This is a genomic window from Lelliottia sp. SL45, from assembly GCF_026672535.1.
Lineage (GTDB): Bacteria > Pseudomonadota > Gammaproteobacteria > Enterobacterales > Enterobacteriaceae > Enterobacter > Enterobacter nimipressuralis.
In genome coordinates, this window is record NZ_JAPPRH010000003.1 from 344,503 (window position 1) to 459,845 (window position 115,343).

The following is a 115,343-nucleotide window of genomic DNA, read 5'->3' on the forward strand; positions in this document are numbered from 1 at the left end:
GAATATGAACGGTGCTGCCCGTGACGCCCGTCCCGGTGAAGGTTGGCGTGGCGTCGTTAGTGACCTGTCCTGCGGTCAGATTCCCGACCACGCCGCCCTGAATATCATCGGCGACGGCGCTGAGTACCGGCACTGCGGGTGGGGTCAGATCGACAATCACGTTATAGCTGTTGGAGCTGGTGCTGACGTTCCCTTGTGGATCGGTCGCGACCACTGTAAAGGTGTGTGAGCCTTCGGTGAGCGGCGTGGTGGGGGTGAAGGTCCAGTTCCCCAGGTTGTTGGCGGTGGCGGTGCCAATCTGGTTGCTACCTTCGAAAATCGCCACGCTGCTGTTGGCTTCTGCCGTGCCCGAAAGGGTCGGCGTGGTGTCGTTGGTGGTGCCACCGGTTTGGACATTCCCGGTCACGGTGCCGACATTATCGTCTGCCCCGACAATGACCGGCGTGGTGGAGACCGTATCGACCACGATGTTGAATGCCGGTGATTGTGCGCTTTCATTCCCCGCCGGATCGGTGGCGGAAATGGTCAGGGCGTGGTTGCCTTCTCCCAGCGCACCGCCTGGCGTAAAGCTCCAGGTGCCCGTCGAGCCGACAACCACGGTGCCAATGGCGGTACCGTTGTTGTAGATGGTAATGGTGTCGCCCGCCGTTGCGGTGCCGCTCAGGGTTGGGCGACTGTCGTTGGTGGTTTGACCGCTGGTCAGCGGCCCGGTACCCGGACCGACATCATCGGTCACTGCGCCGAGCACCGGTGTACCAGGCGCGGTGAGATCGATGGTGACGGTAGCCGCCGGGGAGAGACCGCTCGTCAAACCGCCCACGGTGGTGGTGGCGGCAAAGCTGTGTGGCCCCTCGCCGAGCGGAATCAGCGAGCTGGTCGTCCACTCGCCGGTTGGGCTGGCGGTGACGACGGCGTACGGCACCAGACCCCCGTCAAGGTAGATGGTCACAATGCTGTTCGGTGGGGCGGTCCCGCTCAGGACTGGCGTGGTGTCGTTGGAACTTGCCCCTTTCACTTCGACGGTGCCATTCGTGCCGTTGTCATCAATGATCGACGTGATGGTCGGGACGGCTGGCAGATCCGGCGTGTCTGTGACTTGATAACCCGTTGGGCCGCTGACGTTGCCTGCCGCATCGCTGGCCGTGACGGTGAGGGTGGTTTCGTTGGTCTGTGCCGGTGAAAGGGCAATGGAGTAATTGCCGCCCGCATCGGCCACCCCGCGGCCCAGTTCAACGCCATTTTCCCCTTTTACGATTACCGTGGAACCGGCTTCTGCGGTCCCGGTCAACGGTGTCCCTTCGATTGCGAGACTGCTGACGACCGGCGCGTCTGGCGCATCCGTATCAACGGTTACGGTAACCGGCGCGCTCGGGGTGGCGTTCCCGGCGGCGTCGGTGGCCGTGACGATAATGGTATGAGGCGCATCGCTCAGCGCCGAGCCGTCTGGCAGCGTCAGCGTCCAGTTGCCGTTAGCGTCCACGGTGGCCTGTAGCGGCGCACCCCCGTCAACAGAAACGGTAATGGTGCTCCCGACCTCGGTTTTCCCGCTGATGGTTGGCGTGTTGTCATTGGTGTACAGCACACCGTTCGCCAGCGTGCTGCTGGAGATCGTATCAATCTGCGGCGTCGTCGGGGCGACCGTATCCACCGTGATGGTGTACACCGGGCTGGTGCCGCTGACGTTACCCGCCGCATCGACGGAGGAGACAGTCAGGTTCAGCGCGCCGTCAGCGACGGTTGGGCTGGTCCAGGTCCAGGTGCCGTTGGTAACGTTGACGCGGTCAACTTCGACCCCGTTGTTATAGATAATCACCGTGTCGCCGCTGGTGCCCGTTCCGCTGATGGTCGGCGTGGTGTCTGATGTCGAACCGCCGCTCGCGACGGTGCCAGCGGTGATTGCCGGCGTCAACGGAGGCGTGGTATCCACGGTTATGGTCACCACCGGGGAGACGTCCGAGATATTCCCCGCTTCGTCCGTGGCGGTGGTGGTGAAGGCATGGGTGGTTTGCGTCAGCGGGGTGTCTGGCCGCCAGCTCCAGCTGCCGTCCGCGCCAACGGTGACGCGCCCGACCTCCTGCTTCGGCGCACCGCCGACGCTGTCGTAAATAATAATCACGTCGTTCGCCACACCGGTGCCGCTCAGCACCGGACGCGAATCGTTGGTGCTGTCGCCGTTATCGACCGGCCCGGTGATTTGGCTGACGTTATCGGTGACGACCGGTGCGGTTGGCGTGGCAGGCGGGTCCGTATCAATCACGATGGTGACCGGCTGGGATGGCGCACTTTCGTTGCCCGCGCCGTCTTGATTGGTGACCGTCAGGGCGACATCGTAAGAGCCGTTTGGCAGCGCCTGAGTCGGCGTCCAGCTCCATGTTCCGTCCTGCTGAACGGTAACCACATCGGGCTGTTTGACGCCATCAATGTAGATCGTGACCGTATCGCCCGGCGTACCGGTGCCGCTTAAGGTCGGCGTGGTGTCGCGGGTGGCTTCGCCCGGATTAAGCGGTGTGCCGGTCGGCAGCCCGTCCGGGTTCACGGTGACGTCCGGAGAATCTGGCGTCGCAGGGGCCACGGTATCCACCACCAGACTAAACGGCGGTGAGGCGGTGGCGTTGCCTGCGGAGTCGGTTGCGACCACCGTCAGGGAGTGAGTGCCGTTGGTGAGCGGAGTGGTGGGGGTAAAGCTCCAGCCACCGTTACCGTCAAGCGTGGCAGTGCCGAGCAGGGTCGTGCCGTCGTAAACGGTAATAATCGTATCCGGCGGGGCGGTCCCCGTCATCGCAGGAAGGGTTTCGTCCGTCGGTGTTCCGCTGGTGACCGGGCCGGTGACAGCGCCGGAATTATCGGTGACCGTACCGATCGACGGCGCCGGTGGTGGCGTAGTGTCTACGATGATCTGGAAACCGTTTGAAACCGTGCCGACGTTCCCGGCCTGATCGATCGCGACGGCGGTCAGCGTATGCGGCCCACCCTGTGGGAGCGCCAGCGTCGGGGTAAAGGTCCATGCCCCGCCGCTGCTGACCAGCGCGGTGCCGATCTGCACGCCGTCCAGACGAATGCTGATGGTGGCGCCCGGTTCGCCCGTACCGTTGAGCGTCGGACGGGAGTCGTTGGTGATTTCACCCGTATCCAGCGGGCCGGTTCTGCCCGGGACATCGTCAACGACGGAGGTGATCACCGGTGCGGCAGGGAGCACGCTATCAACCGTGATGCTCCAGCTGTTCGAGGTGCCGCTGGCATTTCCGGCGTCGTCGATGGCGGTGGCCGTCAGGACGTGGCCGCCCTCGCGCAGGTGGACCGAAGGCGTAAATTCCCAGTTACCGCTTTGGGGAATGACGAGGGTGCCGATTTGATCGGAACCGCTGAACAGATAGAGCGTGGTGCCTGGCTCGCCGGTGCCGCGAATGGTCGGCGTCGGGTCGTTAGTCAGGCCGCCGTTGGCGACATCACCCACCACATTAACGGCGTCATCGTAGACCGAGGTGATCTCCGGCGTTTGCGCCGGGGTGGTATCCGGTGCCGTTACCGGAGCCGTGGGTCCGGTGTTGTTGGCAAGGTCCGTGGCGTCAGCCGTCAGCTTTTCGCCGTTAACTTGCGGCGGCGAAAGGGTAACGGAAAAATCGCCGTTATCGCCCGTTTTGCCGCTGCCGATTTCCACGCCATCCGGCCCTTTAATACTCACCGTGCTGCCCGGTTCGGCCTGGCCGGTGACGGTCGTGCCATCGTCAGAAACCACCAGATTCGTTGGCGCCAGCGGATCGGTTGTATCCGGCGCGTCGGCGTGCCCTGGCTGGCTGTCGTTACCCGCGGCGTCGCTTGCGATCACATCCAGCACTTCGCCATTGGTTTGCGGTGGGGAGACCGGCACGGTGAAATGGCCGTTAGCATCGGTAGTGCCGGTGCCAATCACGCCGCCGCCGGTGTCTTTGATGGTGACGGTGCTGTTTGGCTCGGCGTTTCCGCTAACGCTGGTCCCGTCACCTGAGACTGTCAGCCCTGTTGGCGGGTTAGGCGCAATGCTGTCACTGGCGGTGACCGTGACCGGGATACTGGCATTCCCGGCGGCGTCGGAGGCGACGACCGAGAGGGTTTGCCCGTTATTTTGTACGGTATTCAGGTTGATGGTGTAGTTGCCGTTGCCATCCGCAACGCCGGTGCCGATCACACCGGTGCCGTTGCTGATGGTGATCGTGCTGTTCGGTTCAGCCGTGCCGGTGACCTGGTTCCCGGCGGGATTGAGGGTGACGGTTGGCTGGCCTGGCGCGATCGTGTCGACGATAAAGTTAATCTGCTGGGACAACCCGCTCTGGTTACCGGCGGCGTCAATTTCACGCACGGTGACGGAGTGGGGGCCTTCCGCCAGCGGGCCGTCAGGCGCTACGCTCCACAGCCCGTTCGGGCCGACGGTGACTCTGCCCACTTCCACGCCGTTATCGTAAATAATAATCGTACTGCCCGGATCGCCACGGCCCGTGAGCCTCGGCTGGCTGGCGTCGGTGGTCTGGCCTGCTGTAACCGCACCGCGTATGGAGCCGACTTCATCGTTCACCACAAAGGCCGATGGCGCGGCGGGCGCAGTCACATCGACATTAATCGTAAAGCCCGCTGAGGCGGGGCCGGTATTGCCCGCCACATCCGTGGCGCGCACCGTCAGCACATGGCTGCCTTCACTCAGATTGACCGACGGGGTAAAGCTCCAGCTGCCGTTCGCGGCAGCGGTGACGGTGCCAATCGCAATGCCGTTATCGTAGATCGTGACCGTTGAATTCGCTTCGGCGGTACCCGTGAGCTGCGGGCGCTGATCGTTGGTGCTGCCGCCATTGTTCACCGGCCCGGTGACAGGATTGACGTCATCCGTGACGCTGGAGATCACAGGGGCCGTTGGCGCGACGGTATCTACCACAATGGTGATCCCCGCAGAAGGCGGGCTGGTGTGGCCTGCCGCATCGGTCGCGGTGGTGGTCAGGGTGTGGCTGCCGTTAGCCAGCGCGTTAGGCGGCGTGAAACTCCAGTTGCCGTTGGCATCCACTTTGGTGGTGCCGATTTTGGTGCCGTTGTCGAAGACAGTGATGGTGGTTCCGGCTTCGCCGATACCGCTCAGGGTAGGGCGCGCATCATCGGTTCGCTGCCCGTTATCCAGCGGGCCGGTTTCGCTGCCGACATCGTCGTTAACGATTAAAATGTCCGGTGCGTCGGGCGTGACCAGATCCGGGGCGGTCGCATGGGCCTCTTTACTGATGTTGCCGGAGGAGTCGGTCGCGGTGGCAGTAATCTGCTCGCCGTTGTTGAGCGGGGTGCCCAGTTCAATAGTGAATTTACCGTCGCTGCCGGTTTTACCGGTGCCGACCAGATTTCCGTTCGCATCTTTCAGGGTGATGGTGCTGTTCGGTTCTGCCGTCCCGGTGACGATATTGCCGTCTGCCGAGAACTGCAGATTGGTCGGCGCGTCAGGCGGCGTGGTATCCGGGTCAGACGGGTTCCCCGGATTGCCTGGGTTGCCGTTGCCATTATCATCGTCTCCGCCACCCCCTCCGCCACCGCCGCCACCGCCAGCGGCAAGCGCGATCCCACCTGCGACAGCGACGCCACCGAGCACCCACGGCCAGATTGCCGCGCCGCCCGTATCACCGGAGGAGGCCATTAGCGCATCAATCGAAGATATCGCTTCATAGTGTTCTGTGGCGGCGGTGGGATCTTCAATCCACCACAGCGCGCCGTTGCCCTCTTCCAGCACCAGCTGGCTGGCGCCCTGAGCGTCTCCGACGTAGAAGTTTTTGAGGGTGATGGTTTCGCCCGAATTCAGGGTCACGATCAGGTCTTCGCCGCTGCGCGTGTAGTGTGAAATGTCGCCTCGCCCAACGTGGAGCTTCACAATAGAGGAGTGATCCAGAGTAACCTGAGTGCCTTCGGTGGTGGTTTCCACGCCAGTAAGTTTCGAAATGACAGAGATTTGGCTCATATTGATGACTCCCAACAGATTTTTATTGATATGGCGTGCAAGACGAAGCCATCATCTTTCTGCGGGTACAGAGCGCCCCCGGCGGAGTCGCTATTTTTAAAATAGTGCTCACCGTTGTTATCTTCAGAGCGGCCGATGCCCGCCAGCAATTAGTGGCAACATCAGATGAATCGATTTATTTGCTTTGGGTTAACTTGTATTCGGCGTTTTTTGTGTTATATAAAGCCCTGTGATTTATAAAGATATTATTTGAATGGTCTGAAAATGATATAGCTATAAATAACGGAATATGCAAATGAAGCGCCAATTATGGACAAGTTAACCCCTTCTGAATTGAATAGTTTTCTGCCGGTTTGTACAGCTTGCGCGAGGGTGCTGAGCCTTGTGGCATAAGGCTTTGCTGTTTTTTCCTGTCATTTGTTAAATATAATACCAAAGCATTTATTTGAATATATTTGATATTTTAGAATGTAAATGGGTATTTAATTAAGGCGGGCTTAATTGTTAATTCAGGTGGGGTTAAGAAATTATTTATACGATATATTATGTTTGTGACCGAATTAAAAATAAAAATGGCGGGAGGTGAAGAGTGTGCTATTAGAGACAGGAATTAAGCCTGCGTTAATTATTATCTGAATCTACCGTTCACTGATGACGGATGGCATAGGCCATAAGTATGATTTCGGCTGTCATTTCAACTGCGTTTTCTGCGAATAGAATCGGACGCTCGGGCGTTTACTCCTTGTTGACCTGCCCACCTTCACCAGGAGTAGAAAATGAACGCATCCTCAGTCCGTACCTTTACCCGTCCTCTGGCTATCCCGGTACTGTTATTTTTGTTACAGACCCCGCAGGGCTTTGCCATGGGCAATACTGATACTGAAAGCAAAACGCCGGACTGCCCCTCAGGGCAGGTCTACGACAGTGTGAGTAAGAAGTGTGTCCCGGAGAAAACCAGCAGCCTCAGCGATGAGGACAAAACCAATTATGCGTACCACCTCGCGAAAAAAGGCGAGTATCAGGCGGCATTGAACCTGCTGGATACGTTAAAAAACGCCAACACGGCCGAGGCGTGGAACTACCGTGGCTATGCGACCCGCAAACTGGGGCGCACGGATGAAGGCATTGGCTATTACCAGCGATCGCTCGCCCTGCAGCCCAACTATGCCAAAGCGCGGGAGTATCTGGGGGAAGCATGGATGGTAAAAGGTCGCCCGGATCTGGCGAAAGAGCAGCTTAAAGTCATTGCCGGGATCTGCGGCCAGGATTGCGAAGAGTACCGCGATCTGCAGGCGGCAATCGACGGGCATCCGGAGTCCTGATCTCTGCGGGAGGGGTAGAAAATCACAACCAGTGACGTTCGCCAACAGCTGGCGGCACATCTGACGCGTCTCTGGCGCTACGGACTGGTGCTGTCGCGTAACCGGGATCTGGCTGAAGAGCTGGTTCAATCGACCTGCGTCCGCGCGCTCGAAAGGAGCGCGCAATATACACCGGGCACGCGGATCGACCGTTGGCTGTTCTCGATTTTGCACTCGATCTGGATCTCCGAACTGCGCGCGCGCCACGTCCGCCAGGGGCAGGGGTTTGTCCCAGGCGAAGATCTGATCGCCCCGGATACCCACGGGCAGGATGACGATCGTCTGCATTATCAGCAAATCATGCAGCGGGTGAATGACCTCCCGGAAGCCCAGCGCAACACGCTGTTTTTAGTCTGTGTCGAAGGATTTACCTACCAGGAGGCGGCGGATACGCTGTCGGTTCCCATCGGCACCATCATGAGCCGACTGGCAACGGCGCGGGCGCGGCTCGCCAAAACGGTGGATGTCCGTCCGGTGGCGAAGGAGAAACGCTCATGAACTCGTTACGTTTTACGCCCCCTTATCACGACGATGCGATTATCGCCTGGCTGGATGGTGAGATGGAGAGCGCCGACGCCCGTGTGTTTGAAGAGCAACTGTGTGTGGATACCTCCCTGGCACAGCGCATGGAGACGCTGAAAAACAGCCATCAGGACTATCAGCAGGCGTTTGCCCCGTTGCTGAAAGAGGCACCCGAAGCGCAGATGCAGCAGCGGCTCGATAACTATCTTGCAGGCGCGCGCGAAGGCGTTAGCCGACGTGCGCTGATTGCCGCATCACTGAGTTTCCTGGCGATCGGTTCCGGGCTGGGGTATCTGGCGCGCCCTATGGCGGTGATAATGAGTGAGAACGAGCAGATTCGCGATCTTGAAGCTCAGTATATGTCGCTTTACAGCGCTGAAACCCTGCTGGATGTCGACAACTCGCCGTCGGTGATTGCCCAGGGGATCCAGCGAACCGCCCAGGATATCGGCCTCAAAGTGAATGAGCAGCAGCTGGTTATTGCGGGCGCCGAGCTGAAGATGGTGCGGATGCTGCGCTACGACAGCACCGCTATCGCGCAGATCGTCTGGCTGCACGCGGATTTCGGCCCGCTGGCGCTGTGCATTTCGCCTCTTGAGAAGGCCGTTGTCACGGATATCAAAAACGAGCAGCGGCACAGCATGAATATTGCCTGGTGGAACGACAGTGACTATCAGTATGTGCTGATTGGCCGCACCCCGTCGAAGGCGCTCACCGCCAGCGCACGCCAGCTGCAATTAAGGCTCTTATGACGCGTGGGCGTCGATCGCAATTTTTATCGCGATGCGGTCATCTACCACCATGGCGAATTTATCCATGTGATAGGCGGAGCGTGAGATGGCGGTGGTGGCATTTAGGGAGATTGCCTCCGCCGCGTTGTCTTCGTCCAGAGTCGCTTCCAGGATCACCGGGCGCTGAATATCTTTGACCTTTAGCGAGCCAAACACTCTGTAATGGCCATCGCCCAGCGCCACCACCCGGGTACTGCTGAACCTGATCGTAGGGTAGCGCGCGGCATCGAAAAACATATCGCTCTTGAGCTGCCAGGTGAGCAGACGGTTGGAGGCCACCAGCGTGGCGACGGGAATGGTGACATCAATGCGATCGGCAAATTCATTGGTTGGGTCCAGCGTGACGTTTCCCGTCACGCCATTGAGATTCGCCCAGGAAAGGATGCCGCCAAAGGCATGCCACGAGAGGGTGATGGGCGTTTTTTCGCTGTTAATGGCATAAGTAACCGGCATTGCGTAGAGGGCAGGGCACAGCAGCATAACCATGAGCAGGGTGACAGAGCGAATCATGAGGCGATCTCCAGTAGGCGGGCAAGGTGTAAACGCGCAGGGCGGGAGATTTATTCGCAGGGATCAGAAATAAAAAAGGCCGCAAGTGCGGCCTTTATCGGGGGGAGAAAACTTATTCAGTGACTTTCTTTTCCAGCGACGAAGCGCCTTCTTTGGTTTTGTTCCAGCCTTTCTCCGTCCCTTCTTTGGTGGCATCCCAGCCCTTCTCGGTGCCTTCTTTGGTTTTATGCCAGGCTTTCTGGGAGTCTTCACTCACTTTGCTGCCGAAGCTTTCGCTTTTACCTTCAGCGGCGTGTTTGGATTTGAGCTTCAGCTCTTCACCTTTGTTCTGCTCTTCATGCAGTTTTTGTTTCGCGTCATTGGCGTTCGCTTTCGCGGCGGCAACGGTGTCGTCGGTTGCGTGTGTGGTTGCGGCAAAAACAGGTGAAGCCAGCAGAAGTGCAGATAATGCAATAATTGTCTTTTTCATAATATCCTCAATTCACGTTATTCATGTTATGAGCGTGATTAAGAATGGCACGAGCGAAGCGGCATGGCTCTAGGAAAAAACTGTAAGTGGATCAAGGGTGAAAATTCAGGCGCGCGTTAAAAATGCTTATCACCTCTGCCAACAAGAGATATTCCGCCGCAGTTTAAGACAGATTCAGGCCACTTATAAATAGGGCGCAGGGTAATCGTGGCGGGTAAATGCCACAGGGCTGGGCGGCGGTTTACTGGCTCGATATCCACCAGGCTGGGCCTGTCATTTACGGCACACAGTCACGCAGTTATGTGCGCGTTTTTCTCTGTTCACGATAACAATCGCTGAAAAATCTCAGCCGGTGGCCGATAAACACGTTAGGGTTCTCGTGAAAGGCGCATTACGTTGTATGTTGTTTGCCGGGCGAGACGACATTCTGGAATATTGAACGATTCCATTATTAATGATTTCGGTGGGAAATCACAAAAGCAGCATCAGTCCTTAACGTTTTAATGATGAAAATTAGCGAGCCGAAACGCATATTGAATGTTTAAAAAAAAATGGAGCCTGTCAGGGACAAATACCGCTTACTTTTGGTGTAATATTATTACAGACTTGCCAGAAGTAACTGATTCCAGGGGCGTTGTTATTACTGATGACTTTGCTTGTAAGGACGGTGTTACTTATTACTGTAAGTAAACGTAGGGTCAGGGATGCCAACACTTCCTTGTAGTTGTCTTGAAAAGTTTGTCGGGTGAGAAAAATCATGTGAACACAGGTTTTGGCTACCCTTATTTTTTCTGGATAAATCAATAAAAAAACAGGAGATATCACATGGTCAGTAAGTCATTGATAACCAGCCTCAATAATATTAAAGGCCTGGATTTAAATCTTTTACTCACATTTGAAGCCGTTTATCAGCACAGAAGTGTCACTAAAGCTGCGGGTCTGTTAAACATTTCGCCGCCAGCAATCAGCCAGTCATTAACCAAGCTCCGGGAGTTTTTTGGCGATCCGCTCTTTGTCCGTGAAGGTAAGGGGCTGGTGGTGACGACGACGGCCGAGAGCCTGCATGCGTTGTTAAGCGAACATTTCCATGCCCTGCTGGATAATCTCAATAACTTCTCCGATAAAAACATCAAATCACGGTTCGTCATTCATGCCACGCCGTATGCGGCCTTACGCATCCTGCCTGAGATTTTCTCGATGATCGAAAAAAGTGGGATTAACTGTGAGATCGTCCATCTTAGCTCCGACCCGAATTTTGATAATGCTGAAGATATTCTTATCTATCGCAAAGCCGATATCATTTTTGATACCACCTCACACTATGGATTTTCAACCATCACTGAGCCGTACACGGTCGAAAAAGCGGTCGCCATTTGTCGTAAGGATCATCCGCGACTGAAAGATAAGCTTACGCACGAAAGTATGAAAACTGAGAAATCCACCTTTTTGAATATCAAATCAAACGGCTTACAACAAACGCAATCGGATATTGAGAATTATTTCGGGGAAAGAACCTTCTCGTTTTCGAGTAGCTCATTGCATGTCAATGCCTCTATCGTTGAACGTTCTGATTCAGTGAGCTTTATTCCAGAGTGGTTTGCGCGGAAGTTTTCAGATATTTATAACTTTAAAATACTGGAGTGCGACTTTTCGCCGCAGCCGGTAAATATATTCATGACCTACAACAAAGCATCGTTGAGAAACAATAATTTTGTGGGGTTATTAAACATCATAAAAGAGTGTAAAAGTTCTTTTAAATGAAAGGAGTACAAGAGAATGCTCAAATGGCATTTTCTTGTACCCAGAGGTTTTGAGATCAGTAGCGTGGTGGCGTTTACGTTCTGTCTACTTACTTGTAATCAACAGCTACTTGAACTGCGCTTGAAACTGTACCCGGTGTAGCGGCAGAACCTTTACCATCATTTCTAACGCGGGCTTTCAAGTTAAAAGATGCAGCATGTGTTGAAGCGTCAATGGTAACGCTCTGCGTGGCGCCATTGCCCATAGGTAATGAGGACCAAGTGCTGGCTACTTCAACCTCGACATTTTTTGCTGTACCCGAGTTAGCATAATAGTCGGTATTAGAGGCGGTGCCAGAGTACGTTGCGGTGGCACTGGTCGTCGTCGCCGGGCAATTTGACAGAGCGATCCCGAAGTTGATAAACGTAGATGCGCTACCGGTAGTCGCTAACTTGGTGGCATCAATATCGCTCAGGTCGACGTTTTTCACCGCTTCTATAGTACATGGGGAAGCCACCACGGTGCCGGTAATATTGATTGTCGAATCAGCAGCATGTGCATTACCTGACATTGCTAATAAAGCAAGGGGTACTAACCCCAGAGAAATTAACGTATTTTTGCGACTAGATTTTCCCTTCATTATAAATCCTTAATATAACTTTGTTGATGGTATTCAAACGATTAACGTCCGAGGGGAACAAGAGAAGACTCCCGAACGGTACTTAATACAAATATAGGAAACTTTAGAAAAGTAACGGCTATTAAGCACTGCAAGAAGATTATCATTCCATCGTAAATAAAGTCTCTTAATCATGCATTAAGGTCCGCTTAATGATTTGAAACACCCTGTAATATCAGCACGTTACCTTTGTGAAGTGCATTTAAGGCTACCGGTGCTTTAAATTAGATGACGACAAGGCTCATTCAACTAAATATTATGGCGCCAGTGGAGTGCACCACCTGGTTTTAAACACAAACCGTTATCAGAAGTCGTTCTACTGAAGGTCTGCACCACTATATCTGTGTTACTACATGAATTAATTCCCAAGTGAATGGGTTAGTCTCTAAATAAAGGATGTAAAATGAAATTTGTTAAATTAGCAGTCCCTGCGCTGATCGTTGCTGGCATGTTTAACTCTGCTGCTATGGCAAGCGATGGCACCATTAATTTCACCGGTGATATTGTCAACGCACCTTGCGTCGTTTCCACTGGCACGCAAAATCAGAACGTGAACCTGGGTCAGGTGAAGTCTTCTGTCTTTGCAAAAGCGAAAGATTCTTCAACTTACAAAGATTTTAAAATCATTCTGGAAGAGTGCACTACTACCACTCTGAAAAACACCAACATCACCTTCCGCGGTTCAAGTGATGAAGTGAATAAGGACCTGTTAAGCATCGGTGGTGAGTCTGGTGCCGCTAAAGGCGTGGGCATTGAAATTTCTGATGCGACCTCCGCTACCGTCATTCCACTAAACAAGGCGAGCTCCGACTATGCTCTGAAAGATGGTCAAAATACGCTGATGTTCAAAGCGCGCTACGTCGCTACCGCAGTACCAGTTGTTTCTGGTCATGCAAATTCTCAGGCTGAATTCCAGCTCGCATATAAGTAAATAATTCAGGGCACCAACATCCGTTGGTGCCCGCCTTTGAGGAATTAATTGTGAAATTCAACGTAAAATATCTTGCTGCTGGTTTAATGCTGGCTGCGGCGGCTCCGTCTGCATTCGCTGTGGGTGGCGTGGTCGTGGGTTCTACGCGAGTGGTATATGATGCTAAAAATAAAGAAGCGTCACTCACCGTATCTAACAAAACTGAAAAACAGTATTTCCTTATTCAATCCTGGGTTGATGATAGCAACGGAAATAAAAATGTTCCCTTTTCGTTAACGCCACCGTTATTTCGCTTAAATGCGGGCAAAGAAAATATGCTGCGTATTATCAAAACGCCGGGCGATCTTCCTGCCGATCGTGAATCTGTGTTCTGGGTTAACGTAAAAGCGATTCCACCAGCGCCAGAAGAAGGCGAATCACAGAATGTGCTGCAACTGGCGATTAAAACACGAATTAAGCTTTTCTATCGCCCAACAAGCTTAACGACAAAAGTCGAAGATGCGCCAGCACAGCTGCAATGGTTCCACTCAGGCAATAAATTACTGGTGAAAAATCCATCCGAGTATGCGGTGACGTTGGATAAGGTGAGTATTAATGGTAACGACGTAAAAGACGTCAATATGGTTTTACCAAAAGGCGAAGCAACCTATGAGTTCCCTGCTGCTGCGGGTAATTCTCAGGAATTGCAGTTTACGGCGATAACGGATTACGGCGGAAGCACCAATCCTGTCAAAGCCGCGATTAAATAATCCTCTTTTTTCAATGGAATTATGATCAAGAGATAGCGAATGTCACACGTTAAAATATCCACAATGGATTACAATTTTTTCAAAAATACGTATAAAAAGAAAAAATTTGGATATTTTGCTATGGGTAGCATCGTCCTGGCTGCTTTTTCGCAGGGCTGTTACGCCGAAGCTAATTTCAATCCAGCATTTCTTGAACATGTTGATGGCGACGTAGCCGACCTGTCGGCATTTGCTTCCGACAACGGCGGTCAACAACCAGGGAGATACCTGGTTGATATTATTGTCAACGATGCCAAAGTTGATCACCGCTATGTTGAGTTTATCGCAACGCCACAGAACGGTACGGATATTGATAAAGAGAAATCGGTTGGCCTTACTCCCTGCTTTACGCAAGAGGAGCTTGAGTCTTATGGGGTGAAGTTTCCGAAAAAGGCCGATGAGCAAGCATCGAAAGACGAGAGCGATGCCGCTGAAGTCAAGCCCAAGGAAGCCGCCGCTAAAGCAGAATGTTCACTGACGTTGCTTACCGTAAAAGACGCGACATCAGAGTTTGATTTTGGGCAACAAAGATTGCTTATTACCATCCCACAGGCATTGATTGCACAAAATGCCCGGGGCTATGTTGATCCCAAAAACTGGGATGATGGGATCACCGCGCTGCTGCTCGACTATGATTTCTCCGGAGCAAACGAGAAGCAAAAAGATCAAGGTTCATCGTTCTCCTCGAATTCTTCGGACTCTTCGGATTCCGGCTCAGAAAGTAACGGCAGCGATAATAGCTATTACCTGAACTTACGCTCCGGTTTCAATCTCGGCCCATGGAGATATCGTAATAACTCCGCGCTGGATAATAACGGCGGTGAACGCAAGTGGCAAAGCATCAATAACTACGTGCAGCGTAGTATTGTGTTTCTTAAGTCGCAGCTGGTGATGGGGGATAGTTATTCCACATCAGATATCTTTGACGGCCAGCAGTTTAGGGGCGTTCAGCTTGCTTCCGACGATGAAATGCTACCGGACAGCCTGCAAGGGTTTGCGCCCATCGTCAGGGGCATCGCGAAAACGAACGCCCAGGTCACCATTAGCCAAAATGGATACGTTATCTATCAAAGCTATGTGTCACCCGGTGCATTCGAAATTTCGGATCTCTATCCCAGCGGTAACAGCGGCGATCTGACGGTGGAAGTAAAGGAAAGCGACGGAAGTTTGCAAACCTTTGTCCAGCCATATGCGTCAGTACCTGTGTTACAGCGTGAAGGGCGCACGAAATATAGCGTAACGGCGGGTGAATACCGCGACGGCTATGGCGGTGCTACGCCGACCTTTGGGCAATTTACGTTGATTCACGGCTTTGCAAAAGGCCTGACGATGTATACCGGTATGCAGGGAAGTAAAAACTACACCGCGCTGGCGCTTGGGGTGGGGAGCAACTTAGGCGAAATTGGTGCCGTATCAGTGGATGTAACTCAGGCAAAAACAAACCTGCCTGATGGTGTCACTGAGAAGGGACAATCGTATCGTTTCCTGTTTGCAAAATCATTTGCTAACAGCGGAACCGATTTTAGATTATTGGGTTATCGTTATTCCACCAGTGGTTTCTATACCCTTCAGGAGTCTGTTGACCTTAATGATGAAGATAACAGCCTCGCAAAATTTGATATACGTACTCATAAGCGGAGCAAAATAGAAGGGTCGATTAACCAGTCATTACCGGAAGAGATGGGTTCATTCTATTTTTCGGCCAGTGTACAGGATTATTGGGGCGATGATTCAAAGGAACAAACGCTGCAATGGGGCTACAGCAATGTCTGGAACGGTATTGCGTATAACCTGGCGTTTAATAACAGCTATATCTCCGGTCAGGATAGTGATAAACAATTTACGCTGAGTGTATCGTTACCTTTAGACCGCTGGCTGAAAGGCTCATGGGCAACCTATAACATGACCCATGACAGTAACGGGCAAGTCTCCCAGCAGGCTGGAATTAGTGGCACGTTACTGGATGACAACAACCTTAATTACAGTGTGAGTCAAAGCCAGGGCAATAAAGGTCAGGGCGGTTCAGGCAATACCAATATTACCTATCAAGGGCGTTACGGTAATGCGAACGTTGGCTATAGCTATAACAAATATTCTAATCGCCTGAATTACGGCTTGAAAGGCGGGGCCGTTGTTCATAGTGGCGGTATCACGCTTTCTCAACCCTTGGGTGAGACAGTGGCTTTAGTTGCTGCGCCAGGCTCAGGTGATACCAGAATAAAGAATACCAACGGCATCCATACCGATGAAGAGGGTTACGCGGTGCTGACGTATATTTCACCTTATCGTCGAAATACGGTTTCCCTTGATACCACAAGTTTACGACAGAATGTGGAATTAGATGAAAGCGCCAAAGATGTCGTGCCGACACGCGGTGCCGTAGTCAAAGCGTCATTCGTTACGCATATCGGTTATCGCGTAATGATGCAAATAAAACAAAACAATGGAAAGTTTTTGCCCTTTGGTACCTCTGTTTCCCTTCAGAACAACGATGGTGGAATTTCAGCAGGTTTAGTCGGTGAAGCGGGCGAAGCTTATTTAAGTGGACTCCCGGCTAAGGGATCGCTTCTCGCGCAATGGGGTAAAGGGGTTGGGGAATCGTGTACGGTAAATTACCAGATCCCCGAAAGTCAGGCGGAAATTGAGATCATCAGTCTAAAAGAAATTTGTGAAGCTCACTAATTTCATACATTAACTCAACGTAAGTAAGGAAAAAAAATGAACATGAATGGAAAAAAAATCGCGTTGTTCGCGCTGTCGGCGATTGCGCTTAGCGGTGCAATGGGGTCTAACGCATTTGCTGCAGACAGCACGATCAACGTAAAAGCGAATATCGTTTCGCCGACCTGCGTCGTGTCTACGGATTCAAAAACCGTCTCTATCCCTTTGGGTGAGGTTCAGGCAAACACCATTGCGGCCGCAAAAAGCTTTTCACCATGGTCGACTAACTACACGCTTAACCTGACGGGCTGCCCAAGCGTCACCACCAAGGTCAATGCGACCTTCGCCGGGACTGCGGATACCAACGACGCGAATGGCTATGCCAACGCGGCGTCAGGTGGTTCGAAAGCCGTGAGTACGCAGCTGGCGAAAACCGACGGCACAACGTTCCTGAAGAACGGCGCCAGCTATGGCAACGTGACGGTAGACAAGGGGAACGCCAGTTTTACGGTTAAAGCCCGTCTCTACAGCGAAAAAGGTGCTGTTGCGCCAGGTGCGGTAAGTTCTGCTGTGCAGGTTACTTTCACCTATAGCTAAGCGGCTACGGATAAGTGAGCAAAGGATGGTGAAAACAATCGTGACGGCGTTCTTTGTAGTGTTGCTTATATCGGCGTCGAATGCCTTTGCCGATGAAGGAACAGCATTGAATATATCTGCCAATATCGTGGCCTCTCCCTGTACGTTATCGGAAGACACGGTACATGGTAAAGTTCCGCTGGGCAGTTTTTATACTAACGAACTGAGTAATCGCGGGGATGCAACGGGCTGGGTGCCTTTTGCATTGAAATTGACGGAGTGCCCGGTGACGACAACAGCGGTTTCTGTCGTCTTCACGGGCGATGCCGACGAGAGTAACCCTGATTTCTTTAAAAACATGGGAAGCAGTTCTCATGTGGCGATTGAAATCAAAGACACCGGCGGCAGTATTGTCCGGAATGGCGCCACTCGTACGATTACCGTCAACCCATCACATGATGCCGTACTGGATTTGCAATCCCGAATGGTTACCCCGCAGGGGAGTGCCACCGCGGGTTCTGTGACAGGATTAGTCGAGCTCTCTTTCTCCTATCAATAACGCTGGGCAGCATCCAGGATGCTGCTCAGCATTTAACAAGAAGTATGACTATGCGCAAAAAAGTAAAAAGTTTTTTTATGACTTTCATCATTTTTACCTTATTCCCTGCGATCGCAAACGCGGGAATTGCGCTAGGTGGCACTAGGTTAATTTATGATGCGAGTGAGAAATCTGCCGCTATAGATGTATTAAATACGGAACAACAAATTTATCTTATTCAGGCGTGGATAGAAGGCGCTGATAAAACCCCCGTGCCGTTTGTGCTGACACCGCCACTTTTTAAAATTAATAAAAAGAGTCAGCGCAGTTTACGCGTGATGAAAACGCAATCATCTTTACCGGATAATAAAGAATCCGTGTTTTGGTTAAGTGTTAAAGCTATCCCGTTAGCCGAAAAAAAAGCGGGGACGGTCGAGCTTGCCGTTAAAACCAGAATAAAATTAATTTATCGCCCTAAGGGGCTGGACGAACCTGCAAGCGATATCAGTAACAAACTGAAGTGGTCATTACAGCAAAATACGCTGTCTGTAGCGAATCCGACGCCCTATTACATCAGTTTTTACTCTGTGAAACTGAATGAGACGACATTAAATGATGTGAAGGTAATTGCACCTTTTTCATCCGTTAACTTCACGTTATCCGGCGTTGATCTCCACGGCGTTCTGTCATGGATGACAATTAATGACTATGGTGTGAAAAGTGAACTTTTTTCCACGCAAATTTAAACACAACTGATTAATCTGTGAGTAATGTTATGTTGAAATATAAATCTTCAGTTTCACCGGCTGTGATTATTTTAGGGCTGCTGGCGGGTGTCTGTACTGCATTATTTTGTGGTTCTGCTTCGGCAGCAGGGTCTGGTCATTGCACCCCTAGTACGACGGGTGGCCCAAAGGAATTTTCTTTTAGCTACAACAGAACGATTACGTCACCGGCGGATAATAAAACAGGTGAGACCCCTGTCGTGTATGATTGGGATTTAGGCGACTATTATACAGCCCAATGTGATACGGATCAGTTAGGGTGGTCTTTTTATTTCAAGGCGGATGCCGGGGGGGCACCTGTTGGGCATGCGAGCCAATGGTATATTCTTGATAACAACATCGAATATCAAACTGTAATCATGGTATATGATGGTGCGGGGAATACGGATAATTATTATACCGTTCCTTTTACCGACGTTCCTAATAATGTACATCATGGTATTCTAATGGGTCAGGATACAAATTTTTATACTGGAAGTAAGGGAAACGTAAAACTCTATATCAGACGTCCGTTTGTTGGTAAGCATATTATTCCCCCAACGTATCTGGCCGGAGTTTATGCCACGACCACCAAAGGTTCTTATGCTTCAAGAAGTGTGGCGAGTGTCACCATGTCAGGGACCGTTACCGTGCCTCAAACCTGTATTATCAATGAGGGTGACATTATCAATATCGATTTCGGTAATATTGCGCAAAATGTGTTTAACACCAAAGGGCAGCCTCCAACCGGGTTCTCTAAAAAGAGAATCGATTTTTCGATAAAATGTTCAAACATTGCTAATGGCGTAGACGTGAGCCTTGAATTTAATGGTACGCCGGATACGACTGACTCAACGGCTGTAAAAACAGACAACAAAGATATCGCCATTCGCCTGGACGATACCTCAAACAATCCGATCAGCCCTAAGGGGGGCGAGATCCCGGTAAACTTTAACTACAACAACCAAACCGGTACCAGTGCGATGCAGCTTTATCCGATTAACTCGACTGGCAATGTGCCAAAAACAGGGATATTCAATTCCCAGGTGACGGTTACAGTGGATATTCAGTAAAAAGACGAAACCGGCATGGCAGCGCAGAAGAATGAGTGTGTGATTCTCAATGAAAGGAAAATGCTGGCCATGTAACCCGCGATAACGCCAGGCATAGCCGAAGGCAGTTTTATCAGCAGCCAACAGAGCGGGAATGCCGACAGTCTGGCCCGGTGCGAGAGAGATTTTCGCACCGGGCTGGTGTAACACCGTATTTTAGCGCCTTACGCTTTTTCCCCGACATTAATAAACGCATACCTCTCTCCTGAGTTCCGCTGGAATGTAGATAGCGGATTTAAGCCAGTGAAAGGATCAGTGTCGGTACTGCCCCGCTTGAGACCCGGGTGGGACAGTCATTGTGCTCTCCGGCGACGTTATTTCGCCTGCAATTCTCTGCGCACGATTTCTGCACCGGCGCTTAATGCATCCAGCTTGCCTCGTGCGACGCCACGCGGTAGCGGGATCATGCCGCAGTTGGTGCACGGATAAAGTTTGTCGGCATCGACATACTGCAGTGCTTTTCGAAGCGTTGCAGCGACTTCTTCCGGTGTCTCAATCGTATTGGTCGCGACGTCGATGGCACCGACCATCACCTTTTTGCCGCGAATAAGCTCCATCAGCTCCATCGGAACATGCGAGTGATGGCACTCCAGAGAAATAATATCGATATTCGATTTTTGCAGTTTCGGGAAAATCTCTTCGTACTGTCTCCACTCAGTGCCCAGCGTTTTTTTCCAGTCTGTGTTGGCTTTAATGCCGTAGCCGTAGCAGATATGGACAGCCGTTTCACACTTCAGCCCTTCAATGGCTCTTTCTAATGTGGCGATACCCCAGTCATTCACTTCATCAAAAAATACGTTAAAGGCCGGCTCATCAAACTGGATAATATCGATGCCCGCCGCTTCTAATTCTTTCGCTTCTTCATTGAGAATTTTAGCGAATTCCCAGGCGAGTTTTTCACGGCTTTTATAGTGATTGTCATACAGCGTGTCGATCATGGTCATCGGTCCCGGCAGGGCCCATTTGATCGGTTGGGTGGTTTGCTTGCGCAGGAACTTCGCATCTTCAACGAAAACGGATTTCTTGCGGCTCACCGGACCCACGACGGTGGGCACACTCGCATCATAGCGGTTGCGGATCTTCACGATCTCACGCTTCTCGAAATCCACGCCCTCGAGATGCTCGATAAATGTCGTGACGAAGTGCTGGCGCGTTTGCTCGCCGTCACTGACGATATCAATGCCTGCCTGTTGCTGATCTTCCAGACATAAACGCAGGGCATCGAGTTTGCCGTCAACTAATTCCTGACCTTCCAGCTTCCACGGCGACCAGAGTGTCTCTGGCTGCGCAATCCAGGAGGGCTTAGGCAAACTGCCCGCAGTCGATGTGGGTAATAATTTTTTCATCACAGGTGACCTTATATTTTTATGGATAAATCAGATAACGGGTTCAGCAGACCATTGTTTAAGAACAGACTGATAAGGTTTTATAAATTGTTCTTCGGTAAATTTCCCTTGCTCAACAGCCAGCTGGCTACGTTCTTCCCGGTCATAAACAATGCGGGTTAATGAATAATCCTGGAAATTCAAACTTGGTTGATACTGTTTTCCCGCGCGGGAATTAGCATTGTAAATTTCAGGGCGATAAATCTTCTGGAAGGTCTCCATCGTACTGATGGTGCTGATCAGCTCAAGATCGGTGTAATCGCTGAGTAAATCGCCACTGAAGTAAAATGCCAATGGCGCAACGCTGTTTTCAGGCATGAAGTAGCGGGCGCGCAACCCCATTTTGGCGAAGTAGTCATCCGTCAGGGAAGGGGCATCCTGCTGATATTCGATGCCCAAAACCGGGTGCTGAGTACCGGTGCGATAATAGGTATTTTTGCTCGACACACTCAGGCAGATAACCGGTGTTTTACTGAAATGCGCTTTGTAAGTATCTGAACTAATAAAGCGTTTAAATATATCGCCGTGTAATACGCCAAAATTATCCGGCAGGCTAAATCCTGCTTTGTCTTTATTATGCTCTGGCAATACCACGCTGAAATCATAATCGCGCACATACGAGGAAAAATTATTTCCTAAAATGCCTTCAAAACGCTGATTGGTTTTTTTATCAAGGATACTGGTTTTTAAAATTTCAATCACCGGGAAGGCGTCGGACACTCCCTCGCCCTTGATATTCAGCTGAGCCGTAATGATGTCCAGCTCAACGGTGTAGCGGTCACTTGTGGGGTTGTCCCACTGCGCCAGAGAATTAAAGCGGTTATCGATCATCGCCAGAGTGTTGCGCAGGTTTTCCTGACGTTTCTCACCCCTGGCCAGATTGGCAAAGTTAGTGGTAATACGCGTATTTTTCGAAGGGTTATAATCTTCGTCAAAACGAATTGTCTTAAGCGAGAATGTAATGTCTTTTTTCATTTTTATCAGGTGTCCTGGCTGCTGAAAATTAATAATATTTCAGTAGTCTTCGAATTTTTATGGATACATTGCGATGTATCTTTTATGCCTGAGTCATTGAGTGAAAAACAGTGATTTAAATTCACCAAACATGAGACAAATTCATGATCCTGCCTGCGCATCACCGGGATACTTCGGCGCTGGCCGAAGCATCCCCTTTTTACCGGCAATATGCTGAGCGAAATTCATGAGAGGGCAGCAAGATGATCGCAGTACTTTTTGAGGCAGACGCACTCCCCGAAGCGCGTGAGCGCTATCTTGAACTGGCGGCAGAACTGAAGCCGTTGTTGTCGGACACACCGGGATTTATCTCCATTGAACGGTTCCAGAGCCTGAGCACGCCCGGAAAAATTCTCTCGTTATCATGGTGGGAAGATGAGGAGGCGGTCGCCGGATGGAAGCAGAATATGATGCATCTGGCAGCCCAGAAAGAGGGCAAACAGTCGATTTTTTCATACTACAGAATACGCGTGGCCCGTGTATTTCGTGATTACTCGTCCGAGACATCTTCGAGCAAAGGAGCGCAACAACATGTATGACATTCACGTTGTGCTCGATAATACTTCATATTCGCTGGCTTCCTTCGGACGCGTGCTCGGTCTTAACGGTGTCGGGCTGGAAGGTGGTGGGGTATTTACCACTCCGGACGGCGGGCACGCGCATTTTCTGATAGAAGACGGCGAGAAAGCCCGCCAGGTTCTGACTGACGCAGGCTTTGACGTGAGAAAATTGTCGCGCCCGCTGATAAGGAAATTACCCCAGAAGCAGCCGGGCGAGCTGGGAGAAATCGCGGATACTTTGGCACAGAATGGCATTCGCATTCTGGTACAGTACAGCGATCACGATAACCGGCTTATTCTGCTCACGGATGACGATATCCGGGCGGCTGAAGTCACCCAAAAATGGGCAATACACGCTGCATGAAAGTTCTTCACAACGAACACGACAGTGAGCCGGATGCGTCTCTTGAACAATCCATGTCACTGGTCGCCTCCGCCATCTCTGACCCGTCACGGATCACTATTTTGTGCGCCCTGATGGACGGGCGCGCGTGGACAGCCACGGAACTCAGTGCGGTGGCGGGCATCGCTGCCTCCACCACCAGCGGACATCTTGCCCGGCTTCTCAGCAACGGGCTGGTGATTTGCCTGACGCAGGGACGCCACCGCTATTACAGTCTGGCAGGCCATCACATCGCCGGGCTGCTGGAGAACCTCATGAGCGTTTCCATGCGCAGCCAGACTGCTTTTACCCCGACTACGCCGGTCGTTTTGCGTTACGCCCGAACCTGTTATGACCATTTGGCCGGCGAACTGGCGGTAAAAATCTATGATTTTATGCTCCATAACCACTGGATTGAGGCTGACGGCAATGCGCTGACGCCCGCCGGGAAAGCGCATTTTCAACGTATTGGCGCAGTGCTTAATCCGCGTCCGCGCCGCAAGCCTTGCTGCCCGTGCCTCGACTGGAGTGAAAGACGTTTTCATCTGGGCGGGGATGCGGGGCAGGCACTCATGACGCTGTTACTGCAGAAAAAGTGGATCACCCACACGCAGGGCTATCGCGAAGTGACCGTAACCGGCAGCGGCAAGACCGCTCTGAGTCGACTGTTTAGTTTGGATCTGGATTAACACCAATCTGGATAAAAGGATGGAGTGACGCGGGGGCGTCTATGTGTATCGCTGGATTTGTCTTTTTGCGCGAGGGGAAAAGACAGGATTGGAGATAGGGGAGACGGCGAGGCTGATTGGGCCTAAAAGGTGCGGATTTAATTCGTTTTCTTCGGACTTCGCGGGACAAATTGCAGACACAAAAAAGCCCGCAGGGCTTGCGCCGTGCGGGCTCTTAGGACTTCATCGGATGACTCTGGTAATCACCTATGGAGAATTTTGGGCTGGGGGAGTCTGAATTGGTGCTGTAATTGGTTGAAATATTTAATCTAATCTCTGATTCAACTTTCCTTGGGTGCCTATATAGGTGCCTAAAAGTTTTTTCACGCCTTTAGAGGGGAAATAAATGAAGGATGGGTAAGGGGGCTTACACAATTTACGTGCTCATCAGCCTGGTAGCTTGTCTATCTCTGAGAATATCGGTCGCGGTCAGAAATGGTGTGTCGTTAAGCGCTAGGACGTGATGATGTTTTGCAGACAAGTGAACATCTGTTGCGGGACTCGAGCCGCGGACTGGCATGGACATCTCTAACGAGTATCGCCTCACCTCAATCTGGTCGCTGCTTTAGTGATTGGATTGAGTTGTAAAAGTTGTCGCCCGCTGGTATCGCCAGCGGGGATCCTAAATTGTACGTACTCAAAGTTACAATTTCTTCAATCAGAACGTATTGATTATTATAATCAACATTTTTAAGATGGTTCCAATTAAGGTTTCCTTGAAGCATTGTGATCAATTATTTCGTTGATTGATTCAAAAATGTAGTTAAAGTTCGAAAAATTAATTGTTTTACGTTGCTTTAACACCACGCCAGTAGCAAAAAACTCTTTGCCATATTCATTATCTTTGCATTTTGCATTCGTTCGATTAAATACTTTCCCCCCCAGTTTGGTTTGTAAGACCGAACTGTGGAAAAGATCCTCCATCGAACTATCATTTAATCCATTGAGAGGGGTAAAGATTAAATACAAATTCTTTGTAACCCAAATCCATTTTTGATTTCTTAACTCATCTTTCGATAAAGTAATGTTAGGGAATGCTTTCCCTATTAAAGTTTGGAAGATCCCATTAGATCCACCACTACCCGAGTCATTATCTAAAACAATAATGACAGGTTTTTGATCGGCGATTGCTTTAAACGCATTTGTCTTTTTTTCATAGCCAACAATGAAGTCTTTAAGGTGTGATGCTCCACCATCTAAGTTTAAAAAATACTTACTTTTAGTGGTGTTTTTGAAGAATTTAACTCCATAGTCTCGTACGGTTTTATTACCCATTTTTTTATTACCAATCAGGTTAGGGTAATTTGCTGATAAAGAATCCAGAGCTACTCGCAAGTACGTAATGTCCGTCTTTCCCTCAGTCAAGATAGTTGGCTTTGGGTTTGCCCAAAAAGCAGAATAGTAAAGGAAATCAGAATATACATTTTCTCGTTTGTTAAGCGAGGTTTTAATGATATGAGGAAGTCTATTATTGTGTTTGTCGACATAATCAATAAAGCTAAGCATCCCACCTAACTCATTGATATTACCTGCTCTTTGTTCGCGTGTTTTTTTGTCTGTTAATGTGTATCCCCCTTTAGTAAACAGACTGTGTGCCATTGCGCGAATTTTTTTGGCATATTTATTATCGACATTTACAAACCTATTAACTGTCAACCCCGTAACCTCTTGACGGCATTTTCTGTCAAAAAGTCTTAATTTATTAAGATTTATTTGAAAACCTGAAGAAATTATTTCCTTTAGAAATTTTTTATTTAAATCTATGGAGTTCTCGTTGTGGGATTTAATAATATTCCGAGGGAACTCTTTTTTATTGGTAGATATTGTTATATCGTCGGCATATCGTGTATATGTACAACCTACACGATTGCACAAGTTACTTAGCCGCCTATCTAAAGAAACTAGAATTAAATTGGTTATGACGGGAGAGCAGGGACTTCCCTGTGGTAACTTATCTTGATGACAGGCGATTTTAGCTATTAAAGTAGAAAGCTCTGTGTTAAGAGAAAAGTTTTTATTTTTTAGAAAGTAACCTCTAACTCTTCCAAAATTAAATTCATCAAAGAAATTGCTCAAGTCAATATTTAAAACCCATTTCTTTGACTTATGTTTTTCTGCATTTGTAATAATACTACGATTGCGTTCAAATCCATGGGAGAAATTATTATCTTCTTTTGAGTTTTCTCGAATGTTATTTAAGCAATCTTGAAGTAAGTCGGAAAGTCTACTTTGAATTTCTTTGAGTTCAGGATCTGGGGCTGATATGTGTCTATCACTACCATTCTTTTTTTTAATAGTGAATTGTGAATAAAGATTATCTGTATTTCTTATGTATATGACGCGCGTCATAAATACGGGATCAATTCCTAAAAGCCGTGCTAAATCGGGTTTGGAATTACATGATTTTAATTTATCTAGGCGGGTAGTCATCACTGCTCCTTGAATAGCGGTGTGCAGGCACTCTTACGCACTTTTACAATATTATCAGCAAATACTGCTATGAGAATCATAGCAGCGAGAGCTTGAGCCCTTGAAATCAAGAATTGCGAAACACAATTCAAAATTCTGCCTGCACACCAGTCTTGAATATTCCACACATTCCTTATGATTTCAACAGGATTCTCCGCTAAATGAATGTCTTAACAATTGTTCACGCGTTCCTAATCGGCAATACGCTGCATTACTTCATGCTATCCAGCAGACTTTCTGCCATTACCCACAGGGCACGATTGAGCTTCACATCCCCGTCGATGCCTTTAACGGCACGTGTATGGGAGCGTTGACCTTTGGTCGTTCGCCCCGACAGACCGCCTTTAATCAGGTTTTCCTGAATACGCTGGTAAGTGGTCCAGAGATCATTGCTTTCGTCCTGCCAGCGGCGAGGAGAAAGTATCTGTGATTCCGTCACCGGCTGATGATCTTCGCCAAAGCGATAGGTTAAAGCCGCTTTCGCCATGGCCTGCTGTGCAGGTGGCGGTAATATCAGCGACTGCATGGCATCACGTTTCTCTTCCACCCGGTCAAAAATCCCCAGCACTTCATAAGCCCCTTCAATGACTTTCTCCACTACGTTGCCTTTATGCGGCACGCGCACCTCACCAAAGCTCTCACCACAAATCAGCCCATTCTGGCAAACCGATCTGAATAACCCCGGCAACATTTGGTATGAGCTTGAACCGTCATGGCTGTTAAGCAGAATTATTTCTGGCACCTGTTTGCCGGTGATTTGCCCTTCGCGGCGCAGGCGCAGCATGTGTTTGGTGTGCTCTCGCTTGTTCTGGTCCCGAACTCGGGTCTGGCAGGCAAAGAATGGCTGGAAGCCTTCGCGTTGTAAGTTTTCTAGCAGGGAAATAGTCGGGATATAGGTGTACCTGTCACTGCGGGATTCATGTTTTTCTTCGCTGAATACACTTGGCACATAGTGCGCCAGCTCATCGCGGGTTAACGGGCGGTCGCGACGAACGAGATTGACCGCACCAAAGCGGCTGGCTAAACGGGTCATAAAAACTCCTGTAGAAAATGGGCATAAAAAAGGCCACCCCGAAGGATGGCCCTGTCTGTTATTAATGAGTCTGATTAGGTCGCTGGTGGTAACGTTGGTTGTAGCGCAGGTGGCACCGGTTCTGCTGAGCCGTGCCTTTCGGCCCGGTAGAGCTGGAGTTGCGCCAGTAACAGGGCTTTGCGTGACTGGAGATAACTCAGGCACCATTCCCTTCGGACAACCAGTCTGACCGGCACAGGCAGAAGCTCATAAGCCTTACTGAACACCGACTCGATAAACACATCGTCACTGAGTTTATCTTCGGCAATATTCAGCAAACCGCTGATAACGATACTGTCGAGCAATCGCTTATATCGGGTAGTACGAGATTCAGCCCCTTTTGTCGTTTGTTCACTGACATTTACTTCTACCTGCTCAACCGGGTTATCAATGGAGGAGACATTTCGCTGCTTACTGACTTTCTCTTTCAGTCCCTTGAGTTTCCCCTGGGTATTTTCAGACATATTGCTTTTATCCTCTGAGCTTGCAGCAAGGGAGATCAGGCAAGTGTGGCGAGTTTTTTGATGATGCGTATCAGACTTAGTGTGGTGAGGCTGGATCCTAGTGCTTTAACCGCAACAGAATTGCTGCGCATCAATGCCACACCGGCAACACTCAAAACAAGTTGCCAGGTACAGTCCACGGTTGGTAGCGTTTCCTGCTGTAATGTTTTTCCCACTGAACCTCCGTTAGCTGAATGCCGAATAAAAAGTTATCTCACTGATAAGGTTATTTATAACCATTGGGAACCCACTGGCCCTGCTTACGGATATCAGTAATGATGTCTCCCTGGTTGACTGAAATTGTGCGCCAGCCCGGCTCTTTACTGGAGGCATTACCGTAGGTGTACCCTACTGTCATAGTGAGTGCTTCACCCGTCGTGGTGGTTAAGTCAGCTTCATATGCCGCTTCGGTATTTTGTTTGCGGATGAAACGCACGGTATTAATGGCACGACAACGCAGACTACTTTTGGCATGTTCAAATGAGTTATCCGCCATCTGGCAACCTTCAGATTTAATTTCATCCGTCAGGCTTGTTGAAGCATTAAAGTTTTTAGGAGCAGGTACGAAATTCGCCATATCGCTGCGCATTGTTGGCGGATCTGTCTGAAGCACAAGATAAACAGGACAATCTGATTTTTCGACTTCACAGGCTTTTGCCACATAATCACGTACCAGCCAGCCTTTATTGCCGAAATATTCAGCACCGCTCTCGTCTTTACATTGTGACCACGTGGCTTTTTGTCCCATCATCACGCCGTCTACAAGGACGCAGGTGACAGCTTTTACAGGCTTGCCGTCCCAGCGAACAGCGTCAAAAGGTTGAATGCCGGTATGATTCACATCAAGTGTATAAGCCTGCGGGTTCTTCGCTATCCGGTCATTTGCCTGTTTCAGTTGATTGCTGCCTTCCTGAGTCAGAAAGAAGGTATAGCGTTCGGGATGTATGTCGCCGTGAATTGTCATTGCAGACGAGACCAAAGGAATAAACAGTGCTGCGGAGCTGAGAGATAAAACAACGAGTTTATGCATAAGGTTTCCTTTCAGTTAATTAATGATTAATACAGTCCTGCCATGTGGTATCAGCCAGCGCCTCATTCAGCCCTTTGGCGCTGAATTTTTTAGATATGGCAGCATTCATAGAGGTCATTTTTATTACGTCTTTTTCACTCGTCGCTTTTAGCGCAGTAAAGGCTGTTTCATCCAGAGGATGGTTCTTACCATTGATACTGACGCCAGGTTCAGAAAGCCCTGTTTGTGACGAGACGCGGTAATCCTCCGCAGGCACGCTGTAAGCAGCAGACAGCTTTCCGCTTGTGCAGGTCAGTGTGAGCACTTCACCTGCGGTATTTTGAGTATTGAGTTCAAACTCCATGGCACTGATGTTCCCGTACCAGTCACTCAATTGCTGGTCAGCCTGTACGGCGCTGGCACTGTGACTAAGCAGCAGTAATCCTGCTAGTGTTGCATGATGGTCTCTGAGCATTTAGCTTCCTTTCCTGATGATTTAAATACAAAAAAGCCCGCTTCCGTTTTCAGGGGAGCAGGCTAATCGTATTGATTAAATGAGCTAGCGGATAATCGTTAATACAGATCAGTTTCCAGGAATTGATCGTTATTATCTATTGCAATATCGATCAATTTACGATAATCAATAGATTTAAACTATCAAGTATTGAATATCGATCGGTGCGATAGATCAACAAGTTTCAGCAACCGAATGACATTCGTCAGACTGATTCATCCGGGTGATATAGGTTTGAAATTATCTGCAATTTGGACGGGGGATAGTGCGTATTTATGACTTAATTTGATGCTGCTTCTGCGACATTAACTTCAGAGTTATATTATGTCAGTTAATTACCTGTTTTACGTGTTTCCTTCTACTATAGCAAAAGTAACATCAGGGCAGTAATTACTGTCTGATACTGTATTATAATAATAAAGATGGAGTAAATATAACAATCATTAACAATACTCACCTTTAACAATCAATACCAGTAGCTGAAGAGTAATTAATTACATGTCAGGTTTATTATATTGAGATGATTATCACAAGGACTAAAACATGAAACCATACATCAGCAGATTACATGGGCCATGTAACCAACATCATATCAACCGTATTCATGATACGTTGAATAAATCACTTAATGAATACCCAAGGACATATATTCGCAGAATAGATTTAAGAATACCCGATGAGGTCTATGAACAATACCGTGAAGATTCTACACTGATAACTAGATTTATGGAGTCACTAAAGTCTCAGATTAAACAAACACAGAAGCGTAAGAGAATGGAAGGTAAACGAATACATCCCTGCAATGTGCGTTATGTCTGGTCAAGAGAGTTTGGTGAGGTAAAGGGTAAGAAGCATTATCATATTGCATTGATGCTTAATAATGATGCGTACTTTCGCACTGGCACATATTGTCCTGTTGGGGATGTATATATACATAATCTGGCATTGATGATTATGGAAGCATGGGTAAGGGCGTTAAACCTTCATACACAACCTGATTATCAACGGCATTACCGGTCGGTGCATTTTGTGCTGGAGGGAAGTATCATGTTAGATACTAACAGCAAGACCTTTGAGCTTAATTATGCTCAGATATTCCAGCATCTCGAATATATGGCTAAACTCTACTCGAAAAGTAATGCTGATGGTCAGCGTAATTTTGGTTGTAGTCAGTGCTGAGATATTTAAGAGAACCGGTATGCGACAGAATGGAATAGGGCTGTAGCAAGGGCTTAATATCGTTGTAGCAACTCGCGCTGTAACATTCACTTAACGCCGACAGGAGCTGTGCGTTGTAGCAACGTGTTAACAGGGTGATCCGATGGACATTAGTCTGGATGAAGAATGAGCGATTTGGTGTATTTTTACGTCATGCGTATCTCAAAACACCGCTACAACCTGCTACTGTAGCAATTGTAGCTAAGAATAATGCAGGGATGCTTTTGTTTTAAGGCATGAAAGGCCCATGACGCAGAGGAGTCAATGAGCCTGTTGAGTGTGGGTTTTGATAACAATTCAGTAGCATGAGTTGCTATCATGATGCTGCTGATTGAGTGCCTTAGACAATGCTAGACGAATTAATCAGCTTAGGCGCTTGCTGTGGCAAGTATTGAACCGGAGGTGCAGCGAGTGGGGCGTAAAAGCCATTGCTCATGCGCCAGGTAATATACTCGGCTGAATGAGCACTTGTCCGGAATGTGGTAAAAAAACCCGTTCCTGGTTGACCAATGATGTAATTCATCAAAGGTTCAAGTTTGTCGCTGCGGCGGAATTTATTGGGTCCATACTTGATGATGTCATTCTTTTTGAATGGGAGCCAGCCATTGGCAGTAAATTTATTATGAATCCACTGGCGGAGTTCTTCCACATCCTGATAAAACTTATATTCATCAGTGAACTGATAAAACCAAGATACTGCTTGGTTGAGATACCAATCCATGATAAGGGATGCACGCTGAACAACATTGAGTGGAATAATTTCTGTTTCTTGGTCAGAGAAGTAGTGAAGTAACCCTGCAATACGTAATGTATTAGTGTTGGCTTTCTGCAGCATGTAATCAATACAACGCCAACGAGGATCATTTATTGGTAAAGAAATCCAGATATCACGTTTATTTTCCCAAAACTCTGCAGCTTCAGGGGAAAGTTTGAGTGTTTTCTTCTCAGTTTTACCCGAAATGATTTGTTGCTTCTGCTTTTTCAGTAGCTTCTTAATCTGCTCATGAAAAAGAGGTATTGCAGTTTCATCACGGAAAAATGTATTCGAGTGATGACGATGGCCCATGTTCGTGACATTTTTAGTGGGGATATTAGTAAACAGGAAACGGGCTAACAGACCACTATTTAAAAGCTTGTCCTGATTCTTTTTCATGAAATTGAGAAAGAGAGGTCTCTGCAACATTAACGATAATGTCAGTGTCGGTTTAAAACTGCGGGTGACTTGATGGCTACGTTTGTGTTCATAGAGATCACCATCCCAGGCTTTATTAAAAAATGCTGGATTATCTTTCACGCAGGATTCAAAAAAGCAGCTCGCTTCATCGGAGTTCACGGCTGCAGTTGGATATTCACTTAATCCTTCAATGAGTGCAGCTACCGAAGCATCGTTGTAGACAAGGGTGAGCAATACAGGTTTATTGGGCTTCAGGTCCGTATGTAATGTCAGTTCAGCTTCAGCGTCGCTGGGAAAGAGGCGTTTTTTGACTGCGGTACGCAGGTTGCTCTTCAGGGCCTGAAGTTTTGTCTCCCAGACGGCATAATCACGCTCGTATGCAGCCAATTTCTTCTGAAAGGCTTCATCCAACTCAGCTTTCAGCTTGTCGAATGGCTCCCTGAGCAGTTTGTTTACGGTCGATTTACCTGTACCTGAATCTGCCAGAGTCAGGATGTAAAGTGCATCGGGTTCAGGCAAATTAGTAAAAGGATTGATCACTTCAACCAGGGGCTGACAGGCTTCAGATACAGCGGCCAAAGTTACATTGACAGCTAATTCCACCGGAATCTTCCCCCCATCCTGTAGATGGTTAATGGCATTTTGCATCACAGATGTAAACGCCCATACAGGGATGGTTGGGACAGGAATCACCAGATGGTGATATCCTGGCATTAGTGGTAATTGGTTCATCTTTATTTCCTTTGCAGTGAGTTAATTCATCAGGAACATCATCACCGATGCGACTTACCCTGCCAGGTGAAGGCATACAGTGGATGTTCACTGATTACGTGTTAATCCGGTAAGTGCCTTCTCGATAAACTACGAAGGCGAGGGATGTCTTAGGCCGATGCCGGTATACGCTGGAGAATCCACTCATCCAGTTCGGATTCACGCCAGCCGACAGATTGTTTGCCCAGACGATACGGCTTTGGGAAGGCTGGATCATGGCGTGGCGATTTGACATTGAGCCAGTCGTAAATGGTCGACCTTGCGATCCCCAGCTTTTTGGTTACAGCTGAGATACGCAGTATTTTCAGATTGTTCGTTGACATAATTGTTTTGCTCCGGTTTGTTTGTGTCCGGACAGATACTAGAGATAGAATTTTTGAGAGATAGACGTGAGCTAAATCTAGTTTTCTACTTTTAGCTCACGTTGTCGCGTTGCTTGAATCTTCAGGGAAAATAAAATGAATGAGCTATACAACATATTGAAATTAAAGTGTGAGCAGGAAACTGATAGGCTGGCTGAGTATGAGGGTTTTCCTGTCGAAAAAATTAATGCCTATGACACTGAAGCGCAGCAATGGATCGAAATACAAAGAGAGACATACGGAGATAAGAATTTTTTGAAGATGAGTGCCGCATTGCTTAAATCTGAAGCTGCAGATTTACGGCACAGAGCATGGTTTCTCAATGAACTCGGACACTACCTGCTTTTGTCCTTATGCCACTATCACCTAGCTTTATTCAAGCATGATAGTGGCTTGCTAGCTGAAGCATGTGAGCATTTACAAGATGCGCATTACTATTGCGGGGCAATGGTCGGGATGTATGAGTATTGTGACTGGCGAAATTGTCAGGAAGAAGAGGAAAGTAAGAGGACAGAAAAAGCAACAAAAGCAGGGGGGAGCAGAGGGACAAACTATGCTCCAGTTAAGGTTGAGCTTATCCGTCTCCTGAGGCTAAGGGCATCAGAAAATAAATGGGAAACAGTTGAGGATGCAATCAAGGGAGTCTATGAAGGGCTTTGCACCTTTATTGAGAAGGAGTCGAAGGCGTCCGGAAAAAAACCTGTGTTGAAATATGATAATCTTCCGAGAACACTTCGTGGATGGTATGAAAAGCATGACGAAATTAAAGTTGCTTTTGAAGAGGCTGTAACCTGTAAGAGATAAATACACGCTTGTTTTTCAGAGTGCATGAATATCCTGTAATTGATGATGGGTGAAGTGGTCAAGTAATATTCTTTACTGCAACATCGAATTCGGCGTGTATGGATAAATGATACTTAGCCCTCCATTTGCGCTAAGTAATAAAGCTGTATATCTGCTCAGCAATGCTGAGCAGATATACGCGAGAATATTAATACTGGAATAGTGTTTAAGAAAGCTGCTACGTAATCTAGCACGGCTTATTGGCTGGGCGAGTACTAATCAGCGGAGGGTCCTGTTGGGCTGTATTCATTGATAAACCACGTGGGTAGTGGGTGTCGATACAGGCGGGCTGACAACGCGATCAGGACTTGCCAGTTACAGTACCACCTGAAGTCTGAGGGGACGGCTGCACCGTCAAAGGTTTTAATTGACGCCTCGGCTTCCTCCTTTGCTGAAGGCCTGAGGCCAGACAATGCTCTGGAAATACCGACGCTGTGGATCCCCAGTGTTGAGCCGCTGAGTGTTTCAAGTGTTGTGGTCGGGAACCAGCGCTCAAGCGTTACCCCCTTCATCAGAGGCAGGAGCTGGTCACGCAGCGTCTGGAGGGCTTCTTCATCGCCGAGCAATGAAGTCACCGTCGCGAGTGCCGGCACCAGCGTTGAGGTCTGGAAGAAATCACGACTCTCAGCCTTGTTACTGTTGAGGGCAATAGCATCTTCCAGCGAGTCGGTGTCGACCGGCAGATAACATTCTGTTCTCAGCGCATGGTGAAGTCGGGCCACAACTTCTCCTGCGATAATCCGCGTATTGTCCCAGTCTGACTCACCCATCAGGGCGCAGAAGAGCAGGGTCAAGTCGATGCTGTGCCCGTCATAAAGGGGAAGTAGCACCCCCGAATGCTGATTGACCAGATGAATGATGGCGTTGCGAATCGTCGTGCGAAGCGTCTCCTCTCCAGGTTTTTGCTGGAGCAATAGTAAGAGGGTAGACATGCGACCCAGCTCCTCAAACATAAGCTCCAGGTAGAAGACGCGATCCGGGCGCCAGCGGAGGACGGCGCGCGGTGACTCCAGGGTTGGCATTACTTTTTCAAAGTAGTCCACCAGAGCCTGTATATGCAGCGTAACCAGCGTTTCAAAGCGGTCGATAAAGGCGTTGTCGGCGTACAATTCCAGTTTTACCGCCTCGGCCCACATACGCAGTATCAGGTATTCGCCGGTAACGACCCCAGGCTTTAAATTGCCTTCGCTTTTTCCCCAGACCAGCAGGACCGCCCAGCCCATCGACGCGGCGGCACATCGCCTTAAAAACTTCTTCTTTCGCGTCTCCGCACTCTGTTCTGACTCCTCGGCCTGTATTTCAAAACAGGCATCAACAAAGCGGATAAACCGGTTTATCGCTGAGCTTGACTCCTCAAGGCCGGCCAGGGCGGCGCGCAGGTCAGATTTTCCCCGAGCCAGCAGTAATGTTTCATCGAAGAGGTATTGCTCTATGCACGGTGTGAGCTGATCGGTGCCCCAGAATTCAAGACTGCAAAGCGGACGTGTTGCGATGTCTTCCGTAAGGGCTGAAAAACCGGCCTGGGCTTCCTGCAGCAGTACGCCATTGGATACCAGAACAATCCGCTTGCGCAGCGGCTTGAGCCGTTCCGGTAAACGGTTTCTGAGGAAGTCATTGCAGGCCTCCCGGATAGAGGGGTCGATAGACTGTGGCCCACCGTAAAAATCGGCCCGTCCGACGTTACCGAATTTGATGATAAAGACAAAAACCTCATCAACCCCGTCGGCACCCGCTTTGGTCGACAGCACGTCAACACCAGCCTGCGCGGGGCCAATCTGTGGGCGACTGAGCACATTGTGCCCCATGGACTTAAGCAGTTCTGGCAGCAGAACATCGAGCTCATTGCGCTCACGCAGGCCCGCCAGATAATGGGAGAGAACCAGCTGAATACTCATTCCAGCTCTCCTTTCCACAGCCTGTTTCTGGTCAGCTCACCTGACAGTGGATCGGTGCGCCAGGTGATAGGCAACTCAACTTCAATCTGAAAGGGCGACATTTCCAGCGAGGTTTCTTTGACACCGTCACCCACGGAAAACTCGACGGCAGTTTTGTTGGCGTATTTGAAATATTGCTTTGTGACGAACTGACCAAAAATAGAGTGCTCTTCCGAGTGCCGTTGAATCTCCCGGTTCTCACTGCGTTTCAGACTGGCATACATCAGACGCATCTCAGGCGTCATCGTAAGCTCACGGAGCACCGGTAGCGCCTTCAGATGGTTTTGCTGCTGTTCCAGCTGTGCTAGCGCGGTGTGCGCCAGTTCAAGCGAACTAAACGGGGATCCAGGGCTGGCAAGCAGCCGCTGCGTGGTCCAGGGATACTCTTCTATATGATGCTGCAGGAGTGCGCCGGCCGCATTTAGTGCCGTGGCGCTGGCAGGGTAAGCGGTTGCCAGGCTTAAAGCCCAGCCGAGTGAGATGGCGGGGGAGACATGCAGGGCGCAGAGCCGAGACGCGGCCAGTATGGCGCGTGACTCATCGACGGAGGACAGGTCGTACGCCTGTGGGTTTGCTGCCTGAAGGTGGCACACGCTTGCCTCATGCGCGAGGGCTTTCGCCAGTCCAATACACTCTTTATCGGTCAGCCAGGAGGAGAGGGCAAGTGCAAAAAGCGGAGCAGACTGACCGATTTCATGCAGGCAATTATCTGCGGTGCGAATGCACTCTTCAGGGGATGAGGCTCTTATTGTTTCGCGGCACAGCAAGGTCAGTTCCGCGATAACGGAATGGCTATTGTCAGCATCCGTTCGTAATACGGCGAGCTGGCGATAGAGTTCATAAAACGGATCTGTCGTCATATAGTCCTCAACTGAGAATGCTCAATACGCGTGAGGCATGCAGCCCCACCAGATGAAGTCACCCGCCGCATACCGGGAATTTATTTTAAGCGGCACTTCCGAAAAAACGATTACTCGCCCTCGATAACAATCATTACATTTTCTGGTCTGCCGAGTTGAACAAACAACATAGTCTCTACAAACTGGAAGTGTTCATCCCATAGCTTGGTTTCAGTGTCTTTATCTAATCCAGTTTCATCTGAAATCAGAGATCTGAAATGCTCAAACCAATTTTTGTCCTCATGAGTATTTATGAGCATATTGGCCTGAATATGAATTTTTTCATATTGCTGCTGATTGAGAAGGCCGAGTCTGTCCCGAAGTCCTTCCAGAACATCACGCACATATGACATTCTCAGCAGCCCCGTCACAACCTCACGCCAGGAGTACGCTCTTCGTTTTAGTGCTAACGGAAGGTAAATGGCGATCCGCTCCAGAAGTCGGGTCACAAACACGGCAGTGTGAGAAGAGTCGACTGGCGCAAATGTTCCAATGACGCTGAATGCACCAGATTCCAGAAAACCATTCGCGACAGAGGCATGCGAGCCTTCGGCCGGATGGGTGCTACATGCTGCCAGAACGATAATAGGAGGGATCCTGGCTTCCTGATAAAGATGCCAGACACTCAGTTTTTCATCTCCTATGGCTAACCAGGCAGAATCTGTTTCACCGCCATGACCACCATGGCAATCAAAAATAACCATTAATCCTGTAAAGGAGTTAAGCGCGTCGACAATTTCCTGGCGTGTTTTAACATCGACTATCTGAATGTTCATGCCTGGAAGTCTTTGGGCTTGCTCTCTTGCCTGCACTATATCCGACAGGTGATCCTTGATTGGGTCGTTGTTAGCAAAAGACCTGATTATGAGTACGTTACATAAGTCGCTGTATCTGAAAATTGACATCGGTCGTGAAGTTAATACGAACAGAGCGACATTTCCCGGGGTTGAAGGTATCCGGGATAACTCGTACCTGAACATTATGGGGAGTTGGTTAACCGGCACCCATTCAACTGGAAAATCGCATACGGCTAAAATTTTCTCTCTTTCACTGAATATGCTGGCTAACAGAGCATCCCCAATTTCTGTCTTAAGCAGCTGGCCATATTCCTGCATTCTTGTGTTGAGTTTTTCGCGCCATCTTCTGTCGTTTGAGCACAGGAGTTTTCCGATGTCCCGAAGCTTGTCATGATGAAGCATTACATCATTTGGAAGTCTAAATGCAGGCGCGAATTGGTTGACAGCGACAAGTGCGATGGCCGTCGTGAAAAGTCTCAATTCGATTTGCCGATCATACAACAGCGGTCCTAATATCGGGTCCTCATACGGATTGAAAATATCTTTCTCGGCAATCTGAAGCGTTGAGTTGCCATAACCGCAGCTTCTTATCAGTACGCGCCGTAGAAAATTACGTTTGGGGTTATTAAGTTTCCTGTTGAGCTGTTGCCAGTGTGCACTGTCTGCACGATACAGATAGGTGTAAACCGAGGGGCAATGAATGATCACATCATTTTTTCTGAGTGGGGATGTGTTTATTTGCTCCGGGCGAAGTCCGTCAATCAGCGCACCCAGCTCAATCATCCCTGTAATGTGTTCAGTTGTCTCGCCTGCAGGTTTAATAGGTGTAACGTCAATTTGTGCGCCATAACTGAGTAAAACATCCAGCATAGGTTCGGTACAGTTATGTCCTTTTGCGTTGACAGAAAGTGTTTCTTGTGGCGTTTCTGCTCTTTTGTTCTCAACAAATTCTTTGAATTCCTTGAATTCATCGTGCTCTTTAGCCAGCGCATCAACAATTCCAGAAATGAGTGCCAGAACAGTGTCATTGTTCAACGAGTCAACGTGTACAACGCCCTCTTGTTGGGCTGTTGAGATATGAATTATTGGTTTTTGCCCGATGGCTGATTTGACCGCGTCTACCGTTAATGTCGTACTCCACACGATGAGGGGCTGTGTTTTATATTCTGATAAGTACTGTTCAACAAGGTCTGCGCGTAACGTCTGTATTTGTAGCGGGCTGCCTAAGGCCTTAGTCAGTACGTATCCTGTACCTGTAAAGTATATGTCGCCGAGGTCGTGTGGAAATCGGGTTAGAGCCTTTAATATCGTTAAATAGTCCGGGTGCCAAAAATCTGAAAAACCCTGAAAGAAGGTTGTTCGCCTTTTACGCGTGTCATCCGGTACTATCACAAGATGAGAAATCATGCTCGTCGTCATACTCTGTCCCATTGTCTCGATACCACTAGCACTCGAATCTACTCTTTCTCTCTTAATTTGAGTGCTATCTTCCGTGGCGTAAATCTAACGCATCCAAAGCTTCGAGGGTCGCGATAACAGACTCGACATGCTCTGCGTCAAAGTCATCGCGATTTTCCTCTTCGTGTGTTCCCTTGTTCAGATATGTCCAGACCAGATTCTGTTCTGGAATGCCCAGAATCGTGCCATAGGCTGCAATTAATGGCTCTTTATTGGCATGCTGGAAAGTGGTAGCACTTCTAAGTTTTTTCAGAAGCGAATCGCAAAGGTTTCGGAGCTGTGGCTCGGCACCCGCCGCCGTGATTTGTAACGTGAGAACGCCCTGTTCATGACTGCTAAGCCATTTCCATACCTTTTCTGAAAGCATTTCTAATGCCTGTCGGGATGCGGCTAACGCGTCCCGGTCATTAAGAACTTCACGGGCCGCTCTTGCTCTGGCAATGTAGTTTGCGCTCGCTACATTACTGCGGACGCGAGGTTGATGATTGCCATCATGATGTCTGAGAAGGTAGACGCGGCAGTTATTCCGCCGTCTTACGGGAAGATGTTGCTGAATATCTTTGATGAATTCGTTGCTGTGGCAGGTAACGATAAGCTGAGTGTCTTCAAAGGTGTCGTTTTCAAAAATCGTTTCTCGTATGCCGCCACGGTGGTCGTGGTCGATGGCATTGATAGCGTCATCGAAAACAATGAGTGGGCATGCAATGCTCCTCGCCTTCGCCAGCAGAATGGCGAGGCCAAGGCAGCGAACATGGCCCTCGCTCAGAACATGCAGTGCATCTACCCGGCGTTCAGGGGCAGCCCGAAATGAAATTTCTATCTTTTCTTCGCCGGTTAATGGCAAATAGAGTGCGGCGAGCTTATCAGCGTCAAGATCGTTGCGGTTAAATGAGTTGTAGAGCGTCATGGCTGACTCGTTAAGTCCCGCCATGAGCTGCCCGGGTAGCTGGTTGCGGTACGATCTTATTGCTTCAAGGAAAAGGTCATACGTTGTCTTTAGCGGCGTGTCCCTTACGATGTCCTGCTGCTCTTGCGTTACTTCCAAAATTAAAGGGGCGTTTGTTTCATCAAACCCTCTAATACGAGCAGCTGCTGCGTCAATATTCTCTTTCAATTGATGACGTTTTTGGTCCTGCATCTGTACGCGAAGCTGGAAATCCCTGAGTCGGTTTCGTTCCTCAATTAACTGCTGGCGTCCCTGTTGTGACACTCTTGTAGCAGTATCTTGCCCCGCAATCTGATCTGCTATTTCGATGATTTGTGCCAGAGACGGGTTCATCCCGGCATTATCAGGCGCAATAGCTTCCCACCAGAATCCAGCAGGTTCTTCGGGCAATGCAGCGAGGAACTCACCTACAGGTGTCACGGGATCGGCATCAATGAATAACTCTATTTTTTTGAGGATCTGTCTGAGTTCTCGGGAGATGCGGTTAACTTCAATCTCCGCTGCTTTTTGACTTTCCTGAAGGAGAGCCAGCGCTTCAAGCTGTTGCAGTCCGGTTGAGGCTTTTTCGTACGGGTCGATTGCAACATGGTTCTGACCAACGAGTGGGGTATCGCACGCTGGGCAACGATCCCCCACGGGCTCGCGCAGGGCAAGTACGGCTTCGTAAAGTCCTTTGAAAGATACCTGATCGCTCTGAGCTCTCAGATTCTCCGTAATACGGTTGAATTCGTTCTTGTGTGCCTCCGCCCTGTCATAAGTTTCCTGAAGGGCTGGGCCGCTGATGCCAATAATAGCGGGGGGGACGGCCTCCAGCATGGCGTCTAACTGCTGCAGACGCCCTGGCGCGGCTTCGCTACCTAACAAAGCTTTCAGGTCGCTGTACGTTGTTCCTGGCGCATAACTTTCGGCTAAAGCTAACTCTTCGCTTGTGAGTACCCTGACTGCTTCAGCTTCGCCGTCCACGATCAGCTGATCTGCCTGCAGTCCGGCGCGACGTGTTTCAAGTGTGGCTTGCTTGTCTGCTGCCAATACGAGTTGGCTATCAATGCTCTCATTGAAGTGACCCACGAAGTCACTGAACTGGTCCATGCCAAACAGTGTGGCAATAAGTTCTGCACGTTGGGCATTGGGGCGGGCAGCAATTCGTGAGAATGAATCAATGCGGTTTTTCTCAACGAAGCAAAAGCGAAACGTATCTGGATTTGGGGCAACATCCAGCTCCCGTCCTCTACCATCGAGTGCTTTGAGAATGGGTGGGGCGAAACGGCCAGCATGGAGGTTCGCGAGGTAGGTTCGTGCAGCAATGCGTTTGTTTCCTGCCTCCTCGACATCACCTAACAAAGCATATTCCAGTGCTTCGCAAAGGCTGGTTTTTCCGCTTCCATTGGGACCGTAAAGCAGCGTTATCTGCTTATCAAGTTCAAAGGATTCTGGTGTTCTGAAACCGCGGAAGGGGCCTAAAGTCAGCCTATGCAGGCATGACCATGGCCATTCACCTACCTCAATATTGGCTTCAATTGCGGGAGGCCCTTCGGGGATCTGCGCCAGTTGCTGACGCATCAACTGCGCCAGATAGATGGAGCGCTGGCTGCGATTTCTGGAAGTTCCTGCAAGAGCATCAAAGTTTGCAAGACACAGGCTAGCCAGTTGCCGGACACCTGATGGGATTGCCTCAGATTGGTAAACCCAGCTAACAAACCGATCAAAATCTTGTCTTGCAGAAGCCATATAACTTTCCCTGTGCTATCAACGGTGTTGACTGTTGTATTCCTCCTCTCAATAAATGTAAATGAATTAAAGTATGAGATTCTATGGCGATCATAGATTTGTCGTTCCGAGTGAGTCAGCGGTTCGGGCGCATCTGTGATGAGGCTGCATGTAAGACCGTCTTCGGTGCCAAACAGCGCTATGGGCATCGCGTATGGTTGATGAATAGATAGGAGTTCAAGACCATCATAGCGAGTCTGCGTCGTCAGGGACGGCGGGCAAAAGTGAGCCGGAAGTTCAGCCCGGTCAGCTCATTGAACACGGCCTGCCGGTATAAGAAAACCTGCTGAAGAAGGTCTTCATCGCCTGCGGCCGAACCAGAAGCAGGCGTGGGACATCACTTACTTATGCACAGATAGGGGCTGTCAGTGTTTTTTGACCTGTGGTCACGGGCGGTGATCGGTTTGGCAATATCGTCACGGATGACACTATCTAGGAATCAGTAAATGAATGGATCTTTCTGGCGACAATAAACGAACATTTGGTGTTACATCTAGTGACGTTGGATAGACGCGATGGTGTTGAATTGTTGCTTAAATCGATGGAACTTCTCGATATGTGTAAAGGAATTGTTCATCATGAAAAATGGCAACAAACTTAGACAAGAAAAAAAGAACAGGCCACTCATGGTAGTAAAGCAATAGCATCACTTTTCACTCATCTAAAGCTGAAGTGATCAATTTCCTGCATTATAACAATCCTGAGGATGGCCGGAAAAGCAGAAGGGAGGCTCTGGGGTTAATTAATGATGAGATATACACATTTATTCAAAAGCATGTCTATTCTGGGTCCTCTGAAGAGAAAGAAGAGGACGTGGTAATATTATTTTCACGAATTCTCCGGTTGATTGATCTAGAAATGATACAGTAATTAATGCATCTTTTAACGCAATGATAAGGAAAAAAAGTCCCTAAAGGCGCAGGGTAGAGAACCTATACTTTATGCATGTAAGTAAATAACATTCTCATTTACAAAGCCTAAGTAGTTCGCCCATTTTCTTTTTTCTCTCTTGGTCACTACCAAGTCCCAGTGGTGCAAAAATAGTCCCGGCGCCGCTTAGGTTTGATTTTTTATTTAATATATTAATTATGTTTTTCAAATAACTTTTGTTTATGTAAGAACTGTAGCCTGATTCTATTTTTACCAACATTCTACTTGCATTCAATCTGTCGTCGGGGCTGGCTGAATCAATTACTCTCATATTCATCCTTAGTAATAAGCTGCTCAATAGATCACCAGAGTGCTCAGGTATTTCTCTTACTAATATGTTTTTTTCTTTATAATAAACATCATTAGACTGAAACTCATCAAGGAAGGCATTTAAAACAAATTCTTTCTCATCAAGATTAAACTCGTAAATCTTTCCACCATACTCCTGTGATACGGTAATTCGATGTAAATACCCCTTGTCCTCATATCTGGCCTGAGATACTAAAGGATACTCGCTAAAATGAATTGTCACTTTTAAGGCACTAATTGCGCAAATAAACCAATCATCTAAGAGAATACACCCACTATTATTAGTTAAATTACACACCTCTACTTTTCGCCCAGAATCTATAAACTCACTCTCACTTTGCAATATCCAGAAAAGAAGATTGTTTTGATGTATGCGTGATGCAATAAATAAAGGGTATCGAAATCTGTGACAGAACTCACTGTACTTATTTAAAAAAGATCCTGAGATTTTTTTGGTTTCTAAAGCATTGCTTGTCTTTACCTCAATAAAACATTTTAATTCCTTACCCTTGGGCATGTTAAAACTGGCCAGATAATCCGGTACCTTAATGCCAGTGTTATTTACTGGTGATTGGCCTAAAGACGCTAAACTTGTACATACTTCCATAAAAAAGCACAATAAAGCGAATTCGTCCTCTAAAAATAAACCGTTAATTCGCCTTTTTATTTCATCTTTATTTTTATCATTCCCAATAGAAGTAAGGAAAACATCAAACTCTTCCTCAGAGCTCATTCCGATTCGAATGTTTTTAAATAGTTTTAGTTTTTCCACTTCCGATAGATAATTTAAACCTTGCATATTCATCCCTCGCACATAGATGTTATAAAATTACTAGTTGCAATGTGCTGTACTTTCCAAGTAACTGCGCCGAATAATAGACCCTTAGAAGGTAATCAATCCAGACTGTTCTATGCCGATCATAGTAGCAATATCTGATCAAGAAAAACACCCGAGTGATAAGCTCGGGATCGGATCGATATGGCATGAGCTCGACATCGTCATATTGATGTAGCACCGGTATCATCCGGCCAAGTGCATAGCCACAGTCATCGTAGGTTGGCGGATTTTTTTTATCGTTGACAGAGACAATGATCACACTAGATATACTGTAGTAGGCGAGTGGTCACATCTCTCGCTCGGTCACCTGAGTTACTCTCCTTGGAAATCCGTTCACAGTCATATCGGCGGTTGAATCGCCACGGGTTTAACAGACACCTCAGAGTCATTTAAAATGGCTTAAAGAGAGGTTCACATGAGCAGTAAGCGTTATCCCTTTGATAGTTTTTAGAAGCTATCCCCTAGTAAATGAAAGCCCTTTGCGAACACTTGGTTTGCAGTGCTACTATTTGGTGGCGTCAATTGAGTTAATTGGTTATTTATCAGTTATATTGGGGTCTAAAACCGTCGCAGTTACTGTCTTTTTATATAGTATTTGAGACTGATCAAGTTGGTGGCAAAGTCTCAGTCGGCGTTTCCAGGAATATGGATCATCACGCTAGAGTGCATTCAGTGTAATGGTCGCTCTTGCCTCTGAAGTCGGTCATGGAATGTTTATGGATAAATTGTCAGAGAAATTGCCGTTTGATGCTTCGAAGCTTTTCGAAGCCCTTATGTATCAGTTAGTTGTTGCGCTTGAGTACTGCCATAAGCTGGAGAAGGGGAAACGCCTCTGGGTCGAGGTGTACGGCGATGTAACCTTGGAGGATGTGGCTCAGGTGGAGGTCAAGCTGTATGCCGATACCTTGAGAGATGGCCACCAGAACATCTGGAACACCTTGAATAATTGGTTGAATAAAGCGTTTGACCATAAGGCCTACGAAAGCCTGATACTCTTGACGAACCAGGAGTACTCACCCAAGTCCACCTTGACCGACTGGAACGGCTCCACCGCTGGCGAAAAGCTCGCTTTACTGCTTGCGATCTACGACGGTGCTGAGCAGCGCTTTGCCGCCTCCAAGGCGACGGAGCCATCGGAAACCCTGCAGTTGCAGCGGTCGGTCATGGATCTGGCAATCAGAGACGATTTGCTGGAGGTGCTGGAGCGCGCGGTATTCATCACCGGCTCACCTTCGCTCAACGAGCGTATAAGGTGGACAAACTCAGGGTCATACGGGAGTCGAAGCAGCAGACCTTCATGGATGACATCCTGGGCTTTATTGGGAGCTCGCGGTACATCAATACTGGCTGGGAGATCACCTGCGAGGAGTTCACCGCCAAGTTTGTTGATCTGACCAAGCTCTACATGAAACATTCGAGCATCTTTCCGGAGGTCGATACCGACGCTCTGAAGCAGAAGATTGATCTTGATGAAATTGCTGACCGGCCTTTCGTCCAGAAAATTCGAGAGATCGGTGGTGAAGCACGGATCAAGCAGGCCGCCCTGCAATTGCTCATTGCGGGTGAGGTCATTGATGAGCTGTATAGCGACAACTTGGCCTCTGAATTTGACGTCAAGCGCTACCAGAAAAACCACCTTGATCGTCATCTGGATGGACGCCTGAGTGCGATGGTTGATTGCATGGATGAGACCTGTCCCATCCAGTTGCGGCGCCAATCGCTGAAGTTCTTCTACAAGCAGCACGCCGAAACCGTGGTGCAGTTAAACACCTTTGAAGATACGACGGCGGACTTTCGAAACGGCATCTACCACATGCTGGCTGATGTGAAAACCGATGACGAAGACAAAACGTTTTACTGGAGACTATGGCCGTGAACCTGAACGCTGCCGACTACATCTATACCTTGCGCCGGACGCCATTTGCTCTCGCGCCCATCATCCACTCGTTCTATGACCACTGGGATCCGACAGAGAAGGACATCCTTCTTAGCTACCTAGTGCTGCCGCTAGTGACATACAAGCCCATGCATAAGTTCTTGAACTATGCCAAGAAAAACAGCTCATTGCGCACGCTGATGCAGGAGCCAAGCCGTGTTCTTGGCTTGGAGGCCAGGATCGAGGAATACAAGCCAATCACCCATGCTTCCCTGCTCATCCTTACCTCCGAGAAAAGCATCAAGGTCAATGACGACATGTCGGTGGAACCCCAAGGTAAGATCAGGGAAGAAAATGCTAATGCCCAGCTCATCAAGTACGCACGAAAGCTCGCTGTTGTGTTTAACGGTGAAAATGTTGTTTCTGTTTACAGGTCTTTGGGGTTGAAATCGCTATGAACTGCTATGTAAGGTTTATCGGCGTCGTTGACAAAGACGACCGGATTCATGCTGTGGAGTTTACTCGGGGTCTGAACATCATTACCGGGAAGTCTTCGACAGGTAAGAGTGCTATCTTGGAGATCTTCGACTATTGCCTGGGCAGCAGCGAAGACACTATCCCTGATGGCAAGCTGACCGAGCGTGGCAAGACATTTTTCACCGTCCTGCAATTCCCTACGCTGACTTTGGTAATAGGGCGTACAGCAGCTTCCAAACGCTGCTTCTTGCGTGAAGTCACTGGGACAGAGGCGGACAACATTCTTGAGCTCATGGGACACGTCGAATACTTCTTCGATGAACGACACTATATTCACAAAGATCAGTTCTTGAAGAGCCTGGGCAAGTTCTTCGGTATCACGATGGAGAACATTGATACAGACCCAATGTATAAGCAGGTCACGGGGGCCAAAGGTGCGACGCCGTCCGTGCGAAGCTTCCCGTCATTTATGCTGCAGCACCAGAATCTGGTCGCGAATAAGCATGCGATTTTCTACCGTTTCGATGAGAAGGTTAAACGAGACCAGGCGATCGACCACTTCAAGATTCTCATGGGGATCGTGAAGGAAGATTACTTTGATGTGTATAAAGATCTGACCGAGGCGTCCTATGAGCTTCGGCGTGTTGAGCTGAAAATACCGAAAGACGACAAAGCGCGAGAGATGGCCATCGCGAAATTCAACAGACTGCTGGATCAGTACCAAGCTCTTGCAGGAAAGCCCCTCTTCGACATGACGGCAGATGAAATTTTCCTCAAGCCAAAGGAAGCGCTCAGGCTTATGCTCGCGACCCCAGTTTTTGTGGATGGTCTAGCCGACGACTACGAGAAAACCCTCAACTCCTTGCGTGACCAGAAAGCCAAGCTTGTGGCCGAACTACGCTCAGCCATTGGCCGGCTGAACCTGCTGGAACGGTCTGTCGAGCAGGTCAAGGGGATCGGTACCTCGTATGCGTCACTGACAGTCCCTCGTTCCACGAGCTTTGATCACACGTTCTGCCCCGTTTGTGAGTCGCACTCCGACATTCCCGAAGATCAGGCGAACAAACTCACTCAGGCGATTGAGTGGCTCAATACCGAGTTGAGGCTTTCCTCCTACGCCCGAGAGAGCTTGGGGCAGGAGAGTCGTGATCTGAGAAAGGAGATCAAGGAAATTCGGCTGAAGCTGAAGAGCGTTCAAACCTCGCTCAAACCTTTCGAAGAGCATGATAGGCGGGTTGCAGAAGCAAGCTCGCTCGAAGATGCGCCGAAAAAGGCCAAGCTGTTACTTGAGATCGCTATCGATGAGTTCATCGAGAATCCGCCATCTGACCTCAAGAAGATTAAGGCGTATTGGGCAGAGCAGGTCAAGAAGTATCAGGAGCTTCTGGATAAGTATGACGTTGATATCGAGCTGGATCGGTTATCTCGGGATATCAACAAAAAAATGAAGGAGATCGGTCAGCGGTTCCATTTCGAGGAGACCTACAGGAAGGGCTCCCTGCGATTTGATATTAATACGTTTGACCTGTGGCACGAGAAAGAGGCGCACAAGAAAGTGTTTCTCCGCTCTATGGGCAGTGGTGCCAACTGGGTGTACTCACACCTCACCCTGTTTATGGCGCTACATTACCAGTTCGCTGCTTGGGGGGACAAATGTGCAATCCCCCCCATCCTATTTCTGGATCAACCAACTCAGGTGTACTTCCCTTCCAAGGATGAGGGCGAGGAGTTCGAAGCCGAGAATTTGCGGGCCGAGGACACCCAAGGTATAGAACTGCATGATGACATCGATGCGGTGTCGAACATGTTCACGCAGATGGCGCATTTCTGTGATGATACGGCGCGTGAGACGGGCGTGATGCCACAGATCATCGTCTGCGATCACGCCGATGGACTCAATCTCGGACAGGGCTACAACTTCAAGGATTTCGTACGGGCGAAATGGCGCCACCGTGGGTTCATTGCGGACTGACTGATCGCTATGGAGCAAATCGGTGGCTATGGAAGGTAGTCGAAAGCTCCATATCAAGAGAACAGCGGTGCGTCCCGGTCCCGAACCAGTCTGTAGTTCTGGCTTTCGGATTCAGAGTGGTAGTGTGCACTGCTCATCGTCCAGAAATCAGCCCGGTATTAAGCGCATTAGGTTACACGGTAAAGTCTGCGAATGGTTTTTTCCCGGTGATGGCGAGCCGATTTTCGAATAAGTAAAAACGGGTCATCCTTCGACCCATTTTACTGTCTAACAACCTGATTTCAGAAACGATAACTGAATCTGGATAGGCACGGGTTTAGCTGGCATATCAGTAAGCATCTTTCAATTTGGCAAAAAATACCAACTTCCGTTTTTGGCGCTTACGGGGATGAAATTTAAAGCCTCATTTAGCACTGTATTAAAGTAGGAACTGTTATTAGTTACCCGTCACCCTACTAACCTCATTCCTTTCATACTGCCCTCAATCATACTTCCACAATCAGCTGCCATCACAAAATCAGCCCACCATTGCATCATCGGGCGACGCTGTTCCAGGTAATCGCTGCGGTTATAAGCACGGCGAACCTCATTCTTATCCACGTGGGCCAATGCAGCCTCAATCACATCAGGCGGAAAACCTTGCTCGTTGAGAGCTGTACTGGCAATAGATCGCAAACCGTGTGAAACGAGGACCCCACCAAAACCTGCGCGTTTTAGCGATGCGTTTACGGTCTGACTGTTCATCGGCTGGTTTGGCTTGATGCGGCTGGGAAAGATAAATTCTCGATTTCCACTTAACGGCTTCATCATCTCCAGTATCGCAATTGCTTCATCTGACAATGGAACAGTATGGTCGCGGTTCATTTTCATGCGTGCTGCAGGAATCTTCCACTCTCGCGCTTCTATGTCTACCTCTTCCCAGAGAGCTTCAGCCGCTTCGGCAGGGCGGGTAATAGTAAGAAGTTGCCACATGAACAGGCAGCGTGTGGAAAGGCTAATGCTGGCTGTTCGCATTGTCTGCATCAGTTGAGGTAGCTGATCCGGTCGAATGCTGGGCATGTTCTTTTTCTGAGGCTTCTCGAAGGCTTTACCGATATTAACGCTGGGAACAGCATCAATAAGCCCTGTGTTTTGGGCGTAGATCATGACCTCATTAATGCGTTGGCACAGGCGACGAACGGTTTCCAGTGCTCCTCTGGCCTGAACTGGTTGGACGGCCTGAACCAGTGTGTGAGCTTTAATATCTGTAACGCTAACGTCGCCAATTGCAGGAAAGACATCTCTTTCAAGAGAGCGCCAGATATCGTCGGCATAGTCCTCTGTCACGCTGGCTTTCTTCACATTCCACCATCGTTCAGCCACGAGCTGGAAAGTATTGGTTTTAGCTTCAAGCGAACTGCGAAGTTGTTCTTGCTGATGTTCCTGTGGATCGATTTGTTTCGCCAGGAGAGAGCGTGACTCTGCCCGGTAGTTTCTGGCATCGGCAAGCGTAACTGACGGGTAGGGGCCAATGCTCTTTTTCGCTCGCTTCTTAGTGACGGGGCGAATGTAGCGAAACTGCCAGATTTTACTCCCGCTGGATTTGATAAGTAGCTCAAGGCCATCGCCATCATAGAGAACGTAGTCCGCTTCCTTGGGTTTAGCAGATTCGATTTCTTTAACGGATAGAGGTTTGGTTTGTCTTGCCATTGCCGGGTTTCCATAGTTTTAGGCACCTCAAAAACAATAAAGCTTTATGAGGTGCCTAACAAGGTGCCTAAAAGGTTCGGATTTAATTAGTTATCTTCGGACTTCGCGGGACAAATTGAGGGCACAAAAAAGCCCGCAGGGCTTGCGCCGTGCGGGCTCTTAGGACTTCATCGGATGACTCTGGTAATCACCGATGGAGAATTTTGGTGGAGCTGGGGGGATTTGAACCCCCGTCCGAAATTCCTACATCCTCGGTACTACATGCTTAGTCAGTCTTTACATTCGCCTGGCACCTGCGGACAGACACGCCACTACCAGACTAGCCTGATTAGTTTTAACACTTCAGCCCCAGGCAGGACATCCATGCGATCTCTTTTGGGTTTGACCTCTCTTGATCCCCGTCCTAAGAGCGGAGGCTAGGGAGAGAGGGCTCTTAGCAGGTTATTAAGCTGCTAAAGCGTAGTTTTCGTCGTTTGCGACTATTTTTTTGCGGCTTTTTACGAGGCAAACCGCCCCTCGGCATGCACCTTGGGTTTCGCAAATCCCGTCGAATCCAGAATCAGCCCCAATGTGTTGAACCCAGTATATCAGAACTGGCATCGGTGATGCCAGCGTGGAACGATAAGTTCTTAAATCAGTGTGAAAAGTACATAATTCAGGCAGAAATTAACGGCCTGCGTGCTTCATGATACGCGCTTTGTCGACCTGCCATTCACGGTCTTTCACGTCATCACGTTTGTCATGCTGTTTTTTACCCTTCGCCACGCCGATTTTCACTTTGCACCAGGCATTTTTCCAGTACAGAGACAGGGCGACGACGGTGTAACCTTCGCGGTTAATGCGGCCAAAAAGTGAAGCCAGTTCGCGCTGATTGAGCAGCAGTTTACGCGTGCGCGTCGGGTCGCAAACGTAGTGTGAAGAGGCGACGGCCAGCGGCGTAAAGTTTGCGCCAAACAGGAAGGCTTCGCCATCAATCAGAATCACATAGCTGTCGCTGATGTTGGCTTTACCTGCGCGCAGGGATTTGACTTCCCAGCCCTGCAACGCAAGGCCAGCTTCGAATTCTTCTTCAATGAAGTACTCATGGCGGGCACGCTTGTTCAGCGCAATGGTTGCCGAGCCAGGTTTATGTGCTTTTTTCTTCGTCATAAGTGTCGTGAAGCCATAGGTAATCTGAGTTCAAAAAGTAACCTCATTGCGATTGCATCCTGTGAGGTCCAACGCGCTATCTTAGCACGAGATAAGGCTTAGCGTTTTTTTAACAAGGGATAAATGTTATTATTTGTCCGTTGTGTGACCATGGAAAATGCTATGCCTCAGATTAGCCGTACTGCGCTTGTGCCTTACAGCGTGGAACAAATGTACCAGTTAGTGAATGACGTCCAGTCTTATCCGCAGTTTATTCCGGGATGTACCGGTAGCCGGGTGCTGGATGCTGGCCCGACGCAGATGACTGCCGCCGTGGATGTGTCGAAAGCGGGGATCAGCAAAACGTTCACGACCCGTAATACACTAACCAACAATCAAAGTATTTTGATGCAACTGGTGGATGGGCCGTTCAAAACGCTGATGGGTGGCTGGAAGTTTACGCCACTGAGCGCTGATGCTTGTCGCATCGAGTTTCATCTGGATTTCGAGTTTACCAATAAGCTAATTGAACTGGCGTTTGGCCGCATCTTTAAAGAGCTGGCCTCCAATATGGTTCAGGCATTCACCGTGCGCGCGCCAAAGAGGTTTACAGTGTCGCCTAAAATCACGGTGGAAGTGGCTTACGCCCTGCCGGAAAAACAATACCTGCAGCGGGTGAAGCTGGACGAGGGGGCAACCGTTGAAGAAGCGATTCGCGCCTCTGGTCTGCTGGAACTGCGCAGCGATATCGATCTGTCGAAGAATAAAGTCGGTATCTACAGTCGTCCGGTCAAACTTGCAGATGTTGTGAGCGATGGCGATCGCGTTGAGATTTATCGACCGCTGATTGCCGATCCGAAAGAGCTGCGCCGTCAGCGTGCGGAGAAGGCCGGGAAGTAGGGCGAAGCGACGTTAAGATACAAAAAAGGTGCTCAGTGAGCACCTTTTTGCATTTCTGAAACCTTACTATTTGGTAAGCGCCGGTTTGTTATCAATGTTAGTTAACACACCGCTGCTGTTGAAGGTCAGGGTCAGCGTCTGCTGCGTAACACCTTCATGGCCAGGCTGCTGGCGGAAGACATAGAACCAGGTGTTAGTGCCGAACGGATCGGACATCATCGGGGTTCCCAGTGCATAAGCGACCTGCTGTTGTGTCATCCCGACACGAACTTTAGACACATCGTTAGGTGTGAGGTAGTTCCCCTGGTTGATGTCAGGACGGTAAACCACTCGCTCCAGAGTGGAACAACCTGCGGTCAACATCAGAAGAACCGCTGCGACAGCGGTCAGCGTTTTACAGCGCATAGTGATTTGATTCCTTTTCGGGCCCGAGCAATACGCGGCTCATATGTTATATGCCGATGATAATAGACCTTGCCCCACTTTGAAACCGGTCTGACGGCGTTTTTGTTGTTCTGTATGACCCTGAGATCCCGAAAAAGTTTATGCGGCTAGCAGTTCTTTCGCATTCGCCAGCGTATTGCGCGTCACTTCACTACCGCCAAGCAGACGTGCCAGCTCCTGCAGGCGCGCCTTTTTATCCAGCGGGTGCATATGCGTTTCCGTCATTTCACCGTCGGTTTCTTTGCAGACATAGAAATGGTGATGCCCACAACCGGCTACCTGCGGCAGGTGGGTGACACACATGACCTGAGTGGATTCACCTAACTGACGTAACAATTTGCCAACGACGGCGGCGGTCGGGCCGCTGATCCCCACGTCCACTTCATCGAAGATCAGCGCCGGGGTTTCCATTTTACGCGCCGTGATCACCTGAATTGCCAGAGCGATGCGCGAGAGTTCCCCACCAGAGGCGACCTTGGAAATGGCCTGTAAAGGCTGGCCTGGGTTGGTGGTCACACGAAATTCAATGCGGTCTGCCCCTTCGGCGGTGAGATGATTGACTTCAAATTTCACGTCGATGGTGAAGACACCGTGTGGCATAGACAGCGCATGCATGCTGTCCGTGATGTGCTGACCCAACTCCTGAGCATAATGCTGGCGAACATCGTGAAGCTGCTTCGCCGTGGCCAGCGCCTGTTGATGATGGACATTCACTGCCAGAGACAGCGTTTCCAGCGAGTCGGCCTGATCGTCGAGCTGCTGCTGCTCATCCAGCAACGACTGGTGATAGTTCGGCAGCTCTTCTGGTGTGACGTAGTGTTTACGTGCCAGGGAGATCTGCCGGGAGATGCGCTGCTCCAGCTCGAATAAGCGGTTAGGGTCGAGATCCAGGCGCTCACAATAGTGACGCAGCTCTTCACCGGCTTCTGAAATTTGAATCGCCGCCTCTTCCAGCATGTCGAGCACGCCAGACAACTTGCTGTCGAGACCGACCAGTTCGGTAACCTGTTGGCGCACGGTGTAGAGCTGGCTTTGCAGGTTGGTATCTTCGCCATCAGCCAGCAGATTCAGCGCTTGCTGGCTGGTCGAGATTAAATGCCCGCTGTTGGCGAGCCGTTTGTACTCTTCGTCGATCTGCTCAAACTCACCCGGCTGCGGGTTGAATTCGTTGAGTTCCTTCAACTGATAGTTCAGCAGTTCGGCGCGCGCCGCGCGCTCCTGACTTTGCTGTTGATGCTGTGCCAGTTCGCGGCAGCTTTGATGCCACTGACGATAGTGTTCAGCCATCAACTGAGTGAGCGCGTACTCACCGGCATAGCCATCTAGCAGGGCTTTTTGCTGTTCCGGTTTAATGAGCTGCTGATGCGCGTGCTGGCCATGAATTTGAATCAATAGCTGGCCCAGCTCACGCAGCTGAGAAAGGGGAACCGCAGTCCCGTTAATAAAGCCGCGAGAGCGGCCATCGCTGCTGATGACGCGGCGAAGTAAACACTCACGTCCATCTTCGAGTTGATTGACTTCAAGCCAGCGCAGCGCGGCAGGGGTATCTTTTAAGGAAAAGCGCGCGCAGAGATCGGCGCGGCTAGCGCCGGTGCGCACGATGTCGCCTTCTGCGCGACCGCCCAGACACAAGCCGAGCGCATCAATGGCAATAGATTTACCTGCACCGGTTTCACCGGTAATGGCCGTCATTCCGCTCTGGAAGTCGATCTCAAGCTCACGAACAATGGCAAAGTTGCTGATGGTCAGTTGTGCCAGCATAATTGTTTTCCTGTATGAAAAACCATAACTGTGTTTTCATACAGTATAAACTGGTTTTTTATCCAGTAAAGTGCTGGATGCAAATTTAGAACAATTTTTTTGACCAGCCGAGCTTAGAACTTAATGTGTTGAAATAGCTGTAGTCTTTCGGATGTATCAGATTCAGGTGGTAGTCACAGCGGCGAATTAACACGTCTTCGCCTTCCTGTATCGGTAACGCGATCTGGCTGTCGCAACTGATTTCGAGATCATTGCGGCGGTGCGAGAAGCGCAGGCGGATGGTGCTGCTGCTGTTGATAACCAGTGGGCGGGCCGAAAGGGTATGCGGGAACATCGGCACCAGAGTGATGGCATCCAGCGAGGGGGTCAGAATAGGCCCGCCAGCGGAGAGGGAATAGGCGGTCGAGCCGGTTGGCGTCGAGATGATTAGCCCGTCAGAGCGCTGGGAGAAGGCGAAGACTTCATCGATATAGACTTCGAATTCAATCATATGGGCGACTTTTCCCGGATGCAGGACCACTTCGTTGATGGCCGTGCTGATCCGTTTCTGGCAGTCCTGCTGGCATACCTGCGCTTCGAGCAAAAAGCGTTTTTCACTGATGTAATGGCCGTCCAGAACGTCGGCTAACTGCTGATGGGCGTTGTCAGGATCGAGGTCGGTCAGGAAGCCCAGGTTACCGCGGTTGATACCAATAACTTTAATATCGTAGCGTGCCAGAGTGCGAGCCGCGCCGAGCATGTTGCCGTCACCGCCGACGACTACAGCGAGATCCGCCTGCTGGCCAATCTCCGCCAGCGTGCCGGTCTTTACATTTTCGAGCTGCAATTCCTGCGCAATTTGCTGCTCCACCATCACTTCGTAGCCTTTTGCGCACAGCCAGCGATACAACATTTCATGTGTCGTCAGCGCCGTAGGGTGACGTGGATGTCCGACAATCCCAATACACTTGAAATGATTATTCATTTTCTGGAGGTCCTTGTGCCGATTGATGGTGACAATATGCTTTGTTCCCTTGAATCCCGGAAACTGATCCCCATAATAAGCGAAGTTAGCGAGATGAATGCAGAAAAACGCGGAGAAATTCATGAGTAGTAAAGAACAGAAAACGCCTGAGGGGCAAGCCCCGGAAGAAATTATCATGGAACAGCACGAAGAAGTTGAGGCTGTAGAGCCGGATGCTTCTGCTGAGCAGGTGGATCCGCGCGATGAAAAAATTGCGAATCTGGAAGCTCAGTTAACTGAAGCCCAGAATCGTGAGCGCGAAAGCGTGCTGCGTATCAAAGCGGAAATGGAAAACCTGCGTCGCCGTACCGAGCTGGACGTGGAAAAGGCGCATAAGTTCGCGCTGGAGAAATTCGTCAACGAGCTGCTGCCGGTGATTGATAGTCTGGATCGTGCGCTGGAAGTGGCTGATAAAGCTAACCCGGACATGGCGGCGATGGTCGAAGGCCTTGAGCTGACGCTGAAATCCATGCTCGACGTGGTGCGTAAGTTCGGTGTTGAAGTGGTTGCGGATACCAACGTAGCGCTGGACCCTAACGTCCACCAGGCGATTGCGATGGTTGAATCTGAAGATGTAACTGCTGGCAACGTGCTGGCTGTGATGCAGAAAGGCTATACGCTGAACGGTCGTACTATTCGTGCCGCGATGGTCACTGTCGCGAAAGCGAAGGCATAATTTGCCTCTGTAGTGCCGGGTGGTGGCATTGCCTCACCCGGCCTACATACTAGCGTTCTGCTACGCTATCCCGCAGCGGTTTGACCGGGATAACTTTCACCTGTTTGATCATATTGTCCTGCACGTCCAGGATATCAATATCGTACTGGCTGATGCGCACACGGGTGCCGGATGCCGGGATCTCTTCCAGTGCTTCAAGAATCATACCGTTAATGGTGCGAGCGTCGTCTTCCGGCAGATGCCAGTTAAAGGCTTTGTTGAGTTCACGCACGTTGGCGCTGCCGTCGATCAGCACCGAACCGTCGTTTTGTGGCGTAACCTCTTCGGCGAGCGATGGCGACATTGACGTCGTAAAATCGCCGACGATCTCTTCCAGAATATCTTCAACCGTCACCAGCCCCTGGATATCGCCATACTCGTTGACCACCAGGCCCACTTTCTTTTTATTACGCTGGAATTTCACCAGCTGCGTACTCAGCGGCGTGCCTTCTGGAATGATATAGAGTTCATCGGCGGCGCGGAGCATCACCTCTTTAGTGAACTCTTTTTTCTCGGTCATCAGGCGATAGGCTTCGCGCACGCGCAGCATGCTGATGGCGTCATCCAGTGAATCACGGTACAGCACGATGCGGCCATGGGGAGAGTGGGTCAGCTGGCGGACGATGGCTTTCCAGTCGTCGTTGATGTCGATACCCACGATTTCGTTGCGCGGCACCATGATGTCGTCAACGCTCACTTTTTCCAGATCCAGCACCGACAGCAGCATGTCCTGATTCCGGCGCGAAATCTGCGAGCGGGATTCATGGACGATGGTGCGCAGCTCGTCTTTGCTCAGTGCGCTGCTGATCACCACGTCGGCTTTTATACCGACCATGCGCATCAGCAGGCGGGTAACCATGTTGAGCAGCCAGACCAGAGGCATCATCAGGATCAGCAGCGGGCCGAGCAGGAAGCTGCTCGGATAGGCGACTTTCTCCGGGTAGAGGGCGGCGATGGTTTTCGGCAGGACTTCAGCAAACACCAGGACGACAAACGTCAGTACACCGGTCGCAATCGCGACACCGGCGTTGCCATAGAGGCGCATCCCAACAATAGTGCCCAGCGCGGAGGCGAGAATATTGACCAGGTTGTTGCCGATCAGCACCAGGCTAATCAGACGATCGGGCTTGCGCAGCAGCTTTTCAACGCGTCGGGCGGCACGGTTGCCTTGTTTAGCGCGATGACGTAACCGGTAGCGGTTCAGGGTCATCATGCCGGTTTCTGAGCCGGAGAAGTAGGCGGAGATGACCACCATGACGATCAGGGTGACGATCAGCGTGGTGGTGGAGATGTGTTCCAGGGGGAACTCCTTTGTTGCTTAGCCGACGAACTGCTGTATGACGCGGCTACCAAAGTAGGCCAGTGTCAGGATGCCAGCGCCTGCTACGTTAAACCAGACGACGCGACGACCGCGCCAGCCCTGGTGATAGTGGCCCCATAACAGGACAATATAGACAAACCACGCGATGATAGAGAGAACGGCTTTATCAATATTCTCAATGCTGAACAGGTTCTGCATATAAAACAGACCCGTGCAGAGCGTCAGCGTCAGTAGCACCACACCAATCTGAGTGATGTGAAACATCTTACGCTCAATGACCATCAGCGGTGGCATTTCCTGGTTGAAAACCAGCTTTTTGTTTTTCAACTGGTAGTCGATCCACGCCAGCTGCATGGCGTACAGCGCCGCAATGATTAGCGTGGCGTAGGAGAACAGCGACAGACCGATGTGGACCATCATGCCCGGCGTAGTTTCCAGATGCGTAATGAACTCGTTTGGCACGAAGGTCGCGAACGCCAGATTGATCAGCGCGAAGGCGTAGACAATAGGGAGTAGCAGCCAGCCGCGATTCTTCGACGCGACAATCGTCATCACCGTACAAATCATCAGGCTGACCAGCGAGCCGACGTTCAGCACGCTCAGATTTTGTACGCTGCCGTCGCCCGGAATAATACGTGATTCCAGTGCGAACGCATGGCTTACCAGTGCGATAACTGCCGACAAAATAGCCATCCGTCGCCAGGCGCTGTTTTTTTGCAACAGGCCGGGAATGATCAGCGCAAGGCTGAAAGAGTAGGCAACAAGGGCGATCAGTGCGAAAACAGGCATATAGGCGTCGACAGTTGTCTTAATAAGAAAGATAAGCAGTATAACGTTACGTGACGCGCGCTCCAACCGTTGCATAACAACAAAGGCGCCTTCATGTTATACTGCGGCAAAATTCTGTGTACGTGTCGCGCTAGCGACCTAACGTTTCTACCTCAGGCGAGAGACAATGTTTGATAATTTAACCGATCGTTTGTCGCGCTCGCTGCGCAACATCAGCGGCCGTGGGCGCCTTACCGAAGACAATGTGAAAGAAACGCTGCGCGAAGTGCGCATGGCGTTGCTCGAAGCCGACGTGGCGTTGCCCGTTGTGCGCGAGTTCATCAGCCGCGTAAAAGAGAAAGCGGTTGGTCATGAAGTGAACAAGAGCCTGACCCCGGGTCAGGAGTTCGTCAAAATTGTGCGCAATGAGCTGGTTGCGGCAATGGGCGAAGAGAACCAGGTGCTGAACCTGGCCGCACAGCCGCCAGCGGTGGTGTTGATGGCCGGTCTGCAGGGTGCGGGTAAAACCACCAGCGTAGGTAAGCTGGGTAAATTCCTGCGTGAAAAGCACAAGAAAAAAGTGCTGGTCGTCTCTGCCGACGTTTATCGCCCGGCGGCGATCAAACAGCTTGAAACACTGGCTCAGCAGGTTGGTGTGGATTTCTTCCCGTCCGACGTCGCGCAGAAGCCCGTTGATATCGTTAATGCGGCGCTGAAAGAAGCGAAGCTGAAATTCTACGACGTGCTGCTGGTGGATACCGCCGGTCGTCTGCACGTCGACGAAGCGATGATGGACGAAATCAAACAGGTTCACGCCGCGATTAATCCGGTAGAGACCCTGTTTGTTGTTGATGCAATGACCGGTCAGGATGCGGCGAATACCGCAAAAGCGTTTAACGAAGCGCTGCCATTAACCGGTGTCGTGCTGACTAAAGTCGACGGTGATGCCCGTGGTGGTGCGGCGCTCTCGATTCGTCATATCACTGGTAAACCGATTAAATTCCTCGGCGTCGGCGAGAAGACCGAAGCGCTGGAGCCGTTCCATCCGGATCGTATTGCTTCCCGTATTCTTGGCATGGGCGACGTGCTGTCGCTTATCGAAGATATCGAGAGCAAAGTTGACCGCGCGCAGGCTGAGAAGCTGGCGAGCAAGCTGAAAAAAGGCGACGGTTTCGACTTGACCGACTTCCTGGAACAGCTCCGTCAGATGAAAAACATGGGCGGCATGGCCAGCCTGATGGGCAAACTGCCGGGCATGGGCCAGATCCCTGATAACGTGAAAGCGCAGATGGATGACAAAGTGCTGGTTCGCATGGAGGCGATCATCAACTCGATGACGCTGAAAGAGCGTGCGAAGCCTGAAATCATCAAAGGGTCGCGCAAACGCCGCATCGCCGCTGGTTGCGGGATGCAGGTGCAGGATGTAAACCGCCTTCTGAAGCAGTTCGACGACATGCAGCGCATGATGAAGAAAATGAAGAAGGGCGGAATGGCGAAAATGATGCGTGGGATGAAGGGCATGATGCCGCCAGGATTCCCAGGCCGCTGAAACAAGGGATATAAGGCTATCTTGTTTGCCATTTTAGCTCCGGGGTGTGCTCGAAATGCTCACGTACTACGTGTACGCTCCGCTTTCTGCGCGCACGCCGGAACTAAACTGGCTGCACCGATATACGCCTTATAACCCTTGTTTGGCATATGTGAAGCATATGCTGATTGCATTTTCCCCAGAAATCAGTAAAATTTTCGGGCTTTTAATATGACACTGGGCTCCGTTCCTCGATGGGGCCCTGTGTTTTATTCACACAAGAGGATGTTATGGTAACTATTCGTTTAGCACGTCACGGCGCAAAAAAGCGTCCGTTCTACCAGGTTGTTGTGACTGACAGCCGTAATGCACGCAACGGTCGCTTCATCGAGCGCGTTGGTTTCTTCAACCCGATCGCTAGCGGTTCTGAAGAAGAAACCCGTCTGGATCTGGATCGTATCGCTCACTGGGTTGGCCAGGGCGCTACTGTTTCCGATCGCGTTGCTACGCTTATCAAAGCAGCAAACAAAGCAGCTTAATCTGTCACGGTGGTCATGATGAGCAATAAAGCACCTGTTGAACCGATCGTATTGGGAAAAATGGGTTCTTGCTACGGTATCCGTGGTTGGCTCAGAGTGTTTTCCTCCACTGAAGACGCTGAAAGCATTTTTAACTACCAGCCCTGGTTTATCCAGAAAGGTGGTAAGTGGGAAGCGGTCGAGCTGGAAAGCTGGCGCCACCACAATCAGGATATCGTGATCAAGCTGAAAGGCGTTGACGATCGCGATGCGGCGAATCTGCTGACTAATTGCGAAATTGTCGTCGATTCATCGCAGCTGCCTTCGCTGGAAGAGGGTGATTATTACTGGAAAGACCTTATGGGTTGCCAGGTTGTCACCACTGAAGGCTATGGCCTGGGTAAAGTCATCGATATGATGGAAACCGGGTCAAATGACGTTCTCGTCATTAAGGCAAACCTGAAAGATGCATTTGGCATCAAGGAGCGGCTGGTTCCGTTCCTCGATGGGCAGGTTATCAAGAAAGTCGATCTCACTACGCGAACTATCGAAGTAGATTGGGATCCTGGTTTTTAAATTCTCCGGATAAACGGTAAAAGACGGCGCTATGTGGATTGGCATAATTAGCCTGTTTCCTGAAATGTTCCGCGCGATTACTGATTACGGGGTAACTGGCCGGGCAGTAAAAAAAGGCCTGCTGAACATCGAAAGCTGGAGTCCTCGTGACTTCACGCATGACCGGCACCGTACCGTGGACGAACGTCCTTACGGCGGCGGACCGGGGATGTTAATGATGGTGCAACCCTTACGGGACGCCATCCATACAGCAAAAGCCGCGGCAGGTGAAGGCGCAAAGGTGATTTATCTGTCACCTCAGGGACGCAAGCTTGATCAAGCAGGCGTAAGCGAACTGGCCACGAATCAAAAGCTGATTCTGGTATGTGGTCGCTATGAAGGGATAGATGAGCGCGTGATTCAGACCGAAATTGATGAAGAATGGTCAATCGGCGATTACGTTCTCAGCGGTGGTGAGTTACCGGCAATGACGCTGATTGACTCCGTTGCCCGGTTTATTCCGGGTGTACTGGGCCATGAAGCTTCAGCAACAGAAGACTCTTTTGCTGATGGATTGCTGGACTGTCCACACTATACCCGCCCTGAAGTGTTAGAAGGGATGGAAGTACCGACGGTATTGCTGTCGGGGAACCATGCCGAGATACGTCGCTGGCGTTTGAAGCAGTCGCTGGGCCGAACCTGGCTTAGAAGACCTGAACTTCTGGAAAACCTGGCTCTGACTGAAGAGCAAGTAAGGTTGCTGGCGGAGTTCCAAAAAGAGCACGCACAACAGCAACATAAACATGATGGGCAAGCGTAAACGCTCCCGATATATCAGTTTACCCAGGATAAGAGATTAAATTATGAGCAACATTATTAAGCAAATTGAACAAGAGCAGATGAAGCAGGACGTACCTTCATTCCGTCCGGGTGATTCCGTGGAAGTGAAAGTATGGGTTGTTGAAGGTTCCAAAAAACGTCTGCAGGCATTCGAGGGCGTGGTTATCGCTATTCGTAACCGCGGTCTGCACTCTGCATTCACTGTTCGTAAAATTTCCAACGGCGAAGGTGTTGAGCGTGTCTTCCAGACTCACTCTCCAGTAGTTGACAGCATTACTGTCAAACGTCGTGGTGCTGTACGTAAAGCTAAACTGTACTACCTGCGTGAGCGTACTGGTAAGTCTGCTCGTATCAAAGAGCGTCTGAACTAAGACTCGCTTAAGCAACATCCTGTTAAAAGGGCTGGCCGCAAGGCCGGCCCTTTTTTATGTAAATCCCCGCCGCTTGTTAACCTTCGTTTCATAAATCATTTACAATAGCCGCTCTCTAGCGGAGGGTAAGTGAATAACGCACTGCATCAATCAGCCTTGAAACGCACAGCGGCCTGGACCGCGCTGTTTGCGATCCTGCTGATCGTGGTCGCGCCGCTGATCTCCATTTCGCTACAAAAAGATCCCATGAGCGCGATGCCGGGGATGCATCATGATATGAGCCAGATGTCGATGGCAGAACATCATGGTGAGACGTCGCACTCGATGCCTGTCGATCACGCCGAAGCCTGTGGCTATTGTGTGCTAATGGCCCATGTGCCGGGCCTGATGCTGGCGCTGATCGTGCTGTTGTGCGCTGTGCTATTGCGACATCGCGTTAAACCGCCGCGACAGGCGGTGAGCCACTGGCACTTTTTCCCCTGGTTGTATCCTGATACCCGCGCGCCCCCGCAGCGGTCAGCTTTTTCCCTTTAAACCATAAAGAATGCGCTTTTGCGCATCGATAACGTTTTGCCTGCAAAAAGGAAAAGTATGACTGTCAGCACGCCACGCGCAGCATGGGGAAACCTGCTGCGACGCCTTCATTTCTATATCGGGTTGTTTGTTGGCCCATTCATTTTTTTCGCTGCGCTAACGGGGACGCTCTACGTGGCGACACCGCAGCTCGAAAACATGTTGTACAAACATGCGCTGTTTAGCGATACCGCCGGTGAAGCTCAACCTCTGGCCGAGCAAATTGCAGTCGCGGAGAAAGCCATTGGGGACCAACTTCGTCTGCAGGCTGTACGACCAGGGCTGATCCCGGGTGAAACTACGCGCGTGATGTTTGCCGACCCGATGCTCGGGCCGTCGGAGAATCGGGCAATTTTTATCGATCCCGTGAGCCTGGAAATACGCGGCGATATGACGGTCTACGGCACCAGCGGAATTTTGCCGCTGCGCCAGATTATCGACTATCTGCATAGCTCGCTGATGCTGGGGGATATCGGGCGTTTGTACAGTGAGCTGGCCGCTTCCTGGATGTGGATTGCTGCCCTGGGCGGGATTGCGCTGTGGTTTTATACCCGCCCGAAGCGACGTATCAATAACCGATTCCAGAACCGCCGTCGCGTGCATGTCGCGCTCGGCTGGGGTCTGCTGGGGGGAATGTTACTGTTTTCTGCGACCGGACTTACCTGGTCACAATGGGCGGGCGGTAATGTCGATAAGCTACGTAAAGAGATGAACTGGCTGACGCCACAGGTCAATACACAGCTGCGCGGTCCCGCAGCAGAAGTCGATCCTCATGCTGAACATCGCGGCCACCACGATGCGATGATGCCGGATATGGCCATGGATCTGACGCTCTTTGACAGCGTCCTGCATGCGGCCAGGAGCGAGGGGATTGATGCGAACAAGCTGGAAATTCGCCCCGCTAAAATGGCTGAACAGGCCTGGACGGTCACGGAAATCGATCGTGGCTGGCCCACGCAGGTGGACGCGGTTGCCGTTGATCCGCACTCAATGCAGATCCTCGATCGGACGCGTTTCGCGGACTTCCCGCTGATGGCGAAGCTGACCCGCTGGGGCGTGGATTTCCATATGGGGATTTTGTTCGGTCTGGTGAATCAGCTGATCCTGATCGTTTTCGGCGTAGCGCTGTGCGTGTTGATCGCGTGGGGGTATCGGATGTGGTGGATGCGTCGTCCGGTTCAGGCCACCGGCAATCCGGTGCTCACGCTTTGTCAGTGCTGGCTTGCTCTCCCCGCCAGTGGGCGAGGAGTCACGCTCTTTATCGGCGTGATGCTGGGGATCATGATGCCGGTGATGGGCGTCAGTCTGGCATTTTTCGTGCTGATTGACTGGCTGCGCTGGCGCGCGCAGTGCCTGTTGACGCTGTCGGAATCCACCAAATAGTGATTAAGGCGTGCTGATGACTACCGCAACGCGGCGGTTTTCAGCGCGCCCTTGAGGAGTTGCATTGCTGGCGACCGGATATTTTTTACCTAAGCCCTGAGTGGTGAGGTTGCTGCGCGGGATATTCGCCCCTTTTGCCCAGGTATCAGCCACGACATTCGCGCGTTTAAGCGAGAGGGATTGGTTGTAACTTTCTTCCCCGTAATTGTCCGTGTGCCCGTCCATGCGTGCATGGACCAGCCCGGTGGCGGCCAGTCGTGTCGCCATGGTCTGGATCTGCTGCTCGCTCTCCGGACGCAGCTGATATTCATTCTTGCCGAATAAAATCTTCGCCGACAGGCCGAGGGACCAGTCGCCGTTCGTTTCGTTAAAACCGTAGGATTTCATTGCCGCAATCTGTTCCGGGGTGAATTTCCCCCTGAGGTGGTGCCTGGCAGCCTGCCAGAATCGTTGTAGCCAGTAAAACTGGAGCGAGATATCGCCTTAACATAACGTGTTCCTTTTATTACAAAATTATTGTCGGACGCTGGTTTTTCACTTGATACATATTGCGGTCGGCTTGCTCCAGTAATGCCTCTACCGAGGTATTTTCCCACGCCAGAGCGAAGCCAATGCTGAGTGACATGTGTGCCGTATGTCCGTTGTGCAGGTCGTACGGCTGGAGAAACTGCTGTGAAAGCGCAGTGCAAATCTGTTGAACGTCTGCCGCCGAGTGAATGCCATACAAGATCATGGCAAATTCATCGCCGCCCAGACGGTATGACTGATAACGTTTCCCGCCAAATTCCACCATTCTGCTGGCGACTTCTATCAGCACGCAGTCACCTGCCGCGTGGCCCCAGGTGTCGTTGATCTGCTTGAAGTTATCGCCATCCAGGAACAGCAGGGCGGAATTCATCTGTGCAGAAGCGTCATTCATCAGCGCCGCGATGCTGCTGCGGAATGCGGCGCGGTTCGCCAGCCCGGTGAGCGGATCGTGCATCGCGGTGCGCATCAGCTGTGCATTCCGGGCCTGCAGCTTGAGCTGCCACTCCTCCATTTCGTCGAGCAGACTGTTGAAATCCTGCCCAAAACGATGGAACTCTTCGATACGCTCCTCTTCGACGCGGCGCGAGAAATTACGGTTCGTTTTAACGTCATGCACCACGTCGGTGATATTTTGCAGTGCGGTGACGACTCCGTTGTGCAATGAACGGGTAATGGTCAGCGCCACAAAAGCGGCGAAAAGAATACAGCCTGTCAGCACGGCAAAAGACGTCCAGAGGAAATGGCTGATCAGGCTGTCGCGCGCGGTAATGCGCACTTCACCAATCACCTTGCCGTTATGCACCACGGGCTGTGCGGCAGGGACGGGGAACAGCATGCGACTGACCAGCGTGCTCAGGGTGTCGGTATCATCATCAGGGGTCCACGACCAGTAGGCAAAACGCTTCTGATGGATGTCGAGCACCTCGGCAACGGAAAATTGCCCCTGTCTCCCCAGTGTGGCAAGCGTTTCATTGGCGGCGGTGGCATCATTAAATACTAATGAGGCTTCCAGGCTTCGGCTCATGGTCGCGCTGGTTAATTCGAGGTTTTTTTGTGCGTATTGTTTTAATGTAACCACTGACGCAATACACAATAATAACCATATTAGCGTCATGGTAATTACCACGCTAATCATACTGATGCGCCGCAACGTTCTTTTAAACGTCGGCCGTGGCGTTGAAGAAAGTTCCTTATTCATGCTTCTTATTCCGGGCAAGCATTAACACATCCGGATTCACTCTTACGCCACTGCGAGACAGGGCATCCAGATTGACAGAAAATCTCACTGTTTCTTCATTAATTATCAGACAAAAAGCACTGCCAATAACACATTCCAGGTTTTGCTCGGCGATTAATAGTAACGCGCGGCCCTGATAATTCCTGAATAATTCAAGTTGAGCAGCAGGTGACTCGTTTCCAAAATAAACGGCATCGCAGGTGGCATGTAATGCTTCAGACTCATTTTGCACAATCAAGGGTGTGTAGGGTAAAGCAGCAGAGCCGCTGTCACTCAGTACCTGTGCGAAATGAGAAGACGAAAAAATACAGAGTTTAGGCTGGCCAGAAAGCGCAGGCCAACGGGAATAGCTGACGATGCCAGAGACGATCGAACGTACTGACTTCTCTTTTTCTGTCAATGTTGTCGCGAAACTTTGCCCGCTGATAATGCACAGCATGAGTGCCAGAATCAGATGGCACAAAGGGAACGTAAAAAAATGTCTCACCAGAATCCGCCATACCACTCTGGAAATATATATCCTTGAATATTGCAGAAAGAATACCATTGTTTACCCGAGTAGTCATTATGTGGAATTTGTTGTGACTTAAGCTAAATTAGAGTTGTAATTGAATGAAATTATTAAGTTATTAAATTAATTAAGTCTCGAACCGCGCATACCTTCATCCATACCTTTTTGCCAGGATTTACGCAGCGGGTCGGCATTTTCTGCCGTATCACAACTGGCTGGGAATATTTTACCGGACAGACCCCACGCATAGACGAAATCTTCGGTACAGACTTTTTTCTGACCATCAGCATAACCGCGCAGGTATTCACTGCGATCGACGTCAGGATCGTTAAAATTATCCGCGAGAGTTTCGTTACTTTTTATTGATACACCATTCATGGCATCTTCTTTGCCGGCGGTAAACCAGCTGGTGCCGGTCCAGGTGGGCTGGAAGGTATAGGGGTTGATTTGACAGCCTGTCAATAATATCGCCAGCAGCGCGAGAGCAATGGAACGCATAGTGATTCGCCTTTTCTTCTTTTTCTTCAGCATAGCCTGGCAATCAATAATCAGGGTGTAATTTTATCTTTACTAAACAAGCGGATATTTTTTGCCTCAAAATGCCGCTTGTAAAGTAATGTTTACGTATTTTGGATTGAAATCTTTACTTGATGTGATATTGTGTGTTCACCTCATCGAGGAAACCACTATCGCAAACGAGCATTACAGGATCGCCATCATGCAAAAAGACGCGCTGAATAACGTACATATTACCGACGAACAGGTTTTGATCACGCCAGATCAGTTGAAGCTGGAATTCCCGCTGAGTTCTGAACAGGAGGCGCAGATTGAGCACTCCCGCCAGACTATCTCTGACATCATTGCCGGTCGCGATCCGCGTCTGCTGGTGGTGTGCGGGCCATGCTCCATTCACGATCCTGAAACCGCGATTGAATACGCTCGTCGATTTAAAGCATTAGCAGAGGAGGTCAGCGATAGCCTCTACCTGGTCATGCGCGTCTATTTTGAAAAACCTCGTACCACCGTTGGCTGGAAGGGGTTGATTAACGATCCACACATGGATGGCTCGTTTGATGTGGAAGCCGGTCTGAAGATTGCGCGTCGTCTGCTGGTTGAACTGGTGAGCATGGGGCTGCCGCTGGCGACAGAGGCACTCGATCCGAACAGCCCGCAATACCTGGGCGATCTGTTCAGCTGGTCCGCGATTGGTGCTCGCACCACAGAATCACAGACTCACCGCGAGATGGCCTCTGGCCTGTCGATGCCGGTTGGTTTTAAAAATGGGACCGACGGAAGCCTTGCGACCGCGATTAACGCCATGCGCGCTGCGGCGATGCCGCACCGTTTTGTCGGCATCAACCAGGCCGGCCAGGTTTGTCTGCTCCAGACCCAAGGCAACCCGGATGGTCACGTTATCCTGCGCGGCGGTAAAGCACCTAACTACAGCCCGGCGGATGTCGCCCAGTGCGAAAAAGAGATGGAACAGGCGGGACTGCGCCCGGCTCTGATGGTAGATTGCAGCCATGGTAATTCCAACAAAGATTACCGTCGCCAGCCTGCGGTAGCGGAATCCGTTGTCGCACAAATCAAAGACGGTAACCGTTCGATTATCGGCCTGATGATTGAGAGTAATATCCACGAGGGTAATCAGTCATCTGAACAGCCGCGTAGCGCAATGAAACACGGTGTCTCAGTGACCGACGCCTGCATCAGCTGGGAAGCGACGGATGCGCTGCTGCGTGAGATCCACAAAGATTTGAACGGCCAGCTGGCGACGCGTCTGGCTTAAGAGGTTAGTTATGGTTGCAGAATTGACCGCACTACGCGATCAAATTGATGAGGTAGATAAGGCGCTGCTGGATTTGCTGGCGCGCCGGATGTCACTGGTTGCCGAAGTCGGGGAAGTGAAAAGTAAATACGGCCTGCCGATTTACGTGCCAGAGCGTGAAGCGTCGATGCTCGCCTCCCGGCGTGATGAGGCGCAGCTGATGGGCGTCTCTCCCGATCTGATTGAAGATGTGCTGCGCCGCGTGATGCGTGAATCCTACTCCAGCGAAAACGATAAGGGCTTTAAAACCCTCTGTCCGTCGCTGCGACCGGTGGTGATCGTTGGCGGCGGCGGCCAGATGGGGCGTCTGTTTGAGAAGATGCTGACGCTTTCGGGTTATCAGGTGCGCATTCTTGAAAAAGAGGACTGGGCACGTGCGCCAGAGATGATGGCCGACGCAGGCATGGTTATTGTCAGCGTGCTGATTCATGTAACCGAAGAGATTATCGGCAAACTGCCGTCTCTGCCGGAAGATTGTATTCTGGTGGATCTGGCGTCCGTGAAGAATGGTCCGCTGCAGGCGATGCTGGCGGCCCATAACGGACCGGTACTGGGTTTGCACCCGATGTTCGGCCCGGATAGCGGCAGCCTGGCGAAACAGGTCGTGGTCTACTGCGATGGTCGTCAGCCGGAAGCGTACCAGTGGTTCCTGGAACAGATTCAGGTCTGGGGTGCACGTCTGCATCGTATTAGCGCGGTGGAGCACGATCAGAATATGGCGTTCATTCAGGCACTGCGCCACTTTGCGACCTTTGCCTATGGCCTGCATCTGGCGGAAGAGAACGTCCAGCTGGAGCAGTTGCTGGCGCTCTCCTCGCCAATTTATCGCCTGGAGCTGGCGATGGTCGGGCGTCTGTTTGCGCAGGATCCGCAGCTGTATGCTGACATCATTATGTCGTCGGAAAATAACCTGGCGCTGATCAAGCGCTACTACCAGCGGTTTGGTGAGGCGATAGCACTGCTAGAGCAGGGCGATAAGCAGGCCTTTATCGACAGTTTCCGTAAGGTTGAGCACTGGTTCGGGGATTACGCGAAGCGTTTCCAGAGTGAGAGCCGCACCTTATTGCGCCAGGCGAACGATAGTCGCCAGTAATCTGATGATGTATATACTAAAAGCCAGCACTGCTGGCTTTTTTCATTTTGGGGATTTGTCATGGCTGAACCGCAGGTTTTATTCGACTACACCGGGCACTTACCGGAATGCCCGACCTGGAGCGAAAGCGAAAACGCGCTCTATTGGGCCGATATTCTGGAAGGTGAAATTCATCGTTATCACCTCTCTTCGGGTCAACACTCTGTTCTCTCATTTCATGAGGAGGTCGGGTGTTTTGCCTTACGCGAGAAAGGCGGTTTTATCGTCGCAATGCGTAACGCGATCTGGCTGACGGATAAGCACGGCCTGCTCCAGCGAAAAGTCTGCGATAACCCGTCGAATCCTCAACTGGCGCGTTTTAACGACGGCGGCACCGATCATATCGGGCGTTTTTACGCGGGAACATTCTGGGGACCGGGGGATTACAACGGCGCGATGCTGATGCGCATTGATAACGATCTGACGCCGAAAGTCATTCAGTGTGATATCCACGGGCACAACGGCCTGGCCTTTAGTCCGGACAGGGAGTGGATGATGACTTCAGATACGCCGAACCGCGTGATTTACCGTACACCGCTGGACGAAAAGGGCGAGCCGGGTGTCCGTGAAGTGTTCCGCCGCTTCGAAAAAGGCGAGGGAATACCGGATGGTGCCGCGATGGATACCGAAGGCTGCTACTGGAGCGCGTTGTTTGATGGCTGGCGTATTGCGCGGTTTTCTCCGCAGGGGGAACAGCTGGAAGAGTATCGCTTGCCGGTGCGCTGTCCGACGATGGTCTGTTTCGGTGGGGATGATATGAAAACTCTGTTTATCACCACCACGCGTGAAAATATGGATCGTGACGAAGTGACGAAATATCCGCTATCGGGCGCTATCTTCACCCTGCCAGTCAGTGTGGCAGGAATGAAGAAAGGCCCGTTTATTGAGCGTTAAACTGGATCGACCGGGACCACGTTCTCGCCCGGATAGCAGCCCAGCACTTTCATCGAACGGGTGATTTCGCCCAGTTCGCGCAGGGCTTTCTGCATGGACGCTGATTTGAGGTTGGCCTGGATATCGAGATAGAACATCTCTTCCCATGGATTGCCGTTGATCGGACGTGATTCCAGTTTGGTCATGATCAGGTTGTGATTACGTAACACCAGCAGGGCTTCAACCAGCGCACCCGCCTGCTGGCCGGTCGCCATCAGCAGAGTGGTTTTCGCCGGGACCTGCTCGGACACATCAATCGCTTTACGTGCCAGCACCACGAAGCGGGTGATGTTCTGCGTCTGGTTAGCCAGGTTGCGCTCCAGCACCTGCAGGCCATACAGCGCGCCACCGGCTTCACTACCGAGAGCCGCCACGCGCGGAGAGTTGGCCTGCGCCACTTTCTCCATCGCCGCTGAGGTGCTTTCGGTGTACTCAATTTTCCAGTTCGGATAGCGGTTCAGGAACTGGCTGCACTGCTGGAATGGCTGCGGGTGGCTGTATACGGTATCAATTTGATTCAGGTCGGTTGAGCCTGAGACCAGCACGCAGTGATCAATTGGAATGGTCATTTCGCCAACCAGCGACAGGCTGGTGTGCTGAAGCAGATCGTAGACGTCATTAATCGCCCCGGAACTGGTGTTCTCAATCGGCACCACGGCGTAGTCTGCCTGACCGGTTTCAACCTGGTTAAAGATATCGGCAAATTTGGCGCAACCACTCTCGATAAACTCCTCGAAATGGCGGGCGGCATACTGGCGTGCGGCCAGGTGCGAGTAAGAGCCTTTCGGTCCCAGAAATGCGACGCGCGCGGAGTGCGGATTGGTTTTATTCAGATGTTGTTGCAGCAGCGCTTGCTGGGTCAGAACGGAATCTTCAATGATCAACTGGAACAGGCGAGTGATGTAGTGTGCATCGAGGTGGTGGGCTTTACCCAGTTGGATCAGGCGCTCCAGCAGATCGCGCTCACGGTCGATATCACGTACCGGGCGGTGGGAGTCCAGCTTGGCTTTACCCACTTCAACGGCGAGCGTGCGGCGTTCAGCCAGCAGCGCCAGTAATTTCTCATCCAGCGCGCTGATTTTTACTCGCAGATCCAGTAACGGGTTTTCCGATGTCATAGCGTTGCCTATTTCGTTTATTGTTATCAATAAAAAAGGCCCCCCGGTGTGGGAGGCCTTGTTGTTCGTCTTCGCATTCTTTATCACACGACGAAACGCCTCCCATTCAGGGGAAGGTAAAAAAGAATGCGAAGAAAAACGGGGTGTGGTTCATGAGTTCATCCTGTTGTTGATACTGTTAAAGTACCCGTACTGTTTTGATGCTGTCAATAAAAAACGCGCCCGGAGGCGCGTTGGCGGTACACTCAATTTAAAGGATTACTCTTCTTCAACTTCTTCGGCATAGCTTGCGTCTTTCACCGAGGTGGTGGCGCGACGGGCTTCGCCTTTGTGTTGCACTTTATTGAGCTGCCGTTCCAGCTTGTTGATCAAATCGTTGATAGCGGTGTACATATCTTCGTGTTTAGCGCTGGCGACCAGATGGCCGTTAGGAGTATTGATAGTTGCGTCAGCGGTAAAACCCTGTGGTTCCTTAGACAGAATGATATGCGGGTTAATCAAATGAGTTTGCCATTTATCCAGTTTGGCGAGACGGTCTGCGACGTGCTGGCGAATTGCCGGAGTAATTTCCATTTGCTTACTGGTAATGTTCATTGTCATAAATTTTACCTCTTGTCTTTCCGTCTTGGTGATTCCAGCATACCTGTCCTAATGTCAAAATGTGTGATCTAAATCACGTTATTTTGTCACTTTTTGTCAAGGAAGCTTTTTTGTGAGGAAAGACAGGAACAGGTGATTTTTACCTTGTCGAACTCAGGAATTGCAGCCATAGTTGATAGGATTCGTCGGCACCAAACCGCTTCAGTGGATGGCGAAATGGATAAAAAAACGGCAGCCCTTGGGCTGCCGTTTTACGTTTGGGAACGATCAGGTATTGCTGCTGTTCGCGGCGATAATCTTCGCCACTTTCTCAGCCTGTGCGTTCATCTGCATCTGGCGGTACGCGTTTTCCATCAGCTTCAAACCATCGCGAGTGGCTTGTGTGTCCGGGTAATCACGCAGCATGCCTTCGACGCGGTTAACCACTGCCACCCATGCGCCACGACGCGTATAGTACTCGGCAACGGAGTACTCATACTTGGACAGACGATCTTTCAGGAACACCAGACGCTTGGTGGCATCGGTGATGTACTGACTGTTCGGGTAGCCGCGCACCAGCTTGGAGAAGTCATTAAATGCGTCACGCGCGTGCTGCGGGTCGCGGTCAGAACGATCAACACCGAAGAAACCTTGCAGAGCACTGTCATCCAGAGCCATGTTGGTCAGGCCGCGCATGTACATGACATAATCAATGTTCGGATGAGTCGGGTTCAGACGGATGAAACGATCGATGGTAGCCTGAGCCAGCGGCAGATCGGCATTTTTGTAGTAGGCGTAGATGAGATCTAATTGTACCTGTTGGGAATACGGACCAAATGGATAACGATTATCCAGCGCTTCCAGTTGCGTTATCGCCTGTTTCCAGTTACCGTCCTGCAGTTTTTGTTGTGCAGTCGCATAGATTTCATTCGGCGGATTGTCAGGGACCTGTTCATTTGAACCGGAGCAGCCCACCAAAGCCAGGCTCAACGTGGCCGCTGCCACCAGATATTTCATGCGCGTCATGACGTTTTGACTTTCCTCAAATGTTTGTCCGGGAGAATCTCTTTCCTGCTCCCGATTAAGACCAGCTACAATAGCACACTATATTATACGGCAAAGCCGTAAAACCCAACGTTAAACGAAGAAGCAGTCTATGGCACAACGAGTAGAACTCACCGCAACAGTCTCCGAAAATCAGCTCGGTCAACGCTTAGATCAAGCTTTGGCCGAAATGTTCCCTGATTATTCGCGTTCACGCATAAAAGAATGGATTCTTGACCAGCGCGTGCTGGTTAACGGCAAAGTATGGGACAAGCCAAAAGAGAAAGTGTTAGGTGGGGAAGCCGTCGCCATCAATGCTGAAATAGAAGAAGAAGTCCGCTTTGAGGCACAAGAGATCCCGTTAGAAATCGTCTATGAAGATGATGACATTCTGGTGATCAACAAACCGCGCGGCCTGGTCGTGCATCCTGGCGCCGGTAATCCTGACGGCACCGTACTGAATGCGCTGCTTCATTATTATCCGCCGATTGTTGACGTTCCGCGTGCGGGCATCGTTCACCGTCTGGATAAAGACACTACCGGTCTGATGGTGGTCGCGAAAACGGTTCCTGCCCAGACGCGTCTGGTGGAATCGCTGCAGCTGCGTGAAATCACCCGTGAATATGAAGCCGTCGCGATTGGTCATATGACATCTGGCGGCACGGTCGAAGAGCCGATCAGCCGTCACCCGACCAAGCGTACCCATATGTCAGTGCATCCGATGGGGAAACCTGCGGTAACGCACTACCGCATTATGGAACATTTCCGCATTCATACGCGTCTGCGTCTGCGTCTGGAAACCGGCCGTACTCACCAGATCCGTGTGCATATGTCGCACATTACCCATCCGCTGGTGGGCGATCAGGTTTACGGTGGTCGTCCGCGTCCGCCGAAAGGCGCGTCGGAAGAATTTATCAGCACTCTGCGTAAATTCGATCGCCAGGCCTTACACGCGACCATGCTGCGTCTCTATCACCCGATCACCGGTATCGAGATGGAATGGCATGCGCCAATTCCTCGGGATATGGTCGAGCTGATTGACGCGATGCGTGCGGACTTTGAAGAACATAAGGATAAAGTGGACTGGTTATGACCAAACTGATTGTCCCGGAGTGGCCAATTCCTGAAGGCGTGGCAGCCTGTAGCTCTACCCGTGTAGGTGGCGTCAGTCACGACGCGTGGGCGTCATTAAATCTTGGCGCCCACTGTGGCGATAACCAGGAACATGTCGAAGAGAACCGCAAGCGTATGTTTGCGGCAGGAAATCTGCCATCAAAACCGGTCTGGCTTGAGCAGGTGCACGGCAAAGATGTGTTGAGGCTGACGGGAGAACCCTACGCTTCAAAACGTGCCGACGCCTCTTACAGTAAGACTCCCGGGACAGTCTGTGCCGTGATGACCGCCGATTGTTTGCCTGTTCTGTTTTGCAACCGCGCGGGTACCGAAGTGGCAGCAGCCCATGCTGGCTGGCGCGGGCTGTGTGCGGGCGTACTTGAAGAGACGGTTGCCTGTTTCGACGATCGTCCGGGCAATATTATTGCCTGGCTCGGTCCGGCGATTGGGCCACAGGCCTTTGAAGTCGGGCCAGAAGTGCGTGACGCCTTTATCGACAAAGACTCGCAGGCCGTCAGTGCGTTTCAGCCGAAAGGGGATAAATACCTGGCCGATATCTATCAGCTTGCCCGCCAGCGGCTTGGCAATGTCGGTGTGACGCAGATCTTCGGTGGCGATCGCTGTACCTTCACCGAAAAGGGTGATTTTTTCTCCTATCGTCGCGACAACACGACAGGTCGTATGGCAAGTTTCATTTGGCTGATATAACCTAACGAATCAAGACGATCCGGAACGCGCTGTTTTCTTTTCGTATAATTCAGGTCATTAACCTTGAATAATTGAGGGATGACCTCATTTAATCTCCAGTAGCAAATTTGACCTGTTATGGGAGGAGTTATGCGTCTGGATCGTCTTACTAATAAATTCCAGCTTGCTCTCGCCGATGCCCAGTCTCTCGCACTGGGGCACGACAACCAATTTATCGAACCTCTTCATTTAATGAGCGCCTTGCTGAATCAGGAAGGGGGATCGGTACGTCCTTTACTCACGTCTGCTGGCATTAATGCTGGCGAGCTGCGCACAGCCGTCGATCAGGCGCTGAGTCGTCTGCCACAGGTGGAAGGTACCGGTGGGGATGTTCAGCCGTCTCAGGATCTGGTGCGCGTGCTGAATCTTTGCGACAAGCTGGCGCAAAAACGTGGGGACAACTTTATCTCGTCAGAACTGTTTGTTCTGGCGGCGCTTGAATCACGCGGTACGCTGACCGATCTGCTGAAATCATCCGGTGCGACAACCGCCAATGTGACTCAGGCGATTGAAAAAATGCGTGGAGGTGAAAGCGTGAACGATCAGGGAGCCGAAGACCAACGTCAGGCTTTGAAAAAATATACGGTCGATCTGACTGAGCGTGCGGAACAAGGCAAGCTCGATCCGGTGATTGGCCGCGACGAAGAAATTCGCCGCACTATTCAGGTATTGCAACGTCGTACCAAAAACAACCCGGTACTGATCGGTGAACCCGGTGTCGGTAAAACTGCCATCGTCGAAGGTCTGGCGCAGCGAATTGTTAACGGCGAAGTACCGGAAGGGCTGAAAGGCCGTCGTGTGCTGGCTCTGGATATGGGGTCGCTGGTGGCCGGGGCGAAATACCGCGGTGAATTCGAAGAGCGTTTAAAAGGCGTGCTTAACGATCTGGCGAAACAGGAAGGTAATGTCATCCTGTTTATCGACGAACTGCACACCATGGTCGGTGCCGGTAAAGCCGACGGGGCCATGGATGCCGGGAACATGCTGAAACCAGCTCTTGCGCGCGGTGAACTGCACTGTGTCGGTGCGACAACGCTCGATGAGTATCGACAGTACATCGAGAAAGACGCTGCGCTGGAACGTCGATTCCAGAAAGTGTTCGTAGCGGAACCGACGGTGGAAGACACCATTGCTATCTTACGTGGCCTGAAAGAACGCTATGAGCTGCATCACCATGTGCAGATTACTGACCCGGCTATCGTGGCGGCGGCGACACTGTCTCACCGTTATATTGCCGACCGACAGCTGCCGGATAAGGCCATCGACCTGATCGATGAGGCGGCGTCCAGCATTCGTATGCAGATTGACTCCAAGCCGGAAGAGCTAGACAGACTCGACCGCAGAATCATTCAGCTCAAGCTTGAACAGCAGGCGCTGAAGAAAGAGTCTGATGAAGCGAGTAAAAAGCGCCTGGATATGCTTAATGAGGAACTGGACGACAAAGAGCGTCAGTATTCTGAATTAGAAGAAGAGTGGAAAGCTGAGAAGGCGTCGCTTTCTGGCACGCAGACGATCAAGGCTGAGCTTGAGCAGGCGAAAATCGCCATTGAGCAGGCGCGTCGCGTGGGCGATCTGGCACGTATGTCTGAGTTGCAGTACGGCAAAATTCCGGAACTGGAAAAACAGCTGGAGATGGCAACTCAGTCTGAAGGCAAAACCATGCGTCTGCTGCGTAATAAAGTAACGGACGTGGAAATTGCCGATGTGCTGGCGCGCTGGACGGGTATTCCGGTTGCTCGCATGTTGGAAGGGGAGCGCGAAAAACTGCTGCGTATGGAGCATGACCTGCACCACCGTGTGATCGGTCAGGATGAAGCCGTCGAAGCCGTATCAAATGCGATTCGTCGTAGCCGTGCGGGCTTATCGGATCCTAATCGCCCGATTGGTTCGTTCCTGTTCCTTGGGCCGACCGGTGTTGGTAAAACCGAGCTGTGTAAGACACTGGCGAATTTTATGTTCGATAGCGACGACGCGATGGTGCGTATTGATATGTCCGAGTTTATGGAGAAACACTCCGTCTCGCGTCTGGTCGGTGCGCCTCCAGGATATGTCGGCTATGAAGAGGGCGGTTACTTAACTGAAGCAGTGCGTCGTCGCCCCTATTCCGTCATCTTATTAGATGAAGTGGAAAAAGCGCATCCGGATGTCTTCAACATCTTGTTGCAGGTTCTGGATGATGGACGTCTGACTGACGGGCAGGGGAGAACGGTCGATTTCCGCAACACTGTGGTGATCATGACCTCGAACCTGGGTTCCGATTTGATTCAGGAACGTTTCGGCGAACTGGATTACGGTCATATGAAGGATCTGGTATTGGGCGTGGTTAGCCAGAGCTTCCGTCCGGAATTCATTAACCGCATAGATGAAGTTGTTGTGTTCCACCCTCTGGGGGAAAAACACATTGCGTCTATTGCCCAGATTCAGTTGCAGCGTTTGTATAAACGTCTTGAGGATCGTGGCTATGAAATCCACATCTCTGACGACGCGCTGAAGCTGCTGAGTGCAAATGGTTACGATCCGGTTTACGGGGCGCGTCCTCTGAAACGTGCTATCCAGCAGCAGATCGAAAACCCGCTGGCGCAGCAAATCCTTTCTGGGGAGCTTGTCCCAGGGAAAGTGATTCGTCTGGAAGTCAACGAAGACAAAATTGTGGCAGTGCAGTAAGTCACAAAACATCAAAAACGAGCCTTTCGGGGCTCGTTTTTGTTTAAAAACCAGGCGAGACTCAGTGTTAGAGGTTCGATTTGCCTGGAAAATGAGCAGTCAGTCATTATTTTCTGATTTAGACTTGCAGCCTCAGAATAACTCCCTATAATGCGCCTCCACTGACACGGAACAACGGCACGCAAGCCGCCGGGACAGCAGGGGTTCAGCGATGAACGCCGACAGCGAAAAGCGAAATTAAACGCTTGACTCTGAATGAGGAAAACGTATTATACGGGACCTCGCAACGGTGAGCGAAAGCCGCGTTGCACTGCTCTTTAACAATTTATCAGACAATCTGTGTGGGCACTCAAAGTGACATGGATTCTAAACGTCGAAAGACGCTAAATGAATACCAAAGTCTCTGAGTGAACATACGTAATTCATTACGAAGTTTAATTCACGAGCATCAAACTTAAATTGAAGAGTTTGATCATGGCTCAGATTGAACGCTGGCGGCAGGCCTAACACATGCAAGTCGAGCGGTAGCACAGAGAGCTTGCTCTCGGGTGACGAGCGGCGGACGGGTGAGTAATGTCTGGGAAACTGCCTGATGGAGGGGGATAACTACTGGAAACGGTAGCTAATACCGCATAACGTCGCAAGACCAAAGAGGGGGACCTTCGGGCCTCTTGCCATCAGATGTGCCCAGATGGGATTAGCTAGTAGGTGGGGTAACGGCTCACCTAGGCGACGATCCCTAGCTGGTCTGAGAGGATGACCAGCCACACTGGAACTGAGACACGGTCCAGACTCCTACGGGAGGCAGCAGTGGGGAATATTGCACAATGGGCGCAAGCCTGATGCAGCCATGCCGCGTGTATGAAGAAGGCCTTCGGGTTGTAAAGTACTTTCAGCGAGGAGGAAGGCATTGTGGTTAATAACCACAGTGATTGACGTTACTCGCAGAAGAAGCACCGGCTAACTCCGTGCCAGCAGCCGCGGTAATACGGAGGGTGCAAGCGTTAATCGGAATTACTGGGCGTAAAGCGCACGCAGGCGGTCTGTCAAGTCGGATGTGAAATCCCCGGGCTCAACCTGGGAACTGCATTCGAAACTGGCAGGCTAGAGTCTTGTAGAGGGGGGTAGAATTCCAGGTGTAGCGGTGAAATGCGTAGAGATCTGGAGGAATACCGGTGGCGAAGGCGGCCCCCTGGACAAAGACTGACGCTCAGGTGCGAAAGCGTGGGGAGCAAACAGGATTAGATACCCTGGTAGTCCACGCCGTAAACGATGTCGACTTGGAGGTTGTTCCCTTGAGGAGTGGCTTCCGGAGCTAACGCGTTAAGTCGACCGCCTGGGGAGTACGGCCGCAAGGTTAAAACTCAAATGAATTGACGGGGGCCCGCACAAGCGGTGGAGCATGTGGTTTAATTCGATGCAACGCGAAGAACCTTACCTACTCTTGACATCCACGGAATTTAGCAGAGATGCTTTAGTGCCTTCGGGAACCGTGAGACAGGTGCTGCATGGCTGTCGTCAGCTCGTGTTGTGAAATGTTGGGTTAAGTCCCGCAACGAGCGCAACCCTTATCCTTTGTTGCCAGCGGTCCGGCCGGGAACTCAAAGGAGACTGCCAGTGATAAACTGGAGGAAGGTGGGGATGACGTCAAGTCATCATGGCCCTTACGAGTAGGGCTACACACGTGCTACAATGGCGTATACAAAGAGAAGCGACCTCGCGAGAGCAAGCGGACCTCATAAAGTACGTCGTAGTCCGGATTCGAGTCTGCAACTCGACTCCATGAAGTCGGAATCGCTAGTAATCGTAGATCAGAATGCTACGGTGAATACGTTCCCGGGCCTTGTACACACCGCCCGTCACACCATGGGAGTGGGTTGCAAAAGAAGTAGGTAGCTTAACCTTCGGGAGGGCGCTTACCACTTTGTGATTCATGACTGGGGTGAAGTCGTAACAAGGTAACCGTAGGGGAACCTGCGGTTGGATCACCTCCTTACCTGAAAGAACCTGCCTTTGTAGTGTCCACACAGATTGTCTGATGAAAAGTAAATAGCAAGGCGTCTTGCGATTGAGACTTCAGTGTCCCCTTCGTCTAGAGGCCCAGGACACCGCCCTTTCACGGCGGTAACAGGGGTTCGAATCCCCTAGGGGACGCCACTTGCTGGTTTGTGAGTGAAAGTCACCTGCCTTAATATCTCAAAACTGATTCTCAGGAATCATGTTTGAGATATTTGCTCTTTAAAAATCTGGATCAAGCTGAAAATTGAAACGACACACTGCGTCTGTTCTCCGTAATAAGAACAGAGTGACGGTGTGTTCGAGTCTCTCAAATTTTCGCGACACGAGGGTGTTTTACGAAACATCTTCGGGTTGTGAGGTTAAGCGACTAAGCGTACACGGTGGATGCCCTGGCAGTCAGAGGCGATGAAGGGCGTGCTAATCTGCGATAAGCGTCGGCGAGGTGATATGAACCTTTGACCCGGCGATACCCGAATGGGGAAACCCAGTGTGTTCCGACACACTATCATGTCATGAATACATAGTGGCATGAGGCGAACCGGGGGAACTGAAACATCTAAGTACCCCGAGGAAAAGAAATCAACCGAGATTCCCCCAGTAGCGGCGAGCGAACGGGGAGGAGCCCAGAGTCTGAATCAGCGCGTGTGTTAGTGGAAGCGTCTGGAAAGTCGCACGATACAGGGTGAAAGTCCCGTACACAAAAATGCACACGCTGTGAACTCGAAGAGTAGGGCGGGACACGTGGTATCCTGTCTGAATATGGGGGGACCATCCTCCAAGGCTAAATACTCCTGACTGACCGATAGTGAACCAGTACCGTGAGGGAAAGGCGAAAAGAACCCCGGCGAGGGGAGTGAAAAAGAACCTGAAACCGTGTACGTACAAGCAGTGGGAGCCTCTTTTATGGGGTGACTGCGTACCTTTTGTATAATGGGTCAGCGACTTATATTCTGTAGCAAGGTTAACCGTATAGGGGAGCCGAAGGGAAACCGAGTCTTAACTGGGCGTTAAGTTGCAGGGTATAGACCCGAAACCCGGTGATCTAGCCATGGGCAGGTTGAAGGTTGGGTAACACTAACTGGAGGACCGAACCGACTAATGTTGAAAAATTAGCGGATGACTTGTGGCTGGGGGTGAAAGGCCAATCAAACCGGGAGATAGCTGGTTCTCCCCGAAAGCTATTTAGGTAGCGCCTCGTGAACTCATCTTCGGGGGTAGAGCACTGTTTCGGCTAGGGGGCCATCCCGGCTTACCAACCCGATGCAAACTACGAATACCGAAGAATGTTATCACGGGAGACACACGGCGGGTGCTAACGTCCGTCGTGAAGAGGGAAACAACCCAGACCGCCAGCTAAGGTCCCAAAGTCATGGTTAAGTGGGAAACGATGTGGGAAGGCACAGACAGCCAGGATGTTGGCTTAGAAGCAGCCATCATTTAAAGAAAGCGTAATAGCTCACTGGTCGAGTCGGCCTGCGCGGAAGATGTAACGGGGCTAAACCATGCACCGAAGCTGCGGCAGCGACGCTTATGCGTTGTTGGGTAGGGGAGCGTTCTGTAAGCCGTTGAAGGTGTGCTGTGAGGCATGCTGGAGGTATCAGAAGTGCGAATGCTGACATAAGTAACGATAAAGCGGGTGAAAAGCCCGCTCGCCGGAAGACCAAGGGTTCCTGTCCAACGTTAATCGGGGCAGGGTGAGTCGACCCCTAAGGCGAGGCCGAAAGGCGTAGTCGATGGGAAACAGGTTAATATTCCTGTACTTGGTGTTACTGCGAAGGGGGGACGGAGAAGGCTATGTTAGCCGGGCGACGGTTGTCCCGGTTTAAGCATGTAGGCGGAGGTTCCAGGTAAATCCGGTACCTTTTTAACGCTGAGGTGTGATGACGAGGCACTACGGTGCTGAAGTAACAAATGCCCTGCTTCCAGGAAAAGCCTCTAAGCATCAGGTAACATCAAATCGTACCCCAAACCGACACAGGTGGTCAGGTAGAGAATACCAAGGCGCTTGAGAGAACTCGGGTGAAGGAACTAGGCAAAATGGTGCCGTAACTTCGGGAGAAGGCACGCTGGTGTGTAGGTGAAGTCCCTGCGGATGGAGCTGAAACCAGTCGAAGATACCAGCTGGCTGCAACTGTTTATTAAAAACACAGCACTGTGCAAACACGAAAGTGGACGTATACGGTGTGACGCCTGCCCGGTGCCGGAAGGTTAATTGATGGGGTTAGCGGCAACGCGAAGCTCTTGATCGAAGCCCCGGTAAACGGCGGCCGTAACTATAACGGTCCTAAGGTAGCGAAATTCCTTGTCGGGTAAGTTCCGACCTGCACGAATGGCGTAATGATGGCCAGGCTGTCTCCACCCGAGACTCAGTGAAATTGAACTCGCTGTGAAGATGCAGTGTACCCGCGGCAAGACGGAAAGACCCCGTGAACCTTTACTATAGCTTGACACTGAACACTGGTCCTTGATGTGTAGGATAGGTGGGAGGCTTTGAAGCGTGGACGCCAGTCTGCGTGGAGCCAACCTTGAAATACCACCCTTTAATGGCTGGTGTTCTAACGTAGACCCGTAATCCGGGTTGCGGACAGTGTCTGGTGGGTAGTTTGACTGGGGCGGTCTCCTCCTAAAGAGTAACGGAGGAGCACGAAGGTTAGCTAATCCTGGTCGGACATCAGGAGGTTAGTGCAATGGCATAAGCTAGCTTGACTGCGAGAGTGACGGCTCGAGCAGGTGCGAAAGCAGGTCATAGTGATCCGGTGGTTCTGAATGGAAGGGCCATCGCTCAACGGATAAAAGGTACTCCGGGGATAACAGGCTGATACCGCCCAAGAGTTCATATCGACGGCGGTGTTTGGCACCTCGATGTCGGCTCATCACATCCTGGGGCTGAAGTAGGTCCCAAGGGTACGGCTGTTCGCCGTTTAAAGTGGTACGCGAGCTGGGTTTAGAACGTCGTGAGACAGTTCGGTCCCTATCTGCCGTGGGCGCTGGAGAATTGAGGGGGGCTGCTCCTAGTACGAGAGGACCGGAGTGGACGCATCACTGGTGTTCGGGTTGTCATGCCAATGGCATTGCCCGGTAGCTAAATGCGGAAAAGATAAGTGCTGAAAGCATCTAAGCACGAAACTTGCCCCGAGATGAGTTCTCCCTGACCCTTTAAGGGTCCTGAAGGAACGTTGAAGACTACGACGTTGATAGGCTGGGTGTGTAAGTGCAGCGATGTATTGAGCTAACCAGTACTAATGAACCGTGAGGCTTAACCTTACAACGCCGAAGATGTTTTGGCGAAGCAGAGACAGTCGATTTTCAGCTGATACAGATTAATTAATGCGCAGGAATGCGTGTTGATAACAGAATTTGCCTGGCGGCTTTAGCGCGGTGGTCCCACCTGACCCCATGCCGAACTCAGAAGTGAAACGCCGTAGCGCCGATGGTAGTGTGGGGTCTCCCCATGTGAGAGTAGGGAACTGCCAGGCATCAAACAAGTGAAGAGGCCATCCGCAAGGATGGCCTCTTTGCGTTTTTTTCCTTTCTTGTTTATGCCTCTGCTTCCCTCCGTGAAACTTTCTCACCACTCCGTTGCATTCCTGGTATTCCTCCTAATCGATTACCCTGCTAAGTAAATGTGTGATTCAAATCACAATGTTAAATATAACAAAAATATAACATTTCATTTACTAAATGATTGGATGCTAGTGTCCAACACGCTTAAGTCTTATGGCAGGAGCACACTTAAATGACCGAAGGTATCACATCGCACGGGACGCTGGCTGACAGCGATACCCGGCGCAGAGTATGGGCGATTGTCAGCGCGTCATCCGGCAACCTGGTTGAATGGTTCGACTTCTACGTTTACTCGTTTTGTTCCCTCTATTTTGCTCATATCTTTTTTCCGTCCGGCAACACGACTACCCAGTTGCTCCAAACCGCAGGGGTATTTGCTGCAGGATTTCTGATGCGTCCAATTGGCGGCTGGCTGTTTGGCCGAATTGCAGACAGACAAGGGCGTAAAATCTCAATGCTGATCTCTGTCTGCATGATGTGCCTCGGATCGCTGGTGATTGCCTGTCTGCCGGGATATGACACGATCGGTACGTGGGCACCCGCGCTGTTATTACTGGCTCGATTGTTCCAGGGCCTTTCCGTCGGCGGTGAATACGGTACAAGTGCTACCTACATGAGTGAAGTTGCTGTGGAAGGGCGGAAAGGTTTTTACGCCTCCTTCCAGTACGTCACACTGATCGGCGGGCAGTTGCTGGCTATTTTAGTGGTGGTTGTTCTGCAGCAGGTGCTGACGGATGAGCAATTGCATTCTTGGGGATGGCGCATACCTTTTGCGATGGGAGCGGTTCTGGCGGTCGTGGCTCTGTGGCTGCGCCGACAGCTTGATGAAACCTCGCAAAAAGAGGTGAGGGCGCTGAAAGAAGCAGGTTCGTTGAAAGGGTTATGGCGTAACCGGAAAGCCTTTGTGATGGTATTAGGGTTTACCGCTGGCGGTTCGCTGAGCTTTTACACGTTCACCACTTACATGCAAAAGTACCTGGTGAACACCACCGGGATGCATGCCAATGTGGCCAGTATCGTCATGACGGCGGCTTTATTTGTATTCATGCTGATTCAGCCATTGATTGGCGCACTGTCAGACAGAATCGGGCGGCGGACATCCATGCTCATCTTTGGTGGGTTATCCGCGCTATGTACAGTCCCAATCTTGTCCGCGCTGCAACATGTTTCATCACCCTATGCTGCTTTCGCACTTGTGATGGTGGCGATGATTATCGTGAGTTTTTACACGTCGATAAGCGGAATATTGAAAGCAGAAATGTTCCCTGCTCAGGTCCGCGCTCTGGGAGTGGGATTGTCGTATGCGGTTGCTAATGCACTCTTCGGCGGTTCGGCAGAATATGTCGCGTTAACACTGAAATCGGTAGGCAGTGAAAACACCTTTTTCTGGTATGTCACCGTGATGGGGGCGTTGGCGTTTATTGTCTCACTGATGCTACACCGCAAAGGGAAAGGCATTCGTCTTTAATAATGTGCCAGTTGCCACACCGCATAGCCGGTGGTGGCACCGGCAACATCCCAGGCAAAATCTTTCCAGCTCCAGCCGCTCCCTGCAGGGCGGCTGTCCCATAACTCTTTCGAGGCACCCAGACTGACGGAGAACATGAATCCGTAAACGGCGCTGCGATCGCGGCTCACACCCTGGTGCTGCGCGTATTCATTACCGGCGGCGGAAAGCATCGCTGAGGCGATAAAGTGCTGGGCTTTATCCTGACCCTGCCAGCTGTCATTAGCCATATGACTGCAGCCTGAAAGTAATAGGGAAATGAGCAGGAGCAAAACGCGCATAACAGACTCCAAAAAAAAGCCCCGTCACTGACAGGGCCTGGTCGTTACAGAATGCGGCTAATCAGACGGTCAATACGAATACGGCGTAAACGGCGGATAAGCTTACGCACTTTCACCGGGTAGTCCGCAATACTTTGCAAATCGCGGTAATGGCGAACGGTAGTCGTATGGGTACGAATCAGCTCAAGTTCACGTTCACGCTGGGCTGAAAGCTCATGTCGCGGATCGTGGATCAGAATGGCATTTTCCAGATCCAGGCGCCAGGCGCGCGGGTTGAGGTTGTTCCCGGTCAGCAGCATCCAGTCATCATCAACCCACATCCCCTTCAGATGATAGCTGTTGTCTTCGTCTTTCCAGAGGCGGACCACCAGTTGATCGGTGTTGACGTAATACTGCAAGCGGCTCAGGAAGCGACGCAGGTTGATTTCATAAAGATAGGGCAACGCACCGATAATTTTGAACGGCTGATCTTCCGGAATGAAGAAGTCGTTCGCGGTTTTATCCCCAACGATAATTTCGACTTTTTTCCCATCGCGCAGCAGCTGGATAATATTACGCACCAGGATTGCCGGTAAGTTGAAGTACGGCGTACAGATCGTCAGCTTCTGCTCAGTACACGGCATCAGATGATAGATGGTCTTGTTCAGCAGGCTGGATTTTCCCAGCCCGACCAGCGGCGTAACGGACAGCTGTTCATTATTTGCGTCTCCCTGGAAATGATAAACCGCATCGCGCAATTCCTGACGGAAAAGGCGGATGTCGTTTTTGATTTCCGGGCTTTTTGGACGATTCGGATCGTCAAGACGATTGACGCCACGACCATGAACCAGGTTTTGATCGACCCAGTTAAACATGATGTCCGCCATCTGCGCATTGCGAATCAGATGGTAGCGGTCGTAGCGATACTTATCGAGCTGATGCAGGTAAACGTCATTGAGGCTGGCGCCGCTGTACAGCACGCTGTCATCAATGATGAATCCTTTGAAATGCAGAACGCCCAGGGCTTCGCGCGTATTGACAGGAACACCATACACACGGACGTCAACGCCTGGGTTTTCCTGTGCCATACGGCAGTACCAGTCGGCATTGGTGTTGGATGCGGCAGCGCCAATTCGGCCACGCTGCGCACGGTGCCAGTCAACCAGTATACGAACGTCCAGTTCCGGGCGCTGGCGTTTAGCTTCATAGACCGCGCTTAAAACCGCGCGTCCACCTTCATCCTGTTCGAGATAAAGCGCCACAATGCAAATACGTTGCGTGGCACTCGCAATCTTTTCCAGAAGCGTCTCCCTGAAATGGGCGGGAGCATAAAAGAACTCGACATCATCAACTGACTGAGAAATCTTCGGTAGTTGAGCAAGGTGTTGTTGATGTTTATTACGCTTAAATTTTGACAACATCACAGTGCGTATCTTCTCTGTTCATTGAAGGGTTATCTGGCATCTGCAGACAACATAAGCGGACAATGATACCACCAGAACTGACGAAAGTGGTCAACATTTCCAGTACCTTACTCTTGAGCAGACGTCGATGCCAGGCGGAGCGAGAGGGCGACAATTCCCTCATCCAGCTGAATATCTACGTCGAATCCGAGTTTACGCGCCAGGGTAATCATGCCGCGGTTATTCGGCATAGTAATGCCATTCAGGCAGAGCAAACCGTGATCTCGGGTATAGCCAATCAGTTTTTCCAGCAAACGCCGACCGAGACCAAGGCCTTTCAGATCGGAGCGAACCAGCACGGCAAACTCGGCATCCACGTTGTCAGGATCGGAAATTGCCCGCGTGACACCCAGGATCTCATCGCCTTCATCACGATGGCGAACAGCAACAAACGCCATTTCCCGATCGTAGTCGATCTGGGTCATATTGGCTAAATCTTCATGGGTAAATTCGCTGATTTCGCTAAAGTAGCGATAGTACAAATCTTCTTTCGTCACCTGAGCGATAAAGGCTCGCAACTGAGGTTCATCTTCGGGCAAGATTGGGCGAAACAGCACCTGCTCGCCATTTTTCATTTCCACCCACTCTTCCAGTTGCAGAGGGTACGGGCGAATAGCCAGTCTGCTTTCGCGATCACCTGTAAAGGGCGCAATATCCAGTGTGACATCCAGCGCGATAAATTCATTGCCCGACGCCAGCAGCGGATGAATATCCAGCCGCTGAATCTCAGCACAATCGACGATCAGGTTAGAGACCTGGACCAGAAACTGGCTCAGCCCGATAATATCTAAAGGCTGGAGCGCGCTGCGACCGCGGATCTTTTTGCTCTTAATAGCCTGAATCACCAGATAGCGAGCCAGATTCATATTCAGCGGCGGCAGGGCAACCACGGCCTGTTCTGCCGGTCGCCACTCAACACCGCCTTCACCCAGCATAATCAACGGGCCAAAGACCGGATCGTGTTCAACCACGACTCGTAATTCCTGAGCTCCGGCGCGATTCGCCATGCTCTGTACCAGAAGCCCGTGAACTCGCGCCTGCGGCCAGGCCATTTTTACGCGGTCAAAAATCGCCTCGGCGGCCTGTTGTACTTCCGCGGCGGTGCGCAGATAAAGCATCACCCCCTGCACATCCGACTTATGCGGAATATCTGGCGAACGAAGTTTTAACGCCACCGGATAACCAATCTGTTCGGCAATATGCACCGCCTCGGCGCTGTCGCTCGCAATCCAGGTGGGTAAAGTCTGCATACCATAGGCATCCAGAATGGGTCGTACTTCATGGGTATCCAGAGAAGACGCACCGTCCTCAATGGCCTGGCGTAACAGGTTGTGCGCTTCGGTCGCATTGGCGGCCAGATTGCCGGGCAATGCGGGCGTTTCACGCAGTTGCTTTTGGTTGCGGCGGTACTCCACCATATGCATAAACGCAGTAATAGTGCCTTCCGGCGTGCGGTAGGTGGGCAGTCCTGCCTCGCTGAACAAACGCCGCGCTTCCTGAGAAGAGTATTCTCCGCACCAGTTGGTCAACAGCGTGACGTATTTCCCGCGTGGATGGTTTTTGACAGCATCAATCAGCGCGCGTGCGCTTTGGCTACCGGGGGCGACGGCGCTGGGGGAATGAATCACCATTAGCGCGTCAAAATCCTGGCTATCCAGCAACAGGGAGATCGCGTTGACATAGCGCTCGCTACTGGCGTCATCCCGCAGATCCAGTGGGTTACCCGGCGTGACGCTGGCTGGCAGTGCTTCTTTAAGCCGCTGAATCGTCTCATCGCTCAGGGTGGCGAGTTTCCCGTTACGCAACCACAGCTCATCGAGGGCGAGCGCTGCGGGGGCCGCACCGTTAGTTAAAATCATCAGCCTTTCGCCACGCAGCGGGCGCATATGGCTTAGGGTTTCTACGGCCGAGAAAAGCTCGTGGGTATCCTGTACGCGCAGCAAACCAGCGCGCTGAATGGCCGCATCCCAGGCCGGGTCCATGCCTGAGTGAGAGTGCAACAATTTCTGCGCTGCGGGACTACGGCCACTTTTGATCACCAGAATCGGTTTATTACGTGATGCGCTACGCGCAGCAGAAACAAAACGTCGGGCATCAGTTAAGTGCTCCAGATAGAGAAGTATCGCGCTGGTTTTACTGTCGCGCGCGAGGAAATCGAGCAGCTCGTCGACATCAATATCCAGGCTATCGCCCAGCGCGATGAAATATGAAAAGCCCATTTCACGCTGCTGCGCCCAGTCAAGAATAGTGTTGGACACGGCGGCAGACTGAGAGATAAACGCCAGTTTGCCTTTTCGAATCGGCACTGGAGAAAAGCTGGCATTCAGCCCCTGCCACGGCGCCAGCAACCCAAGGCTATTAGGCCCAAGCAAACGCATCTGGTACCGGCTCGCGCTGGCCAGTAGTTCGGCCTGCTGTTCTGGCGGCGAAGAGAGAATAATGCAGGTTTTACAGCCTTTCTCACCCAGCGCGTCGAGCAGGGCGAGATTGCGTTTGGCGTGCGTACACAGGATGGCAAGATCGGGGATAAACGGCAGGCTCTGTATGTCCGGCCAGGCGAGGACGCCCTGAACGGCTTTATAAGCGGGAGTGACAGGCATGACAGGGCCATTAAAGCCCCCGGCCAGCAGGTTGCGCATCATTAAATATCCGGCGCGATCGGGTTTCATCGAGGCTCCGATCACGGCGATGGATTTAGGGCGGAGTAGCGCTTCTAGCCCTCGCTGGCTCATACAAGTCTCCTGTTAACGCGAGTGACCTGATGATTTTAAACGCTTTCCATCTCTTCTGCTGTGATGCTGGCCTGATGTGTGGGTTTTCCTGCCAGGTAACGCTCGCGGAAACAGGAAAAATGGCGGCCCAGGGCGCTGGCGGCCTCGGTGTCGTTCGCCAGATCTAACAGGGCGATAGCCACCTCCGCCGTACAATATTGTCCCTCGGCATGGGCTTCACGCAGGCGATAGGCTGACACGCGGGAGAGATCGACGGAGATCACCGGCAGTGCATCCAGATACGGGCTTTTGCGGAACATTTTTCGCGCTTCGGTCCAGGTACCGTCCAGCATAATAAACAGCGGCGGTTTGCCGGTGGGCGGCGCGGCGATCACCCTGCGGCTTTCACCGGCATAGGAGGCGGGAAACACCACCATGGGTTGATAATCGGGACTGGCGACCAGATCGAGCAGTGCCTGCGGCGGCTCGGTGCGGGACCACTGAAACGCGGCCGTATTCGGCAGAATATCGGCGATTAACCGTCCGGTATTGCTGGGTTTCATCGGCTCGGTGTCAAACATCACCAGGCAGAAACGGCTCTGTGCGTGGCTCGCAGCCAGCGTCTCACACAGACACTGTTTTAGCGGCAACAGGCAGCGCTGGCAGCGACGAATGCGGTTGCCACGGGCAAGAAAAGGGCGGGTCGCACGCGCCAGGCGTTCGGCGCGCAATTGAAGTACGGCGTTATCAGTCATGGAAGAGGCGCAGAAAAAACGCCATTCTCGCAGAGGGAACAGCGGGGCACAAGCAGTGCCCCGTGATTGTCAGAGCGTTTCATTCAGCCAGCTTTCGAAAGGTGCCTTTGGTACGGCACCGTTGAGCATATCCACGACTTCACCCTTTTTGAAAATCATGATGGTGGGAATGCTGCGAATACGGAATCGCGCACTCAGCTCGCGTTCCGCTTCTGTATTGACCTTCACAAAGCGCATTTTACCGCTGCGCTCTTCGGCGACATCTTCAAAAATAGGCGCAAAGTTACGGCATGGGCCGCACCAGGGTGCCCAGAAGTCCACGACTACCGGCAGATCGTCTTTCAGTAATTTATCGAGGGTTTCACCGGTTGCGTTAATCACGTCGCCATCGAAAAGCTCATGACCGCAACGCCCGCATTTCGCTCCATCATCAATTCGGTCATCCGGAATGCGATTGAGAGCCTGGCAGTTGGCACATACGGTATTCATAACTAACCTCTGATAGAGCAGTGGGACAAAGCGGCAAAGTGCCGATAATGTTTCTGATATGTTACATATTATCATTGAGCTTGTTTGAAACGACAATGCGTTTTATTCAATGGGAACAATAGTCACAGGCTTTTGTATGAAATAATGGCTATGCGCTGACACATCGGGTAATCTGCGCGCTTCGCGCAGCGCTGGTGGAGAAAAGCATGAACGACGAACTGAAGAATAAAAGCGGCAAGGTCAAAGTGATGTATGTCCGCAGTGATGATGATTCTGACAAACGCACCCAAAATCCGCGTACCGGAAAGGGTGGGGGCCGTCCGGGACCATCTCGTGCAGACGGTGGCCGTCGCCCCGCCCGCGATGACAGAAATAACCGCGGTGATGACCGCAAACGTGATGACCGTAAGCGTGACGATCGCCGTCGCGATGACCGTCCACGCGATGATTTCCCTCGTGATGCATCCCCATGGCGCACCGTTTCCCGTGCACCGGGTGAAGAAACGCCGGCGAAAGCCGATCACGGTGGAATCAGTGGTAAGAGCTTTATCGATCCGGAAGTCCTGCGCCGTCAACGCGCGGAAGAGACCCGCGTCTATGGCGAAAACGCCTGTCAGGCCCTGTTCCAGAGCCGTCCTGAATGCATCGTTCGCGCCTGGTTTATCCAGAGCGTCACGCCGCGTTTCAAAGAGGCCCTGCGCTGGATGGCAGCAAACCGTAAAGCCTACCATGTGGTAGATGATGCGGAGCTGACCAAAGCATCTGGTACTGAACATCACGGCGGCGTCTGCTTCCTGATCAAAAAACGTAACGGCACCACGGTGCAGCAATGGGTCAGCCAGGCTGATGCCGATGACTGCGTACTGGCACTGGAAGATGTGGGCAACCCGCACAACCTGGGTGCGATGATGCGTAGCTGCGCCCATTTCGGCGTGAAAGGTGTGTTGTTGCAGGATGCGGCGATTGTCGAATCCGGTGCCGCGATTCGTACAGCCGAAGGCGGTGCGGAACATGTGCAGCCGATTACTGGCGAAAGCGTTCTGGATGCTATCGAAGAGTTCCGCCAGGCGGGTTACTCCATCGTGACCACCTCCAGCCATAAAGGTACGCCGCTGTTCAAAGCGACGCTGCCGCGCAAAATGGTATTGGTACTGGGTCAGGAACGTGATGGTCTGTCCGATGCCGCGCTCTCTACTGCCGACCTGAGCGTCTCAATCGACGGAACAGGTAAAGTCGAAAGCCTCAACGTTTCCGTTGCAACCGGCGTCCTGCTGGCTGAATGGTGGCGTCAGAACAAAGCATAATATTGCGTTGTCTACAATTATGCCCGGTGATAGCCGGGCATAATTATTTTTATCCCTTCCGAAAAATCACTCGCTTTCAGCCGGTAACACGGGCATCCAGTCGATTGGCGCTTCATTGCGTTTTTTCAGCCATTCATTGGTCAGAACAAAGTGGTTACAGCCAAAAAATCCGCGGTGAGCCGACAGTGGAGAGGGATGCGGCGCTTTCAGAACATGATGACGCTGGGCATCGATAATCGCCCCTTTCTTCTGCGCATGTGCGCCCCACAGTAAAAACACCACGCCTTCACAATGTTCATTGATAAGACTGATGACTTTATCCGTAAAGGTCTCCCAGCCCAGGCTGGCGTGGGAGTGAGCCTGTCCCGCGCGAACCGTTAACACGGTATTGAGCAGCAGTACGCCCTGACGCGCCCAGCTCTCAAGATAACCGTGCGCCGGACGACTAAAGCCTGGCATCGATCCTTCCAGCTCTTTATACATATTCAGCAGGGAAGGGGGTGTTGCGATCCCAGGACGAACCGAAAATGCCAGGCCGTGCGCCTGTCCAGGACCGTGGTAGGGATCCTGACCCAGAATGACCACTTTCACATCATTCAATTCGGTGTAACGGAAGGCATTAAACACATCCTTCTGGGGAGGATAGATCGTTTGACCGGATTGCCGCTCCTGCGCGACGGTACTGAGCGTATTCACAAAATAAGGCTGTTGCTTTTCATCTGCCAGCACGTCATGCCATGTCAAAGGGGTCGTCATCATGCTCTCCTGCATATCTCAATTGCGCCTAGCTTAACCTTTTCAAGGAAGGGAGCAAAATTCTGCGCGACATTTACGGCTAAGTCTTTCAATTTAATTTGAAATACTCAAATCAGGGTAGGTAGTTGGCTCTGGAAAATTGATCTGAAGCAACAAAATCAAACCACACTATTTGTATGGTTGCGGTTTTTGTTGATTTAAATCAAAGAATCATGGGGTGCCGGCTGATATATATACACTCAAGCAACAATGGTTTTACCAATTGGCCGCGAGAGGCCGACATTCATTAATTAATGTAGCCCTGGAGGCATGACATGATTACAGGTATCCAAATTACTAAAGCTGCAAACGACGACCTGCTGAACTCTTTCTGGCTGCTGGACAGCGAAAAAGGCGAAGCGCGTTGTGTGGTTGCTAAAGCCGGTTTTGCTGAAGACGAAATCGTTCCGGTCAACAAACTGGGCGAAATCGAATACCGCGAGATCCCAATGGACATCCAGCCGGAAGTTCGCGTGGAAGGCGGTCAGCACCTGAACGTTAACGTTCTGCGTCGTGAAACCCTGGAAGATGCGGTTAAGAACCCAGAAAAATACCCGCAGCTGACTATTCGTGTTTCTGGCTACGCGGTACGCTTCAACTCTCTCACCCCAGAACAGCAGCGTGACGTTATCGCGCGTACCTTTACTGAAAGCCTGTAAGGCTTGAGGTTTTGGGGGAATAAAAAAGCCGGGTGATTAACCCGGCTTTTTTTTACTCTTCGTTCTGCGACGTTGGCGGCGTACCGCTTGGCTTACGGCGCTTACCAATGTTTTTGGCATCGCGATGGCGGTTCTTCACGCGCGGCTTCTCTTTCGCCTGCTCTTTTTTCTTCTCTTCGCGTTTCGCGAGCACTTTCTTGGACGGTTTGCCCGTCATCTTTTCGCTCGGTGGGCGCGTGGTCGGACGCAGTTCGTCAATGACGCGAGCTTTCAATGGCTCTTCGATATAGCGGCCAACTTTCAGGAGCAGCATGTAGTCGTGTGCTTCTACCAGCGAGATAGCGTTCCCTTTACGACCCGCACGGCCGGTACGACCGATACGGTGCAGGTAGGTGTCACCGGTACGCGGCATGTCGAAGTTAATGACATGGCTGACATCAGGGATATCGATACCGCGTGCTGCGACGTCGGTGGCAACCAGCACATTGACGCGACCTTCAGTCAGACGCTTAATCCCCTCGGTACGCTTCGCCTGAGGCATATCGCCTTCAAGATAGCAGTTATCGATACCGGCTGAACGCAGCATGTTCGCCAGCTCATGCACACGCTCGCGCTTACGCACAAACACGATGGTACGGGTGGTATCATCTTGTTTCAGAAGATGTTTCAGCAGCTCGACTTTGTGCTCAAGGTTATCGGCGCGGTAATACCACTGGTGAATCTTTTTGCGCTCGCGCGTGGATGGCGTCGCAGACACTTCCGCTGGTTCGTTGAGCAGACGCTCAGCGAAGTCTTTAATTGCGTCACCTTCCAGGGTGGCGGAGAACAGCATCGTCTGTTTGCGCCAGCGCGTTTCGCCCGCAATGTGTTCGATGTCCTGCGCAAAACCGAGTTCCAGCATGCGGTCAGCTTCATCGAGGATCAGCGTTTCCACCGCACGGCAGTCAAAGTTTTCTTCTTTGATGTACTGCATCAGGCGCCCGGTTGTCGCCACCACGATATCCTGGTTCTCACTGAACACTTCGGCGTGGTTCATATAAGCAACACCGCCGGTGATGGTGGCGATATCCAGATGCGTATTCGCGGCCAGTTCACGCGCATGTTCTGCCACCTGCACGGCCAGTTCACGTGTTGGAGTCAGGATAAGAATGCGCGGTGGGCCAGATTTCTTGCGAGGGAAATCGATCAGATGCTGCAAGACGGGCAGCAGGTATGCCGCCGTTTTACCGGTGCCTGTCGGCGCAGAACCGAGTACATCACGGCCTTCTAACGCAGGCGGAATAGCAGCCGCCTGGATGGCAGTTGGGCGTGTGAAGCCTTTATTCTGGAGAGCTTCCAGCAGGCACTCATCGAGTTCAAGTTCGGAAAAAGTCGTTACAGTCATGTTCTACCTCTGTGTGGGGCGCTGATTATAGACGTTATGGCTGCAATCTTCATCTGTTTGTGGATATCCCTTTTCCACCACTTCGCTTTCCCCTATGCTAATCCGGTTTTATTTAAGAAGGTTGCTTTGACATGTCTCAACCCAAAGCGCAGCTGCGCCGCGATGGTTTTACGTTTAAACAGTTCTTTGTAGCCCACGATCGCTGTGCGATGAAAGTCGGCACTGACGGTATATTACTGGGAGCGTGGGCGCCCGTCGCGAAGGTTAAGCGAATTCTGGATATTGGTAGTGGAAGTGGGTTACTGGCGCTGATGCTGGCGCAACGTACGGAGCAGCACGTCACCATCGATGCTGTTGAACTTGATGCGCAGGCCGCCAGTCAGGCCAGCGAGAATGCCGCCGAATCGCCTTGGGCGTCTCGCGTTCAGGTGGAGTGCGCCGATATCCTCACGTGGGCGCCGGAGCAAACGGCGCGCTACGATCTGATAGTCAGCAACCCGCCTTACTTTGAGCCTGGCGTGGAATGCGCGACACCGGAACGCGATCAGGCGCGATACACTGGTTCGCTGGATCACACCGCCCTGTTAATGGCGGCGGCGAATTTAATCTCAGAAGAGGGATTTTTCTGCGTTGTTCTGCCCGAAAGTACCGGTAATGCGTTTATCAAAAAAGCGCTCGATATCGGCTGGTATTTACGCCTGCGAACGGATATCGCCGATAACGAAGCAAGACTTCCGCACCGCGTTTTATTAGCACTCTCCCCAAAAGAAGGTGAGTGCTTTAGCGACAGGATGGTGATTCGCGGGCCAGATCAGCGTTATTCCGAAGCCTACACGGCGCTGACCCAGGCGTTTTATCTGTTTATGTGAATGAGAGGGGACAGCACCGACGGACCAGACTCCGCCAGTTGATCGGGGTAGTCCAGCGTGTAATGCAGGCCCCGACTCTCTTTGCGCATCATCGCACAGCGGACAATCAGCTCCGCCACCTGGACCAGATTGCGTAGCTCCAGCAGATTGTTAGATACGCGGAAATTGGCGTAATACTCGTCAATTTCCTGCTGCAGCATCGTAATCCGGCGTAGGGCGCGCTCCAGACGTTTGGTGGTGCGTACAATCCCGACGTAATCCCACATAAAGAGCCGCAGTTCATGCCAGTTGTGCTGGATGACCACCAGTTCATCCGGATTATCCACCCGGCTTTCATCCCAGGCAGGCAGGTGTGCCACCTCACGGGCGTAGGGCATCCGTTTGATGATATCTTCTGCGGCAGACCAGCCGTAAACCAGGCACTCCAGCAGCGAATTTGACGCCATGCGGTTCGCGCCGTGAAGCCCGGTATAACTTACCTCACCGATGGCGTACAGCCCATCCACATCCGTACGGCCATGATCGTCCACCATCACGCCGCCGCAGGTATAGTGCGCCGCAGGGACGATCGGCACCGGCTCTTTGGTGAGATCAATCCCAAGCCCCAGCAATTTTTCATAGATAGTTGGGAAGTGCTGGCGCACGAAATCGGCGGGCTTGTGGCTGATGTCGAGATACATACAGTCGACGCCGAGACGTTTCATTTCGTGGTCAATGGCGCGAGCGACGATATCGCGCGGGGCCAGTTCAGCACGCGGGTCGAAGTCTGGCATAAAGCGCGTGCCGTCGGGGCGCTTGAGATGCGCGCCTTCGCCACGCAGGGCTTCGGTAAGCAGGAAATTACGCGCCTGAGGATGGAACAGGGCGGTGGGGTGGAACTGGTTAAACTCCAGATTGGCGACGCGGCAACCTGCACGCCACGCCATGGCGATCCCGTCTCCTGAAGAGATATCCGGATTCGTCGTGTACTGATACACCTTCGATGCGCCACCTGTTGCCAGCACCACCGATTTAGCCTGACAGGTCTCAACCGTCTCTTTATTCCGGTTCCAGACCCACGCCCCTACAACGCGTCGCGTGCCCGGCAGACCAATTTTATCGGAGATAATCAGGTCCACTGCATTGCTGCGTTCAAGCACCTGAATATTGGGGTGATTACGTGCCTGAGCGACTAAAGTGGTTTCGACCTCTTTGCCCGTTGCATCTGCTGCGTGCAGGATGCGGCGGTGGCTATGACCGCCTTCACGGGTGAGGTGATACCCCTCTTCGCCATTCGGCTGAACGTGCGTGTCGAACAAAACGCCTTGATCGATAAGCCATTGCACACAGTGACGGGCGTTGCTGGCCACAAATTCTGCGGCGTGTTCATCGACAATGCCTGCGCCAGCGATCAGCGTGTCTTCCACGTGCGACGCAATGCTGTCCGTTTCATCAAACACCGCAGCAATACCGCCCTGAGCATAGAACGTCGAGCCTTCGCTCATCGGCCCTTTACTCAGTACGATCACTTTCTGATGCGAGGCCAGTCGAAGCGCCAGAGAGAGCCCGGCAGCGCCGCTGCCAATAATCAGTACATCACAATGCAGTTCTGGAGTTGTGTTCATGATGTTTGTTTAATTTACTAAACAGTGTTTGGCCAGAATAGCACCCGAATGCGATGAATCGCACGTTTTTTTTGAATGCTGTTGCGCAGCCTAAACTTAAACACAACCTCAAAAAAGGCGTAAAAGAACGAAAATATTTTGCGAAGCAGATCGTTAGCTTCAGATTATGTAGTGAAATAAACCCTGTGTTGCGGTACTCTTCTGGCAGCAAAAATACCATTTCTCATCAGAAATTGGGTACGTATCGTTAACAGACTTATAATGAGAGAAAATGAACAGTCTGCGACACGATGGACAAAAACAGACGCGTAACGGAACTTATTGATGAATAGACCCTCTAACCTCGTGCTTGCTCACATTGCAGTGTTTTTAGAGTGGCGTTTCGATAACGCGTGGAATTTAGGTTTGGGGAGACATTACCTCGGATGAGCGAGCAGTTAACGGACCAGGTCCTGGTTGAACGGGTCCAGAAGGGAGATCAGAAAGCCTTTAACTTACTGGTGGTTCGCTATCAGCATAAAGTGGCGAGTCTGGTATCCCGCTATGTACCGTCAGGAGATGTTCCTGATGTAGTGCAAGAGTCTTTCATAAAGGCCTATCGCGCGCTGGATTCTTTCCGGGGGGATAGTGCTTTTTACACCTGGCTGTATCGTATTGCAGTCAATACAGCAAAGAATTATCTGGTCGCTCAGGGCCGTCGTCCGCCCTCAACGGATGTGGACGCAATAGACGCTGAAAACTTCGAAAGCGGCGGCGCATTGAAAGAAATTTCGAACCCTGAGAACTTAATGTTGTCAGAAGAACTGAGACAAATCGTTTTTCGCACGATCGAGGCACTCCCGGAAGATTTACGCATGGCAATCACCTTGCGGGAGCTTGATGGACTTAGCTATGAAGAGATAGCGGCTATCATGGACTGTCCGGTCGGAACGGTTCGTTCGCGAATCTTCCGTGCGCGAGAAGCTATTGATAATAAAGTTCAACCGCTTATCAGGCGTTGACGATAGCGGGATACTGGAAAAGGTATTAGGCATGCAGAAAGAAAAACTTTCCGCTTTAATGGATGGTGAAACGCTGGACAGTGAGCTGCTTAACGAGCTCTCTCACTCTCCCGAGATGCAAAAGACCTGGGAGAGTTACCATCTCATCCGCGACTCTATGCGTGGTGATACGGGCGATGTTCTCCATTTCGATATCTCAGCACGCGTAATGGCGGCAATTGAGAACGAGCCTGTACATCAGACCACTCCGCTGATCCCTGAAGCTCAACCTGCGCCACATCAATGGCAGAAGATGCCATTCTGGAAAAAAGTGCGCCCGTGGGCGAGCCAATTAACCCAAATGGGTGTGGCTGCATGCGTATCGCTTGCAGTTATCGTTGGCGTCCAGCACTATAACGGTCAATCAGAAGCTAACCAGCAGCCTGAAGCGCCAGTGTTCAATACACTGCCGATGATGGGTAAAGCAAGTCCGGTTAGCTTGGGTGTGCCATCTGCCGATGCCTCAGTCAGCCCGGGCCAGCAACAGCAGGTCCAGGAACAGCGTCGTCGCATTAATGCGATGCTGCAGGACTATGAGTTGCAGCGTCGTTTGCACTCTGAGCAGCTCCAGTTTGAGCAGGCACAGACCCAGCAGGCTGGTGTGCAAGTGCCAGGAAACCAAACTTTAGGAACGCAATCGCAGTAATGAAGCAACTTTGGTGCGCCATGTCCTTAGTGGCGGGTAGCCTGTTCTTCTCTACCAACGCCTCGGCTGATTTATCGTCCGGGGCGTTGTTGCAGCAGATGAATATGGCGAGCCAGTCACTCAACTACGAGTTGGCCTTTATCAGTATCAACAAGCAAGGTGTAGAGTCGTTACGCTACCGCCATGCCCGTCTTGATAACCAGCCGCTCGCCCAGCTTTTACAACTCGACGGCCCGCGCCGTGAGGTTGTACAGCGCGGTAATGAAATCAGCTATTTTGAGCCAGGCCTTGAGCCGTTTACGCTTAATGGCGATTACATTGTCGACTCGCTCCCGGCCCTCGTTTATACCGATTTCAAACGTCTGTCGCCTTACTACGATTTCATTTCCGTTGGCCGTACGCGCATTGCGGATCGGCTTTGTGAAGTGATTCGTGTCGTGGCAAGAGACGGCACACGCTATAGCTACATCGTGTGGATGGATGCGGAGAGCAAACTGCCGATGCGCGTCGATCTCCTCGATCGGGACGGCGAAACGCTGGAGCAGTTCCGCGTGATTTCCTTTACGGTGAATGGTCAGGTGGGTAACAGCATGCAGAATTTGGCGAAAGCGAGCCTTCCGCCTCTTCTGTCAGTGCCTGCGGGCGATACGGTGAATTTCAACTGGGTGCCAGCGTGGATCCCACAAGGTTTCAGCGAGATATCCAGTAGCCGTCGTCAGCTTCCGACCATTGAAACGCCGGTCGAGTCGCGTCTCTATTCTGACGGCTTGTGCAGCTTCTCGGTGAACATCAATCGGGCGTCTGCTAACAGCAGCGAGCAAATGCTTCGTACCGGACGCCGGACCGTGAGCACGACGCTGCGGGATAATGCCGAAATCACGATTGTGGGTGAACTGCCACCGCAGACGGCGAAACGCATTGCTGACAGCATTAAATTCAGGGCCGCACAATGATCAAAGAATGGGCCACCGTTGTCTCGTGGCAAAATGGCGTTGCGCTAGTGAGCTGTGACGTGAAAGCGTCATGCAACAGCTGCGCCTCGCGCGCTGGCTGTGGCAGCCGGGTGCTGAATAAGCTGGGGCCGCAAACCACGCACACCATCTCTGTGCCAATTGCAGAGCCTCTGGCTGTTGGGCAAAAGGTGGAACTGGGCATTGCTGAAGGCAGCCTGCTGGGGTCCGCCATGCTGGTGTATCTCTCCCCGCTGGTGGGCTTGTTTGTGGTCGCCGGAATTTTCCAGATGCTGTTTGGCACCGATCTCGCGGCGATGAGCGGCGGAGTGCTGGGCGGCGTGGGCGGGTTTATGCTGGCGCGCGGCTTCTCTCAAAAGCTTGCTGAGAAAGAAGCCTGGCAGCCCGTTATCCTCAGCGTGGGGCTTCCGCCAGACATGCTGCGTGTGGAAACGCTCTCTTCAGAAGCCCGATAATTCATCGGGCTTTATCTTTATTTACATCCCATAAAAAAAAACGTCCTTCTCTGACGCTATGCTTGGCTTTAACAGCATTTCCTGGTGACGAAGATGTAGTGTAGAATGCTGCGTTTTCGCACTGAAAAACGTCAGGCTAAGAACAGCGGCCTCCAGGAATTCGTAAGGCATAATTATTTAACTATATGAAGAACATACGTAACTTTTCGATCATTGCTCACATTGACCACGGTAAGTCGACGCTTTCTGACCGTATTATCCAGATTTGCGGTGGCCTGTCTGATCGTGAAATGGAAGCCCAGGTACTGGACTCCATGGACCTGGAACGCGAACGTGGTATCACCATCAAAGCGCAGAGCGTCACGCTCGACTACAAAGCCCTTGATGGTGAAACATATCAACTGAATTTCATCGACACCCCAGGCCACGTTGACTTCTCTTATGAAGTTTCTCGTTCGCTGGCAGCCTGCGAAGGCGCGCTGCTGGTGGTTGATGCCGGGCAGGGCGTAGAAGCTCAGACCCTGGCCAACTGCTACACCGCGATGGAAATGGATCTCGAAGTGGTGCCGGTGCTTAACAAAATCGACCTGCCGGCTGCCGATCCAGAGCGCGTGGCGGAAGAGATTGAAGACATTGTCGGTATTGACGCCACAGACGCAGTGCGCTGCTCGGCGAAGACCGGTGTCGGTGTTCCTGATGTGCTGGAGCGTCTGGTACGTGATATCCCGGCACCAGAAGGTGACGCAGATGCGCCGCTGCAGGCGCTGATCATCGACTCTTGGTTCGATAACTACCTTGGCGTGGTATCGCTGGTGCGTATTAAAAACGGCACCATGCGTAAAGGCGACAAAATCAAAGTGATGAGCACCGGTCAGGTGTACAACGCTGACCGTCTGGGTATCTTCACGCCGAAACAGGTTGATCGTACTGAACTGAAATGCGGCGAAGTTGGCTGGCTGGTTTGCGCCATCAAAGACATCCTGGGCGCGCCAGTAGGCGATACCCTGACTCAGGCACGTAATCCGGCTGATAAAGCGCTGCCAGGCTTCAAAAAAGTGAAGCCTCAGGTTTACGCGGGCCTGTTCCCGGTCAGCTCTGACGATTACGAAAACTTCCGTGATGCGCTCGGCAAGCTGAGCCTGAACGATGCTTCCCTGTTTTATGAACCAGAAAGCTCTACTGCGCTGGGCTTCGGCTTCCGCTGTGGCTTCCTGGGTCTGCTGCACATGGAGATCATTCAGGAGCGTCTTGAGCGTGAATACGATCTGGATCTGATCACCACGGCACCGACCGTAGTGTATGAAGTCCAGACCACCAACAAAGACGTTATCTACGTCGACAGCCCGTCCAAGCTGCCGCCGCTGAACAATATTGAAGAGCTGCGTGAGCCGATCGCGGAGTGTCACATGCTGCTGCCGCAGGAGTTCCTGGGCAACGTCATTACGCTCTGTATCGAGAAGCGTGGCGTGCAGACCAACATGGTTTACCACGGTAACCAGGTGGCGCTGACCTATGAAATCCCGATGGCGGAAGTGGTGCTCGACTTCTTCGACCGTCTGAAGTCTACCTCTCGTGGCTATGCGTCGCTGGACTACAACTTTAAACGTTTCCAGGCGTCCAACATGGTGCGTGTGGATGTGCTGATCAACGGCGAGCGTGTTGATGCGCTGGCACTGATCACCCACAACGATAACGCGCCGTACCGTGGCCGTGAACTGGTCGAGAAAATGAAAGAGCTGATCCCGCGTCAGCAATTTGATATCGCGATTCAGGCCGCCATCGGCAACCACATTATTGCCCGCTCTACGGTGAAACAGCTGCGTAAAAACGTCCTGGCGAAATGCTACGGCGGCGACGTAAGCCGTAAGAAGAAACTGTTGCAGAAACAGAAAGATGGTAAAAAACGTATGAAGCAGGTCGGTAACGTTGAGCTGCCGCAGGAAGCGTTCCTTGCCATTCTGCACGTGGGTAAAGACGGAAAATAATCCTTAAGGAGTTGGCATGGCGAACATGTTTGCCCTGATCCTGGTCATAGCGACCCTGGTGACGGGGCTGTTGTGGTGTCTGGATAAGTTTATCTTCGCCCCGAAACGTCGCGAACGTCAGTCTATTACGGGTGAACAGCTGGATGCGAAAACCATGAAGAAAGTCAGCCCGAAACCGGGCTGGCTGGAAACAGGGGCTTCCGTATTCCCGGTTCTGGCGATTGTTCTGGTGGTGCGTTCGTTTATTTACGAACCTTTCCAGATCCCGTCCGGTTCGATGATGCCTACGCTGCTGATTGGCGATTTTATTCTGGTAGAGAAATATGCCTACGGCATTAAAGATCCTATCTATCAGAAAACGTTAATCGAAACCGGTCATCCAAAACGCGGTGATATTGTGGTCTTCAAATACCCTGAAGATCCGCGTCTGGATTACATCAAGCGTGCCGTCGGCTTGCCAGGCGATAAAGTGAGTTACGATCCTGTCGCGAAAGAAGTGACCGTTCAGCCGGGCTGTAGCTCCGGTACGGCGTGTGAAAATGCGCTGCCGATCACCTATTCGAACGTGGAGCCGAGCGACTTTGTGCAGACCTTTGCCCGTCGTAACGGCGGCGAAGCGACCAGCGGTTTCTTCCAGATGCCGAAAGGCGAAACCAAAGAGAACGGAATTCGTCTGGTTGAGCGTAAAGAGACCTTGGGTGACGTGACGCATCGCATTTTGACGGTTCCGATCGCGCAGGATCAGCTGGGTATGTACTACCAGCAGCCAGGCCAGCAGCTCGCCACCTGGATCGTTCCGCCAGGACATTACTTCATGATGGGTGATAACCGCGACAACTCTGCGGACAGCCGTTACTGGGGCTTTGTTCCGGAAGCGAATCTGGTCGGTAAAGCGACCGCGATCTGGATGAGCTTCGAAAAACAGGAAGGGGAGTGGCCGACCGGCGTTCGTCTGAATCGCATTGGCGGAATCCATTAATTCCTGATAATTGCACACGTAACCCTCTTAAATGAGGGTTACGTGAATTATTTAAGAGATAATCTCTCCTGGCTAACGACATACCCTGTCGTTGCGTATAGAATATTCCCCCGAAGTTTAAGGTTGGCGCTGACTCAGTGCCACGGCACACGAAACCGCGTTGGTCTTATCAGGTCGGTTTCGTGTGCTGCATTTTTGACGCATTCATTTACTGGTATCGCATGAACCCCATCGTAATTAATCGGCTTCAACGGAAGCTGGGCTACACTTTTCAGCATCAGGAGTTGTTGCAACAGGCATTAACCCACCGCAGTGCCAGCAGCAAACACAATGAGCGCCTCGAGTTTTTAGGTGACTCCATTTTAAGTTACGTGATCGCAAATGCGCTTTATCACCGTTTCCCTCGTGTGGATGAAGGTGATATGAGCCGTATGCGCGCTACGCTGGTGCGCGGCAACACGCTTGCCGAGATTGCACGCGAGTTTGAACTGGGCGAATGCCTGCGACTTGGGCCGGGTGAACTGAAAAGCGGTGGTTTTCGCCGTGAATCAATTCTCGCGGATACTGTCGAAGCATTAATCGGTGGTGTTTTCCTCGACAGCGATATTCAGACGGTAGAGCAACTCATTCTGAACTGGTATCAAACGCGTCTGGACGAAATAAGCCCAGGCGATAAACAAAAAGATCCTAAGACTCGTTTGCAGGAATATCTGCAGGGTCGCCACCTCCCGCTGCCATCTTATCTGGTGGTGCAGGTGCGCGGCGAAGCACACGATCAGGAATTTACCATCCATTGCCAGGTTAGCGGCCTGAGTGAACCGGTGGTTGGCACAGGTTCTAGCCGTCGCAAGGCGGAACAGGCTGCCGCCGAACAGGCGTTAAAAATGCTGGAGCTGGAATGAGCGAAGAAAAGAGTTACTGCGGTTTTGTTGCCATTGTCGGACGTCCTAACGTCGGCAAATCAACCTTGCTGAATAATCTGCTTGGGCAGAAAATATCCATTACATCCCGTAAGGCGCAAACCACGCGTCACCGTATCGTCGGCATCCACACGGAAGGCGCATATCAGGCGATTTACGTCGATACCCCAGGCCTGCATATGGAAGAGAAGCGTGCCATCAACCGCCTGATGAACAAAGCGGCGAGCAGCTCTATCGGTGATGTCGAACTGATCATCTTCGTGGTGGAAGGCACCCGCTGGACGCCAGACGATGAGATGGTTCTGAACAAACTGCGCGATGGCAAATCGCCGGTGATTCTTGCGGTCAACAAAGTTGACAACGTGCAGGAAAAAGCCGATTTGCTGCCGCACCTGCAGTTCCTGGCAAGCCAGATGAACTTCCTCGACATCGTTCCCCTGTCTGCGGAAACGGGCATGAACGTCGATACCATCGCCGGTATCGTGCGTAAACATCTGCCGGAAGCGATCCATCACTTCCCGGAAGATTACATCACCGACCGTTCCCAGCGCTTTATGGCCTCTGAAATCATCCGTGAAAAACTGATGCGTTTCCTTGGTGCCGAACTGCCGTACTCCGTTACCGTGGAAATCGAACGTTTCCAGACCAATGAGCGTGGCGGGTACGACATCAACGGGCTGATCCTCGTTGAGCGAGAAGGGCAGAAGAAGATGGTGATTGGCAACAAAGGCGCCAAAATCAAAACCATCGGCATCGAAGCGCGTAAAGACATGCAGGAGATGTTTGAAGCACCGGTTCACCTGGAGCTGTGGGTGAAGGTGAAATCAGGCTGGGCTGATGACGAGCGCGCCCTGCGTAGTCTCGGTTACGGCGACGACGTCTAAGACACCACATCGTGGATGGATGGCAGCGAGCCTTTGTCCTTCACAGCCGTCCGTGGAGCGAAACCAGCCTGATGCTGGACGTCTTCACGGAAGAGTCGGGTCGTGTGCGCCTGGTTGCAAAAGGCGCACGTTCCAAACGCTCTAACCTGAAGGGCGCGTTACAACCCTTCACCCCGCTGTTGGTTCGCTTTGGCGGACGCGGCGAAGTCAAAACCCTGCGCAGTGCCGAAGCCGTCTCCCTGGCGCTTCCTCTGTCAGGCATCACGCTCTATAGCGGTTTGTACGTCAACGAACTCATTTCACGTGTCCTTGAACACGAAACACGCTTCTCCGAACTCTTTTTCGATTATCTGCACTGCATCCAGGCGCTGGCTGGCGCAACAGGCACGCCCGAACCCGCATTACGCCGGTTTGAGCTGGCGCTGCTTGGCCACCTCGGTTACGGCGTTGATTTTCTGCACTGCGCGGGAAGCGGCGAATCCGTAGAGGACGCCATGACCTATCGCTATCGCGAAGAGAAGGGGTTTATTGCCAGCGTGGTGATCGATAACACGACGTTCACCGGGCGGCACCTCAGGGCGCTCTATGAGCGAGAGTTTCCTGACCAGGATACCTTACGCGCGGCAAAACGCTTTACCCGAATTGCCCTCAAGCCGTATCTTGGAGGCAAGCCCTTAAAGAGCCGCGAATTATTCAGGCAGTTTGTGCCAAAGCGTTAATGAACAATGAGAAAACCGAGGATTGTCATGGCTGAATTACTGTTAGGCGTCAACATCGATCACATTGCCACGCTGCGTAATGCGCGCGGTACGGCTTATCCTGATCCGGTTCAGGCGGCATTTATCGCCGAGCAGGCTGGCGCCGACGGCATTACCGTTCACCTGCGTGAAGACCGCCGCCACATCACCGATCGTGACGTACGCATCCTGCGCCAGACGCTGGACACACGCATGAATCTGGAGATGGCGGTTACGAAAGAGATGCTGGCGATCGCCTGTGAAACCCAGCCGCATTTCTGCTGCCTGGTGCCGGAAAAACGTCAGGAAGTGACCACCGAAGGCGGGCTGGATGTCGCCGGTCAGCGTGACAAAATGCAGGATGCCTGCCAACGCCTCGCCGATGCCGGTATCCTGGTTTCCCTGTTTATCGATGCGGATGTCGAACAGATCAAGGCCGCTGCAGAAGTCGGTGCGCCGTACATCGAAATTCACACCGGTTGCTACGCGGATGCCAAAGACGAAGCCACCCAGGCCAAAGAACTGGAGCGCATTGCCAACGCAGCCCGCTATGCCGCGAGCCTGGGTCTGAAAGTCAACGCCGGTCACGGCCTGACCTATCATAACGTCAAGGCGATCGCTCAGATCCCGGAAATGCACGAGCTGAATATCGGCCACGCGATTATCGGTCGCGCGGTGATGAGCGGTCTGAAAGAGGCCGTTGCCGAGATGAAACGTCTGATGCTGGAAGCGCGTCAGTAATGGCGATTCTGGGCTTAGGCACGGACATCGTTGAGATTGCCCGTATCGAAGCGGTGATCGCCCGTAGTGGCGATCGCCTGGCAAAACGGGTGCTCAGCGACAACGAATGGGCCATCTGGGAAGCGCACCAACAGCCGGTGCGTTTTCTGGCAAAGCGCTTTGCGGTAAAAGAAGCAGCGGCGAAAGCCTTCGGGACCGGGATTCGTAATGGGCTGGCGTTTAATCAGTTCGAAGTGTTTAACGATGAGCTGGGCAAACCCCGTCTGCGGTTATGGGGCGAGGCGCAAAAGCTTGCAGAAAGACTCGGTGTGAACCATATGCACGTTACGCTGGCAGATGAACGTCATTACGCCTGCGCCACGGTGATCATCGAAAGCTAGAGTTTGTCCGCGTGATGCAGCTGCACGAACTTATCCCACAGCTGCTCTTCTGATTCGGCATGGGCCGGATCTTTGAGAATGGTGTTGGGGATCGGGCACACTTTCTGACAGGTCGGCGTTTCGTAATGGCCGATGCACTCGGTGCAGCGATCGCTGTTAATCTCATAAATGCTATCACCCATTGAAATGGCCTCGTTAGGGCATTCGGGTTCGCACATATCGCAATTGATGCATTTTTTGGTGATTAACAGCGCCATCAGGAAAATCTCAGAAACATCACAAACAGGGCGGGCATTATACGCTCATTCCCTGCTCAAACCAGTTTTTTTACCAGCTCTTCGCTGTGACGAATGCGTCCCGGCGCATGTTCCAGATCCTGCTGTACCAGTGCGACAAAGAGCAGATCCGTCAGCATCATCTGGGCGCTGGTAGAGGAAATCGCCGCGCTGCGGGTGGCCTGTTCTTCGGCGATGGTGTACAAGCAACGCGTGGCTCGCTGCTGCAGGGCATTCGGGTTAAAACCAGTAATCGCCAGGATTTTACCCCCGACGCGCAGCGTTTCATCAGACGCCAGATTGATCTCCCGGCGTTCTCCCGAATAGGAGATGGCTAACAGCAAATCATTCGGGTCCATCGCCTGCACGGTAGACAGCAGGGCGTGCATGTCCTGTTCAACCACGGCGTTATAGCCGATCTTAGTCAGTTTCCAGCCAAAATTACGCGCCACCAGCCCTGATGCGCCAATGCCGGTCAGGATAATTCGCCGCGCCGCGCGCAGCATCGCCACGCTCTCAAGCAGCTTCTCTTCGCTGTTCACGTCAAGCGTAGCGTGCATCGCCGTCACGTTCTCTTTGATCAGCTTTTCACCGACCAGACGCATCGGATCGTCGCCGCGAATCTGATTGTGCAACGGCATCGATTGCGGATTTGGATTGTTGACCAGCGCTTCGCTGATCGCCAGTTTTAATGCTGGAAAACCTTTAAAACCAATCTTTTGCGCGAATTTCACCACGCTGGACTGGCTCACGCCCGCTTCGCTTGCCAGCTGCTGAGAACTGAGATGACGCGCATGATCGGGCTGGGAAAGCAGGAAATCCGCGAGTTTTTTATCGCTCTGGGCAAATCCCGCGTACCGCTGGCGAATTCGAATTAAACAGTTCATACGCCTCCTGGCGAAATGTGATTGCTGCTGCAAAACAGAATTTTGCTCGCCTGAATGAATTTTATATTCCATTATAGTACGGTTAATATGAATTAAAAATTCCTGAGGGACAAAAAATGAATCTTGGCTCACTCGTTTCAGAAACCCGTAATCCGCAAACCATGGATCTCGATGCGCTCTCCACACTCGATCTTGTTAACCGTTTTAATCAACAGGATACGCTGGTCGCGCTGGCAGTGAAAGAGACATTGCCTGAGGTGGCAAAAGCGGTTGATGCCGCCGCCGCCGCGCTGAAAGCCGGTGGACGCATTATTTACATGGGGGCAGGGACCAGCGGACGACTCGGGGTACTGGATGCCTCTGAATGTCCGCCGACCTTTGGCGTGCCGCACGGTCTGGTGATTGGGCTGATTGCCGGTGGGCCGGGGGCGCTGTTGAAAGCCGTCGAAGGAGCTGAGGACGATAAACAGCTGGGCGCGGATGATCTCGCCGCCCTGAGCCTGAGCAAAAACGATCTGGTAGTCGGCCTGGCGGCATCCGGGCGTACGCCTTATGTCATCGGCGGTCTGGAATATGCCAAACAGCTGGGCTGCACGACGGTGGCGATCTCCTGTAATCCCGGTTCGCCGATTGCACAGGTTGCGGCGATTGCCATTTCTCCTGTCGTGGGGCCAGAGGCGCTGACCGGATCGACGCGCCTGAAATCGGGCACCGCGCAAAAGCTGGTACTCAATATGATCTCCACGGGGGCAATGGTGAAATTCGGCAAGGTCTACCAGAACCTGATGGTGGACATGAAAGCCACCAACATCAAGCTGGTGGATCGCGCCTGCCGTATGGTTGTGGAAGCCACCGGCGCCAGCCGCGAAGAAGCTGAAGCTGTTCTCCAACAAACCGATCACGACGTTAAACCGGCCATTCTGATGATTCTGAGCGGACTGGACGCCACAGCGGCACGCGCAAAACTGGAAGCCCATCAGGGATTCTTGCGGGCTGCATTACAAAACTAAAACTGAGGCGTATATGGAAAAAACAGCAGCGCTCGCCAGCGACATCTTGCAGGGGATTGGCGGGGAGAAAAACATCCGCCGTCTCGAAAACTGCATGACGCGCGTGCGGGTCGAAGTTCAGGACGACGACCAGCTCGATCTGGCGCGTCTGAAAAAGCTCCCCGGCGTCAGCGGCTACGTAAAGCAGGGCGCACAGCACCAGCTGATTGTCGGGCCGGGTAAAGCCGCGCAGGTCGTTGATGCGATGCGTGCGCTGATGATCGGTGAAAGCGCTGAGGTTTTAGGCGATGTGGATCGCAACAAAGCGCAGGCCAAAGCCAAATACAAAGCCCCGATGAGCGATGCGCTGCGCCAGTTGGCCAACGTCTTTATTCCCCTGATCCCGGCGTTTATCGCGTCGGGTCTGATTACCGGGATTATCAATATCCTCAAACGCCCGGATATCGTCGGCGATTTTGCGACCCATTATCCAAACCTGCTCGGGATTCTGGGCATCTTTGGTAGCGCAGTGTTTGCCATCATGAACATTCTGGTGGGGGTCAACGCGGCGAAAGTCTACGGCGGTTCGATGGCGATGGGCGGCGTGATGGCGGGGATCCTCTCCAGCCCGCAGCTGGCGCAAATTACCCTGTTTGGCGAAGCGCTCCAGCCCGGACGCGGCGGTGTCATCGCGGTGCTGCTGGTCGTCGCCCTGATGTGCTGGGTCGAGAAGCGTCTGCGCAGCCTGCTGCCGGGCTCGATTGAGTTGATCCTCAATCCGCTGCTGACCACCCTGATCACCGGTACGGTGGCGATTGTGGCCTTGCAGCCGTTAGGCGGCTGGATCTCCGAGGCGATTGCGCACGGGGCGTCGATGGCTATCGATCGTGGTGGTTTGCTGGTGGGGGCGGTGCTGTCCGGTACCTTCCTGCCGCTGGTGTTAACCGGGCTGCATCAGGGGCTGGTGCCGATTCACGTGGAGCTTGTGCAGGCGCACGGCTACAACGCGCTGCTGCCGATTCTGTCGATGGCGGGGATGGGGCAGGTCGGTGCTGCGATTGCTATCCTGCTGAAAACCCGCAACGACCGGCTGAAAAAAGTGATCAAAGGTGCATTGCCGGTCGGATTGCTGGGCATCGGTGAGCCGCTGATTTTCGGCGTCACGCTGCCGCTTGGCAAACCTTTCCTCGCGGCCTGTCTGGGCGGAGCGATGGGTGGGGCGTTGATCAGCTACTGGAAAGTGGCTACCGTTATTACTTTCGGGATTTCCGGTTTACCGCTGGCATTAACCATCGTGACCGGAAAAGTCATGCTCTATCTGTTAGGCTGTTTGGTAGCGATTATCGCCGGGTTCTTGTTTACCTGGCTGTTAGGATTCCACGATCCAGAGGAGTAAGGTTTGGTTAATCACGAGCGCCGCGTTGTCTTTTTCGATTTGGATGGAACGCTTCATCAGCAGGATATGTTTGGCAGTTTTATGCGCTATCTGTTGCGTCGCCAGCCCTTTAACGCACTGCTCGTGCTGCCACTTTTGCCGATTATTGGGATCGCACTGTTGATAAAAGGGCGCGCGGCGCGCTGGCCAATGAGCCTGTTGTTATGGGGCTGCACCTTTGGGCACAGCGACGCGCGGCTCAGCCAGCTGCAACAGGATTTCGTCCACTGGTTTCGCGGGCACGTTACCGCGTTTCCGGTGGTTCAGGACCGGCTGACGGAGTACCTCAACGCCAGTGACGCCGATATCTGGCTTATCACCGGCTCGCCGCAGCCGCTGGTGGAGCAGGTCTATTTTGACACGCCATGGTTGCCGCGCGTGAATCTGATTGCCACTCAAATGGGGCGCGCCTACGGCGGATGGGTGCTGACGCTGCGCTGTCTGGGGCACGAGAAAGTGGTGCAACTGGAGAAAAAAATCGGCACGCCGCTGCGCCTTTACAGCGGCTACAGCGACAGCAAGCAGGACAACCCGCTGCTCTATTTCTGCCAGCACCGCTGGCGCGTTACCCCTTCAGGCGAACTTCAGCAACTGGAATAGTGTTAATCATAACGGGTGTGTATAATGCCGCCCGCTTTCCGACTGGAGTACCTTTCGTTGTCTGACCTTGAACTCAATCATGAATACTGGATGCGCCATGCGCTCTCCCTTGCAAAACGCGCCTGGGATGAGGGCGAAGTGCCCGTGGGTGCCGTTCTGGTGCATAACAATCAGGTGATTGGCGAAGGGTGGAACCGTCCGATAGGGCGCCACGATCCGACTGCGCATGCCGAAATCATGGCTCTGCGTCAGGGCGGGCTGGTACTGCAGAACTACCGTCTGCTGGATACAACGCTGTATGTCACGCTGGAACCCTGCGTGATGTGTTCTGGTGCGATGGTGCACAGCCGCATCGGGACGCTGGTGTATGGCGCACGGGATGAAAAGACAGGCGCGGCGGGTTCCTTAATGGACGTACTCGGTCATCCGGGCATGAACCACCAGGTCCAGATTATCGGTGGGGTACTTGCACCAGAGTGTTCGGGGCTACTAAGCGATTTCTTTCGAATGCGCCGTCAGCAGAAAAAGCAACAAAAGGCAGAATTGAAGTCGTCGGGTGATTAAGCTCATTCGGTGATACCACCGGATAGCTCTGCGCCAGCTGCTCTGCCTCCATCACTTCCTTCTCTTTCTCCTGCAGATAACCTTCCAGGCTTATCTGATACTTGCGGATATTTTCCACATACGCGTAGGCTTCGTGCCCGCGCGCATAGCCGTACGTGAGTTTATTGTACCAGGGCTTCTGGCTCAGCAGCGGCAGACGCTGTTTAACGTCAGACCAGCTGTCAGGATTGCCTTTGGTCTTGGCGGTCAACGCGCGGGCGTCGAGCATATGCGCGTAACCCATGTTGTAGGCCGCCAGTGCAAACCAGATCCGCTCCTCTTCCGGCACCGTTTCCGGCACTTTCGCCATCATATCCTGCAGATAACGCGCGCCGCCGCTAATGCTCTGTTCCGCGTCGGTGCGATCCGTCAGGCCGAGACTTTGCGCCGTATTCTTGGTGAGCATCATCAGGCCACGCACGCCGGTGGGTGAAGTCGCCTGGGCGTCCCAGTGAGATTCCTGGTAAGAAATCGCCGCCAGCAGGCGCCAGTCGATCGCCTGGGCGTATTTCTCGAACAGCGGCTGGAGTTCCGGCAGCACACTGTCGACCGCGCGCAGGAAGCTGCGGGTATCGACATAATCGAAATCGCCGCCGTGACCGAGATACTTCTCCTCAAGCCGCGCGAGGGTGCCGTCTTCATTCATCGAATTGAAGAAATCAAGGATCGCGGCGGCGAGGGTTTGATCTTCGTCGAGAGGGCTAAACCAGGTGACGGGCTGTTCGTCGGTCACGTCCAGCGCCACGGCCAGCTCCGGATGTACACGCTGGAACAGACTGATCGCCACGGAATCGGCGATGGTGTACGCCAGCTTTTTATCTTTTACCTGTTCCAGTAGGGCCGTAGTGCCGAGTTTGTCATCGACCTTCCAGCTGAGATCCGGGTATTTCTTCTCTTTCAGGGAGCGCAAATCGTCAATCACCACATGGCCTGGCGCGATGGTGAGCTGCTGATCGTTAAGGGCAGCAAGCGTACGCGGGCGCACCCCGCCCACGCGATAGACGAGTTGCTGAGAAACGGAGTAGTAGGTCGGCCCTGGCTGATAGTTTTTGCTGCGCTCGCTGTTATAGACCAGCCCGGCGGCGAGCATATCGGCATCGCCGTTATCCAGGTCGTCAAACAGCTGGCTGATATTCTGGCGAACGGTGATTTTGAGTTTCACGCCCAGGTAGTCGGCAAACTGCTGCGCCAGTTCGTAATCGAGCCCGGTAATTTTGCCGTTAACGTTGTTGTAGGTGAGTGGAGAGCTGATGGTACTGACACGCAGCTCCCCCCGCGACTGGATCGCGGCGATACGGTTTTCGGCTTTGCCGAACCAGGGGATTGAAGGCCACAGGGCCGCTGCCAGCAGCAAGGTTACAATGCCGATGAGCAGATAATTAATCTTTAATTTTTTCAATTAGTTAATTCTCTGCGCCGTGCGTTGCCTCAGTGTGCTGTAGCCATGTTAAGAATAAGGTTTGCCATTGATTGAGCGGCATTTTGCGCAAACTTACGACAGTTGGCAACAAATTAGAGAGACAGGTCACACCTATGGATAAAAATGCGAGATGATTTTATTTCGACGCAAACGGTTTCGTCGGCGCTCAGGATTCTCTATAATGACGCCCGTTTTCCCCTTGCGCACACTGTAAGCGCCTCAGGCGCTTCGAAGACGAGAGACTTATGATGGAAATTCTGCGTGGTTCGCCTGCACTGTCTGCCTTCCGTATCAACAAACTGCTGGCACGTTTTCAGGCTGCCGACCTTCCGGTAAGCAATATTTACGCTGAGTATGTCCATTTTGCTGACCTGAATGCTCCCTTAGATGCGCAGCAGCGCGAGCAGCTTGAACGTCTGCTCAAGTATGGCCCGAGCCTGAGCAGCCATACGCCAACCGGCAAACTGATCCTTGCGACGCCTCGCCCTGGCACCATCTCCCCCTGGTCTTCTAAAGCCACTGACATTGCCCACAACTGCGGCCTGAGCCAGATTAATCGTCTGGAGCGCGGCGTGGCGTATTACGTTGAAGCCTCGACGTTGACCGCTGAACAATGGCAGGCCGTTACCGCTGAGCTGCACGACCGCATGATGGAAAGCGTCTTCGCGTCGCTGGATGATGCACAACAGCTGTTCTCGCACCATCAGCCTGCGCCCGTTCAGAGCGTGGATCTGCTGGGTGAAGGCCGCCAGGCGCTGATTGATGCCAACCTGCGTCTGGGTCTGGCGCTGGCAGATGACGAGATTGACTACCTGCAGGATGCGTTCGTGAAGCTGAACCGCAACCCGAACGACATCGAGCTTTATATGTTCGCGCAGGCCAACTCCGAGCACTGCCGCCATAAGATTTTCAACGCCGACTGGGTTATCGACGGTGAAGAACAGCCGAAGTCGCTGTTTAAAATGATCAAAAACACCATGGAACAAACGCCTGACCACGTCTTGTCTGCCTATAAAGACAACGCGGCGGTGATGGAAGGTTCTGAGGTGGGCCGCTTCTTCGCCGATCGCGAAGCAGGGCGCTATGCATTCCATCAGGAGCCTGCGCATATCCTGATGAAAGTGGAAACGCACAACCACCCGACGGCGATTTCGCCATGGCCGGGTGCAGCGACCGGTTCCGGCGGCGAAATCCGTGACGAAGGCGCAACCGGACGCGGAGCAAAACCAAAAGCGGGCCTGGTCGGTTTCTCCGTCTCTAACCTGCGTATTCCTGGCTTTGAACAGCCGTGGGAAGAAGATTTCGGCAAGCCGGAGCGCATTGTCACCGCGTTAGACATCATGACCGAAGGCCCACTGGGCGGCGCGGCGTTTAACAACGAATTTGGTCGCCCGGCGCTGAACGGCTACTTCCGTACCTATGAAGAGAAAGTCGACAGCCACAACGGCGAAGAGTTGCGCGGCTACCACAAGCCCATCATGCTGGCAGGCGGGATCGGCAACATCCGCGCCGATCATGTGCAGAAAGGTGAGATCACCGTCGGCGCGAAACTGATCGTTCTCGGCGGCCCGGCAATGAATATCGGTCTGGGCGGCGGGGCGGCCTCTTCAATGGCCTCTGGTCAGTCTGACGCAGACCTCGATTTTGCTTCCGTACAGCGCGACAACCCTGAAATGGAGCGTCGTTGCCAGGAGGTGATCGACCGCTGCTGGCAGCTTGGCGATGCTAACCCTATTCTGTTCATTCACGACGTCGGCGCGGGCGGTCTCTCTAACGCCATGCCGGAGCTGGTGAGCGACGGCGGCCGCGGGGGGCGTTTCAACCTGCGCGATATTCTGAGCGATGAGCCAGGCATGAGCCCGCTGGAAATCTGGTGTAATGAATCCCAGGAACGTTACGTGCTGGCGGTCTCTGCGGACCAGTTGCCGCTGTTCGACGAACTGTGCCGCCGCGAGCGCGCACCGTACGCGGTCATTGGTGAAGCGACGGAAGAGTTGCATCTGACCATGAACGATCCGCACTTCGACAATCAGCCGATTGATCTGCCGCTTGACGTGCTGCTGGGCAAAACGCCGAAGATGACCCGCAACGTGCAAACCCGTAAAGCCGCAGGCAAAGCGCTGGATGTGCGCGGGATCGCCATTGCGGATGCCGTGAATCGCGTCCTGCACCTCCCGGCGGTAGCGGAAAAAACCTTCCTCGTGACCATCGGCGACCGCTCGGTGACCGGTATGGTGGCCCGCGATCAGATGGTTGGCCCATGGCAGATCCCGGTGGCGAACTGCGCGGTGACCACGGCGAGCCTCGACAGCTACTACGGCGAAGCGATGGCGCTGGGCGAACGTACCCCGGTTGCACTGCTGGACTTCGCCGCCTCTGCCCGTCTGGCGGTCGGCGAAGCGCTGACCAACATCGCTGCGACTCAGATTGGCGATATCAAACGCATCAAACTCTCCGCAAACTGGATGGCCGCAGCCGGGCACCCTGGCGAAGACGCGGGTCTGTATGAAGCCGTAAAAGCGGTCGGTGAAGAACTCTGTCCGGCGCTGGGTCTTACCATTCCGGTCGGCAAAGATTCTATGTCGATGAAAACCCGCTGGCAGGAGGGCAACGAGCAGCGCGAAATGACCTCTCCGCTGTCGCTGGTCATCACCGCTTTTGCCCGCGTGGAAGATGTGCGTCACACCATCACGCCACAGCTGGCTACGGGAGATAACGCCCTGCTGCTGATTGATCTCGGTAAAGGCCATAACGCTCTCGGTGCCACTGCGCTGGCGCAGGTTTATCGTCAACTGGGCGACAAACCGGCAGATGTGCGTGACGTGGCGCAGCTGAAAGGCTTCTACGACGCCATTCAGGCGCTGGTAGCCGATCGCAAACTGCTGGCCTATCACGACCGTTCAGACGGCGGCCTGCTGGTAACACTGGCCGAGATGGCTTTCACCGGCCACTGCGGTATGCAAGCAGATATCGCTTCGCTGGGCGACGACCGTCTGGCGGCGCTGTTTAACGAAGAGCTGGGCGCGGTCATTCAGGTCCGTGCTGCTGACCGCGATGCCGTTGAAGCGCTGCTGGCGCAGCATGGTCTGGCGGATTGCGTACACTATCTGGGTAAAGCCGTCAGCGGCGATCGCTTCGTGATTGAAGCGGACGGTCACGCGGTGTTTAGCGAAAGCCGCTCCACGTTGCGTATGTGGTGGGCCGAAACCACCTGGCAGATGCAGCGTCTGCGCGATAACCCTGAGTGCGCCGATCAGGAGCATGAAGCCAAAGCGAATGACAGCGATCCGGGTCTGAACGTGAAGCTCTCCTTCGACATTAATGAAGACGTGGCGGCACCTTACATTGCGACCGGCGCGCGTCCGAAAGTGGCGGTTCTGCGCGAGCAGGGCGTGAACTCCCACGTGGAAATGGCGGCAGCGTTCCACCGTGCGGGCTTTGATGCTATCGACGTCCACATGAGCGACCTGCTGG

General features: G+C 51.8%; 100 protein-coding genes, 1 tRNA gene, 3 rRNA genes, 1 other RNA gene, 4 pseudogenes and 1 other annotated feature (2 of these 110 only partly in view). Of the genes and pseudogenes, 63 read left to right on the plus strand and 46 right to left on the minus strand.

Going from position 1 to position 115,343, the window contains the following annotated elements; translation table 11 throughout:
* Positions 1-5,959: the 5' portion of a BapA/Bap/LapF family large adhesin gene (locus OVA10_RS07590; RefSeq protein WP_268195707.1), read on the minus strand. 5,228 nt of this gene lie to the left of the window's left edge; only the first 5,959 of its 11,187 coding nucleotides appear in the window; its start codon is at positions 5,957-5,959; the stop codon falls past the left edge of the window.
* Between the two features lie 35 nt (positions 5,960-5,994).
* Between OVA10_RS07590 and OVA10_RS07595 the strand changes: the two genes are divergently transcribed.
* From OVA10_RS07595 to OVA10_RS07610, 4 genes are all read left to right on the plus strand, one after another.
* Positions 5,995-6,192 (plus strand): hypothetical protein, encoded by a 198-nt coding sequence (locus tag OVA10_RS07595; protein WP_100779228.1) that lies wholly within the window; start codon positions 5,995-5,997, stop codon positions 6,190-6,192.
* A gap of 543 nt (positions 6,193-6,735) precedes the next feature.
* On the plus strand, positions 6,736-7,281 hold the full coding sequence (locus OVA10_RS07600) for a tetratricopeptide repeat protein (RefSeq protein ID WP_102105388.1): 546 nt from the start codon (positions 6,736-6,738) through the stop codon (positions 7,279-7,281).
* 60 nt (positions 7,282-7,341) lie between these two features.
* Entirely contained in the window at positions 7,342-7,818 is a 477-nt protein-coding gene (locus OVA10_RS07605) for a sigma-70 family RNA polymerase sigma factor (RefSeq protein WP_268196874.1), read from the plus strand.
* Positions 7,815-8,594, plus strand: a complete 780-nt coding sequence (locus OVA10_RS07610) for an anti-sigma factor family protein (RefSeq protein WP_268195708.1) — start codon at positions 7,815-7,817, stop codon at positions 8,592-8,594. The genes OVA10_RS07605 and OVA10_RS07610 overlap by 4 nt, the downstream gene beginning before the upstream one ends.
* On the opposite strand, the gene OVA10_RS07615 is transcribed toward OVA10_RS07610, so the two are convergent.
* Complete coding sequence (locus OVA10_RS07615; protein WP_107702993.1) at positions 8,589-9,143, minus strand: YceI family protein; 555 nt, start codon at positions 9,141-9,143, stop codon at positions 8,589-8,591. The genes OVA10_RS07610 and OVA10_RS07615 overlap by 6 nt on opposite strands.
* A gap of 112 nt (positions 9,144-9,255) precedes the next feature.
* Positions 9,256-9,612 carry a hypothetical protein gene (locus tag OVA10_RS07620; RefSeq protein ID WP_102105384.1) on the minus strand — a complete coding sequence of 119 codons (357 nt, stop codon included), beginning with the start codon at positions 9,610-9,612 and terminating at the stop codon, positions 9,256-9,258.
* Positions 9,613-10,437: 825 nt separating this feature from the next.
* Here OVA10_RS07620 and OVA10_RS07625 point away from each other — a divergent pair.
* On the plus strand, positions 10,438-11,373 hold the full coding sequence (locus OVA10_RS07625) for a LysR family transcriptional regulator (RefSeq protein ID WP_129035007.1): 936 nt from the start codon (positions 10,438-10,440) through the stop codon (positions 11,371-11,373).
* 88 nt (positions 11,374-11,461) lie between these two features.
* On the opposite strand, the gene OVA10_RS07630 is transcribed toward OVA10_RS07625, so the two are convergent.
* Complete coding sequence (locus OVA10_RS07630; RefSeq protein WP_268195710.1) at positions 11,462-11,992, minus strand: fimbrial protein; 531 nt, start codon at positions 11,990-11,992, stop codon at positions 11,462-11,464.
* Between the two features lie 442 nt (positions 11,993-12,434).
* Here OVA10_RS07630 and OVA10_RS07635 point away from each other — a divergent pair, with 442 nt between their 5' ends.
* Genes OVA10_RS07635 through OVA10_RS07665 form a run of 7 tightly spaced genes read left to right on the plus strand, consistent with a single transcriptional unit; the run spans position 12,435 to position 19,362 of the window.
* Positions 12,435-12,962, plus strand: coding sequence for a fimbrial protein (locus OVA10_RS07635; protein WP_268195711.1), 528 nt, complete (start codon positions 12,435-12,437; stop codon positions 12,960-12,962).
* A gap of 50 nt (positions 12,963-13,012) precedes the next feature.
* Positions 13,013-13,711, plus strand: a complete 699-nt coding sequence (locus OVA10_RS07640) for a fimbrial biogenesis chaperone (RefSeq protein ID WP_248859025.1) — start codon at positions 13,013-13,015, stop codon at positions 13,709-13,711.
* 39 nt (positions 13,712-13,750) lie between these two features.
* Entirely contained in the window at positions 13,751-16,432 is a 2,682-nt protein-coding gene (locus tag OVA10_RS07645; protein ID WP_268195712.1) for a fimbria/pilus outer membrane usher protein, read from the plus strand.
* Between the two features lie 36 nt (positions 16,433-16,468).
* Positions 16,469-17,008, plus strand: coding sequence for a fimbrial protein (locus OVA10_RS07650; protein ID WP_268195713.1), 540 nt, complete (start codon positions 16,469-16,471; stop codon positions 17,006-17,008).
* Positions 17,009-17,033: 25 nt separating this feature from the next.
* A complete protein-coding gene (locus OVA10_RS07655) occupies positions 17,034-17,546 on the plus strand; it encodes a fimbrial protein (protein ID WP_268195714.1) in 513 nt (170 codons plus the stop codon).
* 50 nt (positions 17,547-17,596) lie between these two features.
* Positions 17,597-18,271: a fimbrial biogenesis chaperone gene (locus tag OVA10_RS07660; protein ID WP_268195715.1), complete on the plus strand. Its 675-nt coding sequence runs from the start codon at positions 17,597-17,599 to the stop codon at positions 18,269-18,271.
* Between the two features lie 17 nt (positions 18,272-18,288).
* Positions 18,289-19,362 (plus strand): fimbrial protein, encoded by a 1,074-nt coding sequence (locus OVA10_RS07665; protein WP_268195716.1) that lies wholly within the window; start codon positions 18,289-18,291, stop codon positions 19,360-19,362.
* 353 nt (positions 19,363-19,715) lie between these two features.
* Here OVA10_RS07665 and OVA10_RS07670 read toward each other — a convergent pair whose 3' ends face one another.
* Entirely contained in the window at positions 19,716-20,747 is a 1,032-nt protein-coding gene (locus tag OVA10_RS07670; protein WP_123428812.1) for a methionine synthase, read from the minus strand.
* Positions 20,748-20,777: 30 nt separating this feature from the next.
* Positions 20,778-21,761, minus strand: coding sequence for a DUF1852 domain-containing protein (locus OVA10_RS07675; protein ID WP_268195717.1), 984 nt, complete (start codon positions 21,759-21,761; stop codon positions 20,778-20,780).
* A 242-nt stretch (positions 21,762-22,003) separates the two neighbouring features.
* Here OVA10_RS07675 and OVA10_RS07680 point away from each other — a divergent pair, with 242 nt between their 5' ends.
* Genes OVA10_RS07680 through OVA10_RS07690 form a run of 3 tightly spaced genes read left to right on the plus strand, consistent with a single transcriptional unit; the run spans position 22,004 to position 23,431 of the window.
* Entirely contained in the window at positions 22,004-22,339 is a 336-nt protein-coding gene (locus OVA10_RS07680; protein WP_194514099.1) for an antibiotic biosynthesis monooxygenase family protein, read from the plus strand.
* Positions 22,332-22,724, plus strand: coding sequence for an amino acid-binding protein (locus tag OVA10_RS07685; protein WP_100779237.1), 393 nt, complete (start codon positions 22,332-22,334; stop codon positions 22,722-22,724). Before OVA10_RS07680 ends, OVA10_RS07685 begins: the two co-directional genes overlap by 8 nt.
* Entirely contained in the window at positions 22,721-23,431 is a 711-nt protein-coding gene (locus OVA10_RS07690; protein WP_268195718.1) for an ArsR/SmtB family transcription factor, read from the plus strand. The genes OVA10_RS07685 and OVA10_RS07690 overlap by 4 nt, the downstream gene beginning before the upstream one ends.
* 744 nt (positions 23,432-24,175) lie before the next feature.
* On the opposite strand, the gene OVA10_RS07695 is transcribed toward OVA10_RS07690, so the two are convergent.
* The 6 genes from OVA10_RS07695 to OVA10_RS07720 form a co-directional block, all read right to left on the minus strand.
* Positions 24,176-25,900, minus strand: a complete 1,725-nt coding sequence (locus tag OVA10_RS07695; RefSeq protein WP_033811214.1) for a retron Ec67 family RNA-directed DNA polymerase/endonuclease — start codon at positions 25,898-25,900, stop codon at positions 24,176-24,178.
* A 250-nt stretch (positions 25,901-26,150) separates the two neighbouring features.
* Positions 26,151-26,972 (minus strand): DUF932 domain-containing protein, encoded by an 822-nt coding sequence (locus OVA10_RS07700; protein ID WP_268195719.1) that lies wholly within the window; start codon positions 26,970-26,972, stop codon positions 26,151-26,153.
* A gap of 74 nt (positions 26,973-27,046) precedes the next feature.
* Positions 27,047-27,475, minus strand: coding sequence for a hypothetical protein (locus OVA10_RS07705; RefSeq protein WP_033811212.1), 429 nt, complete (start codon positions 27,473-27,475; stop codon positions 27,047-27,049).
* Between the two features lie 35 nt (positions 27,476-27,510).
* Positions 27,511-27,690 (minus strand): hypothetical protein, encoded by a 180-nt coding sequence (locus OVA10_RS07710; RefSeq protein WP_033811211.1) that lies wholly within the window; start codon positions 27,688-27,690, stop codon positions 27,511-27,513.
* A 50-nt stretch (positions 27,691-27,740) separates the two neighbouring features.
* Positions 27,741-28,544: a hypothetical protein gene (locus tag OVA10_RS07715; protein WP_033811210.1), complete on the minus strand. Its 804-nt coding sequence runs from the start codon at positions 28,542-28,544 to the stop codon at positions 27,741-27,743.
* A gap of 19 nt (positions 28,545-28,563) precedes the next feature.
* Positions 28,564-28,998 carry a hypothetical protein gene (locus tag OVA10_RS07720; protein WP_033811209.1) on the minus strand — a complete coding sequence of 145 codons (435 nt, stop codon included), beginning with the start codon at positions 28,996-28,998 and terminating at the stop codon, positions 28,564-28,566.
* A gap of 582 nt (positions 28,999-29,580) precedes the next feature.
* On the opposite strand from OVA10_RS07720, the gene OVA10_RS07725 reads away from it, so the two are divergent.
* Positions 29,581-30,216: an inovirus Gp2 family protein gene (locus OVA10_RS07725; RefSeq protein ID WP_052011701.1), complete on the plus strand. Its 636-nt coding sequence runs from the start codon at positions 29,581-29,583 to the stop codon at positions 30,214-30,216.
* Between the two features lie 379 nt (positions 30,217-30,595).
* On the opposite strand, the gene OVA10_RS07730 is transcribed toward OVA10_RS07725, so the two are convergent.
* Together OVA10_RS07730 and OVA10_RS07735 are read right to left on the minus strand one after the other, a co-directional pair.
* Complete coding sequence (locus tag OVA10_RS07730; RefSeq protein WP_064757807.1) at positions 30,596-32,161, minus strand: DUF3987 domain-containing protein; 1,566 nt, start codon at positions 32,159-32,161, stop codon at positions 30,596-30,598.
* A gap of 149 nt (positions 32,162-32,310) precedes the next feature.
* Positions 32,311-32,523 carry a helix-turn-helix transcriptional regulator gene (locus OVA10_RS07735; protein WP_033811208.1) on the minus strand — a complete coding sequence of 71 codons (213 nt, stop codon included), beginning with the start codon at positions 32,521-32,523 and terminating at the stop codon, positions 32,311-32,313.
* 135 nt (positions 32,524-32,658) lie between these two features.
* Between OVA10_RS07735 and OVA10_RS07740 the strand changes: the two genes are divergently transcribed.
* Entirely contained in the window at positions 32,659-33,366 is a 708-nt protein-coding gene (locus OVA10_RS07740; RefSeq protein WP_033811207.1) for a hypothetical protein, read from the plus strand.
* A 254-nt stretch (positions 33,367-33,620) separates the two neighbouring features.
* Here the strand turns inward: OVA10_RS07740 and OVA10_RS07745 are convergent, their stop codons facing one another.
* The 4 genes from OVA10_RS07745 to OVA10_RS07760 form a co-directional block, all read right to left on the minus strand.
* Positions 33,621-35,300 (minus strand): hypothetical protein, encoded by a 1,680-nt coding sequence (locus OVA10_RS07745; protein WP_033811206.1) that lies wholly within the window; start codon positions 35,298-35,300, stop codon positions 33,621-33,623.
* Positions 35,297-36,199 (minus strand): hypothetical protein, encoded by a 903-nt coding sequence (locus tag OVA10_RS07750; RefSeq protein WP_052011700.1) that lies wholly within the window; start codon positions 36,197-36,199, stop codon positions 35,297-35,299. The genes OVA10_RS07745 and OVA10_RS07750 overlap by 4 nt, the downstream gene beginning before the upstream one ends.
* A gap of 110 nt (positions 36,200-36,309) precedes the next feature.
* Complete coding sequence (locus OVA10_RS07755) at positions 36,310-38,454, minus strand: CHAT domain-containing protein (RefSeq protein WP_033811205.1); 2,145 nt, start codon at positions 38,452-38,454, stop codon at positions 36,310-36,312.
* 64 nt (positions 38,455-38,518) lie between these two features.
* On the minus strand, positions 38,519-41,167 hold the full coding sequence (locus OVA10_RS07760; protein WP_077888866.1) for an AAA family ATPase: 2,649 nt from the start codon (positions 41,165-41,167) through the stop codon (positions 38,519-38,521).
* 218 nt (positions 41,168-41,385) lie between these two features.
* On the opposite strand from OVA10_RS07760, the pseudogene OVA10_RS07765 reads away from it, so the two are divergent.
* Positions 41,386-41,634: pseudogene (locus tag OVA10_RS07765) on the plus strand (IS3 family transposase); the annotation flags it as partial.
* 536 nt (positions 41,635-42,170) lie between these two features.
* On the opposite strand, the gene OVA10_RS07770 reads toward OVA10_RS07765, so the two are convergent.
* Positions 42,171-43,244: a hypothetical protein gene (locus OVA10_RS07770; protein WP_033811204.1), complete on the minus strand. Its 1,074-nt coding sequence runs from the start codon at positions 43,242-43,244 to the stop codon at positions 42,171-42,173.
* 755 nt (positions 43,245-43,999) lie between these two features.
* Here OVA10_RS07770 and OVA10_RS07775 point away from each other — a divergent pair.
* From OVA10_RS07775 to OVA10_RS07790, 4 genes are read left to right on the plus strand one after another with little or no spacing between them, the layout of a single operon-like run.
* Positions 44,000-44,677 carry a hypothetical protein gene (locus OVA10_RS07775; RefSeq protein WP_268195721.1) on the plus strand — a complete coding sequence of 226 codons (678 nt, stop codon included), beginning with the start codon at positions 44,000-44,002 and terminating at the stop codon, positions 44,675-44,677.
* The gene (locus OVA10_RS07780) at positions 44,581-45,159 is read left to right on the plus strand and encodes a hypothetical protein (protein ID WP_268195722.1); all 579 of its coding nucleotides are present in this window, start codon (positions 44,581-44,583) and stop codon (positions 45,157-45,159) included. The genes OVA10_RS07775 and OVA10_RS07780 overlap by 97 nt, the downstream gene beginning before the upstream one ends.
* A complete protein-coding gene (locus OVA10_RS07785) occupies positions 45,150-45,617 on the plus strand; it encodes a three component ABC system middle component (RefSeq protein WP_033811203.1) in 468 nt (155 codons plus the stop codon). Before OVA10_RS07780 ends, OVA10_RS07785 begins: the two co-directional genes overlap by 10 nt.
* Positions 45,614-47,608 carry a DUF3732 domain-containing protein gene (locus tag OVA10_RS07790; RefSeq protein ID WP_033811202.1) on the plus strand — a complete coding sequence of 665 codons (1,995 nt, stop codon included), beginning with the start codon at positions 45,614-45,616 and terminating at the stop codon, positions 47,606-47,608. The genes OVA10_RS07785 and OVA10_RS07790 overlap by 4 nt, the downstream gene beginning before the upstream one ends.
* 447 nt (positions 47,609-48,055) lie before the next feature.
* Here the strand turns inward: OVA10_RS07790 and OVA10_RS07795 are convergent, their stop codons facing one another.
* The 3 genes from OVA10_RS07795 to smpB all read right to left on the minus strand — a co-directional run bounded on the left by OVA10_RS07795 (position 48,056) and on the right by smpB (position 50,446).
* Entirely contained in the window at positions 48,056-49,297 is a 1,242-nt protein-coding gene (locus OVA10_RS07795; RefSeq protein WP_033811201.1) for an integrase, read from the minus strand.
* A gap of 204 nt (positions 49,298-49,501) precedes the next feature.
* Positions 49,502-49,864, minus strand: a transfer-messenger RNA (tmRNA) gene (ssrA, locus tag OVA10_RS07800).
* Positions 49,865-49,963: 99 nt separating this feature from the next.
* Complete coding sequence (gene smpB, locus OVA10_RS07805) at positions 49,964-50,446, minus strand: SsrA-binding protein SmpB (RefSeq protein WP_095282985.1); 483 nt, start codon at positions 50,444-50,446, stop codon at positions 49,964-49,966.
* Positions 50,447-50,608: 162 nt separating this feature from the next.
* On the opposite strand from smpB, the pseudogene OVA10_RS07810 reads away from it, so the two are divergent.
* Positions 50,609-51,048: pseudogene (locus OVA10_RS07810) on the plus strand (type II toxin-antitoxin system RatA family toxin).
* Positions 51,038-51,325 (plus strand): RnfH family protein, encoded by a 288-nt coding sequence (locus OVA10_RS07815; RefSeq protein ID WP_100779240.1) that lies wholly within the window; start codon positions 51,038-51,040, stop codon positions 51,323-51,325. Before OVA10_RS07810 ends, OVA10_RS07815 begins: the two are co-directional and overlap by 11 nt.
* A gap of 66 nt (positions 51,326-51,391) precedes the next feature.
* Here the strand turns inward: OVA10_RS07815 and bamE are convergent, their stop codons facing one another.
* The 3 genes from bamE to nadK form a co-directional block, all read right to left on the minus strand.
* Positions 51,392-51,730: an outer membrane protein assembly factor BamE gene (gene bamE, locus OVA10_RS07820; protein WP_268195723.1), complete on the minus strand. Its 339-nt coding sequence runs from the start codon at positions 51,728-51,730 to the stop codon at positions 51,392-51,394.
* Between the two features lie 138 nt (positions 51,731-51,868).
* Positions 51,869-53,530, minus strand: coding sequence for a DNA repair protein RecN (gene recN / locus OVA10_RS07825; RefSeq protein WP_102105372.1), 1,662 nt, complete (start codon positions 53,528-53,530; stop codon positions 51,869-51,871).
* 85 nt (positions 53,531-53,615) lie between these two features.
* Positions 53,616-54,494: an NAD(+) kinase gene (gene nadK, locus OVA10_RS07830; protein ID WP_268195724.1), complete on the minus strand. Its 879-nt coding sequence runs from the start codon at positions 54,492-54,494 to the stop codon at positions 53,616-53,618.
* 121 nt (positions 54,495-54,615) lie between these two features.
* On the opposite strand from nadK, the gene grpE reads away from it, so the two are divergent.
* Positions 54,616-55,209, plus strand: a complete 594-nt coding sequence (gene grpE, locus OVA10_RS07835; RefSeq protein ID WP_142503618.1) for a nucleotide exchange factor GrpE — start codon at positions 54,616-54,618, stop codon at positions 55,207-55,209.
* 49 nt (positions 55,210-55,258) lie between these two features.
* Here grpE and OVA10_RS07840 read toward each other — a convergent pair whose 3' ends face one another.
* Together OVA10_RS07840 and OVA10_RS07845 are read right to left on the minus strand one after the other, a co-directional pair.
* Complete coding sequence (locus OVA10_RS07840; RefSeq protein ID WP_100779245.1) at positions 55,259-56,548, minus strand: HlyC/CorC family transporter; 1,290 nt, start codon at positions 56,546-56,548, stop codon at positions 55,259-55,261.
* An 18-nt stretch (positions 56,549-56,566) separates the two neighbouring features.
* Positions 56,567-57,358, minus strand: a complete 792-nt coding sequence (locus tag OVA10_RS07845; protein WP_100780834.1) for a cytochrome C assembly family protein — start codon at positions 57,356-57,358, stop codon at positions 56,567-56,569.
* Positions 57,359-57,524: 166 nt separating this feature from the next.
* Here OVA10_RS07845 and ffh point away from each other — a divergent pair, with 166 nt between their 5' ends.
* The 7 genes from ffh to OVA10_RS07880 all read left to right on the plus strand — a co-directional run bounded on the left by ffh (position 57,525) and on the right by OVA10_RS07880 (position 63,105).
* Positions 57,525-58,886 (plus strand): signal recognition particle protein, encoded by a 1,362-nt coding sequence (ffh, locus tag OVA10_RS07850; protein WP_100779246.1) that lies wholly within the window; start codon positions 57,525-57,527, stop codon positions 58,884-58,886.
* A 269-nt stretch (positions 58,887-59,155) separates the two neighbouring features.
* Positions 59,156-59,404: a 30S ribosomal protein S16 gene (gene rpsP / locus OVA10_RS07855; protein WP_014171249.1), complete on the plus strand. Its 249-nt coding sequence runs from the start codon at positions 59,156-59,158 to the stop codon at positions 59,402-59,404.
* A gap of 15 nt (positions 59,405-59,419) precedes the next feature.
* Positions 59,420-59,959, plus strand: coding sequence for a ribosome maturation factor RimM (gene rimM, locus OVA10_RS07860; protein WP_100779247.1), 540 nt, complete (start codon positions 59,420-59,422; stop codon positions 59,957-59,959).
* Between the two features lie 31 nt (positions 59,960-59,990).
* A complete protein-coding gene (gene trmD, locus OVA10_RS07865) occupies positions 59,991-60,758 on the plus strand; it encodes a tRNA (guanosine(37)-N1)-methyltransferase TrmD (protein WP_268195725.1) in 768 nt (255 codons plus the stop codon).
* A gap of 43 nt (positions 60,759-60,801) precedes the next feature.
* On the plus strand, positions 60,802-61,149 hold the full coding sequence (gene rplS / locus OVA10_RS07870) for a 50S ribosomal protein L19 (RefSeq protein ID WP_095282974.1): 348 nt from the start codon (positions 60,802-60,804) through the stop codon (positions 61,147-61,149).
* A 129-nt stretch (positions 61,150-61,278) separates the two neighbouring features.
* Positions 61,279-61,683 carry a DUF2946 domain-containing protein gene (locus tag OVA10_RS07875; RefSeq protein ID WP_248858973.1) on the plus strand — a complete coding sequence of 135 codons (405 nt, stop codon included), beginning with the start codon at positions 61,279-61,281 and terminating at the stop codon, positions 61,681-61,683.
* A gap of 57 nt (positions 61,684-61,740) precedes the next feature.
* Positions 61,741-63,105, plus strand: coding sequence for a PepSY-associated TM helix domain-containing protein (locus OVA10_RS07880; RefSeq protein ID WP_268195726.1), 1,365 nt, complete (start codon positions 61,741-61,743; stop codon positions 63,103-63,105).
* A 3-nt stretch (positions 63,106-63,108) separates the two neighbouring features.
* Here the strand turns inward: OVA10_RS07880 and OVA10_RS07885 are convergent.
* From OVA10_RS07885 to OVA10_RS07900, 4 genes and pseudogenes are all read right to left on the minus strand, one after another.
* Positions 63,109-63,595: pseudogene (locus OVA10_RS07885) on the minus strand (OmpA family protein).
* 15 nt (positions 63,596-63,610) lie between these two features.
* Positions 63,611-64,831: a diguanylate cyclase DgcN gene (gene dgcN / locus OVA10_RS07890; RefSeq protein WP_123428857.1), complete on the minus strand. Its 1,221-nt coding sequence runs from the start codon at positions 64,829-64,831 to the stop codon at positions 63,611-63,613.
* Positions 64,824-65,309 carry a YfiR family protein gene (locus OVA10_RS07895; RefSeq protein ID WP_184957386.1) on the minus strand — a complete coding sequence of 162 codons (486 nt, stop codon included), beginning with the start codon at positions 65,307-65,309 and terminating at the stop codon, positions 64,824-64,826. Before OVA10_RS07895 ends, dgcN begins: the two co-directional genes overlap by 8 nt.
* A gap of 195 nt (positions 65,310-65,504) precedes the next feature.
* Positions 65,505-65,879, minus strand: a complete 375-nt coding sequence (locus OVA10_RS07900; RefSeq protein ID WP_194514112.1) for a DUF2799 domain-containing protein — start codon at positions 65,877-65,879, stop codon at positions 65,505-65,507.
* 220 nt (positions 65,880-66,099) lie between these two features.
* On the opposite strand from OVA10_RS07900, the gene aroF reads away from it, so the two are divergent.
* The 3 genes from aroF to OVA10_RS07915 are packed head-to-tail and all read left to right on the plus strand — an operon-like array spanning position 66,100 to position 69,235.
* Positions 66,100-67,170, plus strand: a complete 1,071-nt coding sequence (gene aroF, locus OVA10_RS07905) for a 3-deoxy-7-phosphoheptulonate synthase AroF (protein WP_102105365.1) — start codon at positions 66,100-66,102, stop codon at positions 67,168-67,170.
* Positions 67,171-67,180: 10 nt separating this feature from the next.
* Positions 67,181-68,302, plus strand: coding sequence for a bifunctional chorismate mutase/prephenate dehydrogenase (tyrA, locus tag OVA10_RS07910; RefSeq protein ID WP_268195727.1), 1,122 nt, complete (start codon positions 67,181-67,183; stop codon positions 68,300-68,302).
* 60 nt (positions 68,303-68,362) lie between these two features.
* Positions 68,363-69,235 (plus strand): SMP-30/gluconolactonase/LRE family protein, encoded by an 873-nt coding sequence (locus tag OVA10_RS07915; protein ID WP_268195729.1) that lies wholly within the window; start codon positions 68,363-68,365, stop codon positions 69,233-69,235.
* Here OVA10_RS07915 and pheA read toward each other — a convergent pair.
* The 4 genes from pheA to bamD all read right to left on the minus strand — a co-directional run bounded on the left by pheA (position 69,232) and on the right by bamD (position 71,997).
* Complete coding sequence (gene pheA, locus OVA10_RS07920) at positions 69,232-70,392, minus strand: bifunctional chorismate mutase/prephenate dehydratase (RefSeq protein WP_102105362.1); 1,161 nt, start codon at positions 70,390-70,392, stop codon at positions 69,232-69,234. The two genes, OVA10_RS07915 and pheA, sit on opposite strands and share 4 nt — an antisense overlap.
* A gap of 29 nt (positions 70,393-70,421) precedes the next feature.
* Positions 70,422-70,547, minus strand: a sequence feature (Phe leader region).
* Positions 70,499-70,546: a pheA operon leader peptide PheL gene (gene pheL / locus OVA10_RS07925; RefSeq protein ID WP_102105455.1), complete on the minus strand. Its 48-nt coding sequence runs from the start codon at positions 70,544-70,546 to the stop codon at positions 70,499-70,501. Its footprint overlaps the feature before it by 48 nt.
* A 103-nt stretch (positions 70,548-70,650) precedes the next feature.
* Positions 70,651-70,992, minus strand: a complete 342-nt coding sequence (gene raiA, locus OVA10_RS07930; protein ID WP_095282963.1) for a ribosome-associated translation inhibitor RaiA — start codon at positions 70,990-70,992, stop codon at positions 70,651-70,653.
* A gap of 267 nt (positions 70,993-71,259) precedes the next feature.
* On the minus strand, positions 71,260-71,997 hold the full coding sequence (gene bamD / locus OVA10_RS07935; protein ID WP_100779259.1) for an outer membrane protein assembly factor BamD: 738 nt from the start codon (positions 71,995-71,997) through the stop codon (positions 71,260-71,262).
* 130 nt (positions 71,998-72,127) lie between these two features.
* Between bamD and rluD the strand changes: the two genes are divergently transcribed.
* The 8 genes from rluD (at position 72,128) to OVA10_RS07975 (ending at position 83,590) form a co-directional block, all read left to right on the plus strand.
* Positions 72,128-73,108: a 23S rRNA pseudouridine(1911/1915/1917) synthase RluD gene (rluD, locus tag OVA10_RS07940; RefSeq protein WP_181826675.1), complete on the plus strand. Its 981-nt coding sequence runs from the start codon at positions 72,128-72,130 to the stop codon at positions 73,106-73,108.
* Complete coding sequence (yfiH, locus tag OVA10_RS07945) at positions 73,105-73,836, plus strand: purine nucleoside phosphorylase YfiH (protein ID WP_268195730.1); 732 nt, start codon at positions 73,105-73,107, stop codon at positions 73,834-73,836. The genes rluD and yfiH overlap by 4 nt, the downstream gene beginning before the upstream one ends.
* Before the next feature lie 129 nt (positions 73,837-73,965).
* Positions 73,966-76,539: an ATP-dependent chaperone ClpB gene (gene clpB, locus OVA10_RS07950; protein ID WP_100779262.1), complete on the plus strand. Its 2,574-nt coding sequence runs from the start codon at positions 73,966-73,968 to the stop codon at positions 76,537-76,539.
* A 456-nt stretch (positions 76,540-76,995) separates the two neighbouring features.
* A 16S ribosomal RNA gene (locus OVA10_RS07955) occupies positions 76,996-78,535 on the plus strand.
* 85 nt (positions 78,536-78,620) lie between these two features.
* Positions 78,621-78,696, plus strand: a tRNA-Glu gene (locus OVA10_RS07960).
* 219 nt (positions 78,697-78,915) lie between these two features.
* A 23S ribosomal RNA gene (locus OVA10_RS07965) occupies positions 78,916-81,822 on the plus strand.
* A 96-nt stretch (positions 81,823-81,918) separates the two neighbouring features.
* Positions 81,919-82,034: ribosomal RNA gene (rrf, locus tag OVA10_RS07970) — 5S ribosomal RNA — on the plus strand.
* Together the 16S, 23S and 5S rRNA genes with 1 tRNA gene alongside form the textbook arrangement of a ribosomal RNA operon.
* A 260-nt stretch (positions 82,035-82,294) precedes the next feature.
* Positions 82,295-83,590, plus strand: coding sequence for an MFS transporter (locus tag OVA10_RS07975; protein WP_268195731.1), 1,296 nt, complete (start codon positions 82,295-82,297; stop codon positions 83,588-83,590).
* On the opposite strand, the gene OVA10_RS07980 is transcribed toward OVA10_RS07975, so the two are convergent.
* The 5 genes from OVA10_RS07980 to trxC form a co-directional block, all read right to left on the minus strand.
* The gene (locus tag OVA10_RS07980) at positions 83,587-83,910 is read right to left on the minus strand and encodes a YfiM family lipoprotein (protein WP_100779264.1); all 324 of its coding nucleotides are present in this window, start codon (positions 83,908-83,910) and stop codon (positions 83,587-83,589) included. The two genes, OVA10_RS07975 and OVA10_RS07980, sit on opposite strands and share 4 nt — an antisense overlap.
* 44 nt (positions 83,911-83,954) lie before the next feature.
* Complete coding sequence (gene pssA, locus OVA10_RS07985) at positions 83,955-85,310, minus strand: CDP-diacylglycerol--serine O-phosphatidyltransferase (protein WP_123427042.1); 1,356 nt, start codon at positions 85,308-85,310, stop codon at positions 83,955-83,957.
* Positions 85,311-85,420: 110 nt separating this feature from the next.
* Complete coding sequence (locus OVA10_RS07995; protein WP_268195732.1) at positions 85,421-88,084, minus strand: bifunctional acetate--CoA ligase family protein/GNAT family N-acetyltransferase; 2,664 nt, start codon at positions 88,082-88,084, stop codon at positions 85,421-85,423.
* A 35-nt stretch (positions 88,085-88,119) separates the two neighbouring features.
* Complete coding sequence (gene tapT, locus OVA10_RS08000; RefSeq protein WP_268195733.1) at positions 88,120-88,818, minus strand: tRNA-uridine aminocarboxypropyltransferase; 699 nt, start codon at positions 88,816-88,818, stop codon at positions 88,120-88,122.
* Positions 88,819-88,887: 69 nt separating this feature from the next.
* Complete coding sequence (gene trxC, locus OVA10_RS08005) at positions 88,888-89,307, minus strand: thioredoxin TrxC (protein WP_100779268.1); 420 nt, start codon at positions 89,305-89,307, stop codon at positions 88,888-88,890.
* Between the two features lie 206 nt (positions 89,308-89,513).
* On the opposite strand from trxC, the gene OVA10_RS08010 reads away from it, so the two are divergent.
* A complete protein-coding gene (locus OVA10_RS08010; RefSeq protein WP_268195734.1) occupies positions 89,514-90,611 on the plus strand; it encodes a tRNA/rRNA methyltransferase in 1,098 nt (365 codons plus the stop codon).
* A gap of 66 nt (positions 90,612-90,677) precedes the next feature.
* Here OVA10_RS08010 and ung read toward each other — a convergent pair whose 3' ends face one another.
* On the minus strand, positions 90,678-91,367 hold the full coding sequence (gene ung, locus OVA10_RS08015) for a uracil-DNA glycosylase (RefSeq protein ID WP_102105000.1): 690 nt from the start codon (positions 91,365-91,367) through the stop codon (positions 90,678-90,680).
* 314 nt (positions 91,368-91,681) lie between these two features.
* Here ung and grcA point away from each other — a divergent pair, with 314 nt between their 5' ends.
* Positions 91,682-92,065, plus strand: a complete 384-nt coding sequence (gene grcA / locus OVA10_RS08020; protein WP_100779271.1) for an autonomous glycyl radical cofactor GrcA — start codon at positions 91,682-91,684, stop codon at positions 92,063-92,065.
* Positions 92,066-92,117: 52 nt separating this feature from the next.
* Here grcA and srmB read toward each other — a convergent pair whose 3' ends face one another.
* Positions 92,118-93,449 (minus strand): ATP-dependent RNA helicase SrmB, encoded by a 1,332-nt coding sequence (gene srmB / locus OVA10_RS08025; RefSeq protein WP_248858946.1) that lies wholly within the window; start codon positions 93,447-93,449, stop codon positions 92,118-92,120.
* 131 nt (positions 93,450-93,580) lie between these two features.
* Between srmB and trmN the strand changes: the two genes are divergently transcribed.
* The gene (trmN, locus tag OVA10_RS08030; protein ID WP_100779273.1) at positions 93,581-94,318 is read left to right on the plus strand and encodes a tRNA(1)(Val) (adenine(37)-N(6))-methyltransferase TrmN; all 738 of its coding nucleotides are present in this window, start codon (positions 93,581-93,583) and stop codon (positions 94,316-94,318) included.
* On the opposite strand, the gene nadB is transcribed toward trmN, so the two are convergent.
* On the minus strand, positions 94,303-95,922 hold the full coding sequence (gene nadB / locus OVA10_RS08035; protein ID WP_268195735.1) for an L-aspartate oxidase: 1,620 nt from the start codon (positions 95,920-95,922) through the stop codon (positions 94,303-94,305). The two genes, trmN and nadB, sit on opposite strands and share 16 nt — an antisense overlap.
* A 324-nt stretch (positions 95,923-96,246) precedes the next feature.
* Between nadB and rseD the strand changes: the two genes are divergently transcribed.
* The 12 genes from rseD to acpS all read left to right on the plus strand — a co-directional run bounded on the left by rseD (position 96,247) and on the right by acpS (position 105,660).
* The gene (rseD, locus tag OVA10_RS08040) at positions 96,247-96,351 is read left to right on the plus strand and encodes a rpoE leader peptide RseD (RefSeq protein ID WP_228483504.1); all 105 of its coding nucleotides are present in this window, start codon (positions 96,247-96,249) and stop codon (positions 96,349-96,351) included.
* Complete coding sequence (gene rpoE, locus OVA10_RS08045; RefSeq protein WP_100779275.1) at positions 96,348-96,923, plus strand: RNA polymerase sigma factor RpoE; 576 nt, start codon at positions 96,348-96,350, stop codon at positions 96,921-96,923. Before rseD ends, rpoE begins: the two co-directional genes overlap by 4 nt.
* A gap of 31 nt (positions 96,924-96,954) precedes the next feature.
* The gene (gene rseA / locus OVA10_RS08050; RefSeq protein WP_100779276.1) at positions 96,955-97,608 is read left to right on the plus strand and encodes an anti-sigma-E factor RseA; all 654 of its coding nucleotides are present in this window, start codon (positions 96,955-96,957) and stop codon (positions 97,606-97,608) included.
* Positions 97,608-98,561: a sigma-E factor regulatory protein RseB gene (gene rseB / locus OVA10_RS08055; RefSeq protein WP_268195736.1), complete on the plus strand. Its 954-nt coding sequence runs from the start codon at positions 97,608-97,610 to the stop codon at positions 98,559-98,561. Before rseA ends, rseB begins: the two co-directional genes overlap by 1 nt.
* On the plus strand, positions 98,558-99,034 hold the full coding sequence (rseC, locus tag OVA10_RS08060; RefSeq protein WP_268195737.1) for a SoxR-reducing system protein RseC: 477 nt from the start codon (positions 98,558-98,560) through the stop codon (positions 99,032-99,034). The genes rseB and rseC overlap by 4 nt, the downstream gene beginning before the upstream one ends.
* Before the next feature lie 185 nt (positions 99,035-99,219).
* Entirely contained in the window at positions 99,220-101,019 is a 1,800-nt protein-coding gene (gene lepA, locus OVA10_RS08065) for a translation elongation factor 4 (protein ID WP_100779279.1), read from the plus strand.
* 16 nt (positions 101,020-101,035) lie between these two features.
* The gene (gene lepB, locus OVA10_RS08070; RefSeq protein ID WP_100779280.1) at positions 101,036-101,998 is read left to right on the plus strand and encodes a signal peptidase I; all 963 of its coding nucleotides are present in this window, start codon (positions 101,036-101,038) and stop codon (positions 101,996-101,998) included.
* Positions 101,999-102,219: 221 nt separating this feature from the next.
* Positions 102,220-102,900 (plus strand): ribonuclease III, encoded by a 681-nt coding sequence (rnc, locus tag OVA10_RS08075; RefSeq protein WP_095284345.1) that lies wholly within the window; start codon positions 102,220-102,222, stop codon positions 102,898-102,900.
* On the plus strand, positions 102,897-103,802 hold the full coding sequence (gene era / locus OVA10_RS08080; protein WP_100779281.1) for a GTPase Era: 906 nt from the start codon (positions 102,897-102,899) through the stop codon (positions 103,800-103,802). The genes rnc and era overlap by 4 nt, the downstream gene beginning before the upstream one ends.
* A gap of 11 nt (positions 103,803-103,813) precedes the next feature.
* Positions 103,814-104,521, plus strand: coding sequence for a DNA repair protein RecO (gene recO / locus OVA10_RS08085; protein ID WP_102104996.1), 708 nt, complete (start codon positions 103,814-103,816; stop codon positions 104,519-104,521).
* Between the two features lie 27 nt (positions 104,522-104,548).
* Complete coding sequence (gene pdxJ / locus OVA10_RS08090) at positions 104,549-105,280, plus strand: pyridoxine 5'-phosphate synthase (RefSeq protein ID WP_248858938.1); 732 nt, start codon at positions 104,549-104,551, stop codon at positions 105,278-105,280.
* Positions 105,280-105,660, plus strand: coding sequence for a holo-ACP synthase (gene acpS, locus OVA10_RS08095; RefSeq protein WP_100779284.1), 381 nt, complete (start codon positions 105,280-105,282; stop codon positions 105,658-105,660). The genes pdxJ and acpS overlap by 1 nt, the downstream gene beginning before the upstream one ends.
* On the opposite strand, the gene OVA10_RS08100 is transcribed toward acpS, so the two are convergent.
* Both OVA10_RS08100 and OVA10_RS08105 read right to left on the minus strand, forming a co-directional pair.
* A complete protein-coding gene (locus OVA10_RS08100; protein WP_100779285.1) occupies positions 105,657-105,917 on the minus strand; it encodes a YfhL family 4Fe-4S dicluster ferredoxin in 261 nt (86 codons plus the stop codon). The genes acpS and OVA10_RS08100 overlap by 4 nt on opposite strands.
* Positions 105,918-105,973: 56 nt before the next feature.
* Positions 105,974-106,822, minus strand: a complete 849-nt coding sequence (locus OVA10_RS08105; RefSeq protein WP_100779286.1) for a MurR/RpiR family transcriptional regulator — start codon at positions 106,820-106,822, stop codon at positions 105,974-105,976.
* A 116-nt stretch (positions 106,823-106,938) separates the two neighbouring features.
* On the opposite strand from OVA10_RS08105, the gene murQ reads away from it, so the two are divergent.
* The 4 genes from murQ to tadA are packed head-to-tail and all read left to right on the plus strand — an operon-like array spanning position 106,939 to position 110,410.
* Complete coding sequence (murQ, locus tag OVA10_RS08110; RefSeq protein ID WP_248858936.1) at positions 106,939-107,832, plus strand: N-acetylmuramic acid 6-phosphate etherase; 894 nt, start codon at positions 106,939-106,941, stop codon at positions 107,830-107,832.
* Positions 107,833-107,845: 13 nt separating this feature from the next.
* Positions 107,846-109,207, plus strand: a complete 1,362-nt coding sequence (locus OVA10_RS08115) for a PTS transporter subunit EIIC (RefSeq protein ID WP_268195740.1) — start codon at positions 107,846-107,848, stop codon at positions 109,205-109,207.
* A 3-nt stretch (positions 109,208-109,210) separates the two neighbouring features.
* Positions 109,211-109,846, plus strand: coding sequence for a phosphatidylglycerophosphatase C (yfhb, locus tag OVA10_RS08120; RefSeq protein WP_123427057.1), 636 nt, complete (start codon positions 109,211-109,213; stop codon positions 109,844-109,846).
* Between the two features lie 24 nt (positions 109,847-109,870).
* Positions 109,871-110,410 carry a tRNA adenosine(34) deaminase TadA gene (gene tadA, locus OVA10_RS08125; RefSeq protein WP_107703097.1) on the plus strand — a complete coding sequence of 180 codons (540 nt, stop codon included), beginning with the start codon at positions 109,871-109,873 and terminating at the stop codon, positions 110,408-110,410.
* On the opposite strand, the pseudogene mltF reads toward tadA, so the two are convergent.
* Positions 110,298-111,863, minus strand: a pseudogene (gene mltF, locus OVA10_RS08130) (membrane-bound lytic murein transglycosylase MltF); the annotation flags it as partial. The gene tadA and the pseudogene mltF overlap by 113 nt on opposite strands.
* Before the next feature lie 251 nt (positions 111,864-112,114).
* On the opposite strand from mltF, the gene purL reads away from it, so the two are divergent.
* Positions 112,115-115,343, plus strand: the 5' portion of a protein-coding gene (gene purL / locus OVA10_RS08135; protein WP_268195741.1) for a phosphoribosylformylglycinamidine synthase. The gene runs 659 nt beyond the window's last position; 3,229 of the gene's 3,888 nt are visible here — the first part of the coding sequence; the start codon lies at positions 112,115-112,117; its stop codon lies off the right edge, out of view.

Bases quoted from the DNA above. Each gene is read 5' to 3' on its own strand.
- OVA10_RS07655 (WP_268195714.1), top strand. From the start codon at position 17,034: ATGGTGAAAACAATCGTGACGGCGTTCTTTGTAGTGTTGCTTATATCG.
- lepA (WP_100779279.1), top strand. From the start codon at position 99,220: ATGAAGAACATACGTAACTTTTCGATCATTGCTCACATTGACCACGGT.
- OVA10_RS08010 (WP_268195734.1), top strand. From the start codon at position 89,514: ATGAACGACGAACTGAAGAATAAAAGCGGCAAGGTCAAAGTGATGTAT.
- OVA10_RS07720 (WP_033811209.1), bottom strand. From the start codon at position 28,998: ATGCTCAGAGACCATCATGCAACACTAGCAGGATTACTGCTGCTTAGT.
- trmD (WP_268195725.1), top strand. From the start codon at position 59,991: ATGTGGATTGGCATAATTAGCCTGTTTCCTGAAATGTTCCGCGCGATT.
- OVA10_RS08100 (WP_100779285.1), bottom strand. From the start codon at position 105,917: ATGGCGCTGTTAATCACCAAAAAATGCATCAATTGCGATATGTGCGAA.
- tapT (WP_268195733.1), bottom strand. From the start codon at position 88,818: ATGACTGATAACGCCGTACTTCAATTGCGCGCCGAACGCCTGGCGCGT.
- OVA10_RS07660 (WP_268195715.1), top strand. From the start codon at position 17,597: ATGCGCAAAAAAGTAAAAAGTTTTTTTATGACTTTCATCATTTTTACC.
- OVA10_RS07730 (WP_064757807.1), bottom strand. From the start codon at position 32,161: ATGAACCAATTACCACTAATGCCAGGATATCACCATCTGGTGATTCCT.
- OVA10_RS07785 (WP_033811203.1), top strand. From the start codon at position 45,150: ATGGCCGTGAACCTGAACGCTGCCGACTACATCTATACCTTGCGCCGG.
- OVA10_RS07760 (WP_077888866.1), bottom strand. From the start codon at position 41,167: ATGGCTTCTGCAAGACAAGATTTTGATCGGTTTGTTAGCTGGGTTTAC.
- OVA10_RS07600 (WP_102105388.1), top strand. From the start codon at position 6,736: ATGAACGCATCCTCAGTCCGTACCTTTACCCGTCCTCTGGCTATCCCG.
- OVA10_RS07700 (WP_268195719.1), bottom strand. From the start codon at position 26,972: ATGACCCGTTTAGCCAGCCGCTTTGGTGCGGTCAATCTCGTTCGTCGC.
- OVA10_RS07620 (WP_102105384.1), bottom strand. From the start codon at position 9,612: ATGAAAAAGACAATTATTGCATTATCTGCACTTCTGCTGGCTTCACCT.
- era (WP_100779281.1), top strand. From the start codon at position 102,897: ATGAGCGAAGAAAAGAGTTACTGCGGTTTTGTTGCCATTGTCGGACGT.
- OVA10_RS07780 (WP_268195722.1), top strand. From the start codon at position 44,581: ATGGATGACATCCTGGGCTTTATTGGGAGCTCGCGGTACATCAATACT.
- acpS (WP_100779284.1), top strand. From the start codon at position 105,280: ATGGCGATTCTGGGCTTAGGCACGGACATCGTTGAGATTGCCCGTATC.
- OVA10_RS07995 (WP_268195732.1), bottom strand. From the start codon at position 88,084: ATGAGCCAGCGAGGGCTAGAAGCGCTACTCCGCCCTAAATCCATCGCC.
- OVA10_RS07725 (WP_052011701.1), top strand. From the start codon at position 29,581: ATGAAACCATACATCAGCAGATTACATGGGCCATGTAACCAACATCAT.
- trxC (WP_100779268.1), bottom strand. From the start codon at position 89,307: ATGAATACCGTATGTGCCAACTGCCAGGCTCTCAATCGCATTCCGGAT.
- OVA10_RS07680 (WP_194514099.1), top strand. From the start codon at position 22,004: ATGATCGCAGTACTTTTTGAGGCAGACGCACTCCCCGAAGCGCGTGAG.
- recN (WP_102105372.1), bottom strand. From the start codon at position 53,530: ATGCTGGCACAACTGACCATCAGCAACTTTGCCATTGTTCGTGAGCTT.
- rluD (WP_181826675.1), top strand. From the start codon at position 72,128: ATGGCACAACGAGTAGAACTCACCGCAACAGTCTCCGAAAATCAGCTC.
- OVA10_RS07670 (WP_123428812.1), bottom strand. From the start codon at position 20,747: ATGAAAAAATTATTACCCACATCGACTGCGGGCAGTTTGCCTAAGCCC.
- OVA10_RS07980 (WP_100779264.1), bottom strand. From the start codon at position 83,910: ATGCGCGTTTTGCTCCTGCTCATTTCCCTATTACTTTCAGGCTGCAGT.
- OVA10_RS07755 (WP_033811205.1), bottom strand. From the start codon at position 38,454: ATGACGACGAGCATGATTTCTCATCTTGTGATAGTACCGGATGACACG.
- rseA (WP_100779276.1), top strand. From the start codon at position 96,955: ATGCAGAAAGAAAAACTTTCCGCTTTAATGGATGGTGAAACGCTGGAC.
- tyrA (WP_268195727.1), top strand. From the start codon at position 67,181: ATGGTTGCAGAATTGACCGCACTACGCGATCAAATTGATGAGGTAGAT.
- OVA10_RS07610 (WP_268195708.1), top strand. From the start codon at position 7,815: ATGAACTCGTTACGTTTTACGCCCCCTTATCACGACGATGCGATTATC.
- smpB (WP_095282985.1), bottom strand. From the start codon at position 50,446: ATGACGAAGAAAAAAGCACATAAACCTGGCTCGGCAACCATTGCGCTG.
- rplS (WP_095282974.1), top strand. From the start codon at position 60,802: ATGAGCAACATTATTAAGCAAATTGAACAAGAGCAGATGAAGCAGGAC.
- bamD (WP_100779259.1), bottom strand. From the start codon at position 71,997: ATGACGCGCATGAAATATCTGGTGGCAGCGGCCACGTTGAGCCTGGCT.
- ffh (WP_100779246.1), top strand. From the start codon at position 57,525: ATGTTTGATAATTTAACCGATCGTTTGTCGCGCTCGCTGCGCAACATC.
- OVA10_RS07795 (WP_033811201.1), bottom strand. From the start codon at position 49,297: ATGGCAAGACAAACCAAACCTCTATCCGTTAAAGAAATCGAATCTGCT.
- OVA10_RS08105 (WP_100779286.1), bottom strand. From the start codon at position 106,822: ATGAACTGTTTAATTCGAATTCGCCAGCGGTACGCGGGATTTGCCCAG.
- OVA10_RS07745 (WP_033811206.1), bottom strand. From the start codon at position 35,300: ATGAGTATTCAGCTGGTTCTCTCCCATTATCTGGCGGGCCTGCGTGAG.
- OVA10_RS07845 (WP_100780834.1), bottom strand. From the start codon at position 57,358: ATGCCTGTTTTCGCACTGATCGCCCTTGTTGCCTACTCTTTCAGCCTT.
- OVA10_RS07685 (WP_100779237.1), top strand. From the start codon at position 22,332: ATGTATGACATTCACGTTGTGCTCGATAATACTTCATATTCGCTGGCT.
- OVA10_RS07880 (WP_268195726.1), top strand. From the start codon at position 61,741: ATGACTGTCAGCACGCCACGCGCAGCATGGGGAAACCTGCTGCGACGC.
- pdxJ (WP_248858938.1), top strand. From the start codon at position 104,549: ATGGCTGAATTACTGTTAGGCGTCAACATCGATCACATTGCCACGCTG.
- rnc (WP_095284345.1), top strand. From the start codon at position 102,220: ATGAACCCCATCGTAATTAATCGGCTTCAACGGAAGCTGGGCTACACT.
- clpB (WP_100779262.1), top strand. From the start codon at position 73,966: ATGCGTCTGGATCGTCTTACTAATAAATTCCAGCTTGCTCTCGCCGAT.
- OVA10_RS07625 (WP_129035007.1), top strand. From the start codon at position 10,438: ATGGTCAGTAAGTCATTGATAACCAGCCTCAATAATATTAAAGGCCTG.
- OVA10_RS07695 (WP_033811214.1), bottom strand. From the start codon at position 25,900: ATGACTACCCGCCTAGATAAATTAAAATCATGTAATTCCAAACCCGAT.
- lepB (WP_100779280.1), top strand. From the start codon at position 101,036: ATGGCGAACATGTTTGCCCTGATCCTGGTCATAGCGACCCTGGTGACG.
- OVA10_RS07635 (WP_268195711.1), top strand. From the start codon at position 12,435: ATGAAATTTGTTAAATTAGCAGTCCCTGCGCTGATCGTTGCTGGCATG.
- OVA10_RS07790 (WP_033811202.1), top strand. From the start codon at position 45,614: ATGAACTGCTATGTAAGGTTTATCGGCGTCGTTGACAAAGACGACCGG.
- tadA (WP_107703097.1), top strand. From the start codon at position 109,871: ATGCCGCCCGCTTTCCGACTGGAGTACCTTTCGTTGTCTGACCTTGAA.
- OVA10_RS07615 (WP_107702993.1), bottom strand. From the start codon at position 9,143: ATGATTCGCTCTGTCACCCTGCTCATGGTTATGCTGCTGTGCCCTGCC.
- rimM (WP_100779247.1), top strand. From the start codon at position 59,420: ATGATGAGCAATAAAGCACCTGTTGAACCGATCGTATTGGGAAAAATG.
- murQ (WP_248858936.1), top strand. From the start codon at position 106,939: ATGAATCTTGGCTCACTCGTTTCAGAAACCCGTAATCCGCAAACCATG.
- rseB (WP_268195736.1), top strand. From the start codon at position 97,608: ATGAAGCAACTTTGGTGCGCCATGTCCTTAGTGGCGGGTAGCCTGTTC.
- OVA10_RS07690 (WP_268195718.1), top strand. From the start codon at position 22,721: ATGAAAGTTCTTCACAACGAACACGACAGTGAGCCGGATGCGTCTCTT.
- OVA10_RS07750 (WP_052011700.1), bottom strand. From the start codon at position 36,199: ATGACGACAGATCCGTTTTATGAACTCTATCGCCAGCTCGCCGTATTA.
- raiA (WP_095282963.1), bottom strand. From the start codon at position 70,992: ATGACAATGAACATTACCAGTAAGCAAATGGAAATTACTCCGGCAATT.
- OVA10_RS07895 (WP_184957386.1), bottom strand. From the start codon at position 65,309: ATGCTGTGCATTATCAGCGGGCAAAGTTTCGCGACAACATTGACAGAA.
- OVA10_RS08115 (WP_268195740.1), top strand. From the start codon at position 107,846: ATGGAAAAAACAGCAGCGCTCGCCAGCGACATCTTGCAGGGGATTGGC.
- yfiH (WP_268195730.1), top strand. From the start codon at position 73,105: ATGACCAAACTGATTGTCCCGGAGTGGCCAATTCCTGAAGGCGTGGCA.
- OVA10_RS07915 (WP_268195729.1), top strand. From the start codon at position 68,363: ATGGCTGAACCGCAGGTTTTATTCGACTACACCGGGCACTTACCGGAA.
- aroF (WP_102105365.1), top strand. From the start codon at position 66,100: ATGCAAAAAGACGCGCTGAATAACGTACATATTACCGACGAACAGGTT.
- dgcN (WP_123428857.1), bottom strand. From the start codon at position 64,831: ATGAATAAGGAACTTTCTTCAACGCCACGGCCGACGTTTAAAAGAACG.
- nadB (WP_268195735.1), bottom strand. From the start codon at position 95,922: ATGAACACAACTCCAGAACTGCATTGTGATGTACTGATTATTGGCAGC.
- OVA10_RS07705 (WP_033811212.1), bottom strand. From the start codon at position 27,475: ATGTCTGAAAATACCCAGGGGAAACTCAAGGGACTGAAAGAGAAAGTC.
- OVA10_RS07650 (WP_268195713.1), top strand. From the start codon at position 16,469: ATGAACATGAATGGAAAAAAAATCGCGTTGTTCGCGCTGTCGGCGATT.
- rseD (WP_228483504.1), top strand. From the start codon at position 96,247: ATGAATAGACCCTCTAACCTCGTGCTTGCTCACATTGCAGTGTTTTTA.
- OVA10_RS07675 (WP_268195717.1), bottom strand. From the start codon at position 21,761: ATGAAAAAAGACATTACATTCTCGCTTAAGACAATTCGTTTTGACGAA.
- trmN (WP_100779273.1), top strand. From the start codon at position 93,581: ATGTCTCAACCCAAAGCGCAGCTGCGCCGCGATGGTTTTACGTTTAAA.
- OVA10_RS07735 (WP_033811208.1), bottom strand. From the start codon at position 32,523: ATGTCAACGAACAATCTGAAAATACTGCGTATCTCAGCTGTAACCAAA.
- OVA10_RS07775 (WP_268195721.1), top strand. From the start codon at position 44,000: ATGGATAAATTGTCAGAGAAATTGCCGTTTGATGCTTCGAAGCTTTTC.
- rpsP (WP_014171249.1), top strand. From the start codon at position 59,156: ATGGTAACTATTCGTTTAGCACGTCACGGCGCAAAAAAGCGTCCGTTC.
- srmB (WP_248858946.1), bottom strand. From the start codon at position 93,449: ATGACTGTAACGACTTTTTCCGAACTTGAACTCGATGAGTGCCTGCTG.
- bamE (WP_268195723.1), bottom strand. From the start codon at position 51,730: ATGCGCTGTAAAACGCTGACCGCTGTCGCAGCGGTTCTTCTGATGTTG.
- OVA10_RS07645 (WP_268195712.1), top strand. From the start codon at position 13,751: ATGTCACACGTTAAAATATCCACAATGGATTACAATTTTTTCAAAAAT.
- pssA (WP_123427042.1), bottom strand. From the start codon at position 85,310: ATGTTGTCAAAATTTAAGCGTAATAAACATCAACAACACCTTGCTCAA.
- rpoE (WP_100779275.1), top strand. From the start codon at position 96,348: ATGAGCGAGCAGTTAACGGACCAGGTCCTGGTTGAACGGGTCCAGAAG.
- nadK (WP_268195724.1), bottom strand. From the start codon at position 54,494: ATGAATAATCATTTCAAGTGTATTGGGATTGTCGGACATCCACGTCAC.
- OVA10_RS07975 (WP_268195731.1), top strand. From the start codon at position 82,295: ATGACCGAAGGTATCACATCGCACGGGACGCTGGCTGACAGCGATACC.
- OVA10_RS07630 (WP_268195710.1), bottom strand. From the start codon at position 11,992: ATGAAGGGAAAATCTAGTCGCAAAAATACGTTAATTTCTCTGGGGTTA.
- grpE (WP_142503618.1), top strand. From the start codon at position 54,616: ATGAGTAGTAAAGAACAGAAAACGCCTGAGGGGCAAGCCCCGGAAGAA.
- ung (WP_102105000.1), bottom strand. From the start codon at position 91,367: ATGACGACCCCTTTGACATGGCATGACGTGCTGGCAGATGAAAAGCAA.
- OVA10_RS07770 (WP_033811204.1), bottom strand. From the start codon at position 43,244: ATGCAAGGTTTAAATTATCTATCGGAAGTGGAAAAACTAAAACTATTT.
- OVA10_RS07740 (WP_033811207.1), top strand. From the start codon at position 32,659: ATGAATGAGCTATACAACATATTGAAATTAAAGTGTGAGCAGGAAACT.
- OVA10_RS07715 (WP_033811210.1), bottom strand. From the start codon at position 28,544: ATGCATAAACTCGTTGTTTTATCTCTCAGCTCCGCAGCACTGTTTATT.
- OVA10_RS07900 (WP_194514112.1), bottom strand. From the start codon at position 65,879: ATGCGTTCCATTGCTCTCGCGCTGCTGGCGATATTATTGACAGGCTGT.
- pheA (WP_102105362.1), bottom strand. From the start codon at position 70,392: ATGACATCGGAAAACCCGTTACTGGATCTGCGAGTAAAAATCAGCGCG.
- rseC (WP_268195737.1), top strand. From the start codon at position 98,558: ATGATCAAAGAATGGGCCACCGTTGTCTCGTGGCAAAATGGCGTTGCG.
- grcA (WP_100779271.1), top strand. From the start codon at position 91,682: ATGATTACAGGTATCCAAATTACTAAAGCTGCAAACGACGACCTGCTG.